At 68.3% G+C, this 111,098-nt stretch carries 108 protein-coding genes, 3 tRNA genes and 1 pseudogene (2 of these 112 running past the window's edge); 67 read left to right on the forward strand and 45 right to left on the reverse strand.

Features of this window, described 5'->3' with window-relative positions; translation table 11 throughout:
* Positions 1-72, reverse strand: the start of a protein-coding gene (locus AB0N80_RS06910) for a MarR family transcriptional regulator (protein WP_315995104.1). 429 nt of this gene lie to the left of the window's left edge; the window shows 72 of its 501 coding nt (coding positions 1-72); the start codon lies at positions 70-72; the stop codon falls past the left edge of the window.
* Between the two features lie 89 nt (positions 73-161).
* Here AB0N80_RS06910 and AB0N80_RS06915 point away from each other — a divergent pair, with 89 nt between their 5' ends.
* Entirely contained in the window at positions 162-1,091 is a 930-nt protein-coding gene (locus tag AB0N80_RS06915; protein ID WP_363578282.1) for an NADP-dependent oxidoreductase, read from the forward strand.
* Between the two features lie 147 nt (positions 1,092-1,238).
* Positions 1,239-2,096: a PPK2 family polyphosphate kinase gene (locus tag AB0N80_RS06920; RefSeq protein WP_363390772.1), complete on the forward strand. Its 858-nt coding sequence runs from the start codon at positions 1,239-1,241 to the stop codon at positions 2,094-2,096.
* Between the two features lies 1 nt (position 2,097).
* Here the strand turns inward: AB0N80_RS06920 and AB0N80_RS06925 are convergent, their stop codons facing one another.
* Entirely contained in the window at positions 2,098-3,312 is a 1,215-nt protein-coding gene (locus tag AB0N80_RS06925; protein ID WP_315995274.1) for a chorismate-binding protein, read from the reverse strand.
* Between the two features lie 249 nt (positions 3,313-3,561).
* Here AB0N80_RS06925 and AB0N80_RS06930 point away from each other — a divergent pair, with 249 nt between their 5' ends.
* The 8 genes from AB0N80_RS06930 to ugpC all read left to right on the forward strand — a co-directional run bounded on the left by AB0N80_RS06930 (position 3,562) and on the right by ugpC (position 12,002).
* Complete coding sequence (locus tag AB0N80_RS06930; protein ID WP_363578283.1) at positions 3,562-4,125, forward strand: DUF402 domain-containing protein; 564 nt, start codon at positions 3,562-3,564, stop codon at positions 4,123-4,125.
* A 9-nt stretch (positions 4,126-4,134) separates the two neighbouring features.
* Positions 4,135-4,854: a demethylmenaquinone methyltransferase gene (locus tag AB0N80_RS06935; protein ID WP_363578284.1), complete on the forward strand. Its 720-nt coding sequence runs from the start codon at positions 4,135-4,137 to the stop codon at positions 4,852-4,854.
* Between the two features lie 62 nt (positions 4,855-4,916).
* Positions 4,917-5,978, forward strand: a complete 1,062-nt coding sequence (locus AB0N80_RS06940; protein ID WP_315995099.1) for a polyprenyl synthetase family protein — start codon at positions 4,917-4,919, stop codon at positions 5,976-5,978.
* A gap of 42 nt (positions 5,979-6,020) precedes the next feature.
* Positions 6,021-7,394: an FAD-dependent oxidoreductase gene (locus AB0N80_RS06945; protein WP_363578285.1), complete on the forward strand. Its 1,374-nt coding sequence runs from the start codon at positions 6,021-6,023 to the stop codon at positions 7,392-7,394.
* Between the two features lie 246 nt (positions 7,395-7,640).
* Complete coding sequence (locus tag AB0N80_RS06950; RefSeq protein ID WP_315995097.1) at positions 7,641-8,906, forward strand: extracellular solute-binding protein; 1,266 nt, start codon at positions 7,641-7,643, stop codon at positions 8,904-8,906.
* A gap of 26 nt (positions 8,907-8,932) precedes the next feature.
* Positions 8,933-9,874 (forward strand): sugar ABC transporter permease, encoded by a 942-nt coding sequence (locus AB0N80_RS06955; protein ID WP_307387111.1) that lies wholly within the window; start codon positions 8,933-8,935, stop codon positions 9,872-9,874.
* Entirely contained in the window at positions 9,874-10,722 is an 849-nt protein-coding gene (locus AB0N80_RS06960) for a carbohydrate ABC transporter permease (RefSeq protein WP_363578286.1), read from the forward strand. Before AB0N80_RS06955 ends, AB0N80_RS06960 begins: the two co-directional genes overlap by 1 nt.
* Positions 10,723-10,733: 11 nt before the next feature.
* Positions 10,734-12,002: a sn-glycerol-3-phosphate ABC transporter ATP-binding protein UgpC gene (gene ugpC / locus AB0N80_RS06965; protein WP_363578287.1), complete on the forward strand. Its 1,269-nt coding sequence runs from the start codon at positions 10,734-10,736 to the stop codon at positions 12,000-12,002.
* A gap of 12 nt (positions 12,003-12,014) precedes the next feature.
* On the opposite strand, the gene AB0N80_RS06970 is transcribed toward ugpC, so the two are convergent.
* On the reverse strand, positions 12,015-12,638 hold the full coding sequence (locus AB0N80_RS06970; RefSeq protein WP_363578288.1) for a DUF6518 family protein: 624 nt from the start codon (positions 12,636-12,638) through the stop codon (positions 12,015-12,017).
* Between the two features lie 95 nt (positions 12,639-12,733).
* On the opposite strand from AB0N80_RS06970, the gene AB0N80_RS06975 reads away from it, so the two are divergent.
* From AB0N80_RS06975 to AB0N80_RS06985, 3 genes are read left to right on the forward strand one after another with little or no spacing between them, the layout of a single operon-like run.
* The gene (locus AB0N80_RS06975; RefSeq protein WP_363390755.1) at positions 12,734-13,696 is read left to right on the forward strand and encodes an alpha/beta fold hydrolase; all 963 of its coding nucleotides are present in this window, start codon (positions 12,734-12,736) and stop codon (positions 13,694-13,696) included.
* Between the two features lie 20 nt (positions 13,697-13,716).
* Complete coding sequence (locus tag AB0N80_RS06980; protein ID WP_363390752.1) at positions 13,717-15,423, forward strand: AMP-binding protein; 1,707 nt, start codon at positions 13,717-13,719, stop codon at positions 15,421-15,423.
* A gap of 51 nt (positions 15,424-15,474) precedes the next feature.
* The gene (locus AB0N80_RS06985) at positions 15,475-15,615 is read left to right on the forward strand and encodes a hypothetical protein (RefSeq protein ID WP_315995088.1); all 141 of its coding nucleotides are present in this window, start codon (positions 15,475-15,477) and stop codon (positions 15,613-15,615) included.
* On the opposite strand, the gene AB0N80_RS06990 is transcribed toward AB0N80_RS06985, so the two are convergent.
* Positions 15,596-15,907, reverse strand: coding sequence for a hypothetical protein (locus AB0N80_RS06990; RefSeq protein ID WP_315995087.1), 312 nt, complete (start codon positions 15,905-15,907; stop codon positions 15,596-15,598). The genes AB0N80_RS06985 and AB0N80_RS06990 overlap by 20 nt on opposite strands.
* Between AB0N80_RS06990 and AB0N80_RS06995 the strand changes: the two genes are divergently transcribed.
* Both AB0N80_RS06995 and arr read left to right on the forward strand, forming a co-directional pair.
* Positions 15,888-16,406, forward strand: coding sequence for an SGNH/GDSL hydrolase family protein (locus tag AB0N80_RS06995; RefSeq protein ID WP_363578289.1), 519 nt, complete (start codon positions 15,888-15,890; stop codon positions 16,404-16,406). The genes AB0N80_RS06990 and AB0N80_RS06995 overlap by 20 nt on opposite strands.
* Before the next feature lie 35 nt (positions 16,407-16,441).
* Positions 16,442-16,849: an NAD(+)--rifampin ADP-ribosyltransferase gene (gene arr, locus AB0N80_RS07000; RefSeq protein WP_363578290.1), complete on the forward strand. Its 408-nt coding sequence runs from the start codon at positions 16,442-16,444 to the stop codon at positions 16,847-16,849.
* A gap of 42 nt (positions 16,850-16,891) precedes the next feature.
* On the opposite strand, the gene AB0N80_RS07005 is transcribed toward arr, so the two are convergent.
* The 3 genes from AB0N80_RS07005 to AB0N80_RS07015 are packed head-to-tail and all read right to left on the reverse strand — an operon-like array spanning position 16,892 to position 18,178.
* Positions 16,892-17,029, reverse strand: a complete 138-nt coding sequence (locus AB0N80_RS07005) for a hypothetical protein (protein ID WP_167494239.1) — start codon at positions 17,027-17,029, stop codon at positions 16,892-16,894.
* Complete coding sequence (locus tag AB0N80_RS07010; protein ID WP_363390739.1) at positions 17,026-17,667, reverse strand: dihydrofolate reductase family protein; 642 nt, start codon at positions 17,665-17,667, stop codon at positions 17,026-17,028. The genes AB0N80_RS07005 and AB0N80_RS07010 overlap by 4 nt, the downstream gene beginning before the upstream one ends.
* A gap of 22 nt (positions 17,668-17,689) precedes the next feature.
* Entirely contained in the window at positions 17,690-18,178 is a 489-nt protein-coding gene (locus tag AB0N80_RS07015) for a YajQ family cyclic di-GMP-binding protein (RefSeq protein WP_315995083.1), read from the reverse strand.
* A gap of 106 nt (positions 18,179-18,284) precedes the next feature.
* Here AB0N80_RS07015 and AB0N80_RS07020 point away from each other — a divergent pair, with 106 nt between their 5' ends.
* The 4 genes from AB0N80_RS07020 to AB0N80_RS07035 all read left to right on the forward strand — a co-directional run bounded on the left by AB0N80_RS07020 (position 18,285) and on the right by AB0N80_RS07035 (position 20,362).
* Positions 18,285-18,764 (forward strand): hypothetical protein, encoded by a 480-nt coding sequence (locus tag AB0N80_RS07020; protein WP_363578291.1) that lies wholly within the window; start codon positions 18,285-18,287, stop codon positions 18,762-18,764.
* 46 nt (positions 18,765-18,810) lie between these two features.
* Positions 18,811-19,311 carry an FBP domain-containing protein gene (locus tag AB0N80_RS07025; RefSeq protein ID WP_315995081.1) on the forward strand — a complete coding sequence of 167 codons (501 nt, stop codon included), beginning with the start codon at positions 18,811-18,813 and terminating at the stop codon, positions 19,309-19,311.
* Positions 19,308-20,189, forward strand: coding sequence for a PfkB family carbohydrate kinase (locus AB0N80_RS07030; protein WP_363578292.1), 882 nt, complete (start codon positions 19,308-19,310; stop codon positions 20,187-20,189). The genes AB0N80_RS07025 and AB0N80_RS07030 overlap by 4 nt, the downstream gene beginning before the upstream one ends.
* 91 nt (positions 20,190-20,280) lie before the next feature.
* Positions 20,281-20,362, forward strand: a tRNA-Tyr gene (locus AB0N80_RS07035).
* Between the two features lie 153 nt (positions 20,363-20,515).
* On the opposite strand, the gene AB0N80_RS07040 is transcribed toward AB0N80_RS07035, so the two are convergent.
* Positions 20,516-20,869, reverse strand: coding sequence for a hypothetical protein (locus tag AB0N80_RS07040; protein ID WP_315995079.1), 354 nt, complete (start codon positions 20,867-20,869; stop codon positions 20,516-20,518).
* A gap of 92 nt (positions 20,870-20,961) precedes the next feature.
* A complete protein-coding gene (locus AB0N80_RS07045) occupies positions 20,962-21,336 on the reverse strand; it encodes a hypothetical protein (RefSeq protein ID WP_363578293.1) in 375 nt (124 codons plus the stop codon).
* Between the two features lie 147 nt (positions 21,337-21,483).
* On the opposite strand from AB0N80_RS07045, the gene AB0N80_RS07050 reads away from it, so the two are divergent.
* On the forward strand, positions 21,484-21,912 hold the full coding sequence (locus tag AB0N80_RS07050) for a MarR family transcriptional regulator (protein WP_315995077.1): 429 nt from the start codon (positions 21,484-21,486) through the stop codon (positions 21,910-21,912).
* Here AB0N80_RS07050 and aztA read toward each other — a convergent pair.
* Positions 21,884-22,582 carry a zinc ABC transporter ATP-binding protein AztA gene (gene aztA / locus AB0N80_RS07055; protein WP_363578294.1) on the reverse strand — a complete coding sequence of 233 codons (699 nt, stop codon included), beginning with the start codon at positions 22,580-22,582 and terminating at the stop codon, positions 21,884-21,886. The two genes, AB0N80_RS07050 and aztA, sit on opposite strands and share 29 nt — an antisense overlap.
* A 47-nt stretch (positions 22,583-22,629) precedes the next feature.
* On the opposite strand from aztA, the gene aztB reads away from it, so the two are divergent.
* The 4 genes from aztB to aztD are packed head-to-tail and all read left to right on the forward strand — an operon-like array spanning position 22,630 to position 26,836.
* A complete protein-coding gene (aztB, locus tag AB0N80_RS07060) occupies positions 22,630-23,484 on the forward strand; it encodes a zinc ABC transporter permease AztB (protein WP_363578295.1) in 855 nt (284 codons plus the stop codon).
* A gap of 14 nt (positions 23,485-23,498) precedes the next feature.
* Positions 23,499-24,704, forward strand: coding sequence for an ABC transporter (locus tag AB0N80_RS07065; protein WP_363578296.1), 1,206 nt, complete (start codon positions 23,499-23,501; stop codon positions 24,702-24,704).
* Positions 24,701-25,606, forward strand: a complete 906-nt coding sequence (gene aztC / locus AB0N80_RS07070) for a zinc ABC transporter substrate-binding protein AztC (RefSeq protein ID WP_363578297.1) — start codon at positions 24,701-24,703, stop codon at positions 25,604-25,606. Before AB0N80_RS07065 ends, aztC begins: the two co-directional genes overlap by 4 nt.
* A 33-nt stretch (positions 25,607-25,639) precedes the next feature.
* Positions 25,640-26,836, forward strand: a complete 1,197-nt coding sequence (gene aztD, locus AB0N80_RS07075; RefSeq protein ID WP_363390618.1) for a zinc metallochaperone AztD — start codon at positions 25,640-25,642, stop codon at positions 26,834-26,836.
* A 93-nt stretch (positions 26,837-26,929) separates the two neighbouring features.
* Here the strand turns inward: aztD and AB0N80_RS07080 are convergent, their stop codons facing one another.
* The gene (locus AB0N80_RS07080; RefSeq protein ID WP_363578298.1) at positions 26,930-27,817 is read right to left on the reverse strand and encodes a LysR family transcriptional regulator; all 888 of its coding nucleotides are present in this window, start codon (positions 27,815-27,817) and stop codon (positions 26,930-26,932) included.
* A 99-nt stretch (positions 27,818-27,916) separates the two neighbouring features.
* On the opposite strand from AB0N80_RS07080, the gene AB0N80_RS07085 reads away from it, so the two are divergent.
* Positions 27,917-31,390 (forward strand): bifunctional proline dehydrogenase/L-glutamate gamma-semialdehyde dehydrogenase, encoded by a 3,474-nt coding sequence (locus tag AB0N80_RS07085; RefSeq protein WP_363578299.1) that lies wholly within the window; start codon positions 27,917-27,919, stop codon positions 31,388-31,390.
* 66 nt (positions 31,391-31,456) lie between these two features.
* On the opposite strand, the gene AB0N80_RS07090 is transcribed toward AB0N80_RS07085, so the two are convergent.
* Positions 31,457-32,131: a pyridoxamine 5'-phosphate oxidase family protein gene (locus AB0N80_RS07090; RefSeq protein ID WP_363578300.1), complete on the reverse strand. Its 675-nt coding sequence runs from the start codon at positions 32,129-32,131 to the stop codon at positions 31,457-31,459.
* 81 nt (positions 32,132-32,212) lie between these two features.
* Between AB0N80_RS07090 and AB0N80_RS07095 the strand changes: the two genes are divergently transcribed.
* On the forward strand, positions 32,213-33,616 hold the full coding sequence (locus tag AB0N80_RS07095) for a PLP-dependent aminotransferase family protein (protein ID WP_363578301.1): 1,404 nt from the start codon (positions 32,213-32,215) through the stop codon (positions 33,614-33,616).
* On the opposite strand, the gene AB0N80_RS07100 is transcribed toward AB0N80_RS07095, so the two are convergent.
* The gene (locus tag AB0N80_RS07100) at positions 33,613-35,202 is read right to left on the reverse strand and encodes an NAD(P)/FAD-dependent oxidoreductase (protein WP_363578302.1); all 1,590 of its coding nucleotides are present in this window, start codon (positions 35,200-35,202) and stop codon (positions 33,613-33,615) included. The two genes, AB0N80_RS07095 and AB0N80_RS07100, sit on opposite strands and share 4 nt — an antisense overlap.
* A gap of 61 nt (positions 35,203-35,263) precedes the next feature.
* Between AB0N80_RS07100 and AB0N80_RS07105 the strand changes: the two genes are divergently transcribed.
* The 4 genes from AB0N80_RS07105 (at position 35,264) to AB0N80_RS07120 (ending at position 37,975) form a co-directional block, all read left to right on the forward strand.
* Positions 35,264-36,061: an inositol monophosphatase family protein gene (locus tag AB0N80_RS07105; RefSeq protein WP_315995066.1), complete on the forward strand. Its 798-nt coding sequence runs from the start codon at positions 35,264-35,266 to the stop codon at positions 36,059-36,061.
* A gap of 240 nt (positions 36,062-36,301) precedes the next feature.
* The gene (locus AB0N80_RS07110) at positions 36,302-37,732 is read left to right on the forward strand and encodes a peptidoglycan DD-metalloendopeptidase family protein (protein ID WP_363578303.1); all 1,431 of its coding nucleotides are present in this window, start codon (positions 36,302-36,304) and stop codon (positions 37,730-37,732) included.
* Positions 37,733-37,799: 67 nt separating this feature from the next.
* Positions 37,800-37,871, forward strand: a tRNA-Thr gene (locus tag AB0N80_RS07115).
* 27 nt (positions 37,872-37,898) lie between these two features.
* Positions 37,899-37,975, forward strand: a tRNA-Met gene (locus AB0N80_RS07120).
* Here the strand turns inward: AB0N80_RS07120 and AB0N80_RS07125 are convergent.
* The 9 genes from AB0N80_RS07125 to AB0N80_RS07165 all read right to left on the reverse strand — a co-directional run bounded on the left by AB0N80_RS07125 (position 37,932) and on the right by AB0N80_RS07165 (position 46,298).
* The gene (locus AB0N80_RS07125) at positions 37,932-39,719 is read right to left on the reverse strand and encodes a recombinase family protein (protein ID WP_363578639.1); all 1,788 of its coding nucleotides are present in this window, start codon (positions 39,717-39,719) and stop codon (positions 37,932-37,934) included. The genes AB0N80_RS07120 and AB0N80_RS07125 overlap by 44 nt on opposite strands.
* 132 nt (positions 39,720-39,851) lie before the next feature.
* Entirely contained in the window at positions 39,852-40,304 is a 453-nt protein-coding gene (locus tag AB0N80_RS07130) for a hypothetical protein (protein ID WP_363578304.1), read from the reverse strand.
* Entirely contained in the window at positions 40,301-41,146 is an 846-nt protein-coding gene (locus AB0N80_RS07135; RefSeq protein ID WP_363578305.1) for a replication-relaxation family protein, read from the reverse strand. Before AB0N80_RS07135 ends, AB0N80_RS07130 begins: the two co-directional genes overlap by 4 nt.
* Before the next feature lie 249 nt (positions 41,147-41,395).
* Positions 41,396-43,651 (reverse strand): hypothetical protein, encoded by a 2,256-nt coding sequence (locus AB0N80_RS07140; protein WP_363578306.1) that lies wholly within the window; start codon positions 43,649-43,651, stop codon positions 41,396-41,398.
* Complete coding sequence (locus AB0N80_RS07145; RefSeq protein ID WP_363578307.1) at positions 43,648-43,860, reverse strand: hypothetical protein; 213 nt, start codon at positions 43,858-43,860, stop codon at positions 43,648-43,650. The genes AB0N80_RS07140 and AB0N80_RS07145 overlap by 4 nt, the downstream gene beginning before the upstream one ends.
* A gap of 15 nt (positions 43,861-43,875) precedes the next feature.
* Entirely contained in the window at positions 43,876-44,070 is a 195-nt protein-coding gene (locus AB0N80_RS07150; protein WP_363578308.1) for a hypothetical protein, read from the reverse strand.
* Between the two features lie 38 nt (positions 44,071-44,108).
* Positions 44,109-44,732, reverse strand: coding sequence for an MT-A70 family methyltransferase (locus tag AB0N80_RS07155; protein ID WP_363578309.1), 624 nt, complete (start codon positions 44,730-44,732; stop codon positions 44,109-44,111).
* Between the two features lie 537 nt (positions 44,733-45,269).
* Positions 45,270-45,566 (reverse strand): hypothetical protein, encoded by a 297-nt coding sequence (locus AB0N80_RS07160; protein ID WP_363578310.1) that lies wholly within the window; start codon positions 45,564-45,566, stop codon positions 45,270-45,272.
* A gap of 354 nt (positions 45,567-45,920) precedes the next feature.
* Positions 45,921-46,298, reverse strand: coding sequence for a hypothetical protein (locus AB0N80_RS07165; RefSeq protein ID WP_363578311.1), 378 nt, complete (start codon positions 46,296-46,298; stop codon positions 45,921-45,923).
* A gap of 92 nt (positions 46,299-46,390) precedes the next feature.
* Between AB0N80_RS07165 and AB0N80_RS07170 the strand changes: the two genes are divergently transcribed.
* On the forward strand, positions 46,391-47,821 hold the full coding sequence (locus AB0N80_RS07170) for a hypothetical protein (RefSeq protein ID WP_363578312.1): 1,431 nt from the start codon (positions 46,391-46,393) through the stop codon (positions 47,819-47,821).
* Positions 47,822-47,998: 177 nt separating this feature from the next.
* On the opposite strand, the gene AB0N80_RS07175 is transcribed toward AB0N80_RS07170, so the two are convergent.
* Entirely contained in the window at positions 47,999-48,799 is an 801-nt protein-coding gene (locus AB0N80_RS07175) for a hypothetical protein (protein ID WP_363578313.1), read from the reverse strand.
* A 173-nt stretch (positions 48,800-48,972) separates the two neighbouring features.
* On the opposite strand from AB0N80_RS07175, the gene AB0N80_RS07180 reads away from it, so the two are divergent.
* Entirely contained in the window at positions 48,973-49,311 is a 339-nt protein-coding gene (locus AB0N80_RS07180) for a hypothetical protein (RefSeq protein ID WP_363578314.1), read from the forward strand.
* A 132-nt stretch (positions 49,312-49,443) separates the two neighbouring features.
* Complete coding sequence (locus AB0N80_RS07185) at positions 49,444-49,923, forward strand: DUF3846 domain-containing protein (protein ID WP_363578315.1); 480 nt, start codon at positions 49,444-49,446, stop codon at positions 49,921-49,923.
* A 74-nt stretch (positions 49,924-49,997) separates the two neighbouring features.
* Here AB0N80_RS07185 and AB0N80_RS07190 read toward each other — a convergent pair whose 3' ends face one another.
* Positions 49,998-50,231 carry a DUF2188 domain-containing protein gene (locus tag AB0N80_RS07190; protein ID WP_363578316.1) on the reverse strand — a complete coding sequence of 78 codons (234 nt, stop codon included), beginning with the start codon at positions 50,229-50,231 and terminating at the stop codon, positions 49,998-50,000.
* An 82-nt stretch (positions 50,232-50,313) separates the two neighbouring features.
* Positions 50,314-50,739: a hypothetical protein gene (locus AB0N80_RS07195; RefSeq protein WP_363578317.1), complete on the reverse strand. Its 426-nt coding sequence runs from the start codon at positions 50,737-50,739 to the stop codon at positions 50,314-50,316.
* Positions 50,740-50,973: 234 nt separating this feature from the next.
* On the opposite strand from AB0N80_RS07195, the gene AB0N80_RS07200 reads away from it, so the two are divergent.
* Complete coding sequence (locus AB0N80_RS07200; protein WP_363578318.1) at positions 50,974-51,210, forward strand: helix-turn-helix transcriptional regulator; 237 nt, start codon at positions 50,974-50,976, stop codon at positions 51,208-51,210.
* A gap of 197 nt (positions 51,211-51,407) precedes the next feature.
* On the opposite strand, the gene AB0N80_RS07205 is transcribed toward AB0N80_RS07200, so the two are convergent.
* The 3 genes from AB0N80_RS07205 to AB0N80_RS07215 form a co-directional block, all read right to left on the reverse strand.
* Positions 51,408-51,911 (reverse strand): hypothetical protein, encoded by a 504-nt coding sequence (locus AB0N80_RS07205; protein WP_363578319.1) that lies wholly within the window; start codon positions 51,909-51,911, stop codon positions 51,408-51,410.
* A 38-nt stretch (positions 51,912-51,949) separates the two neighbouring features.
* The gene (locus AB0N80_RS07210) at positions 51,950-52,660 is read right to left on the reverse strand and encodes a hypothetical protein (RefSeq protein ID WP_363578320.1); all 711 of its coding nucleotides are present in this window, start codon (positions 52,658-52,660) and stop codon (positions 51,950-51,952) included.
* A 175-nt stretch (positions 52,661-52,835) separates the two neighbouring features.
* Positions 52,836-53,648 carry a GIY-YIG nuclease family protein gene (locus AB0N80_RS07215; protein ID WP_363578321.1) on the reverse strand — a complete coding sequence of 271 codons (813 nt, stop codon included), beginning with the start codon at positions 53,646-53,648 and terminating at the stop codon, positions 52,836-52,838.
* 179 nt (positions 53,649-53,827) lie between these two features.
* On the opposite strand from AB0N80_RS07215, the gene AB0N80_RS07220 reads away from it, so the two are divergent.
* Positions 53,828-54,562, forward strand: coding sequence for a hypothetical protein (locus AB0N80_RS07220; protein WP_363578322.1), 735 nt, complete (start codon positions 53,828-53,830; stop codon positions 54,560-54,562).
* 444 nt (positions 54,563-55,006) lie between these two features.
* On the forward strand, positions 55,007-55,435 hold the full coding sequence (locus AB0N80_RS07225) for a hypothetical protein (RefSeq protein ID WP_363578323.1): 429 nt from the start codon (positions 55,007-55,009) through the stop codon (positions 55,433-55,435).
* On the opposite strand, the gene AB0N80_RS07230 is transcribed toward AB0N80_RS07225, so the two are convergent.
* Both AB0N80_RS07230 and AB0N80_RS07235 read right to left on the reverse strand, forming a co-directional pair.
* Positions 55,432-55,872: a GIY-YIG nuclease family protein gene (locus AB0N80_RS07230; protein WP_363578324.1), complete on the reverse strand. Its 441-nt coding sequence runs from the start codon at positions 55,870-55,872 to the stop codon at positions 55,432-55,434. The genes AB0N80_RS07225 and AB0N80_RS07230 overlap by 4 nt on opposite strands.
* Before the next feature lie 33 nt (positions 55,873-55,905).
* Entirely contained in the window at positions 55,906-56,796 is an 891-nt protein-coding gene (locus tag AB0N80_RS07235) for a hypothetical protein (RefSeq protein WP_363578325.1), read from the reverse strand.
* Between the two features lie 186 nt (positions 56,797-56,982).
* Here AB0N80_RS07235 and AB0N80_RS07240 point away from each other — a divergent pair, with 186 nt between their 5' ends.
* The 8 genes and pseudogenes from AB0N80_RS07240 to AB0N80_RS07275 form a co-directional block, all read left to right on the forward strand.
* Positions 56,983-57,312, forward strand: a complete 330-nt coding sequence (locus tag AB0N80_RS07240; RefSeq protein ID WP_363578326.1) for a hypothetical protein — start codon at positions 56,983-56,985, stop codon at positions 57,310-57,312.
* Positions 57,313-57,508: 196 nt separating this feature from the next.
* Positions 57,509-57,994 (forward strand): DUF3846 domain-containing protein, encoded by a 486-nt coding sequence (locus tag AB0N80_RS07245; protein ID WP_363578327.1) that lies wholly within the window; start codon positions 57,509-57,511, stop codon positions 57,992-57,994.
* Positions 57,995-58,084: 90 nt separating this feature from the next.
* Positions 58,085-58,813: a hypothetical protein gene (locus AB0N80_RS07250; RefSeq protein WP_363578328.1), complete on the forward strand. Its 729-nt coding sequence runs from the start codon at positions 58,085-58,087 to the stop codon at positions 58,811-58,813.
* 300 nt (positions 58,814-59,113) lie between these two features.
* The gene (locus AB0N80_RS07255; RefSeq protein WP_363578329.1) at positions 59,114-61,666 is read left to right on the forward strand and encodes a DEAD/DEAH box helicase family protein; all 2,553 of its coding nucleotides are present in this window, start codon (positions 59,114-59,116) and stop codon (positions 61,664-61,666) included.
* Positions 61,663-63,678, forward strand: coding sequence for an N-6 DNA methylase (locus tag AB0N80_RS07260; RefSeq protein WP_363578330.1), 2,016 nt, complete (start codon positions 61,663-61,665; stop codon positions 63,676-63,678). The genes AB0N80_RS07255 and AB0N80_RS07260 overlap by 4 nt, the downstream gene beginning before the upstream one ends.
* Positions 63,679-63,714: 36 nt before the next feature.
* A complete protein-coding gene (locus AB0N80_RS07265; RefSeq protein WP_363578331.1) occupies positions 63,715-65,304 on the forward strand; it encodes a serine/threonine-protein kinase in 1,590 nt (529 codons plus the stop codon).
* 16 nt (positions 65,305-65,320) lie between these two features.
* Positions 65,321-66,427: a DUF3644 domain-containing protein gene (locus AB0N80_RS07270; RefSeq protein ID WP_363578332.1), complete on the forward strand. Its 1,107-nt coding sequence runs from the start codon at positions 65,321-65,323 to the stop codon at positions 66,425-66,427.
* Between the two features lie 447 nt (positions 66,428-66,874).
* Positions 66,875-67,192: pseudogene (locus AB0N80_RS07275) on the forward strand (hotdog domain-containing protein); the annotation flags it as partial.
* Here the strand turns inward: AB0N80_RS07275 and AB0N80_RS07280 are convergent.
* The gene (locus tag AB0N80_RS07280; protein ID WP_363578333.1) at positions 67,164-67,817 is read right to left on the reverse strand and encodes a helix-turn-helix domain-containing protein; all 654 of its coding nucleotides are present in this window, start codon (positions 67,815-67,817) and stop codon (positions 67,164-67,166) included. The pseudogene AB0N80_RS07275 and the gene AB0N80_RS07280 sit on opposite strands and share 29 nt — an antisense overlap.
* 154 nt (positions 67,818-67,971) lie before the next feature.
* On the opposite strand from AB0N80_RS07280, the gene AB0N80_RS07285 reads away from it, so the two are divergent.
* The 6 genes from AB0N80_RS07285 to AB0N80_RS07310 all read left to right on the forward strand — a co-directional run bounded on the left by AB0N80_RS07285 (position 67,972) and on the right by AB0N80_RS07310 (position 80,987).
* Entirely contained in the window at positions 67,972-69,330 is a 1,359-nt protein-coding gene (locus AB0N80_RS07285) for an MFS transporter (protein WP_363578334.1), read from the forward strand.
* Positions 69,327-71,984 (forward strand): family 78 glycoside hydrolase catalytic domain, encoded by a 2,658-nt coding sequence (locus AB0N80_RS07290; protein ID WP_363578335.1) that lies wholly within the window; start codon positions 69,327-69,329, stop codon positions 71,982-71,984. The genes AB0N80_RS07285 and AB0N80_RS07290 overlap by 4 nt, the downstream gene beginning before the upstream one ends.
* 22 nt (positions 71,985-72,006) lie before the next feature.
* Positions 72,007-73,242 carry a family 1 glycosylhydrolase gene (locus AB0N80_RS07295; RefSeq protein ID WP_307213470.1) on the forward strand — a complete coding sequence of 412 codons (1,236 nt, stop codon included), beginning with the start codon at positions 72,007-72,009 and terminating at the stop codon, positions 73,240-73,242.
* Positions 73,239-74,066, forward strand: a complete 828-nt coding sequence (locus tag AB0N80_RS07300) for an SDR family oxidoreductase (protein ID WP_307213469.1) — start codon at positions 73,239-73,241, stop codon at positions 74,064-74,066. The genes AB0N80_RS07295 and AB0N80_RS07300 overlap by 4 nt, the downstream gene beginning before the upstream one ends.
* 928 nt (positions 74,067-74,994) lie before the next feature.
* Positions 74,995-76,494 carry an ATP-binding protein gene (locus AB0N80_RS07305; RefSeq protein ID WP_363578336.1) on the forward strand — a complete coding sequence of 500 codons (1,500 nt, stop codon included), beginning with the start codon at positions 74,995-74,997 and terminating at the stop codon, positions 76,492-76,494.
* A 317-nt stretch (positions 76,495-76,811) separates the two neighbouring features.
* Positions 76,812-80,987, forward strand: coding sequence for a family 78 glycoside hydrolase catalytic domain (locus AB0N80_RS07310; RefSeq protein WP_363578337.1), 4,176 nt, complete (start codon positions 76,812-76,814; stop codon positions 80,985-80,987).
* Between the two features lie 1,100 nt (positions 80,988-82,087).
* Here AB0N80_RS07310 and AB0N80_RS07315 read toward each other — a convergent pair.
* Entirely contained in the window at positions 82,088-83,470 is a 1,383-nt protein-coding gene (locus AB0N80_RS07315) for an aminotransferase class V-fold PLP-dependent enzyme (protein ID WP_363390440.1), read from the reverse strand.
* Positions 83,471-83,703: 233 nt separating this feature from the next.
* Positions 83,704-84,366, reverse strand: a complete 663-nt coding sequence (locus tag AB0N80_RS07320; RefSeq protein WP_363578338.1) for an ArsR family transcriptional regulator — start codon at positions 84,364-84,366, stop codon at positions 83,704-83,706.
* A 195-nt stretch (positions 84,367-84,561) separates the two neighbouring features.
* Between AB0N80_RS07320 and AB0N80_RS07325 the strand changes: the two genes are divergently transcribed.
* Positions 84,562-85,662, forward strand: coding sequence for a serine/threonine-protein kinase (locus AB0N80_RS07325; protein WP_363578339.1), 1,101 nt, complete (start codon positions 84,562-84,564; stop codon positions 85,660-85,662).
* A 195-nt stretch (positions 85,663-85,857) separates the two neighbouring features.
* Positions 85,858-86,964, forward strand: coding sequence for an acyl-CoA desaturase (locus AB0N80_RS07330; RefSeq protein ID WP_363390431.1), 1,107 nt, complete (start codon positions 85,858-85,860; stop codon positions 86,962-86,964).
* A 55-nt stretch (positions 86,965-87,019) separates the two neighbouring features.
* Here the strand turns inward: AB0N80_RS07330 and AB0N80_RS07335 are convergent, their stop codons facing one another.
* Complete coding sequence (locus tag AB0N80_RS07335) at positions 87,020-87,985, reverse strand: LacI family DNA-binding transcriptional regulator (protein ID WP_363578340.1); 966 nt, start codon at positions 87,983-87,985, stop codon at positions 87,020-87,022.
* 187 nt (positions 87,986-88,172) lie between these two features.
* Here AB0N80_RS07335 and AB0N80_RS07340 point away from each other — a divergent pair, with 187 nt between their 5' ends.
* From AB0N80_RS07340 to AB0N80_RS07365, 6 genes are all read left to right on the forward strand, one after another.
* On the forward strand, positions 88,173-88,994 hold the full coding sequence (locus tag AB0N80_RS07340) for an ABC transporter permease (protein WP_315995059.1): 822 nt from the start codon (positions 88,173-88,175) through the stop codon (positions 88,992-88,994).
* A complete protein-coding gene (locus AB0N80_RS07345) occupies positions 88,991-89,788 on the forward strand; it encodes an ABC transporter permease (RefSeq protein ID WP_315995058.1) in 798 nt (265 codons plus the stop codon). The genes AB0N80_RS07340 and AB0N80_RS07345 overlap by 4 nt, the downstream gene beginning before the upstream one ends.
* Entirely contained in the window at positions 89,785-90,777 is a 993-nt protein-coding gene (locus AB0N80_RS07350) for an ABC transporter ATP-binding protein (RefSeq protein WP_315995057.1), read from the forward strand. The genes AB0N80_RS07345 and AB0N80_RS07350 overlap by 4 nt, the downstream gene beginning before the upstream one ends.
* Before the next feature lie 93 nt (positions 90,778-90,870).
* Positions 90,871-91,941, forward strand: a complete 1,071-nt coding sequence (locus tag AB0N80_RS07355) for an extracellular solute-binding protein (protein ID WP_363390423.1) — start codon at positions 90,871-90,873, stop codon at positions 91,939-91,941.
* A gap of 108 nt (positions 91,942-92,049) precedes the next feature.
* Positions 92,050-93,186 (forward strand): hypothetical protein, encoded by a 1,137-nt coding sequence (locus AB0N80_RS07360; protein WP_363578341.1) that lies wholly within the window; start codon positions 92,050-92,052, stop codon positions 93,184-93,186.
* A 218-nt stretch (positions 93,187-93,404) separates the two neighbouring features.
* Positions 93,405-94,865, forward strand: coding sequence for an MFS transporter (locus tag AB0N80_RS07365; protein ID WP_363578342.1), 1,461 nt, complete (start codon positions 93,405-93,407; stop codon positions 94,863-94,865).
* A gap of 3 nt (positions 94,866-94,868) precedes the next feature.
* Here AB0N80_RS07365 and AB0N80_RS07370 read toward each other — a convergent pair whose 3' ends face one another.
* Positions 94,869-95,075, reverse strand: coding sequence for a hypothetical protein (locus AB0N80_RS07370; protein WP_363578343.1), 207 nt, complete (start codon positions 95,073-95,075; stop codon positions 94,869-94,871).
* A 110-nt stretch (positions 95,076-95,185) separates the two neighbouring features.
* Here AB0N80_RS07370 and AB0N80_RS07375 point away from each other — a divergent pair, with 110 nt between their 5' ends.
* Positions 95,186-96,121 carry an aldo/keto reductase gene (locus AB0N80_RS07375; RefSeq protein WP_363578344.1) on the forward strand — a complete coding sequence of 312 codons (936 nt, stop codon included), beginning with the start codon at positions 95,186-95,188 and terminating at the stop codon, positions 96,119-96,121.
* Between the two features lie 10 nt (positions 96,122-96,131).
* Here the strand turns inward: AB0N80_RS07375 and AB0N80_RS07380 are convergent, their stop codons facing one another.
* The 4 genes from AB0N80_RS07380 to AB0N80_RS07395 all read right to left on the reverse strand — a co-directional run bounded on the left by AB0N80_RS07380 (position 96,132) and on the right by AB0N80_RS07395 (position 98,823).
* Positions 96,132-96,527, reverse strand: coding sequence for a hypothetical protein (locus AB0N80_RS07380; RefSeq protein ID WP_363578345.1), 396 nt, complete (start codon positions 96,525-96,527; stop codon positions 96,132-96,134).
* Positions 96,524-97,522, reverse strand: coding sequence for a hypothetical protein (locus tag AB0N80_RS07385; protein WP_363578346.1), 999 nt, complete (start codon positions 97,520-97,522; stop codon positions 96,524-96,526). The genes AB0N80_RS07380 and AB0N80_RS07385 overlap by 4 nt, the downstream gene beginning before the upstream one ends.
* Entirely contained in the window at positions 97,509-98,024 is a 516-nt protein-coding gene (locus tag AB0N80_RS07390; protein ID WP_363578347.1) for a sigma-70 family RNA polymerase sigma factor, read from the reverse strand. Before AB0N80_RS07390 ends, AB0N80_RS07385 begins: the two co-directional genes overlap by 14 nt.
* A 406-nt stretch (positions 98,025-98,430) precedes the next feature.
* Complete coding sequence (locus tag AB0N80_RS07395; protein WP_363578348.1) at positions 98,431-98,823, reverse strand: PaaI family thioesterase; 393 nt, start codon at positions 98,821-98,823, stop codon at positions 98,431-98,433.
* A gap of 115 nt (positions 98,824-98,938) precedes the next feature.
* Here AB0N80_RS07395 and AB0N80_RS07400 point away from each other — a divergent pair, with 115 nt between their 5' ends.
* Positions 98,939-100,261, forward strand: coding sequence for an MFS transporter (locus AB0N80_RS07400; RefSeq protein WP_363578349.1), 1,323 nt, complete (start codon positions 98,939-98,941; stop codon positions 100,259-100,261).
* A gap of 162 nt (positions 100,262-100,423) precedes the next feature.
* Here the strand turns inward: AB0N80_RS07400 and AB0N80_RS07405 are convergent, their stop codons facing one another.
* From AB0N80_RS07405 to AB0N80_RS07425, 5 genes are all read right to left on the reverse strand, one after another.
* Entirely contained in the window at positions 100,424-101,047 is a 624-nt protein-coding gene (locus tag AB0N80_RS07405) for a TetR/AcrR family transcriptional regulator (protein WP_363578350.1), read from the reverse strand.
* Positions 101,048-101,059: 12 nt separating this feature from the next.
* Entirely contained in the window at positions 101,060-102,508 is a 1,449-nt protein-coding gene (locus AB0N80_RS07410) for an NAD(P)/FAD-dependent oxidoreductase (RefSeq protein ID WP_363578351.1), read from the reverse strand.
* A 74-nt stretch (positions 102,509-102,582) separates the two neighbouring features.
* Positions 102,583-102,885, reverse strand: a complete 303-nt coding sequence (locus tag AB0N80_RS07415; RefSeq protein ID WP_315995044.1) for a hypothetical protein — start codon at positions 102,883-102,885, stop codon at positions 102,583-102,585.
* Positions 102,886-102,919: 34 nt separating this feature from the next.
* A complete protein-coding gene (locus AB0N80_RS07420; RefSeq protein WP_363390394.1) occupies positions 102,920-103,759 on the reverse strand; it encodes an NAD(P)-dependent oxidoreductase in 840 nt (279 codons plus the stop codon).
* Between the two features lie 150 nt (positions 103,760-103,909).
* The gene (locus AB0N80_RS07425; RefSeq protein ID WP_315995042.1) at positions 103,910-104,323 is read right to left on the reverse strand and encodes an Asp23/Gls24 family envelope stress response protein; all 414 of its coding nucleotides are present in this window, start codon (positions 104,321-104,323) and stop codon (positions 103,910-103,912) included.
* A gap of 121 nt (positions 104,324-104,444) precedes the next feature.
* On the opposite strand from AB0N80_RS07425, the gene AB0N80_RS07430 reads away from it, so the two are divergent.
* The 6 genes from AB0N80_RS07430 to AB0N80_RS07455 all read left to right on the forward strand — a co-directional run bounded on the left by AB0N80_RS07430 (position 104,445) and on the right by AB0N80_RS07455 (position 109,175).
* Complete coding sequence (locus AB0N80_RS07430) at positions 104,445-104,987, forward strand: sigma-70 family RNA polymerase sigma factor (protein WP_136586844.1); 543 nt, start codon at positions 104,445-104,447, stop codon at positions 104,985-104,987.
* A gap of 5 nt (positions 104,988-104,992) precedes the next feature.
* Positions 104,993-105,565 carry a hypothetical protein gene (locus AB0N80_RS07435; protein WP_315995041.1) on the forward strand — a complete coding sequence of 191 codons (573 nt, stop codon included), beginning with the start codon at positions 104,993-104,995 and terminating at the stop codon, positions 105,563-105,565.
* The gene (locus tag AB0N80_RS07440) at positions 105,562-105,882 is read left to right on the forward strand and encodes a hypothetical protein (protein WP_363578352.1); all 321 of its coding nucleotides are present in this window, start codon (positions 105,562-105,564) and stop codon (positions 105,880-105,882) included. The genes AB0N80_RS07435 and AB0N80_RS07440 overlap by 4 nt, the downstream gene beginning before the upstream one ends.
* Before the next feature lie 102 nt (positions 105,883-105,984).
* The gene (locus AB0N80_RS07445; protein WP_363578353.1) at positions 105,985-106,833 is read left to right on the forward strand and encodes an SDR family oxidoreductase; all 849 of its coding nucleotides are present in this window, start codon (positions 105,985-105,987) and stop codon (positions 106,831-106,833) included.
* Between the two features lie 180 nt (positions 106,834-107,013).
* The gene (locus tag AB0N80_RS07450; protein WP_315995038.1) at positions 107,014-108,018 is read left to right on the forward strand and encodes a pyridoxal-phosphate dependent enzyme; all 1,005 of its coding nucleotides are present in this window, start codon (positions 107,014-107,016) and stop codon (positions 108,016-108,018) included.
* A complete protein-coding gene (locus tag AB0N80_RS07455; RefSeq protein WP_363578354.1) occupies positions 108,015-109,175 on the forward strand; it encodes a cystathionine gamma-synthase in 1,161 nt (386 codons plus the stop codon). Before AB0N80_RS07450 ends, AB0N80_RS07455 begins: the two co-directional genes overlap by 4 nt.
* A gap of 135 nt (positions 109,176-109,310) precedes the next feature.
* Here the strand turns inward: AB0N80_RS07455 and AB0N80_RS07460 are convergent, their stop codons facing one another.
* The gene (locus AB0N80_RS07460; RefSeq protein ID WP_363578355.1) at positions 109,311-109,946 is read right to left on the reverse strand and encodes an NAD(P)-binding domain-containing protein; all 636 of its coding nucleotides are present in this window, start codon (positions 109,944-109,946) and stop codon (positions 109,311-109,313) included.
* A 366-nt stretch (positions 109,947-110,312) separates the two neighbouring features.
* Between AB0N80_RS07460 and AB0N80_RS07465 the strand changes: the two genes are divergently transcribed.
* Positions 110,313-111,098, forward strand: the 5' portion of a protein-coding gene (locus AB0N80_RS07465; protein WP_315995035.1) for a sulfite exporter TauE/SafE family protein. The gene runs 12 nt beyond the window's last position; only the first 786 of its 798 coding nucleotides appear in the window; its start codon is at positions 110,313-110,315; the stop codon falls past the right edge of the window.

Genomic DNA, 111,098 nt, shown 5'->3' on the forward strand with positions numbered 1-111,098 from the left:
GTTGCTGACCTCGGTGAAGGCGAGGTAGGCGCGCAGCTGCGTGGGACTGACCGTGGATGCGTCGCGGCTCATTCCCCCATCCTAGCGTTGCTTCGAATTCGTAGCAGTGCTAGGGTTCCCATGTTGCTTCGAATACGAAGTATCCGACGAAGGGGAACATCATGAAGGCAATGCGATTCCACGAGATCGGCGGACCCGAGGTGCTGCGCGCAGAGGAGATCCAGCTTCCTGAGCCCGGCGCCGATCAGGTGCGCCTGAGGGTCGCCGCGTCGGCGTTCAACGCCGCGGACAACGGCATGCGGGCGGGATTCCTCCCGATCCCGATCCAGCTGCCCCACGTTCCCGGCTACGACGTCTCGGGCACGGTCGACGCGGTCGGCGAAGACGTCCACGACCTCGCGGTGGGCGACGCGGTGATCGGCTTCCTGCCGATGGAGGACGACGGCGGCGCCGCGGAGTACGTCGTCGCCCCGGCCCGGTCCCTGACCGCTGCTCCTTCCCGGGTGGATCTCGCCAATGCGGCGGCTCTCCCCTCGGTCGCTCTGACCGCGTGGCAGGCACTGTTTGACGAGGGTGGGCTTCAGGCGGGCCAGCGCCTGTTCATCGTCGGGGCCGGCGGCGCCGTGGGGGCTCACGCGATCCGTCTCGCTCGCCGTGCCGGAGCGCACGTCATCGCGACGGCGAGCCCGCGCAGTGCGTCGGCGGTCCGCGCCGCGGGTGCCGACGAGGTCGTCGACCACACCCGCACCATGCTGCGGGACGCGGTCACCGAGCCGGTCGACGTGCTGCTCAACCTCGCTCCGATCTCCCCCGAGGAATTCACCGCGCTGGTGCCCCTCGTCCGCGACGGTGGCGTGGTCGTCAGCACCACCGCATTCATGACGACCCCCGGCGACGACGAACGCGGCGTCCGTGCGGCGACGGTGTTCGTCCGCCCGAACTCGGCCCGTCTCACCGAGATCGTCCGGCTCGTCGACGCGGGTGACCTCGCGGTGGACGTCACCCGCCGCATCCCGCTCACCGACCTGCCCGCTCTGCACGCGGAGGCGGCCGAGGGGCGCATCGCCGGCAAGGTCATCGTCGTACCCTGACGCGTGTTCCGAGTCGCAGCAGGGGTGATGATCGCGTACATCGGCGGACCGAGCGCCGATTCACCCCCGCCGGTGGCTCCGTCCCGCGCAGAGGTCGATCCCGTCAACCTCTCGCATCGATCCCGGATGCCACGGCACCATGTCGGGATGAGCAGAAGCCAGAGATGGTCCACACCCGCCGCCGACGCCCTGCGCGTCGACCCGGGGTTCCGCCTCGCCGACATCGACACGCGGTCGACGCCCGGCTACGACGGGGACAAGGACGACGGCAAGGCCGATCTCGATGCCGGCCGGGAGCCGCTGGAGGACCTGCAGGAGCGACTCTTCGCGGAGAGCGTGGCCGGCACGGCCACGGGGTCGGTTCTGCTGGTGCTGCAGGCGATGGACACCGCGGGCAAGGGCGGGATCGTGCGCCACGTCGTCGGCGCGGTCGACCCGCAGGGTGTCGAGCTCGCGTCGTTCAAGAAGCCCACGGCCGAGGAGCTCGCGCACGACTTCCTGTGGCGCATCGAGAAACGCCTGCCGAACACCGGCCACATCGGGGTGTTCGACCGTTCGCATTACGAAGACGTCCTCATCGGACGCGTGCGTTCCCTCGCGCCGGCGGATGAGATCGACCGCCGCTACGGCGCCATCGTCGCCTTCGAGGCGCAGGCGGCCGAGATGGGCATCCGGGTGGTGAAGGTGATGCTGCACATCTCGAAGGACGAGCAGCGCGAGCGCCTGGCGAAGCGGCTCGAGCGCCCCGACAAGCACTGGAAGTACAACCCCTCCGACGTCGACGAGCGCGAGCTCTGGGACGACTACATGGACGCCTATCAGGTCGCCATCGAGCGCACGTCGACACCGGTCGCGCCGTGGCACGTCGTCCCGGCCGACCGCAAGTGGTACGCCCGCCTCGCCGTGCAGCAGCTGCTGATCGACGCGTTGGTCGACATCGATCCGCAGTGGCCCGCGGCCGACTACGACGTCGAGGTGGAGCGCCGGCGTCTCGCCGAGTCCTGACTCAGGCCAGAGCCTCGACGATGGGACGGAATTTCACGCGCGTCTCCAGCAGCTCCGACTCCGGGACGCTGTCGGCCACGATGCCCGCCCCCGCGTAGGCGGTGATCGGCGCGGTGGGCGACGACGGAGCCGCGCGGTCGATCTGGGCGCACCGCAGCGCGATCGCCCACTCGCCGTCGCCCGAGGCCCCCGTCCAGCCGACCGCTCCGGCGTATCGGCCGCGGTCGAAGGGCTCGAGGCGGCGGATGACTTCCATCGCCGCGGTCGTCGGCGTTCCCGCGACGGCCGCGGTGGGGTGCAGTACCGAGAGCAGATCGAGCGACGAGGCGTCTTCGCTCAGCACCCCCTCCACGTCGGTGGCGAGGTGCCAGACGTTCGGGAGCTTGAGGGTGAAGGGCTGGTCCTCGGCCGCGAGCGACGACGTGTGGGGCGCGAGGGCCTTGAGCACGCTCTGCACCGCGAAGCGGTGCTCGTCCTGGTCTTTCGTGCTCCGCGTGAGACCGACGGATGCCGCGACGTCGGCGTCGGCGTCTCCTCCGCGCGCGACGGTCCCGGCGAGCACGCGTGCGGTCACGGTGCCCTTCGACACGGTCACCAGCGTCTCCGGGCTCGCGCCGATGAGACCGTCGACGGCGAACACCCAGCAGTCGGGGTAGCCCTCGAGCAGCGACCTCACCAGGCGGCGGAGGTCGGACCCCGCGGGCACCGTCCCCGCGATGTCGCGGGCCAGCACGACCTTGGCCACCTCGCGGGCGCCGATCGCCTCGATCGCCTGGCGGACGGCATCCTGGTACTTCTCGGCCGTCTGCCGACCGGGGCCCAGGGTCGCCGACCAGTGCGGACCGAAGGGGGAGCGCGGCGGAAGTTCGGGTTCGGGCTCGTCGGGGGTGTCGTCGAAAGCGAGGCGCGTGACCCACGCGCGGCCGCTGTGGCGCCCGACGATGGTCCCCGGCACGCGGAGCACGTTCTCGCGCTCGGACTGCGGGTCGAAGACGAAGGATCCGAAGGCGACGAGTCCGGTGCCCGGCAACTGCACCGGATCGTCGACCTCGGCGGCCGCCGCGATCGCGCGCCAGCGCTCGGAGATCGTCGCGTCGCCCGGCTGCGCGCCGGTGTAGCGCAGCGTCAGCAGGTCGCCGAAGGCGGCCAGCGATTCGCCGCGACGGCTCCAGAACAGCGGGTCGTACGGCGTCGTGTACGCCAGCACGTCGTCCATCGGGGCCAGCTCTCGTGTCACCACGCGCAGGCGCGGCACGACGTCATCCGCGGGTTCGAGCACGTCTTTCAGCGTAGACCCGCGCTCCTCGCCCCGGCGGTGCGCGGTCTCCGGATGCTACGGCGTCGAGGGGACGCGGCCGAGATGGTCGCGCCGGCGGGTGTCCGGCGCCCCGAACGGAGACGTCCTGCGCCGTGGCTCGCGTGGAGACCAGAGCCCGGCGCCGCGGTGCGATTTAGACTCCGGAACATGGATAACCGTCCCGCTCCCGGCACCCGCCTGCTCTTCGAATGGCGCAAGTGGGACGGTTCGCCGCACTGGGTGCAGGACAGCGTGTACCTCGGCTCCGACGAATGGGGCGAGTGGTTCGGTCAGCAGGTGGGCTGGCGCAGCGCGCGACCGGGGGCGGAGTTCGTGTGCCGGCAGCCGAACGTGACCCTCGTTCCCGCGAGTGGGGATTGGGCCTTCACGCACAACGCCGACCCCCACCCGGTCGCCGTCTACATCGACCTCGCGTGGGACGTGCGCTGGCACGACGACGGCGTGCCCCGGGGCATCGACATGGACCTCGACGTGGTGCGCCGCACCGACGAACGCGGCACCTGGATCGACGACCGCGACGAGTGGGACGAGCACCGCGTGCGGTACGGCTACCCCCTCGACATCGTGGAGCACCTGGATGCCACGGCGAGCGACCTCGAGCGACGCGTGCGCGATCGCGAGGCGCCGTTCTCGGACGACGTCACGGGTCCCTGGCTGGAACGCCTGGCGACGCTGGCAACCCCCGGCGACGACGACCCGGCGGGCGCCTAGACTCGACGGGTGAGCAGCGACCCCAACCGCGCCGACCTCGGCAAAGACCCGCAGCGCGTGAGCGGCATGTTCGACCAGGTCGCCGCAGCCTACGACCGCACCAATTCGGTCCTGAGCCTCGGCAACGACCGCCTGTGGCGCGCGGCCGTCCTGCGGGCCGTGGCGCCGAAGAGCGGGGAGCGCATCCTCGACCTCGCGGCCGGGACCGGCACCTCGTCGATGGCCTTCGTGCCCAGCGGGGCCCACGTGGTCGCCGCCGACTTCTCGAAGGGCATGATCGCCGAGGGGCGCCGTCGTCACGGCGACGTGCCGAACCTGGAGTTCGTGCAGGCGGATGCCACCGACTTGCCGTTCGAGGACGGCGAGTTCGACGCGGTGACGATGTCGTTCGGTCTGCGCAACGTCAACGACCCCCGTCGCGCGCTCCGGGAGCTCCGCCGGGTGACCCGCCCCGGCGGCCGCATCGTCGTGTGCGAGTTCTCGCACCCGCCGTCGCGCGCGTTCAACGGTCTCTACCGCTTCTACAACGATCGGGTCCTCCCCGTCGTGGCCAAGGCCATGAGCAGCAACGCCGAGGCCTACGACTACCTCAACGAGTCGATCCGCGACTGGCCCAACCAGCCCACCCTGGCGCGCTGGATGCGCGACGCGGGATGGGATGACGTCGCCTACCGCAACCTGTCATTCGGGATCGTGGCGCTGCACCGCGGCATCCGCCCGGCCTCCTAGGGCCCTGTCAACCGTCGAGATACCCGCGGCGGCCTCCGGCTGCGCCAGGATAGGCTGAAATCGTGACCCCGAGACCGTCTGCGGCCAGCACCCGCCTGTCGGGAAAGCTGGGCCTGAGCGACCGCATCTTCGCCGGCCTGCGTTCTCGCACCCTCCTCTCCACCGTGGAGGCCGGACTGGCGCGCGTCGAGAGCGAGCTCGAGGGCGAGGTACGCAGCGCCGACAAGCTCGCCGACGTGACCGCCCGCTACCTCTACGAGGCCGGCGGGAAGAGGGTCCGGCCGATGCTCGCGATCCTCACGGCGCAGCTCGGTCAGGGCACGACCAAGGAGGTCGTCGAGGTCGCCACGGCCCTCGAGCTGACCCACCTCGGCTCGCTGTACCACGACGACGTCATGGACGGTGCCGACAAGCGTCGCGGTGTGCCCAGCGCTCAGACGGTGTGGGGCAACAACATCGCCATCCTCACCGGCGATCTGCTCTTCGCCCGCGCGAGCCAGCTGATGGCCCGCCGCGGCGAGCGGGCGATCCAGCTGCAGGCCGACACGTTCGAGCGTCTCGTGCTCGGGCAGATGCACGAGACCGTCGGCCCGCAGGACGGCGACGAGCCCGTCGACTTCTACCTGCAGGTGCTCGCCGACAAGACGGGGTCGCTCATCGCGGCTGCCGCGCAGTCGGGAATCATCTACTCCGGTGCTCCCGAGGAGTTCGAGGAGCCCATGGTCGTCTTCGGTGAGAAGGCGGGCGTCGCCTTCCAGCTGCTCGATGACGTCATCGACCTCTCGCCCGACCCGTCCGAGACGGGCAAGGTGCCCGGCACCGACCTGCGTGCGGGCGTGCCGACGATGCCGTACCTGCTTCTCGGGCATCGCTCCGACGCGGCATCCACCGATCTGCGCGCGCGCATCGACGACGGCCAGGAGCGCATCGCTGCGGGCGCCGATCCGTCGATCCTCGACGGCGCGCTCGCCGAACTGCGCGACCACGAGACCACGCACGAGACCCTGGCTCTCGCGCACCGCTGGTCGCAGGAGGCCATCGACGCTCTCGCGCCGCTGCCCGACGGTGCCGTGCGCGAGGCGCTGACGCGCTTCGCCCGCGCCGTGGCCGACCGCTCGGCCTGACCCTTTTCCCCCACCCCCCCCGATCGCGATCGAGAGGAACCCATGACGAAGCTGCGCCTCGCCATCGTCGGAGCCGGCCCCGCCGGCATCTACGCCGCGGACATCCTGCTGAAGGCCGAGCGTCAGTTCGACGTGTCGATCGACCTGTTCGAGCAGCTCCCCGCGCCCTACGGCCTGGTCCGCTACGGCGTGGCCCCCGATCACCCGCGCATCAAGGGCGTCATCACGGCCCTGCGCGAGGTGCTCGACCGCGGCGACATCCGCATCTTCGGCAACGTCCGCTTCGGCGAGGACGTCACCCTCGACGACCTCAAGAAGCACTACAACGCCGTGATCTTCTCGACCGGCGCGATCCGCGACGCCGACCTCGACATCCCCGGCATCGACGCGGAGGGCTCCTACGGCGCCGCCGACTTCGTCAGCTGGTTCGACGGGCACCCCGACGTGCCGCGCGAGTGGCCGCTCGAGGCGGAGTCGGTCGCGGTGATCGGCAACGGCAACGTCGCCCTCGACATCACGCGCATGCTCGCCAAGCACGCCGACGACCTGCTGCCCACCGAGGTGCCCGACAACGTCTACCAGGGACTCAAGGCCTCGCCCGTCACCGACGTGCACGTCTTCGGCCGCCGCGGCCCCGCGCAGGTGAAGTTCACCCCCCTGGAGCTGCGCGAACTCGGCGAGCTGCGCGACGTCGACATGGTCGTCTACGACGAGGACTTCGACTACGACGAGGCGTCCAAGACCGCGATCGAGACGAACAAGCAGGTCAAGGTCATCGACCGGGTGCTGCAGCAGTGGCGCACCCGCCCGGGCGTCAACAACGCCGGGGGAGAAGCCTCGCGCCGCCTGCACCTGCACTTCTGGGCCAAGCCCCTCGAGGTCGTGAAGGACGCGGACGGCCGCGTCGCCGCCCTCCGCTACGAGCGCACCCGGCCCGACGCCGAGGGCGGGGTCGTGGGCACCGGCGAGATCCGCGAGGTCCCGATCCAGGCGATCTACCGCGCGGTCGGTTACTTCGGTTCCCCGCTGAAGGACATCCCGTTCGACGAACTGCGCGGCGTCATCCCCAACCACGAGGGCCAGGTGCTCTCGGCCGACTCGAATTCGCGCATGCCGGGTCTGTACGCCACCGGCTGGATCAAGCGCGGCCCCGTCGGTCTCATCGGACACACCAAGTCGGACGCCATGGAGACGGTGCGCCACGTCATCAACGACCAGGGCGACTGGTGGCGCCCCGAGCACCCCGAGGAGGAGTCGATCCCGGCCCTGCTCGAGGAGCGCGGCGTGCGCTGGACCGACCTCGACGGCTGGCACCGCCTCGACGAGCACGAGATGGCCCTCGGCGCGCCGCACGAGCGTGCGCGCGTCAAGGTCGTGCCCCGTGACGAGATGATCGCGATCTCGCGCGGAGAGTAACCCGCGTGTGCGAAGAGCCGCCCCGTCGTCGCGACGTGGGCGGCTCTTCCGCGTCCGGGCCCAGCCGCGCCGGCGCGCCCGCAGGAGCGCGCGACCGCCGTCTCTCCGCGCCGCCGGGGCGGCTCCTCGCGAATATCATCCGCCCCTCGTGGGGGCAAGCCTGAGGCTGTGAAAATCCTTTGCTCGGCAGGATGGAGCCCACGACGAGGGGGCCGTCCGGTTCCCGCACCGAGGCGAGGGGGCCGGATGCGAACGGTGAGACGGATCGTGGCCGGAGCCTCGGCGCTGGCCCTCGCGGGCACTCTCGGGGCCTGCTCCGCCGGTGACGGGGTGCCCACCCTGACCTGGTACATCAACCCCGACGACGGCGGTCAGGCCGAGATCGCGGCATCCTGTACCGAGGCCGCCGACGGGGCGTACCGCATCGAGACCTCGCTGCTGCCGCGCGATGCCGCCTCGCAGCGCGAGCAGCTCGCCCGCCGTCTGGCGGCGAGTGACCGGTCGCTCGACATCATGAGCCTCGACCCTCCGTTCATCCCCGAGCTCGCCGAGCCCGGCTTCCTCGCGCCGGTTCCCGACGACCTGCAGAACACCGACGGCATCGTCGAGGGGGCGGTGCAGTCGGCCAGCTGGAACGGCGAGCTGGTGACGGTGCCCTTCTGGGCGAACACGCAGCTGCTCTGGTACCGCAAGTCGGTCGCCGAGGCCGCGGGCCTCGACATGACGCAGCCCGTGACCTGGGACCAGATCATCCAAGCCGCCGAGGACCAGAACAAGCAGCTGGGCGTGCAGGGCGCCCTCGCCGAGTCGCTCACGGTCTGGATCAACGCCCTGGTCGCGTCGGGCGGAGGGAAGATCCTCGAGGACCCCGAGGCGAAGCCCGACGAGATGCAGCTCGGACTCGAGTCCGACGCGGGCAAGAAGGCCGCCGAGATCATCGGGCGCATCGGCTCCTCGGGCCTGGGCGGCGCGGGGCTGCCGACCGCGGATGAGAACGCGAGCATGAACCTCTTCCAGGGCGACAACGGCTCGTTCATGGTCAACTGGCCCTTCGTCTACCCGGCCATGCAGGGGGCAGCTCCCGAGGTCGTCGACGACCTCGGCTGGGCGGTGTACCCCCGAGTGGATGCCGGCACCCCGGCCGCCCCTCCCGTCGGCGGCATCAACCTCGGCGTCGGGGCGTACAGCGAGCACGTCGACCTCGCCTGGCAGGCCGTGCAGTGCATCGTGACCCCGGAGAATCAGGCGCAGTACTTCGTCACCAACGGCAACCCGCCCTCCAACCTCGCCGCGTACGACGACGCCGAGGTGAACGAGAAGTTCCCGATGGCATCCACGATCGCGGAGTCCCTGCAGCTGGGTGCGCCCCGACCGCAGACGCCCTACTACAACGAGATCTCCATCGGGCTGCAGCGCACGTGGCATCCGCCGAACGCCGTCACCCCCGATACGACGCCGCAGACCTCGACCGACTTCATCCTCGCGGTGCTCAGAGGGGAGCGACTGCTGTGACCGCCGAAATCGCCGCGGCCGGCAAGATCCGGGCCGATAAAGAACCGGGTGCGAAGCCCAAGAAGCGGCGCTCCGACCGCGCGCGGGCGGAGGCCCGCCTGGGCTGGATGCTCGCGGGCCCCGCCTTCGGCATCATGCTCCTGGTCACGCTGTACCCGATCGTGCAGGCGCTGTGGGATTCGCTGTTCAGCCTGCGCCTCACCGCGCCCGACGACCGCGAGTTCATCTGGTTCCGCAATTACCAGGTCATCCTCGGCGACCCGGCCTTCTGGCAGTCGATGGGCGTGACGCTGTTCATCACCGTCGTCACGGTGCTGCTCGAACTGATCATCGGGTTCGGGTTCGCGCTCGTCATGCACCGCGCGATCAAGAAGCTCCGCGGCTTCGCCCGCACGGCGATCCTCGTGCCCTACGGCATCATCACCGTCGTCTCGGCCTTCGCGTTCTTCTACGCCTTCGACATCAACTCCGGCGGGTACGTCAACAGCTGGCTGTCGTGGATCCCCGGGTTCGACGAGAACCTCAACTGGTTCGCTTATCAGGGCACCTCGCTCACGGTCATCATCCTCAGCGAGGTGTGGAAGACCACGCCCTTCATCTCTCTCCTGCTGCTGTCGGGTCTCGCACAGGTGCCCGGCGACCTCGAGGAGGCCGCGAAGGTCGACGGGGCCACCGGCTGGGAAGTGCTGCGCCGCGTGATCCTGCCGAACATGAAGGCCGCGATCATGGTCGCCGTGCTCTTCCGCACGCTCGAGGCGTTCCGCATCTTCGACAACATCTTCATCATGACCGCGGGGGCGAACGACACCGAGGCGCTGTCGCTGCTGGCCTACAACACCTCGATCGGGCGCCTCGAGATCGGACTCGGCTCGGCGATCTCGGTGCTGCTGTTCCTCAGCGTCCTGATCATCGCCGGCATCTTCATCAAGGGCTTCAAAGTGGACCTGTCGGCGGGGAGGAACTCCTGATGCGCGCAATGACCTGGCCCCAGCGGATCATGTGGCTCGTGATCATCGCGGCCGTGCTCGTCTGGTCGCTCTTCCCGGTGTTCTCGATCCTGATGACGTCGTTCAAGACCCAGGCGGGCCTGTTCTCGGGCACGCTCCTCCCGCAGGAGTGGACGCTCGACAACTACGCCACGATCCTCGCGCCCGGTGGCAGCGCGCAGGACCTCTTCCTTCCCGCCCTGCGCAACTCGATCGGCATCTCGCTCATCGCGACCTTCATCGCCGTGGTGCTCGCGACCCTCTGCGCCTACGCGATCGCGCGGCTGGACTTCCCCGGCAAGCGCATCATCCTCACCACGGCGCTCGCGGTCTCGGTGTTCCCGATCGTGTCGATCGTCACGCCGCTGTTCAACCTGTGGCGCGTGATCGGCCTGTACGACACGTGGCTCGGCCTGATCATCCCGTACCTGTCGCTCACGCTGCCCATCTCGATCTGGACGCTCGCCGCGTTCTTCCGCCAGATCCCGTGGGAGCTCGAGCAGGCCGCGCAGGTCGACGGCGCGACCCCGTTCGAGGCGTTCCGCAAGACGGTCGTGCCGCTCGCGGCTCCCGGGGTGTTCACCACCGCGATCATCGCCTTCTTCATCGCGTGGAACGACTTCGTCTACGGCATCTCGCTGACATCGACGGATGCCGCCCGCCCGGTGCCCGCGGCCCTGTCGTTCTTCACCGGGGCCTCGCAGTTCGAGGAACCCACGGGCGCGATCTCGGCCGCGGCCATCGTCGTCACCATCCCCATCGTCATCGTCGTCGTGATCTTCCAGCGCCGGATCGTGTCCGGTCTCACGCAGGGCGCCGTCAAAGGCTAAGGAGCGAGTCCATGGCATCCATCACTCTCAACAGGATCGTCAAGACGTACGACGACGGCTTCACCGCGGTCAAGGGCGTCGACCTCGACATCGCCGACGGGGAGTTCGTGATCCTCGTCGGGCCGTCGGGCTGCGGGAAGTCGACGCTGCTGCGCATGATCGTCGGTCTCGAGGACATCTCCGACGGAGAGCTCAAGATCGCCGACGAGGTCGTCAACGACAAAGCGCCGAAGGACCGCAACCTCGCGATGGTCTTCCAGAACTACGCGCTGTACCCGCACCTCACGGTCTACGAGAACATCGCCTTCCCGATGCGTCTGAAGTCGAGCGACCTCGACGACAAGGAGATCGACGAGCGCGTGCGACGCGCCTCGAAGCTGCTCGAGCTCGACGAGCACCTCGAGCGCAAGCCCGCGAACCTGTCCGGCGGTCAGCGCCAACGCGTGGCGATGGGGCGCGCGATCGTGCGCAACGCCAGCGCGTTCCTCTTCGACGAGCCGCTGTCGAACCTCGACGCGAAGCTGCGCGGGCAGATGCGCACCGAGATCGCGCGGCTGCAGCGCTCGCTCGGCATCACGACCGTCTACGTCACGCACGACCAGACCGAGGCCATGACCCTCGGCGACCGGGTCGCGGTGCTGCGCCGGGGTGAGCTGCAGCAGGTCGCGAGCCCCCGCGGGCTCTACGACCAGCCGGTGAACCTCTTCGTCGCGGGCTTCATCGGGTCGCCGCCCATGAACTTCCTCAGCGGCACGGTCGACGGCGACGTGCTGCGCCTGCCCATCGCCGACGTGCCGCTCGACGACCGGCTGCGCAAAGCGGTCGAGGGCCGCGACCTCGTGATCGTCGGCGTCCGCCCCGACGCCTTCGAAGACGCGGATGCCACCGAGCGCGACCTCGCGGGAGGGATCACCGCCGAGCTCGACATCGAGATGACGGAATGGCTCGGAGAGGTGCTCTACGCCTACGTGCCCTACGAGACCGACGCCACCGTGAAGGAGAAGCTGTCGGAGCTCGACCGCGACCTCGACGGCGAGAGCCTGCGGACCGAACTCGTCGTGGCCCTGGATGCCATGAGCTCCATCCGCGCGGGAGACGCGGCGCGCCTGTGGTTCTCGCCGGACTCGCTGCACCTGTTCGACCCGGAGACGGGCGTGAACCTCACGCGCGATGAGGCGAAGGCCGAGCAGCTCGAGGAGGACGCCCGGGCCGCACGCAAGCGCGCGCTGGAGCGGGCCAAGGAACGAGCGTCGCGCGAGGAGGCCTCGGCGTCGAGCTGACCGTCCCGGTCCTCAGCCGGCGGAGCCGAGCTGCCCCAACCAGAGGTAGAAGGCGATGAACGCCGCCGCACCGCCGAGCGCGAGGACGACGCCGACGACCGCGGGCACGATCCGGTGTCGCGCGGCATGCACGGCGGCGGCCATCAGCGCGAGGCCGGCCACGATCTGCACCACCCAGTACGCCGGGCTCGTCGAGGCGGCGACGACCGTGAGGCCGTACACCCCTTCGCCGATCAGCACCGCGGCGACGGGCGCGGCGGCGAACGGCTTCCATGCGGCGGCACCTCTGCGCAGAAGGGACGCCGAGAGTCCGACCACGGGCCCGGCGAAGACTCCGATGACCGTGAACGTGTCCTGGAACGGTTCGGCGTAGAAGAAACCGCGCCAGCCCGAAACGATCCGGTAGCCCTCGATCAGCAGCACGAACGACACGATGCCCAGCGCCGCGGCCACCGGCGGACGCGCGCGCGTCAGCCAGACCAGACCGAACGCGAGCATCGTCCAGCCGCCGGCCGAGTTGGCGAACGACACGAGGGCGGCGGGGAGCACGGTCTGGCCGACGCTCGTCAGTCCACCGAGGACGAGCGAGGCGGCGGCGACGGAGAGAGCGGGGACGAACCAGTGGCGGGGGTGCACGTTCCCACGCTAGGAAGCCCCGGCCGTCCGCGCGTCCGCCGGCAGAGGGCGCTGCGTCATCCTCGAGGCGGATATCGCCGCCGTAGGCTGAGGCGATGGGCGAGTGGCATCCGGACGTCCTCGGCGAGGGCTTCGAGCAGCGTTCTCTCCCGCTGCGCCCCGACGACGAGGGGGAGGTCGTCGCCACCCTCGTGCGCTCACGTCCCCACCCGGGCGCGCGCCTATTCGGGGAGTGGCGCGACGTCGACGTGCTGTACGTGCACGGGTGGTCGGACTATTTCTTCCAGACCGACCTCGCGCACTTCTTCACCGATCGCGGCGCGCGGTTTCACGCCCTCGACCTGCGCAAGTACGGTCGCAGCCTCCGGCCCGGTCAGACACCCGGCTACACCGTGTCGCTCGACGTCTACGACGCCGACATCGCCGCGGCCCTCGATGCGATGGGCACCGCCGGCGAGGGGCGTCGCCTCGTGCTGCTCGGGCACAGCACGGGTGGCCTCACCCTCACGCTGTGGGCGGCGCGACACCCGGGAGTGGCCGATCTGCTCGTGCTGAACAGCCCGTGGCTCGAGCTGCAGCTGGGCCCGCTCGGGCGTCAGGCGCTCGCGCCGATCGTGAACGTCCGCGCCCGGCTCGACCCGCTCGGCACCCATCCGGTCGTCGATCTGGGGTTCTACACCCGCGCTCAGCGGGAGATCGGGACGCTGCCCGACGCCCCCGACGGATGGCGTCCGGCGCAGGGCTTCCCCACCCACCCCGGCTGGCTCGCGGCGATCATCGCGGGGCACGCGCGGGTGGCATCCGGGCTCGACGTCGGGTGCCCGGCCCTCGTGCTGCTGTCGAAGCGGTCGACCTCGGCGCTCAGCTGGAGCGACGCGATGCTCTCGAGCGACTCGGTGCTCGTCGTCGACGACATCGCGCGAGCCGCCACCCGCATCTCGGCGACCGTCACCCTGGCCCGCATCGACGGGGCGCTGCACGACGTGTTCCTGTCGGCGCCCGCGGCGCGGGATGCCGCGTACGCGGCGCTGCGGAGGGGGATGACGGGTCTAGCGTAGAACGCGATCCAAGGAGCACCATGATCCCCACCGCATCCGCGTCGACGTCCGCGACCGAGCGTTACCGTGCCGCCCGAGACGAACTCCTCGCCGCCCGCACCGACCCGGCGCGCGCCGCAGCCTTCGCGTGGCCCCGCTTCGAGGGGCCGTTCAACTGGGCGATCGACTGGTTCGATCCGATGGCGCGGGGGAACGACGCGACGGCGCTCATCGTGGTCGACGACGACGAGACGCACCACGAGCGCACCTTCGACGAGCTCGCGCGTCGCTCCGATCAGGTCGCGGCCTGGTTGTCGTCGCAGGGCGTCGCTCGCGGCGACGCCGTGCTGCTCATGCTGAACAACCAGGTGGAGCTCTGGGAGGCGATGCTCGCCATCATGAAGCTCGGCGGGGTCATCGCCCCCACCACGACCGCCCTCGGCCGCGTCGACCTGGGCGACCGCATCGCGCGCGCCGACATCCGCCACGTCGTGGTGGGCGCCGCCGACGCCGACAAGTTCGACGACCTGCCCGAGGGCCTCGGCCGCATCGTCGTGGGCGGAACCCACCCGGGCTGGGTCTCGTACGACGACGCCTTCCTCCAGGATGCCGAGCCGGCAGGGCATCCGGGAACCACCGCCGATGAGCGCCTGCTGCTGTACTTCACCTCGGGAACGACGTCGAAGCCGAAGCTCGTCGAGCACACGCACGCCTCGTACCCGGTCGGACACCTCAGCACCATGTACTGGCTCGGACTGCAGCCCGGCGACGTGCACCTGGCGATCAGCTCTCCGGGATGGGCGAAGCACGCGTGGAGCCTGTTCTTCGCGCCGTGGATCGCGGGCGCGACAGTGCTGGCCCTGAACTACACGCGCTTCTCGGCCGAGCGCCTCCTGGCCGAGCTCGAGCGCGACCGTGTCTCGACCTTCTGCGCTCCGCCGACCGTGTGGCGCATGCTCATCCAGGCCGACCTGACCGGTCGCCGTGGGGCGCTGCGCGAGGTCGTGTCGGCGGGCGAGCCGCTCAATCCCGAGGTCATCGCCTCGGTGCAGCGGGCGTGGGGCCTCGACATCCGCGACGGCTACGGGCAGACCGAGATGACGGCGGTCGTGGCGAACACGCCCGGCGCCGACCTCGTGCCGGGGTCGATGGGGCGTCCGCTCCCGGGGTGCCCGGTCGTGCTGGTCGATCCGGTGACCGGTGAGCGCACCGACGAGGGCGAGATCTGCATCGACCTGTCCGCGCGCCCGGTCAACCTCATGACGGGGTACGTGGGGGATGCCGAGCGCAACGCCGAGGCGTTCGCCGACGATCTCTTCCACACCGGCGACGTCGCCCGCCGCGACGAGACCGGCAGCATCACCTACATCGGCCGCACCGACGACGTCTTCAAGGCGTCGGATTACAAGATCAGTCCGTTCGAGCTCGAGAGCGTCCTCATCGAGCACCCCGCCGTCGTCGAGGCCGCGGTCGTCCCCGCCCCCGACGACCTGCGCCTCGCCGTCCCCAAGGCGTACATCGTGCTGGCGGGCGGGCACGAGGAGGGCGAAGAGGTGGCGCTGGACATCCTGCGTTTCGCGCGCGAGCGACTGGCTCCCTTCCAGCGCGTGCGTCGCGTGGAGTTCTTCGATCTGCCGAAGACGATCTCGGGCAAGATCCGCCGGGTCGAACTGCGTCAGCGGGAGGAGGCGGTGTTCCGCGGCGAGGTGGTCTGCGTGGAGTGGCGCGACGATTCCCTTCGCGGATGACACGGCCCGCAACCCCTCGCATCGCGCCCGCCGACATGTGAGCATCGGTACATGGACCACGAGAAGAAGCAGCCCTTCGAGAACCCCACCGTCGACGACGAGAGCGACATGCCCTCGCTGCAGGAGGAACGCAACGTGGGACGCGACACCGAGCGCGAGATCACCCAGATGATCAACGGCATCGAGGGCTGAGTCCCTCGTTGCGTCCCCGAGCGGCCTGGACGGTCGCGATCAGCGTCGTCGCGGTCGCGGCCGTCGTCGGTGTCGCCGCCGTGGTGATCTCCGCCGGACGGAACGCGCCGGAGACGGCCCCCGCGGCATCCGCGTCCCCCCGGCCGAGCGCATCTGCTACCCGGACGCCCACCCCGACGCCGACGCCCACTCCGACTCCGACTCCGACGCCGACGGCGCGGCCGGGAACCGTGCTCGTCGAGCGGAAGGGCGACGAGAGCGTCCGCATGCTCGTGGCCGGGGATTCGCTCACCGCCGGGTTCTTCGCCACCACCAAGGACGAGGGGTTCATCCACCTGGTGGCCGCCGGGATCGGACGGGTCGACATCACGGGTGCCGCGCAGGCGCAGCAGACGCTGTCGACGGTCGCGGCCGTGACCGACGTGCCCGCCGACGTCGGGGTCGCCGTCGTCGAGCTCGGCACCAACGACGTCGGCGTGCCGACCCCTCTCGCCGACTTCGAGCAGCAGTACGCGAGCCTGCTCGATCGCATCCGGTCGACATCCCCCCGGGCCGGGCTCGTGTGCCTCGGCACCTGGACCGCCGACGGCGGGGCCTACGACGAGGTCGTCTCGCGCACGTGCGCCGCGCGCGCCGGCGTGTACGTGTCGCTCGCCGAACCGTTCGCGAACGCGGACTTCCACGGGCCCGCGGGGCGCGACACCTTCGCCGGGGCGGGCGACGAGTTCCACCCGAACGACGCCGGGCACCGGGCGATCGCCGATGCCGTCCTGGCGGCGTTGACGTACTGACGCGCGTTCGCCACGCAACGTGCGACACTCACGGAATGGATGACGTGCTCGACCCCGGTCCGTTCTTCCACGGCACGAAGGCGGCTCTCGGCGTGGGCGACCTCCTCACCCCCGGTTTCCGGTCGAACTACCGCCCCGAGATCGTGATGAACCACGTCTACTTCACGGCGCTGCTCGACGGGGCCGGCCTGGCCGCCGAGATCATCCCCGGAGACGCGCCACCCCGCGTCTACGAGGTCGAACCACTGGGAGCCTTCGAGAACGACCCGAACGTCACCGACAAGAAGTTCCCGGGCAACCCGACCCGCTCGTTCCGCACCACGTCCCCTCTGCGCATCGTCGCGGAGCGCGACGACTGGACGCGACTCACCCCCGAGGCGTTGGCTTCGTGGCGCGAGCGCCTGACGACGCTGCGCGACGAGAACGCCGAGATCATCAACTGACGGCCGGCCCGGGCGTCGGTTCTCGTCGCGCCCGCGGCACGGTCACACCGGCTCGGTCGTGCGGATCAGGCCGCAGTTCACGCACGACCACGCGACGAGGAAGCGCTCGTCGTCGAGGATCTCGAAGCGCAACGGATCGCCGCACGTCGGGCAGGTCAGGGGGTCGAGCGGCCGGCTCATCGCGAGAAGGTCACGTGGACGACGCCGCTCTCCGCGACCTCCGAGGCGACCGTGTAGCCGGTGTCGAGACCGGGGAGGTCGTCCCACAGGCGGCCGCCGCGACCGAGGATCACGGGGCGCACCGCCACATGCAGGCGGTCGACGAGACCGGCGGCCAGGGCGGCGCGGACGGTGGAGAGTCCGCCGCCGACACGGACATCGGCGCCGTCGGCGAGATCGCGTGCTCGGGCGACGGCATCCGAGATCGCCTCCGACGAGAACTCGAAGCGCGTGCCGTTGGCGAACGAGATCGGCTCGCGCGGTCGATGCGTCAGCACGATGACGGGCACACGGAACGGCGGTTCGTCGCCCCACCATCCGCGCCAGTCGGGGTCGTCGGGGAAGGAATGGAGGCCGAACATCGCGGCCCCCATCACCTCTGCGCCGATGCCCTCGAAGTACGCGGCGGCATAGCGGTCGTCGATCCCGGTGGTACCGGCACCGGAAGCGTCGCCGAACACGCGCGCGCGGAACGTGCGCGTCGCCATGTAGTCCTCGACGAGCCGGCCCCAGTCCGCGCCCATGGGGTTCTCGGGCGTCGGATCGGCGGGCGCGGCGACGCCGTCGAGGGAGATGTTCAGATCGACGCGGACGGCCATGTCATCCTCCCCGCGGACGGGCTCAGCGGTAATTCGTGAACTGCAGGTCGACGTCGAGGTCGGCGGCCTTGAGAAGGCGCTGCACCTCCTGCAGGTCGTCGCGCGACTTCGACTGCACGCGCAGCTCGTCGCCCTGAATCTGCGACTTCACGCCCTTGGGGCCTTCGTCGCGGATGATCTTGCCGATCTTCTTCGCGTTCTCCTGCGAGATGCCCTCCTTCAGCGTGGAGGTGATGCGGTATTCCTTGCCGCTCTGCACCGGCTCGCCGCTGTCGAGGCTCTTGAGCGAGATGCCGCGCTTGATGAGCTTGGTCTGGAACACGTCGAGCACGGCGTTCGCGCGCTCCTCGGAGTTCGCCTTGATGACGATCGACTCGCCGCTCCACGCGATGGAGGCGTCGGTGCCCTTGAAGTCGTAGCGCTGCTCGACCTCTTTGTGCGCCTGGTTGAGGGCGTTGTCGGCTTCCTGCCGGTCGATCTTGGAGACGATGTCAAACGATGAGTCAGCCATGATCCAAAGGTACCGGCGCGCAGGAGTGGCGTCCCGGGGCTGGACGTCGTGTCCCTCGAACGCACAGCGCCTCGACACCCGGCGCGGTCGCGCCTAGCGTCGGGTGATGGCCGTGCGTGGAACACCCATCGTCCTGACCGCGCTCGCTCTGGTGGTGATCGGAGCCGCGGGGTGCGCACCCGACGCCGAACCGGCGACCGAGCCTTCCCCGGCGCCGACCGCCACGCCGGTGTCGCAGACCCCCCGTCCGTACGCGGTGCCTTCCGCCGGGCCCGCCGAGGTCGCCCGTGCCGTCTTCGAAGTGGTCGACGGGGTGAACACCACCGACACCGTGCTCTCCGACGCCTTCGACGCGGGCGACGCGCTGACGGTCTCGGGCCAATGCGAAGGAGGGGAACGGATGACGTATGCGCTGCGCGACTCCACCCCGGACGGGGAGGGTGCCGTGCTGACCAGCGGGACGTTCCGGTGCGACTCCTCGGCGCCGCAGGGGAACACGTACGGCGTCGGGTTGTCGGGCACCGTGCAGGTCGTGCTCACCGTCGATTCGGACACGGAACGGGCCTGGGTGACGGTGACGAAGTGAGACCGGCAGGCGCCACGGCTCCGTGTCGCTCGTAGACTCGGATGCCATGCGAGCACTCACCGAAGACGAGGTCAGGGACGCGTTCGTCAACGCCACCCCCGACGAGCTGCGGATCATCGCCCTACCCCACGACTTCCTGCTGGCGGACTGGGACCACCTCGACTTCCTCGCGTGGCGCGACCCCCGCACGCGCGGGCGCGGCTACGTGCTCACGGAGCACGACGGCGAGCCCACGGCCGTCGTGCTGCGGGCGGCCGAGGGTCAGTCCCGCGCGCGGTCGGCGATGTGCAACCTCTGCCACACGATGCAGCCCGGAGACCAGGTGTCGCTGTTCACGGCGCGCAAGGCCGGCGAGGCGGGAGAACACGGCGACACCGTCGGCACCTACATCTGCGCCGACCTGTCGTGTCACGAGACGGTGCGCCTCGCGGCCCCGCTCGCCCCCAGCGAGATCCGCGCGAGCGTCGACCGCAAGATCGACGGCACCAAGCGCCGCACCGAGGAGTTCGTCTCGCGCGTGCTCGATGCCGCGGAGGTGACCCGGTGACCGGACGCGTGGTCGTGATCGGCGACGCCCTCATCGACGAGCTGCGAGACGAGACGGGCGTGCGCGAGTTCGTCGGCGGAGCGGGGCTCAACGTGGCCGTGGGCCTGTCGAGGCTCGGAGTGCCGGCATCCCTCATCGCCATGGTCGGAGACGACGACGCGGGGGAGCAGATCCGCCGCTACCTCGAGCAGTACGACGTCGAACTGCTCGCGAGCCCGTCGGAGCACGGCACGTCGCGCGCGGTCAGCACGCGCTCGCCGGGTGGCGAGCCCGAGTACGTGTTCAACGACGCCGCCCAGAACCGCCGCGTCTCGTACGGCGACGCCGAGCACGCCGCGATCGCCGCCGCCCCGATGGTCGTCGTGAGTTGCTTCCCCTTCGACGATCGCGAGCAGACCGACCTGCTCGTGGTTGCCACGGCCTCGCCGTCGACGCCCCTCGCGATCGACCCGAATCCCCGCAGCGGCATGCTCCACGATCGCACCGAGTTCGTCCGCGGCTTCGAGAAGGCGGCATCCGGAGCGCTGCTCGTGAAGGTCGGCGAGGACGATGCGCGTCTGCTCTATGACGCGCCGCTCGAGCAGCTCCGCGAGAAGCTCGTCGCCCTCGGCGTCGGCGCGGTGCTGGCGACGTACGGCGCCGGGGGAGCGGCGATCGACGCCGACGGCACCTCGGTGTCGCGGGGGATCTCCGAACTGCCGGGCCGCATCGTCGACACGATGGGAGGGGGCGACGCCGTGCTCGCCACGACCGCCGCCCTCGTGCGCGACCGCCTGCCCGCGACGGCGGAGGAGTGGGATGCCGTGCTCTCGCGCGCCATGGACGTGGCCGCCGCCACCTGCCGACACGAGGGAGCACTGCTGCGGACGCCCGAGTGACGGCGCGCGTGGTTTGAGGCACCCCTCCGGGGATAGTAGAGTGGTTTCTCGCGCCTCTGGTCGACTGAGAAAGCCGGGCGGGTGCGCATCTGGCGAGTTACCCAAGCGGCCAAAGGGATCTGACTGTAAATCAGACTGCATTGCATTCGGGGGTTCGAATCCCTCACTCGCCACCGGAAGAACAAACCCCTCCTCGCGGAGGGGTTTTTCTTTTCCCGAGCGGGGATCGTCCGCGCGGTCGCGCGCACGGCGACGGGGCGACGCGAGATCGGGACTCGACGGCGCGGAGACTCCGCGTCCGCCGCCCCGCGGCGACGCATCGCCCGTCAGCAGGCGGCGAGCAGCGCCTTCGACTTGGTCTCGAGGAACGCGACGAGCGCGCCGAGGACGTTGACCTCGTTGCCGAGGTTGACGAGCTCGACCGCACCGAGCTCGATGGTGGCGTCGCGTGCCTCCATCGTCGCCTTCCAGGTACCGTCGCCACCCGCGATCGGCTGCAGGTAGGTGATCGTCTTGGCGTTGCTCAGGTCGACGACGATCAGACCGATGTCGGCGTCGGGATCGGCGTCGTCATCCTGCTCCAGGACACGGATGTCGCTGCCGGTGAGGTAGCCGAGGCCGCGGAAGTCCGTCAGCCACGCCTCGAGCAGCGCCTTGTCGAGCAGCTTTCGTACCGGCATCCGTCACCTCGATTCAGGCGCATGAATGTCACACGCCCCCCACATTATGGAGGGCGTGGGGGGCGTGCGGCGCCGAGTGGCGAAGCGTGGTATCAGGCGGCTCGCACCGTGCGGCCGGCTGCAGCCGTGCGAGCGGAGTGGACCGGCGTACGGGATGCCTGTTCGGCGGCCTCCCACGTGCGGGTGTCCACGACGAGGCCGGAAGCGGCGTTCGCCTGATCGGCCAAGGAGCGGAGGTAATCGCCGACGAGCTGCTCGGGCTCGGGGGATTCGAAGACGAAGCGCAGGGGGATGGCGGGCTGGAGCCAGATGGTCGAGCGGCCGCTCTCCTCGTCGGTGCCGGTCCAGGTGAGCGTGAAAGACTCCCCGCGGCGCAGCTTCGTCGACGTGATCACCTTGATGTAGCCCATCAGGCGATCGGGGAGGGAGATGGGGGCGGTGTCGGAACCGTAGAACAGCGTGGCCATGATGATCTCCTTCGTCGAGTGGTCGGGTCGCGTTGACTTCTAACGTACCACGTATTTCACGCTGTTAATTATCTTCGCGAAATATTCGGATTCCTCACTAGAGTGGAGTCGAGCGATCGGCCGGATCGCACTCGGAGGGGGGTCGACATGTCGCTTCCCTCTGCGTTGCTCTCGGCGCTCGACGACTACGTCGCGGCCCGCGACGAGGCCATCGCCCGTGCGCGTCGTGACCTGAACGTCAGCGAACTCGAGGCGTCGGCCATGTCGTGCATCGCCGAAGAGCCCGGTATCCGCCCGTCCAACCTGCGCGCGCATCTCGGAGTCACCGCCGCCGGTGTCACGACGCTCGTCGATCGCCTGATCGGCCGTGGCCTGTTGCGACGTGAACTCGACGCCGAGGATCGCCGCGTCAACCACATCTACCTCGAGGTCGACATGGATGACGAGCCGTGGGTGGCGCTGCGACGCTTCCCCCGCGAGGTCGAAGAGGCTGTTCGCTCCGAGCCGGCCGACGTCGCTGCCGCCGCCGCGGAGATGCTCGCGCGCATCACCGAGCGCGTTCGCGCTCGAAGCTGACGCCTTCGACCCCGCTGCGCACGACGCGGCCGTCGGCCAGCTCGACGACGTGATCGGCGGCGGCGATGAGGCGCTGGTCGTGGCTGACGCACACGACCGTGGCTCCGTGCTCGATCTCGCGGGCGACGGCCGTCCGGTTGAGCTTCGCGCTCGCCGCGTCGAGGCCGGTCGTGGGTTCGTCGAGCAGCAGGACGTCGGCGCCGCGGGCGAGCCCCTGGGCGAGGAGGGCCCGCTGCCGCTGGCCGCCCGACAGGATGCCGAAGGGGCGCCGCGCGAGATCCGCGATGTCGAGGCGGCGCAGGGCGTCGTCGATGGCTGTGCGGTCGGCGGGCCGCAGGCGGCGGAAGGGCCCCGTTCGTCCCCATGCGCCGATCGTCACGACGTCGCGCACGGTCAAGGGGAGGTGCTCGCCCACCGCCGCGCGCTGCGGGACGAACGAGCGTGAGGACCCGTGGGTGTCGACGCGCCCGGACGACGGCTCGCGAGCCCCCGCGAGGACTTCGAGCAGCGTCGACTTGCCGGCGCCGTTGGCGCCGACGATCACGGTGAGACGGCCGCGCACCACGACGAGCCCCACTCCGTCGAGTGCGGTCGTGTCGCCGAACGACACGCGCACGGCGTGGGCGGTGAGGGCGGCGACGGGTTCGGGAGGGGGGTGCACGGCATCCATCATACGAGTTTGAGAATCGTTATCACTTAACGCTACGGTCGGACATCGTGTCCTGGCTCACCGATCCCTTCTCCCTCGACTTCGTGATGCGTGCGCTGTGGGGCGGCCTCCTCGTGGCCGTGCTGTGCGCGGTGGCGGGTACCTGGGTGATCGTGCGGGGGATGGCCTTCCTGGGCGAGGCGCTGGCCCACGGGATGCTCCCCGGCGTCGCCCTCGCGACCGTCGCGGGCGTGCCGGTGCTGTTCGGTGCGGCCGCGAGTGCCATCGTGATGAGCCTCGGTATCGGCGCCCTCCAGCGCCGGGCGAAGCTCTCGTACGACACGAGCATCGGGCTGCTGTTCGTCGGCATGCTGGCGCTCGGTGTGATCGTCATCTCGCACGCGGGGAGCTTCGCGACGGATGCCACGGCGATCCTGTTCGGCGACATCCTCGCGGTCGGTGCGGACGATCTCGTCGTGCTCGCGATCGCCGCCGCGATCGGCGTGGCCACGGCGGTGCTCGCCCATCGCGCACTCGTCGCCGCCGCCGTGGACGAGCGCGTCGCGACGGTGCTGGGGCTGCGCCCCCGGATCGCGCAGACGGTGCTCGTCGGCCTGGTCACCCTCGCCGTGGTCGCGTCGTACCAGGCGGTCGGCTCGCTCCTGGTGGTGGGTCTGCTCGTCGCCCCTGCGGTGGCGGCGCGGCAGTGGACCGCGCGCATCCCGACGACCATGCTGCTCGCCGCCGTCGTGGGCTCCGCCGCCGTCGCCGTGGGCCTGCTCGTCTCCTGGCACGCGGCCACCGCCGCGGGCGCCACCATCGCCGCGACCGCGATCGCCGGCGCCGGGCTGTCGTGGGTGCTCCGCGCGACCGTCGACGCCGTCCGCCGCCGCGCGGCATCCCCCATTCCTCTTTCCGTCTGACCCGAAGGCCCCCCATGCTCTCCGCCCCCCGCCGCTGCGCCCTCCTGGGCGCTCTCGGTCTCCTCGTCCTCACCGGCTGCGCCGCTCCGGCCGCGCCCGCCCCGGAGCCCTCCGCCGACACCCACGGCGCGATCGACGGCGCCGCAGAGCTCGCCGAACCCGCCCTGGGCCTCACGACCATCGACGCCGCGGGGAGCGTCTCGCACCTCGACCTGCTCGAGGAGACGACCGTCGAGATCGGCAGCGTGCGCGCGCCCTCCTCGGTGCACTCCGACGGGCGGTACCTGTTCGCCGCCGACGACGAGGGCGTCTCGATCGTGGACAGCGGGGTGTGGACCTGGGACCACGTCGACCACTTCCACTACTACCGGGCCGAGGCGCGGGTGCTCGGCTCCGTCGAGGGACGGGGAGTGGCGACCGTGGCGACGTCGAACTCGTCGACGACGGGAGGTACGGGGCTGTTCTTCCCCGCCTCGGGCGAGGCGGTGCTCCTCGACACCGAGGCGCTGTCGAAGGGCGAGGTCGTCGAGCGGTTCCGGCTCGAGCGTCCCGCCGGAGGGGGCCTGGTCATCCCCGTCGGATCGTTCGCCGCCGTCGCCTCGGCGGGCGAGGTGACCCTGCACGCGGCCGACGGTGACGAGGTGGGCGCACCCACCCCGTGCATCGACCCGGCCGGCACCATCACCACGCGGGTCGGAGCGGTCATCGGATGCCGCGACGGGGCGCTCCTCGTCACGGTCGCAGACGCGGGCCCCGTCATCGAGCGGATCGCCTACCCCGCGGGGACGACCGCGCCGCGCGCGACGGTCTTCGCGAACCGCGAGGGCCGCCCGACCGTCGCCGCCCCCGCCGGGGAGGCGGGCGTCTGGATGCTCGACACCCGAGAGCGCACCTGGAACCTCGTGCCGACGGCCGAGCCGGTCGTGCAGGCCACGGCCGTCGACGACAAGGACGCCCACCTGCTCGCTCTGACGGCGGACGGGCGTGTGCTCGTGCTCGACGGCGAGACGGGGGAGCTGCGGGCGGCATCCGTACCGCTGGTGGGCGCGAGCCTCGCCGCCGGGAACCCGGTGTCGCTGATCGCCGATCAGCAGCGCGCCTACCTCAACGGCCCCGCGGAGGGTCGCCTGTGGGAGCTCGACTTCGCCGACGGCGCGCGCGTCGCGCGGGAGTTCACGCCCGAGGATGTTCCGCTCTTCGTCGCGGAGACGGGCCGATGACGGGGCGACGGGCGCTCGCCGCGGCGCTGACCGCCGCACTGCTCGCGCTGACCGGGTGCGCCGGGGGAGCGGCATCCGACCGCCCGCTGGTCGTCGTGACGACGAACATCCTCGGCGACGTCGTCTCGCATCTGGCCGGTGACGAGGTCGAGGTGCTGACCCTCATGCGCCCCGGCGCCGATCCGCACTCGTTCGAGATCTCGGCGGCCGAGGCCGCCCGCATGCGCTCGGCCGACCTGCTCGTGGCCAACGGCCTGGGGCTCGAAGAGGGGCTGCAGCAGCACCTCGACGCCGCGTCCGCCGACGGCGTCGCGACCTTCGTCGCGGGGGACGCCGTCGAGGTGCTGCCCTACAGCTCGACCGACGCCGACGGCGCTGACGACCCGCACTTCTGGACCGACCCCGCGCAGATGATCGCGGTCGTCGACGCCCTGTCGCCGGTGCTCGAGGAGTTCGGCGGGACCGCCGTCGCCGACCACGCCGCCGCGTATCGCGCCGAGCTCGCGACGCTGGATGCCGACATGACGGCCGCGTTCGCCGCCATCCCGGCCGAGCGGCGGGCGCTGGTGACCAACCATCACGTGTTCGGCTACCTCGCCGATCGGTTCGGATTCCGCGTGATCGGGGCGGTCATCCCCGGCGGCACGACCCTCGCCGCACCGAGTGCGAGCGACCTGGCAGACCTGGTCGCGGCGATCGATGCGGCGGGAGTGCCGACGATCTTCGCGGAGTCGTCGTCCCCGGATCGACTCGTGCGCGCGCTCGCCGACGAGGCCGATCGGCGGGTCGAGGTGACCGAGCTGTTCACCGAGTCGCTCACCGACGCCGCGGGCGACGCCCCCGACTACCTGACCATGATGCGCGTCAACACGGAGCGCATCGCCACCGGCCTGTCGCCGTAAGCGACCGGTCACCACCTGAGAGAGAGAAATCACATGCGCACTTCCTCCTTCCGCCGCGCGGGCCTGCTCGCGCTCGCGGTCGGCGCGACCGTCGGCCTGTCCGCCTGTGCGGGCGGCGCCGGTTCGGCCGCCCCCGCGTCGAGCGCCCCCGCCGACGCGGCGACCCGGGTCGCCCTGTCGTACCCCGGCGGCATCCTCGTGCTCGACGGCGACACCCTCGAGACCCTCGGCGACATGCCGAGCGAGGAGTTCACCCGGCTCAACCCCGCGGGCGACGGCCGTCACGTCATGGTCACCACGAGCGCGGGCTTCCAGGTGCTGGATGCCGGCGCCTCCGGCGTCGAGCCGGAGCTCACCGACCTCGTGTTCGAGGCGTCCAAGCCCGGTCACGTCGTCACCCACGGCGGGACGACCGTGCTCTACGCCGACGGCACGAGCGACTCGACGATCTTCGACAGCGACGCCCTCCTGGCATCCACCGATTCTCTTCCCGCGGTGCAGACCGTCCCCGGCGTCGAGGCGCACCACGGTGTCTCGATCGTGCTGGAGGACGGCACGTTCCTCACCACCGTGGGCACCGCCGACGGCCGCACGGGCGTCGTGGCGAAGGATGCCGCGGGTTCCACCATCGCCGAGAGCGCCGACTGTCCGGGCGTGCACGGCGAGGGCACCGCGAAGGACGAGGTCGTCGTGTTCGGCTGCGAGAACGGCGCGCTCGTGTTCGACGGCGGTGCGTTCACCAAGCTCACCGCCCCCGACCAGCCCTACGGCCGCATGGGCAACGCCTACGTGAGCGAGAGCAGCGCCCTCGTCGTCGGCGATTACAAGGACGACCGGGATGCCGAGGGCTACCTGCTGCACCGCGTGGCGCTGATCGACACCGCCGCGAAGACCCAGCGCGTGATCGACATGCCCGAGGGTGCGGAGTACACCTTCCGCGACGTCGCGCGGGGTCCCGGTGAGCTCGCGTACGTGCTCTCGTCGGACGGCGCGATCCACGTGCTCGACCCGGCGACGGGGGAGTTCACCGACGCCTTCCCGGTGATCGACGCCTGGGAGGGCCCGGTCGAGTGGCAGGACGCCCACCCCGCCATCAAGGTCTCGGGCGACATCGCCTACGTCACCGAGCCGGCGAAGAACACCGTGCACGCGGTCGATCTCACCACCGGCGAGGTCGTGAAGAGCGTGACGCTCGCGCAGACGCCGAACGAGATCGCCCTGACGAAGTAAGCGGCGCTCGGCTCCCCTCGCAGATGCGCGCGTCCTCACCGGGCCGCGGCGGACTTCTGCGAGGGGAGTGCGCGTCTGCGACCCGGGTGCGTCTCACCGTCCGCCCCGGTCGTACGCCACTTGCAGCGCCGCGCGCACCGCGCGGACGCCGGGGCGGTCGGCGGTTCCGCGGCGCACGGCCGTGAACACCTCGCGTCGGGGCTCGCCCGGCAGGTCCACGAGTCGCACGGGCGGCGCCTCACCCGCGAACACGAGGTCGGGGATCATGCCGACGGCGTGACCGGATGCCACGAGCCGCGCGTGCGCGGTGAGATCGGCCATCTCGAACCGCACGTCGGGCTCGAACCCCGCCGCCCGGCACTGCTGGGTGGCCCACTGACGAGCGGCGGTGCCCACCGGTTCCATCACCCACGCGCGGTCGCGGAGATCCTCGAGCCGGTGCGCCGCATCGCCCGGCGCGACGGCCAGGCGGATGGCATCCCGTCCGAGGAGTCCGCGTTCCAGGCCCTCGCGATGCTCGCGGGTGTGACCCGGGTACTGCTCGGCGACGGCGAGGTCGAAGCCGCGGGCGGCCACCTCGAACAGTCCCTCCTCGGGGGCGAGCTCGGCCACCTCGACGCGCAGCTGCGGCTCGCTGGCGGCGAGGGCGTCGAGGGCGCGCGGGAGCAGACCGTGCGCCGCGGACTGCATCACGGCCACTCGCACCGGGGCGAGCGAGGGCCGCATGCGTTCGAGTTCGGCGCGAGCGGCTTCGTCGGCGGCGAGCATACGGGCGGCGTGCGCGGCCAGAGCGGCGCCCTGCGCGGTGAGGCGCACCCGCCGTCCGTCGGGCTCGAGCAGCGCGACCCCCGCCTCCTTCTCGAGCAGGGCGAGCTGCTGCGAGATGGTCGACGGACTGTACGACAGGGCCTCGGCGACGGCCGCGAGGGTGCCCCGCACCGACAGTTCGTGCAGCAGGCGGAGTCGGCGCAGATCGAACACGGCATCCCTTCGGTTCTCTCGATCAGTATGCGTCAGTATTCATCGCTTTTCTCGAACGGATGCGAACCCCATGCTGAGAGCATCCGAGGAAGGATCGCCATGTCGCTCACCGATGTCCCCGACACCACGTCCGGCACCACCCCCGCTCCGCCGTCGCCGCAGGAGCTCGTGTCGCCCGCCGAGCTCGCCGATGAGGCGATCGCCCTCGTGCGCCGCTGGCTCGCCGAGAGCCGGGAGGAGCCGGTCGATGTCTCGGCCCAGCGCCTGGCCGGCGTGCTGCGCGACCCGCACGGCCTCGACTTCACGGTGGGATTCGTCGACGGCGTCGTGCGTCCCGAGGACGTGCGCGTCGCCGCGCGCAACCTCGCGGCGCTCACCCCGCTCATCCCCGGGTTCCTCCCGTTGCACCTCAAGGCCGCGATCCGTCTCGGCGCCTTCGCCGCGCCGATCCTGCCGCAGGCCGTGGTCCCCGCCGCGCGGACGGCGCTGCGCTCGATGGTGCGCCACCTCATCGTCGACGCCACCGACCGCAAGCTCGGCGAGGCCATCACCTCGATCCGCGGCCGGGGAGACGGCATCCGCCTCAACGTGAACCTGCTCGGTGAGGCGATCCTCGGTAAGAAGGAGGCCGCGCGTCGTCTGGCCGGCACCCGCAAGCTTCTCGCGCGCGACGACGTCGACTACGTCTCGATAAAGGTGTCGTCCACCGTCGCCCCGCACACGCCGTGGGCGTTCGACGCGGCCGTCGCCGATGCCGTGGCGGCCCTGCGCCCCCTGTACCGGGTCGCGAAGGAGACGGGCACGTTCCTGAACCTCGACATGGAGGAGTTCAAAGACCTCGACCTCACCCTCGCCGTCTTCGAGGCGCTGCTGGGCGAGCCCGAGTTCCACGGCGTCGAGGCCGGCATCGTGTTGCAGGCCTACCTCCCCGACGCGCTCGCCGCGATGATCCGCCTGCAGGAATGGACCGCCGCGCGGGTGGCATCCGGGGGAGCCCACATCAAGGTGCGCGTCGTCAAGGGCGCGAACCTGCCGATGGAACGCGTGGATGCCGACGTGCACGACTGGCCGCTCGCCACCTGGCCGTCGAAGCAGGCGACCGACGCCTCGTACAAGGCCGTGCTCGACTACGCGCTGCGCCCCGAGCACACCGCGAACGTGCGGATCGGCGTCGCCGGGCACAACCTCTTCGACGTCGCCCTCGCCTGGCTCCTCGCCGAGCGCCGCGGCGTGACCGGCGGCATCGACGTCGAGATGCTCCTCGGCATGGCCACCGCGCAGCAGGCCGTCGTGCGTCGCACGGTCGGTTCGATCCTGCTCTACACCCCCGTCGTGCACCCGCAGGAGTTCGACGTCGCGATCGCCTACCTGATCCGCCGCCTCGAAGAGGGGGCGTCGAGCGAGAACTTCATGTCGGCGGTCTTCGACCTCGACACCCATGCGGCTCTGTTCGCCCGGGAGCGCGACCGCTTCCTGGCATCCCTCGCCGACATGCCCGAGGGCACTCCCGCATCGAACCGCGTGCAGGACCGCACTGCTGCCGCGGCCCCCGCGCCGATTCACGGCTTCCGCAACACCCCCGACTCCGACCCGGCGATCGAGGCGAACCGCGACTGGTCGCGGGCGATCGTCGCTCGCATGGAGGAGTCGACCCTCGGCGCGCAGACCATCGCCGACCACACGGTCACTGACGAGACCGCGCTGAACGCGATCATGCAGGATGCCGCGGACGCCGCCGCGTCGTGGCGCGCGCTCGGGGCCGCCGGTCGCGCCGAGATCCTGCACCGCGCCGGAGATGCGCTCGAGAAGCGCCGCGCCGACCTGCTCGAGGTCATGGGCGCCGAGTGCGGCAAGGTCATCGAGCAGAGCGACCCCGAGGTGTCGGAGGCGATCGACTTCGCCCACTACTACGCGGAGCAGGCGCGCACCCTCGAGACCGTCGACGGCGGGACCTTCACCCCGGTCGGTGTGACCGTGGTCACGCCGCCGTGGAACTTCCCCGTCGCGATCCCCGCCGGCTCGACCCTCGCGGCGCTCGCCGCCGGATCCGCCGTCGTCATCAAGCCCGCGGCCCTGGCCGAGCGCTCGGGCGCCGTCATGGTCGAGGCGCTGTGGGAGGCCGGCGTGCCGCGTGAGGTGCTGCAGCTCGTGCAGGTGTCCGAGAACGACCTCGGACGACAGCTCCTCACCCACCCCGCCGTCGAGCGGGTCGTGCTGACCGGCGCCTACGAGACGGCCGAGCTGTTCCGCTCGTTCCGCCCCGACCTGCCGCTGCTCGCCGAGACGAGCGGCAAGAACGCCGTGATCGTCACGCCCAGCGCCGACCTCGACCTCGCGGCGAAGGACGTCGCGATGTCGGCGTTCGGACACGCGGGGCAGAAGTGCTCGGCGGCATCCCTCGTCGTGCTCGTCGGTTCGGTGGCGCGCTCGCGTCGCTTCCGCGACCAGCTCGTCGACGCGGTCACCTCGCTCGAGGTCGGGATGCCGTGGGACGAGGCCTCGCGCGTCGGGCCGCTCATCGAGCCGGCGCACGGCAAGCTCCTGCAGGCGCTCACGACCCTCGAGCCCGGCCAGCGCTGGGTGGTCGAGCCGAAGAAGCTCGACGACGACGGCTCGCTGTGGCGCCCCGGCATCCGCGAGGGCGTCCAGCCCGGCAGCGCCTTCCACCGCACCGAGTACTTCGGACCCGTGCTCGGCATCATGACCGCCGAGACGCTGGACGAGGCGATCGAGATCGTCAACGCGATCGAGTACGGCCTCACCTCGGGGCTGCACGCGCTGGACTCCGCGGAGATCGACACCTGGCTCGCGCGCATCGAAGCCGGCAACGTCTACGTCAACCGCGGCACCACCGGCGCGATCGTGCAGCGGCAGCCGTTCGGCGGGTGGAAGAAGTCTGCCGTCGGCGCGGGCACCAAGGCCGGCGGACCGCACTACCTCTTCGGGTTCGGAACGTGGGCGGATGCCGAGACCTCGACGCCTCGCACGCCCGACGCCCTCGCCGCCCCGGCGCTGGCCGCCGTGCCCGCCGCCGACCGCGACTGGCTCGCCGAGGCGCTCGCGAGCGACGCCGCCGCGTGGGCCGAGGAGTTCTCGCTCGCCCGTGACGTGACCGCGCTGGAGTCGGAGCAGAACGTGCTGCGCTACGCCGCCGTGCCGGTCACCGTGCGGGTCGAGGACGCGTCGGCGTCCGCCCTCGTGCGCGTGGTCGCGGCGGGCGTGCGGGCGGGCTCCGTCGTGACCGTGAGCGCCGCCGCCGAGCTGTCGCCCGCCGTGCGCGCATGGCTCGAGGGCGTGGGCGTCCGTGCCGCGGTGGAGGACGCCGCGGACTGGGCTCGCCGCGCGGCGCGCCTCGCGCGCACCGGCGGGCGCGTGCGCCTGCTGGGCGGCTCGACGCTCGCCGTCGCCGAGGCCACGGGGGGGTCGCCGTCTGTCGCGGTCTACGCCGGCGAGGTCACGCGAGCCGGACACGTCGAGCTGCTGCCGTTCCTGCGCGAGCAGGCCGTGTCGATCACCGCGCACCGGTTCGGCACGCCCCGCCGGTACGCGGTGCCGCCCCTCGTCCGCCGCTGAACGTCGTCGAAGGCGGGGTCGCTCCTTTTTCCGGGGCGGCCCCGCCTTTCCCGTGTCCGGTCGCGGCTACGCCATGCCCGACGCCGCGATGCGCTCCGCCGCGCGGCGCACCGAGGCGGGGACCGGCGTCCCCTCCGTCGTCTGCGCCGACGGCACCGGCTCTCCGGCGACGACCCGCAGCGGCAGCATCCCCGCCCAGACGCGGCGATCCTCGCCGTCGTCGTCCTCCTCGACGAGCGACCCGGCGTTGTCCTTCACGCTCGCCTCGGCGAGGGGGATGCGCAGCACCATCGTCGCAGCGAGCTCGCGGGCGTTCATCGGCCGGACGTCGGAGCTGCGCCCGGGCATGAGGTGCTCCGACAGGGCGAGCAGAGCCGCCTCCTTCTTCTCGGGCGGAACGACGGATGCCACGCCGTGCACGACCGCGCACCGGTACCGCATCGAGCTGTCGAACAGGGAGCGCGCGTACTTCAGCCCCATCAGGTGCGTCACCGTGACGCAGACGGGCGCGCCCGCGGCGAGGCGGCGGAAGAAGTCGCTGCCGGTCGACCCGTGCACGAGGAGGTCGTCGCCGTCGCGGCCGATGCCGACCGGGAGGGCGATCGGGCGGTCGTCGCGCACGATTGCGAGAGTGGCGGACAGGGCGCCGTCGATCACGTCGTACAAGGCTGCGCGGTCGGTGACCTGGTGGTGGGCTCCGCGGCGCACACGGGTCAGGGTCGTCAGGGGCAGATCGGTCATGGGTCGATCTCACCCCGCCGCGTGGATCATGGCCTAGTCCGGTTCTGTGGCGATCGAGTGGACCGGTGACAGAATCGGGTCGTGATCGACGTCGGCATCCTGGATCGCAGCGCGCCCGTCCCGCTGCACGAACAGCTCGCGCGCGGGATCCGAGCGGCGGTGCTGGCCGGGCGCGTCCGCGGCGGTGACGACGTGCCGTCGACACGCGCGCTCGCGGCCGACCTCGGGCTCGCGCGCGGGACGGTCGTGTCGGCCTACGAGATCCTCGCGGGGGAGGGGTATCTCGTCGCCCGACCAGGCGGGGGCACGGCGGTCGCCGACATCGCGCGCCCGGTCGCGGCGTCGTCCGCCGCCACGTCGACGTCGCCCGTGCCCGCGCTGAGCGCCCCGGTCGTCGACCTGCGTCCCGGTCGCCCCGGCACCGCGGGCATCGCCGACGTCGCGTGGCGGTCGGCCTGGCGTCGGGCGAGCGCGATCGAGGTGGCGCCCGACGTGGCCGATGTCACGGGCGACCCCGCGCTGCGTGCGGCGATCGCGGCCCACCTCGGGCGCACCCGCGGCCTCGACCTCGCACCCGACGACGTCATCGTCACCGCGGGCACGAGCGACGCGATGCTGCTCACCCTGCTCTCCCTCTCGCCCCGCGGCTCCCGCCTGCGCGTGGGGATCGAGAACCCCGGTTACCCGCGTGTCCGTCGCCTGCTCGGCCGCCTCGGCGCGGAGGCGGTGCTTCTGCCCGTCCGGCTCGATAGGGGGTTCGACCTCGACGCCTTCGAGGCGCACGACGACCTCGACGCCGTGATCGTGACCCCGCATCATCACTACCCCCTGGGAAGCCGACTGGATGCCGCTGCCCGCTCCCGCCTGCTGGAGGGGGCATCGCGCGTCGGCGCGGTCGTCGTCGAGGACGACTACGACAGCGAGTTCCCGCACGGCCGGATGCCCCTGCCGCCGTTGCATCTGCTCGATCCCGCGAACGTGGTGTCGATCGGCACGCTGTCGAAGGTGCTCAGTCCGGCGCTGCGCTGCGGCTGGATCGTCGCGACCGGTGTCCTGCGCGATCGGATCGTCGAGGCGCGCACCGACCTCGACCCGCCGGTGTCGCAGGTCCAGCAGCGCGCGCTCGCCCTCTATCTGGCGGAGGGAGCTCTGGCCCGGCACACCGCTCGCCGCCGCCGCGACTACCGCCACCGCCGCCGGCTGCTCCTGAATGCCTTCGCCGCGGTCGACGGCGTGACGCTGACCGCGACCGACGGTGGGCTGCACGCGGTGGTGCTGCTCGACGACGCCCCACCGGCGTCTGAGCGGGCGATGGTCGACGCGCTCGCCGCCCTCGGCATCCTGGTCTCGCCCCTGTCGTCCTATGCGGTGCCGGGGACCGCCGCGGACCTGCCCGCGGGCATCGTGTTCGGCTATGCCGAGCCGCCCACGCCCTCCCTGATGGATGCCGTCGGCCGGATCATCGCGGTGGCGCGCGGTCTCTAGCCCTCGAGGATCTCCAGCGCCGCCATCGCCGCGTTCTGCCCGCCGATGCCGCTGACCGCCCCGCCGCGCTGCGCGCCGGAGCCGCACACCAGCACGCGCGGGTGAGGTGTCGCGACGCCCCACCGGGCGGCGGGCGTCGACGCGGGGGCGTCGAGCCACGGCCACGACAGTGCGCCGTGGAAGATGTCGCCGCCGATCATGTTCAGCGACTCCTCGAGGTCATGGGTCGTGCGCGCCTCGATGCAGAGTCGCCCGTCGGGGGCGCGGAGGATGCAGTCGCGCAGCGGCTCCGCGATGACCGATTCGAGCGAGGCCTGCGCCGCCGCCAGCAGCTTCGCGCCCGCGGCGACGGGATCCATGTCGGCGATGAGCCGGTGCGGCACCTGCAGTCCGAACATCGTCAACGTCTGTGCGCCGTCCGCGACGAGGTGGTCGCCCAGGATCGACGGGTCGGTCAGCGAGTGGCAGTAGATCTCGACGGGGAGCGGCTCGGGGATGAGCCCTCCGGATGCCGCCGCGTACGCGGCATCCACCTGGGTCATGGTCTCGTTGACGTGGAAGGTCCCCGAGAAGGCGGCCTCGGGAGTGACCGATCCGTCGCGCAGGCGGGGAAGGCGCGACAGCAGCATGTTGACCTTGACCTGAGCGCCCTCGGGCGTCTCGGCGCCCGTGGTCGCGCTCCCGCCCGCGGACAGCAATCGGTCGAGGGCGGCGCGGCCCACGCCGCTGAGCACGAGCTCGCCGTGGAACACCTCGGAGCGGTCGGTCATGGTGTGCACGTCGCCGTCGGGCGAGATCGAGACGACCTCGACGCCGGTGAAGATCTCGACACCCGCCTCGAGAGCGGCTCGCTCGAGCTCCTTCGTGATGGCACCCATGCCGCCCACGGGCACGTCCCAGTCGCCCGTCCCTCCGCCGATCACGTGGTACAGGAAGCAGCGGTTCTGCACGAGCGAGGGGTCGTCGGAGGTGGCGAAGGTGCCGATGAGTCCGTCCGTGAGGGCGATGCCGCGCACGAGATCGCTCTCGAACGACCGCCGCAGCAGGTCGCCCAGGGGTCGTGTCGTCAGCGCGTCCCACAGGTCGTCGTCGCCCACCCGGGCGCGCAGCTCCTCGGCGGTCGGCAGGGGATCCGTCATCGTCGGGAACACCGCCGCGGCCAGCGGGGCGAGGCGCTCGCCGAAGGCCGAGAACCGCTCCGCCTCGGCGGCGCCCTCGTCGCCCAGGGTCCGGACGAACGACGCGGTGGTCGCCTCGGCATCCTGGGTGTCGATCAGGATTCCGCGGGACGGATCGCGCGGGTCGGGTGTGTACGACGAGTACCGACGCCGTTTGAGCGTGATCCGCAGCCCGAGGTCGTCGATGATCTTCTGGGGCAGCAGGCTCACCAGGTAGGAGTAGCGCGACAGGCGGGCATCGACGCCGAACCACGGGCGTTCCGAGACGGCGGCACCGCCCACGGCCTCGGCTTTCTCGATCACCGCCACGCGGCGCCCGGCCTGGGCGAGGTAGGCCGCGGCGACCAGGGCGTTGTGCCCGGCCCCCGCGATGACGACGTCGTACCGGCGAGAATCCGAAGCGGTCATGACCCCACGCTAACCAGGGCGACGAATTCCGCGCAGGGGGTGGCGCACTAGCGTGGATGCCATGACCCTTCCCGCAGAACTGCTCGACATCGCCGCGCGCATCGCCCGTGAGGCCGGCGAACTCGCCCATCGCCGTCGACAGGAGGGGGTGACGGTGGCCGCGACCAAGTCGGCCGCCGCCGACATCGTCACCGCCGCCGATCGTGAGGTGGAGGCGTTCATCCGCGCGGAGCTCGCGCGCGAGCGACCCGACGACGGGTTCTTCGGCGAGGAGTCCGGGGCCGAGGAGGGCACGAGCGGGATCACCTGGGTCGTCGACCCCATCGACGGCACCGTGAACTACGCCTACGGCATCCCGGCGTGGGCCGTCAGCATCGCCGCGGTCGAGGGCACCGCCGAGACGGCGGCGTGGACGGCGCTCGCCGGAGCCGTCTTCAACCCCGTCACGGGCGAGTTGTTCACGGCTTCGCGCGGCGGGGGAGCGTGGCTCGGCGACCGACGTCTCGCGGTGAGCGAGGTGGGCCCCGCCGGCGGCCTCGTGGCCACCGGCTTCGGCTACAACCCCGAGACCCACGGTCCGGCGCTCGACCAGCTGGCGCGCGTCATGCCGATCGCTCGCGATGTGCGCCGCATCGGTGCGGCCTCCCTCGACCTGGCCTCGGTGGCCGCGGGGCGCGTCGACGCCTACTACGAGCGCGGCACGCAGCCCTGGGACCACGCGGCCGGTTCGCTCCTCGTGCAGGAGGCGGGCGGCACGGTGGGTGGGGCGCCCGGCGGGCGCCCCGGCAACGGCATGGTCATCGCCGCCGGGCCGGCCTTCTTCGACCGCCTGGAGCCCCTGCTCGACTACGACAGGTGAAAAGGCGGGGCGCTCATGGCATTCCCAGACCGCCCGAGGTAGGGTGTTTACCAGTTCGTTATTTTTCCGCGACCCGAACCTGCGGAAAAGGCCAAGCCCCCAAAGCCCGAAGCCGTCGCGCCTGCGACACGACACGAGAGCCCCCGCGCGTTGCCGTCAGAAGCCCCCGAGACTGAGCCCGCCCCGACCCGGCGGTCTCGTCGCCCCCTCGCCACGCCCGCCGCCGAGTCCGCTCCGCGATTGACCCGCGCCGAGATGCGCCGTCTCGCCGCGAGCGAAGCACCCACCGCGGTCGTCGACGAGCCCGCCCCGAAGCCCGCCGATCCGGCCCCCGTCGACGCCGAAGCCGCCTCTCAGCCCGAGCTGATCGAGAACGTCGCGATGGCCGTCATGGAGACCGTCATCGCCGCGACGATCGAGCCGACGCTGCCCGACCGCGACACTGTCGCGGAGGGTCCGGCCGACGGCGCCGCAGCCGACGAGGCGGACGCCCTCGAGGTCACCGTCGTCGAGGAGCGCCGCTCCGACGAGGTCGCCGTCATCCTGCAGAGCGCCGACAGCGACGTGGCCACCACCCCGGTCTCGCTGCCGACCTCGCCCATCACGCTTCCGGTCACCCGCCGCTCGCGTCGTCGCCCGGCATCCTCGGTCATCATCGACTCCGCCGTCGACGACGCCGTCACCGCCGAGCCGGTCGACGAGAGCCCGGATGTGGCCGTCCCCGCGCTCGCGGCCTCCGTCGCCGCCGACGAGCCCGTCGCATCGCCCTCCGCGTCCGCGGACGAGGCCGACGAGTTCGCCACCGCCGCGCGACTCTTCGCCTTCACGGGCGAGACCGCGATCCAGTCGCCGATCGTCGCGGCCCAGGAGCCTGTCGCAGAGGGGCTGCCCGCCGCGGCGGCGGCCGCTCCCCGCACCCGCCGGAACGTGCGCCGCATCGCGGCCACGTCGTTCTCGGTGGGCGTCATGGGCGTCGTCGGCCTGCTCACCGTCGGCATGACCATGCCCGTCAGCGCCCTCGCCTCGGCGAGCGGCACCGACAGCGTCACGGCTCCGGCCGCGTCCGCCACGACCCGCCTCGCGGTCGGCGGCAGCGACGTCGCCGCCGGCGACGGCGAGATCCAGGCCTACGTCGCCCCCGCGCAGGCGCAGGCCGGTGTCGTCGACCGCGCCGACGACGGCTACAGTGCCACGACCTACGCGAAGATGGCTCTCGATTCGGGCATCACCCGCCCGTCCGACTTCTACGTCAACGACCCGACCGCGCCCATCCAGTGGCCCTTCGCCGTGGGTGTGTCCATCTCGTACGGCTTCGGCATGCGCGACGGCGGCTTCCACGAGGGTGCCGACTTCGTTCCCGGCGAGGGATCGCCCGTTCAGGCCATCGCCGACGGCACCGTGCGCATCGCGACCGAGCAGGGCGGCGCCTTCGGCGTCACCGTGCTGATCGACCACGAGATCGACGGGCAGCTCGTCTCGAGCCGCTACGGCCACATGCAATACGGCTCGCTCCAGGTCACGCAGGGCGAGAAGGTCCACGTGGGTCAGTTCCTCGGTCGCACCGGCAACACCGGTCGCTCCTTCGGTGCGCACACCCACGTCGAGATCCTCCAGAACGGCACGACGCCGATCGACCCGATCGCCTGGCTGCGCCAGCACGCCGGAGGATGACCCTCGATTCGTAAGAGAGTGTCTCGGTCTGATATTCTCTTCTAGTTGCCCGGAGCGATCCGGGTACGCCCCGATAGCTCAGTGGCAGAGCACTTCCATGGTAAGGAAGGGGTCGTCAGTTCAATCCTGACTCGGGGCTCAAGCATTCGGTATCCGGATGCCACGCGGCGGGGTAGCTCAGTTGGTGAGAGCGCACGACTCATAATCGTGAGGTCGCGGGTTCAAGCCCCGCTCCCGCTACCAAAGTTGTCTTACTCGAACAAATGACTTCAAGATATTGAGTCAGGGTTTCGCGAGAAGAAGCGTCGGAACCGTCTCCGGCGCTTTTTTCGTTGGCCGCCGCCTCGAGTGCTGCGCTGCGGATGTCAGCGACAACTGGCTGGTACGCAGAGGATGCGGTCACCTGATGACCGTCGTCGTGGATCCAGATACGTGAGAAGAAGGCTGACAGCAGCATGCGACGCACGCCGTCGCTCGCGGACAGGAATAGAGCGCGAGGCTTCTCCATCAGGTCGAGGTAGATCATCGCGGACTCGGTCTTGGAGCGCAGAAAGTCCTCAGTTGACGCGAGTTTCGCGCTGACGTCGTTCTTCTTGATCTGGAGCTCCCGGAGGCGCTTACGAACGATCTCCGGCGGCAGCTCGCCTTCTGCAGCGATGTCGACGAGGCGTTCCTCCTTGGACTCAAGTTTCTTCAGCTCTTTCGAGAGCCTCACGCGCTGTTCGCGCTGACGTGTCAGAAGGTGCTCCAGGGCGTCTTGCAACCGCTCGCGGGCTTCCATGAGCACGCTCGCCGGTAGTGCGGCTGTTCCGAACAGCGTCGCGATGGCACGCTCGACATCGGCAACCCGGAGATACTGCAGCTCACAGACGCCATCCTGCCGACCACGGCACAGGTAGTAGTCGAACAGTTCGCCATACCTATTGCGGGCTTGGCTGAAGATGAGGCGGTGTTCCCTTCCCGCCGCATCGCATTGACCGCAGAGCAACATGCCGCGGAGGAAGTGGCTGTGGACCCGGTCGCGCTGACCGCGCTTCAGCCGGGCGTTCATGACCTCCTGCACTCGTTCGAAGAGTGCGGTCTCGATGATCGCAGGGTGGCGACCGGGGTAGACCTGATCTTTGAACGTCACCATGCCGAGGTAGTACGGATCCCGGAGAATGAGGCTGAGTTGGCTTCGAGACAGGGGGCGCTCGGGCCACTTGGCCGATTTTCTGGTCGTCAGCCCCTGTTCGGCAAGGGCATCAGCAAGACGCATTGTGCTGTAGTCACCGGTCGCGTACTGCTCGAACGCCCACTGAATAAGAGGTGCGCGGACAGGATCGACGTCGATGGTGTTGACGAGGCGGCCGTCGAAGTCCTTGCGGACGTTGAGGTAGCCCAGTTTCGCGCGGCCAACGGTGCCGCCGTTCTTGGCTTTGTGCAGCAGCTTGTTCTTGATGTCCTCGCCACTCTGGCGGACTTGGACTTCGTTCATGATGTCCGTGATGGCTTCCATGGCGTCTGCCATGTAGCCGTCGCCGAACTCTTCCTTGGCGGAGATGAGTTTGACGCCCATCCCGGCGAGGATGCGTTTGGTAATGGCGGCGTCCGCCTGATTGCGGAAGATGCGCGAGCGCATGTAGATGACGACGTACCCCACTTCCGGGTGTTCTTCGACGTAGCTCAGTAGCTCGCGGAAGACGGGGCGCTTCGCGATGGACTGGGCGGAGTTACCGGGTTCGACGAACGTTTCTGCGATAGGGGCTTTGAGCCGCTTGCATCGCTTGATGCATAGCTCGCGCTGCGTGGCGATTGAGTTGCCGTCGGCGTCGATATCTGCGGCCGTGTGCATCTGGCGCTGGGTACTCACACGGAGGTACAGGATGGCCTGTCCACCGGACTCGCCGGTGGTGGGTGGTGCGGTGCCGTCGAGGCCAAGTAGTTGTTCCCACCCGGCGAAGGAGCCTCGTCGCCGCACGGGCGTGGTGTCGGTGGTGTCTGTCATGGTCTTCTCCTTTCTGGGATTCGCCGTGCCGCTGAGGCACAGGTGGCCCTTTGATTTACGCTCACTTCACCTCTTAAGTCGAGATGGTGGGCGATGTGGTTTTGACACCGCTGACCTGGGGAAAACCTCTCGTCACTTGTTGAAGAGGTGCCACCAGCCGTCGAGGAGGATGGCGTCATAGGTGTCGAAAATTTGCTGGTCAATCGCGGGCGTGTTCCAGATCAGCTGGTCTTCGGGGATCCCTTGAACGTCCATGACGTGTTTGACCGCGTCGAGCCATCCGAGGTTTTCGAGAATGTCGCGGCGGATCTCTGCGAAGGACTCCCACGCGTCGACGTAGGCATCGTGGAACCGGTCGATGAGGTCGTCGGCAGCGAGGTTGGTGTCGGTCAGCATGAGGTAGGCGGCGAAGGCGGACCCGTTTGTTTCGACGCCTCGGAGGACGCGGAGAGCGTCGCCGGCATCGTGGAGCACTGCGAGGGAGCGGTCGACGGACGCTTGGGCTTCGGGGCCGAAGCGTGGGTCATTCTGCGGTCGTTGAGTTTCGCCGCCGTGGTCTTGTGGGGGTGGTGTTTCCGGGGTCATGGTTCCTCCTTTCGTGGGGGTGGCGTGGGTGCGGCGACATCGCTGGTGAGCGTGGCGGCGAACTGGGTGGTTGTGATGACTGTGAAGAGCCGATCTGGCAGATCCTGTTCGGCGTGGATGGCGGCGGTGAGGCGGTCTGCCCGCCGCTGTGTGGGGACGATCCACACGACGCGGGGAAACACACCGTGCTCGGTTTGCGCGCGCCCTGTGGCCCGGTATGCCGTGTAGAGGCGGCACTGGCCGAGGACGACTGGGATGCTTTCGCTGGCTCGGTCGATCTCGAGGTAGTAGTGGTCGTCGTAGTCGGGTGTGGACAGGTGGGCGTAGAGGTCGGGCTTCAGCACGGTGGGTGTGGCGTGTGTAGTCAGGAAGGGCCGCCACGCCTGGCTCTCGATCTCGACCCGCTCCAGTTCTGCACCCGTTGCTTGGGCCTGGGTAATGAGCGTGACGTGGGTGTCGGTGATGGCGAGGGTGTGCTCGAGGAACAGGGTGGAGACGGAGGCGAATCGGCGGCGCGATGTTTGCTCGGGTCTGGTGAGGCGTTCTCCGACGGCGTCGAGGTACCAGATGCTGGCAGCTGACCCGCGGGCGGATCCGCCAACGCGGCGTTCGAGGCGGGCGACGAGTCGGTCGCGCAGCAGCCGATGCAGAACGCGGATGCAAGCACGGGTACCGGCGGTGGTGGTGGCGTGGCCAGCGAAGAACACGTCGCGGAGGTGCGTGGTGCTGGCGTAGCGGTGCCGGCTGAGGAAGTCCAGGATGTGGTGGTCGCGGGCGGACAGGCTCAGGTACAGCTCTCGCAGTCGCGATGGACCTGCTCCAGTGCGAGACGAGTCAGGCATAGTGAGGCCTCCAGGAGACGGGGCACGGGCGTGGACAAGGTCGCTTGGTAGCGCTGGGGTATCCCGCATTGTGCGGGATAGTCCCCTCCCAACAGGGGCGATGATGGCCAAAAAGACGGGGCTGTAGCGGGAGCGAAGTTCCGACGAGTGGACGGTCGGACGGACGGGCGACCGGACACGGCTCCCCTCTTCTCACGAGGTGCAGTTGGGGTGTCATGGGCGCACCTTGGGACGACGGAGTGCAAGTGCTCATGACGCGCCTTTCCGGCGGCGACCGATCAGCTCATCGTCCGCTGTGCCCCCGGCGCCGCCTCCTGTCGGTGCGGGCTCGAGAACGCGACCCTCGACGCCGACAACGGTGAGGACGATGTCATCGCTCGACACTGCGGGCTCAGGCGCCTCGGCTGCTGGGCTGCCGCTGCCGGACGGCGACGATGGTGCAGCCGGCGTCGCAGATGGCGGGGTGTCATCCCGGCCGTAGCGAGCGCGGCTTTCGGCAATGATCTGCTCCGGGTCGGAGATCGCTACCGGTGGCGGAAGGGTGACGGCAGAGAACCACCCCGTCTGCGTTCCGCGCGCAAGGAGGTCAACGTAGACGTGGAACGGTGGAAGCTTCATCACGTCCTCCGGGCTGAGCGACGAGTGCTTAGTGACGGCAGCTGCGTCGGCCGGGTCGGCTTGGAACTGGATCTTGTTCCTCGTGTTCGCTCCGATCCCGGCGAGCAGACTCGGGGGCATCTGCGAACGGTGCTGATGCGCGAGATGCCAGGCCACACCCATGGAGCGCGACTGCTCGAGCGCTTCCCCAAGATCTGATTCGTGCTTCACGAACATCTGCGCTTCGTCGAGGAACACCGACACCGGCGTGCGCTGCTCCTTCGGCACCCCGGCGCGGGCCAATGTGAGCTGCCAGAGTTGACTAACGATCAGTGATCCGACAAGCTCCGCCGCAACTGGTCCCAGAAGGCCCCGGTTCAACGGGACGACGAGGATGCGGGGCTTGGTGAACAGGTCGACGAGGTTGAACCGCGGCGCCGGCTGATCGAGCACCGCCCGGATTGACGGCCGGAGGAGGAATTGCCTCAGCCGGGTCAGGATCGGGCCGACCATAGCGGCGCGTGCGCCGGGTGTGGCGGCTTCGTACTGCGCCCAGAACCCGGCCAGTGACGGGTCGGTGATCCCGCCGGTGTAGGTGCGGCGGAACCGGTCGTCGGAGAGCAGGCGCGGCAGGTCTGCGAGGGTGGAGTCGTCCTTCTCGACGAGGGTCAGAAGTGCCGCGTGGATCGCGTCCGAGGTCCGTGGGCCAAAGACCGAGGGGAACAGCCCGCGGAACACCGCGAGCAGCCGATCAGCGATCAGTGGGCCTTCGTCGCCTGCCCCGGCGAGCGGGTTCAGGCCAACGACCGGTCCTGATGCCACTGGGTCGAGGACGATGACGTCGCCCGAACGGTGCGGGGGGATGACGGTCAGCGTGTCCATGGCGAGATCACGCTTCGCGTCGATCACGACCACGCTGCGTCCCGCCGCGATATCGGCTGCGATCAGGTTGAGGAGCACCGTCGACTTGCCGGTGCCGTTGGGCCCCATGACGTGCGTGTGGCGCATCGCGTCTTGGATATTCACTCCGACTGGCAGGTTCGGTCCCGGTGCACTAGTGAGGGCGAAGACTCGCTCCGCAGGAGGCGTGATCCCGGCGGGTGGTGCCAGGCGCCGCGGGTGGATCGGCGGCATGCCAGGCAGCGCCGCCTCACCCGTCGGCCAGCCGAGGACAGACAGCGCCTCCTCGGCCGTCAGCCGGAGTGGCTTACGCGCCGGAATGATGGCATCGTCGACGAGCTCGGGCCGGTCGGAGACAAGGTCGATCCGGGTCGAACCCGATTGCAGCTGCCGCAGCGCAGCGAGCATACCGTGGACGAGCAGACGCCGTCGCACCGGACTCGCGGCCGTAACGCCGAGGCGGATAATTGCTCGGAACCGGTACTGCCCGAGCTTGGAGCGCATGTCCGCGCGCACCTCGCTAGGGGCCGGACGAGCACCGCTGGTGACGAGGTCGAACAGCGACAGATTCGGGTCGACCGGGCTCGCAGGTGTGGGCTGCGGAGGGACGCTCGCGCCCAGAATGACCTGCAGCACCAGCACATCGCCCTTCCCGGTCGCCTGAGACAGAGCGGCGAACAGCGCACGGAGAGCGGCGCCGCTGGCATCGAGCGCGAGGCCGAGGTTCCGTTGTCGGATGCGAACGCGCCCGGCCCGTTCGACCTGGACACGCGGGGCGTCCAGCTCAGTGAGCACCGCGCCGGGCATCAGCCTGCGAAGCACGCTCCCAACCGCAGACCGCGTGACGTCACTTGCTCCGAGGAGATGACGGATGACGCCGGCCTCAGCACGGGCTTCGAACACGACTGGGCCGCGGGACTCGTCGGCCGCGAGACGTTGAAGAAGCCCGAGCGCCTCGACGTGGTCGAACGGTTGCGGGAAGTGCAGTTGCTGCCACGTCGGTCTCATGACGACACCTCGGGCTGTTCTGCCGAGGATGCGTCAACCTTCGAGCTGGCGACTGACGTGGCGTCATCGTCTTTCGCCTGCTCCATCGCGGCATGCTCAAGCAGGGCGCGGGCCAGCTTGGCGTAATCCGGAGTGGCCCGTCGCTCGGCGCGGACGCGGATGCGGTACTCGCGGCGGGGTCGTCCACGGCCGCGTTTGTGGCTACCCATGAGTGCCTCCCCGTGCTACCAACGGTCGCTGCGACGCTGTAGCCACCACACCGCGATCCAGGTCGCCGCTGCGATGGCGGCGAGGACGATGAGCCAGATGTAGATCTGCGAGATGAGCCAGACTGCCGACCACAGCAGCAGTGCGATCAGCAGCACGGTCCACGCGAACGCCACGACGGTGTCGAGGAATCTGCGATCGGGTCGAGGCATGAAGACTCCGTTTGTAAGTGATGTGAATGTGGGCGCGCTCAGGCATCGGCGGGTCCGTCCTGCTGACGGGCGTCGCTGGGCACCGGGAAGCCCGGGATGACAATGTCGCTGTCGACCTCGTTGCCCCAGACCCGCCAGCCGGGGAACGGACGACGGGCGAACAGCTCGAGATAGGGGCCGGGGCTCATACGCTGCACCATCTGGTGCACTTCCTCGGGTTTATGAGAGTGCGCCTGGCGAGGCAGCATCGCGAACGACCGCTGTCCACGGAACCGAACGGGGAGCTTGCCCTTCACGCCGAGCAGCAGCGTCTCGTGCGCGTGGCGGAAGTACTGGCCGAGGCCCATCTGGTCTTTGCCCCAGACGAATTCGTCCACGAACCGGAACCCCCAGTGCTCCATGACTTCCTCGGCGATGCGCCGGGTTGCGGGATAGCACCAGAGGTACAAGTGGGCGTTGTCTGCGGCGAGATCACCAACGGGCACCGCTCTGATGTCGTCGAGGGGCATCAACGAGTAGTGGTGCTCGGCGCCGTACTTCCCGCGCTGACCGACGTTGCCCCACGGCGGATCCGCAAGGATCGTGCAGGGCTTTTCCAAGTCGGCCGCGCCGGGCGGTGCGCCCTCGCTCGCGGTGACGGTTTCGGTGCTGATACTGGACATGGAACCCTCCTTCCTGCAGCCCGCTGTTAGATGTGCGGGCACGACGAACGTCGGCACGTGAGATCCACGTGTTGACGATGAGCCCGGGACTGCTGCCCCTAGTTATGACGGCTCGCGGCTGAGTCGTCCAGCGTCCGATCGGGCGAAATGGTTTGGCGTTAAGACTGGTTTAAGAATCGGCGGCGATGCCCGTCCGGTGTTTCGCCGGGCGGCGGCGTAGGTACCGCCACCCGACGATCGGCTACTACGAGGGCAGCTGTCCCCGCGAGAGGTACGCCGCTCGGATCATCTCAGCGCTCGCCTGGTTCGCGTGCACGCGTTCTTCGGCCAAAGCATCAGCGAGACGGAGAATGGTCCCGCGCAGCTCCTGCTGCTTGCGGTCCAGGACCGCCTCAATCTCTAGACGCCGCGCTCGCTGACGGGCGTACCGCCAGTCGACAACCCAAGAGAGTGCCCAGAGCGCTGCGTAAACCAACAGGACGAGTGCTCCGATCCAGCCGAGGAGCTGCAGGAGGATGAGCAGCACACCCAGCACGATCAGCGCCCCGCCGCACGCCGAGCTGCACCCACGGAGTAGCCGTAGATCGCGTTCTCGTACATCTCTCGCCCAGCTCCCGCGTCGCGCATGTGGAACTCCGCCTGACGCACCATGCCGGCAATGAGATCGATAACGTTCTTCGCGACGAAGGCTTCGGCCTGCTCCTTGAGCACATGCCCGTTGGCTTGGAGGGAGATCTCCGCCTCCTGCCTCCGCGCCTGTCGAGCGAGGCCACCAGTGAGATGCTGCCCCGTGACAGTGGTGTGTCCTCCGAAGAGAGGGATGAGGTCGGTCATGTTGGCTCCTTCCAGCCGGGTTGTTCGACTGGTTCTGGTCTAGCGGCGGTGGGATCGAGCGGTCACGCCGATTAACGACGTAACGTGCCGCGCCACCAAGTAACGCCTTCTGCAACGAGAAAAGCCCCGTTCTGGATATCTAGTACGGGGCGGGTGGCTCGATGTTCGGTGTTCAATCGGACGCGGAGACGTCCGTGTTGCGGTTCGACGCAAGGAATTGGTCGCGGGCGTGCTGGCGTGAGATGACGCGTTCGAAGACGTTCCTATTGAGGCCGGGGTGGGTGAGATCGGCCTCAGCTGGCAGGAGCGGCATGTCGATGGTGCGACCGGGATCAGCGTTTGCCTTGTCGTCCCCTATCTGGATTTCGCCAAGGTCGCGGTCGTCTCCATGCCGATATTCGGGCCGTCTGGGAGCGGCCGAGTCCAGCGTTCGCCGAATCGCCCGCGACGGAGCTGATCAGTGATCGAGATGATCGTTAGCAGCCAGTCCTCGTAGGTGGGACAGTGCTGTGACGCACCGCCTTCTACGAGCCAGATGAACAGGTAGTCCATCAGGCATGAGGGAGCGTCGGCTTCTCCGCAAAGACGTAGTCGCGCAAACACTGTCGACTGGTACGCCTCTTGTGGCAGTCCCTCATCGCTGGTGAACCAGTCGACAAAAGCGACCGTCGGGTCGAGGATCCACGAGTACGCGCTGGACTCGACGCGGTTGAACAGATCGTGTTGAGCCATGAGGAGCTCCTTCCAAATGAGGAGCCACCTCGAGCGAAGTATATCCGATATTGGGATATTTGTCAACAAGTGAGCGTGAGTATGCTGGCGCCGTGACACGCCTCGCCGATCTGCCTCCCCTCGAGGTCAAGGCGGTTCTCGCCGACCTGCGGACGCTTACTGCTGGGGTGAACGCGCGAGATGCTCGCATGGAGGGTGTGACTCGTTACGAACGGTTCGACCTGCTTGGCAGTCTCAATCAAACGGTGCGGCGACTGGTCGCGGCAATCAACCCTAGGGTGCAGTGGACCGACGCCGACACGGGTCGCATCATACGAGAGTTGCTAGCGACGACCTCTGATGATGACTTCTCACGACGCGGGCTGTTGGCCGTCAAGATCCTGTCTGGATGGCGGAGGGATCCGGAGACGAGCACGCGTGTATCACCGACCGATCCGAACGTGACCTGGGGTTATCACGTTGATCACAACCCGTCACTCTTCGCGGGCGGCGCGACCTTCCGCAGTAGCAAGAAGATCCGCCAGCTCTTCGCCGCGCCTCTATATGGCGGCAGCACCGCAAATCACTTCGTACGCGACCACCCGAACTTCTTCGCCATGGCCGAGGAATTCATAGACGAGGTGTTCCGCCGCGCAGAAACGCTAGCTCGTGACAGCGATCATCCCGCCAACCGTGCCACCCGGAGCCTTCCCGCTGAGCGAGCCCCGGAAGAACTTGAGCCGACAGAATCAGACGTCGTTGCTGGCAATGCTCGCTCAGAACCCGATGGAACGAATCCTGATCTGCCTAACCATGCCACCGAGCTCCAAACACGCAGCGGCGACGACAGTGAGACTGGCACTGAGCGGGCCGGCCGCCTTGGTTCTGCACAAAGCAGAGTCCGCACGGTCCTGCTCTGCGGTGCGGGCGTCGCTGCGATTGCTCTCGCGGTCGCGATGGGAACGGCAGCCACCGGCTGGATCGGCTCCTTGAGCGAAGCTCCGCCCGCTTCCTCGGCCGAGGGTGAAACTCAGGACGGCAGCCTCGCGCACTCCGATGACGTTGTCAGTACGTTCCACCAAGTTCCGCTCGATCCCCGTTGCCCCGCACCCCGACCGATGGAGGAGAATGCAACGCAAATCCTCCTCGCGGAGCCCGGTGGATGCTGGACATCGTCCGTGCGATTAACGGACGACTCACGTGTCTACGCCTTCGTGCTCCACAAGAACTCTTCCTCGGGTCAACAAGACGAGGTCACAGCTTCCCTACGGCTGCCAGACGGCGTTCGGGTGGTCGACAACTCAACTTACTGGGGGAACTATTCTCAGCCCACCGGCACCTTTGCCTTCAACGGTGAACTGGAGGGACACGGCGTTGATGCCGGTTCGTACGGACCGGGGGCCAACGTGTGGTGGCTCGTCGCGTTGGAGCGCGCTGATGAAGGTGACGCCTGCGCTCACGAGATCCGAGCTGCAGTAACCAGCAAGCAGCTGCCGAGACCCGCGGAGGTCTGGGCATACATCTCGGTTCTCCCCTGCGAGTGAAGCCGGCTCGACTCGAGGAGGAACTGCCGAGCTCGGTGCCATGAGTCAACCGATGGCCTTGTGGAACACGGATTCCTGCCGCAACCACAATGAGACTGTCGGCACGGTTGGGTAGCGGGTCGTCGGCGGTGGGTACGCGTTGCGAAGATCGTTGTGCGCGTTCGGTAGTTGCGGCCCTCATATCGAGCTCTGCAGTTGCAGCCAAGCTATGACCGCGGCAGCAAGCGTTGCGAGTCCGACCACGGCTGCCCCGATCCTCCGTCCGAGAGTCCAGAACGGACCCTCGCCGTGGGCTGTGGAACCGACAGTGGCTTCAGCGCCCGTTGTGGCGTGCGCGACGTTCACCCGCGCGCCTTTGCCGTGGACCACTATCTGCACGGCGTTTGAGGCTTGCTCCGCCGACGGCATGTCCGACGGCGATGCAGCGCTTCTTAGCTCCCCGAGAAGTTCCGCGAGCCGCGTGCGGACTTGATCGACAAGACCGCTCACGGCAGAGCGACTGACGCTCCAGTACACCGCGTTGGTTTGTTGGTGCGGGCGGTTCGGCGAGGACGCGTCCATCATCTGAGCGAGCTTCCGCTCCATAGGCAGAGCCAATCGCACGGTCTCATCGACACCGCTTCGGGTAGCCAGTGTTTCGATCTCCCCGATCCCTTGCGTGAACGGGGCCTCGTTCGTGATGTAGGGGCGCGCCACCTCGGGAAGCTGATCGGCCGAGATAGACATGTGCGAGACCTGAGTGAGACCAACGACTGCATCGACTTGGATCACCGCCGGCACTTTCCGATAGGCAGGCAGCGCCTCTAGTCCCACGTCGCCGTACCCTCGCAGCTCCAGGGTCGCCCACTCGCGCAGCTCTCGCGACCCTGCTCTTCCTCCGAGAATAACGAGCTTCCGCAGGACATCAGCTACCGGCTTCCCATCGAGCAGGTCGCGTTCGATCTCAGTCAGCAACCCGGTATTCGACGACTCGGCCATGCGTCCACTGTGCCACTCAAAGCCGACATCAATTCTCGGAGGAGCGGTCCGATCGGACGCTTGCGATGGCGGACCGCTCGCTTTGTACTGAAGGCGGGAGCTCGTTGCCGGCATGCGGTCTGAAGAGAACCAACCGAGTTCTCGGCCGCACCTGTCAAGGAGGTGACCCGCTCATGAGCGAGTCCGAAGCACCACCCGCCCAACCAGCCACTGCGAACAACTCCGGCTACGGCCCGCTCAAGCCGTTGGCGGTTCGGCTGAACGAGGCGACGCGCACTCAGCTGGACATCCTCGCTGGTCTCAGCGACCGCACCGTCACAGACGAGTGCCGCCTCGCCATCGAAGCGTGGCTGGAGAAGGCACGGGCCGATCCTGCGGTGCAGGCGCGCGCTCAGGCGGTGCGCGAGGAAATCGAGCGAGAGGCGAGCACGAAGCGTGACGCAATCGCGGCGATCTTCGACACCACTGCGCGGAGCCCGACGGCGCCGCGCGGCCGGAACGTGACCGACTGATCGCAACCTCTCCGGCGGCCGGCTCGAGCACGTCCTTTCGGACGTCGCTCGCCGGCCGCCACATCTCGTTTGTGTCCAGCGACTCGGCGAGAACCGCCCCGGTTCTCGGTCGCAAACACAAAGGAGAAACAGATGGTGCGCGGCATCTTCATCCCAGCGTCCAACGGCCTCGACCTCGAGGTTCGCGATTTCGAAAGGTTGGAGGACTATCAAGCAGCAGTGAACGGGTGGATCGAGGCCGTCGACATCCCCACTCGCGGCAGCACGCTGTTCGTCAATGAAGAGGGGCTGATTCGTGGTCTGCCGGTGAATCGGCGAGCTACCTACCTCTGGTGGTTCCACGTCCCGGAAGCCGCGGGCCATTCGAGGTTGGCTGGCGACGCCGTCCTCGTTGGGATGCCAGATCGGAACGGTGCGGCGACCGACGTCCCCCGCTCCGTCGAAGGTCGGCTGCTCACTCCCAGGTCTTATCGCATCCGCACGCGAGAGCCAGAAGGCGACAATTGGCGCCGGGAACCGATAGTGCGCGAGGACTACTTCGAGACCATCATTTGGGCAACCCACCTTCGCGAGCTGTCGCCAACGGCGGAGCTGCGTATCGACGAGATGTGAGTTCCCCTCGTTCGCGGTACTCAATGCGGGCGGTGGTCATCAAACGATGACCACCGCCCTTCTCACGTCTCGGGTCAGCCCTTCGGGGGATAAGGATCCTTCTTGCCGACGGTGTCGGTATTGCGGATCTGGTTGTCGTCCTTCCGGTGATCGCGCACCTCACCGCCGCCGCTGCGGGTCGCGAACCCAACTGCCGCGTCATGCGCGTCCGCTTGCGTGTCGTAGTGACCTGCCGCCCGGGATGCGCCCGCCCGCTTCGCACCCCAATCGCCTCGACCCTTGTCGTACTGCACGTCGTAATCTGCCATGTCGGCCTCCATCGAGTAGTAGCTGGATGACAGATCCTAAAAGGCGCCTCCGACACACAGCGGTCAAGGCGGGGGTCCACTTTCAGCCGGTTTGGATCCCGAGCCACAGGTACTGATCAGTCGCCAGTATTCGCGCGAAAGTGTTGGTCTGAGGGTCCAGATGAAATTGCTGGGAGGCGCTGCAGCACTCCGCTCCCGACGCGACGGACTTGAGGCTGTCAGCAATCGTGTGGGAGCCGTAACCAGCGTCCGCGAGCTCGCGCGCCCATTGCTCCGCGATCGGCATATTCGCCGAGGAATCAGGAATGATCACCCATCTCGTGCCAGCTTCTGGATTCGACACGAACGTCTGCTGACAGATGTACGGCGAGTCGGTCGGGACCGCCGGGAAACCGTTGGCTGTCCACGCGTCCGGGTATGCCGTCAAGATCTCCGTGACCATCGTGTCGGGCGGGCTTGAAAGTCGGCAGTGCTCCCAGAGGGCGTCGTCACTGGTGAGGTCCTCCACGGGCGCGACCTCTTCGGCCGGGGCATCTGCCGGTTCTGACTCGCTGACGGACGATCCGGGCTCAGCGGCGGGCGGAACGCCGGTCGGCGAGGCGCACCCCGCAAGGAGAAGTATTGGGAAGACGGTGAGGGCGAGCAGGCGGCGCAAAGTGGACTCCCTTGGGTCGTGGGCAGGGTGACCAGGAGTGTATATCCGATTTTGGGATATGGGTAGCGTCAGTACTCGACTGGGGAAATGGAGAGCCGCTCAAGCCGAGACGAGTCCCGGCGTCTGCATGCGCTCCTCCGCACGATGCGCGAAGAGGCCGGCATCCGGCAGGTCGATCTGGCGCATATGCTCGGGGTCCCGCAGTCGTTCGTATCGAAATATGAGAGCGGCGAACGGCGACTCGATGTGATCGAGACGCGTGCGATCGCACGGGCCCTGGGGTCCTCGCTTATGGAAGTCATCGATAGGTTCGAACGCGAGTAACGAGACCAGGTGTTCCGCCATGCAGCACCCCGTCGACCGGTGTATCACGTTCGCAGGGCGTCAACGCGCACTCTCACCTAGCTGCCTGGCCCAACGGGTACCTCTGGGCCGATCGCGCCAGCTGGTCGGAATGAGCTGCCTCCGACCAGCGCGCCCGCTGAGTCGGAAATCACCTCGTCGCGTCTTGGGATGCCGATCTACAGTCGGCCCCGACTGATCAGCAGACGGATCCCTACCTGGAGCACGACCTCGACGTAGGGCATAGCCGCGATCGCCATCTTCGCGCCGCGGGTGGCATTCGACTGCTCAGCGATCAGCTGGTTGGTTTCCTCGGCAACTGCCTTCGCCTTGTCTTCGCTATCCGTCAGTTTGTCGATGAGATAGCGCCAACGTTCGTCACTGAGGTTGGGCTTGTTTAGCTCGCCAGCAATGATGTCGCGGGTCTCGCTGAGCGCCTCGAACGCCTGGTGGCTGTTCTCGTTCATCGCCGAGAGGGTGGTGCGGAGATCGTCTTCGACCACGGTTATCGCTTGGAGGGCGTATGCCTGGAGTCGCGGATTGGTCTTGATCAGGTGGAGCTGAAGCTCGGGAGTGGCCTCGCTTAGATGCTCTGCCAGCGCGACCACCTGTGCGTCCGTGAGGTCGTCGAGCGACTCCGCGCCGATCGCCTTCGCGACCGCGTCTTCGTTGTCGAGCGTCATCGTTCTCCGTTCGGCAGACAGGATTGTACCTCCCGACGTTACTGGCCCGCCCGCAGTTCGTTGACCTTCTTTCGCGCATCCGTCGCCGCCTTCTCGGCCTTCTTCGATTCCCGCTCCGCGCGTGCGATCGCGTCGTCGCGCTTCCGTCTCGCGTCCGCCATTCGCGTTGCGGCCTCAACGGTCTTTATGGAACTCACGACGCCTCGGGTCAGCTCGCACTCCGCGCACCACGCAGTCGAGAAGCTGGGGTGCTGGTTTGTGTGGTGGACGCTCTGCTCCACAACATGCCCGCAGGTCAGGGTGCGCTCCCAGACGTCGAGCTCTTCCTCGCGGCGCGGGCTGCTCAGGAGAATTCGGCTGATGTGCTCGTACTGCCCCGGTGACATTGGGATCGGTGGGCAGCAGTAGCCGCAATGGGTGGCGCGAGATCCGGACACGCTCCAGCGATGGGCTTCGCAGTTCGGATGCATCTCCTTGTACGTCGCTCGGTCGGCGTCATGCTCAATCTTCTGCTCGGGCGTCAGGTACATGGTGGCCGGCCAGCTGCCGAGGTTGTCGATGAACGGCAATCCGCAGCCGCGGCAGCGCTCGCCAGCCGCTGCCTGCTCGCGGGTCAGGCACATCCCCTTCTTCCGCCATTCGCGGCGCTTCGCTTCGTCGCGATGTGCCCTCACCTCTTCCTTGAGCGCGTTCGTCATATGGCGTTTGGCTGCACGCGCCGCCTTTTGTCCTTTGGTTAGCTTGGGCACGGCGGTCGCTCCATTCTCGATGTCGGGGAGGCTGAGACCGTACGGCTGGCTCGGCTCTGGAGGAAGGAAGATTTACTTCCTCAACGAGACGGTGACGAGCTCTGTTCCGGATCGAGAATCGACACCAGGACTCCGGCGCGACGATGCCCTCTAGGGTGCGGACACGCGTCTGGCGCTAGTTCCGATTGAGTCCGTGCCTACGACTGTCGAGCGCGTCCTTAAAGTGGCTCTCGGCGATGTCGACGTCGCGGGTTGGCGTGGACGGATCAAAGACACGCAGGAGCGAGAAGCGGAAGGTGCTCGGGTCGGCGCGACGCAGCTCGACGTTGCCGCCGTGACCGTTTGTGGCATAGGCATTCCAGCGCTGTCGGATGCTCTCTTCGCCGTCGGCCTTGCCGACGTAGTGCCGGCCATCTCGGGTGTCCGTGATGAGGTAGATCCCGACCACTGACGCGAGCGCGGTGCGCCACGAGGCGTAGCGGTGCTCCCGCATGACGGCCTGGAGCTGGACGTGACTCAGGATGAGACGGTCGAAGCCGGGGAACGGGATCGGCTCGGCGTCTGCAATGCCGACCACCGGATAGCTCGCAGCGGTGCTCGCGTTCATTCGCCAGGTGCGTGGTGACCGCCACCCAATGACCAGACGCTTCCGAAGGTCGGCCATGTGGTCGGACTCGAACACATCAAAGGATCGCCGGATGTCGTCGTAGGCGATCTGGCCGCGGTTCTCCACCACGGACCAGAAGCGTGCTTGGTCTCCACCCTCCTTGATGAACACCACCCAGAACCGTGGCGGCACTGCGGGAAACCGTCGCGTGTCCGAGGATTGCGTCGCGGTGTAGGACAAGATCTCGGCGTCGGTGGAGTCCGCGTGGAGTCCCCGGAGCCCGCTCTCTTCCGGCTCGGTCACGAAGGCGTGGCGGATGACGAGCGCCTGCGCGGGATCGATACCCGCGTCGATGAGTAGAGGACCGAGTGTCAGTGCCATGCGGGTAGCCCTTCGTGTTCTTGAGGCCTAGTTGACTGCTCTGCCTAGTGAACAGCACCCCCAGTAGCTCGGGCATTCAGATGGGAGCGGCCGCGGGCGCACGCGGCGTCGATATCGTGAGCGGGTGCGGAGCTTGCATCGCTAGGTTTCGCGGCCGATAGAACTCGAAGCAGAGGTGAATGATGCGCATTGTCTCGTACCGCCGCGGCTCTGGTCGCGCGACGAAGACTGCACGTGGGAACCTCAACGAGCTGGTGATGCTTATGGAAGCTGCAGTCGCCCTCGCAAACGTGGAGCGTTGGGTTCAAGAGTCCATTTCGGAGACCGCTCGCAACAAGGCTGGCACCTCGATCCTGACCGATGCGATCAAGAACGCCGGCAAGCGGGACTCGTACGAGGTCTCGGTAGTGGACGGCTTCATGCGCTTGGGGGCGGTGAGCTTTGCAGCGCACGGTTCGGAGGCAGTCTGGGAGCGCAGCTTCCCGACCGGCAAGAAGGGGCGACCGCTTTCAGTTGACGTGTGTCTATTTAACGGCAAGCGGAACGAGGAGGCGCGGGTCGAATTCGGCCTATACACGCTCGGAAAGCTGAAGAGCGACTCGAGAAAGCTCGCCGTAGACCTCTCAGCGCCGCAGCCGCATGCGGTCTCGAACTTCGTCATGCTTTGGCGGACTCGTGAGTCGGGGGTAACTGCCTCGGACAAGGCGTGGCGGAACTCCTGCATCAAGGATGCCGAGAGTGCGTCGACGACGACCTACGAGGTGAAGACGGAAGTGGCGTCTGAGCAGGACATGTTTGTGGCGGGGAGCTCTGATCGGCGTAAAGTGCAAGTGGCGCTCTTCTCGGTGGTCCGATTGGATGCAATCGGAACGGGGAATGCAGGCGCCGAAGGCGCCATCGATTTGCCACTTTGAAACAATTGGATGAGGCCATCTCGCATCGGCAAGCCATGCGGTGAGGTCACGCTGCTTGTAGGGGTGAAGGACTCGGTTCTGGGCGGCGCGATGAAGTCTGCCGCCTCAAGGTTGGCTCCTCGACCGTCAGGCGTGAACTTCTTGGTGTCGGTGACAGCGAAGAGGTACGGCGGTGCGCCCAGCCAATCTCGGATGAGTGCGCTGTTCGGCACCATGGCGGTGCCTTGCTGCGTTCAGTCGGCGCGGATCATGTAGGCGAGGTCTCTCATAGGTCAACGGTGGCAGGAGGGTCCGACATCGATACCGCTCGCTGCAATAGGTTCCGGACTCTTTGAGGTGAGCGGGGCGGCGTCGGCGCGGTGTGCGGGTGCGGCCGAGCGCAGGGCGACGCCTGGGCCGCGTAACGTCGCCTCCGCATCGCGTCGCACCTGCCACGATGACCTCATGGTTGTACGGGGAGAGCGAAACAGGGCGATCGTGGCGGAGGCCAGAGCCAGGATGCCTCGAGGAGAGCCGGCCTTTGGTGAGCCGGTCGAGGACCAAGACACGCCGCCGTTCAAATGGACCGGCAACCGGATTGCTTTCGCCTTGATCGCGGGAACCATCCTCTTTGGTGGGACCCTGTTCGGGATCTTCATCGTCCTTTACGCCCTAGCCATGAGTCTCCCTCCGGGCGTCTCGATAGCCATCGGCATCGGCCTGGTCGTCGCCGTGGGAGCCACGGGGCTGATTCTCCGCGGGTGCGGCGAGGTCGCAAAGGACGCGGACAAAGGCAAGCGTCTGAAGGCTACCGGCTACTTTTTCGGCGCGGCTGCGTACGCCGCGGTGGCGGTGGTCGGCCTGGCGAACGGGTTCGCTCAGCTTGCGGGCTAAGCGACGTTGATCGGCGAGCGGTGCGCGGCGAGGAGTCTTGCCTCCAGCGCAGCCGCGTCCTCTCGCGTGTCCGAGGTCATCCAGGCGAGCTCGCAGCCGCGGAGCCATCCGTTGACGATAGCCACCTGTTCGCCAGTCATCACGGTCGGGCGGCGGCGCGTGTACTCGCGGGCGAGGCCCAGCTCGCGGACCTCGACCCAGGACCGCAGCGTGCTCCGACTCAGGTCCAGGGACGTTCCGAGGTGTGTGACGAGACGCGACCGGAGATCCGACGCCTTGCCGAGGTAGACGCACTCCCCGTCCCGGAACCACGCGTACACCCCAGGCTGCTCCGGAACGTCGTTCCGCTGTACGTCCATCGCGAGGCGGCGGGGCTTCGAGAGGAGGTCGCTCCACTCGGGCGTGTCCGGGCCGATGACTGCCCCAGTGCTTCTCATGTCCCCAAACGTATCGGCGCTGGCCTCCGCGGCTCAGACGAACTCGATGTCTTCCTGCATCAGGTCCCACACGCGCTGGCGTTCGGCCGCCAAGTCGACCGGACGCCCCGCGGCGGTCTCGGCGACGCGGTCCAGCGGCCAGTCCGTCAGCGTGCCGTACCTGGCGGAGTAGATGGCGAGGCGCCGAATCTCGTACGCGTCCGAGTAGTCCAGGAGGGCATAACCGAGCAGCTGGTGGACGTGCTCGGGCTTGAGCACGTCGGGACGGTCGCCGGCCTTCGTCTTCGGCGCCAAGTTGGATTTGACGTCGACGAGCGTGCCGTCGGAGATCAGGTCCGCTTCCGCCGCGATACGCTGCCCATCGCCGGGCCTCGACAGATCGAACAGCGGGCCGAACACGGTCGGAGGTTCCAGCCGGGACATCAGGCGCTCCTCGATCAGCCCGCGGAGCGCCGTCAGCTCTCCGACAGCCTCGGGCGGCGCCTCTGTCATCATCAGCGACGCAGAGAACTCGCGTGCCCGCACCAACTCGGGAATTCGCGGAGCGACAGCGGCGCCTGCGCGGAACGCCGAAACGCACAGCGCGAGCCCCCATGCTGCCCTGGCCTGTGTCTCTCGGTCCGGGTCGTTCGCGAGCGCCACCAGGGCGGCCAACTCCTCGTGATAGCCCCCGTTGAAGGGAAAGAGCTGCGCGGCCGAGTCGGGCAGCTCTTCTGGTTCCGCGATGAGCCGCGGAATCAGGTCGACCGCTGTGCCGATCATCGTCGGGCTGGCACCGGCGCTATCGACGGCGAGGACGTCAGCGCGTGCCTTGTAGTCGGCCTGGATGGGCTTCAGGTTCGGGAACGTTGAGCGCAGGTATGCCCCGAGCGTCGTGTTGGCGTCCTTGAGATCCTGGCTGAACGTGCCGCGCGTCCTGTACATGCCTCAGACGGTATCGGTGACGGACGACATGGCGCCTCGCCCTGAGAGGTGCGTTGTGCAATCGTCAACGCAGGATTGACTTTCGCGATGTCGCGTTCATAATCAGCCGTCCACTCCTCGTCGGGCCGCGGTGTCGAGGATCCCAGCCGGGGATCATCCGCCGCTTCCGATGAGGAGGGCTCACCCATGAGTGAGAACGAACCACCTGAGGTGCCGGCGACGGCCCTCGGACCTGTCCGTCCGCTGTCCATCAGGATCACGGACGGCCCGCGGGCGCAGCTGGAAGTGATTGCCCAGCTGAACGACCGCGGCGTCACCGAAGAGATCTTTCTGGCGCTGGAGGCCTGGGTCGAGACCAGCAAGTCCGACCCGAAGGTGCTCCGGCGAGCCGAGACGGTGCATGCCGAGATCGAACGCGAAGCCCAGATCAGGCAGAGCGCGATCGAAGCCATCTTCGCGGCCGGCGCCGCGACCGGCGCGAAAGCTCCGGCACGCGGTCGAGGCCCGCAGACGTAGGTTGCCCCGGCATCTCGGTTCGAAAGGCTCCCTCCCCGTAGCTGGGGGACGGAGAGGGGCGGTCGTCCCGGAGATTGCAGTGCCACAGCGCACTCTCTCCGGGCGACCGCCCAAGTAGACCTCGTTGTCCGCCTGCGGCTTCCATCAGGAGAACCAACCGAGTTCTCGGCCGCTCACGACAAGGAGGATTGAAGTGGTGAGAGGACTACTCATCCCATCAGGCGAAGATCCGATCGAGGAACGGACGCTCGCGTCCCTTCCGGACTACCAATTAGCCGTCGACGGCTGGATCGAGGCAATCGATCTATTTGACGTCGGCATCACGATCTACGTCAACGAGGAGGGATTGCTGCGGCAGCTTCCGTTCAATCCGCGCGCGACGTTCCTCTGGTGGTATCACCAGGCAGCGGCGCGCCAGCAGACGATGCTCGTCGGTAACGCGCTTGTCGTCGGTCTGCCCGACCGGCACGGCGAGAGCACCGACGTGCCTGGCTCGGTCGCGGAGCTATTCTTTCGCCCCGGGCTGTGGCGCGTGGAGGTGCCAGACGACAGACGGACCAATCTGGTTCCGGAATCAGATGACCTACCAGGGCTACTGGGAGGCACTCGTCTGGGCGATGCTGACGCTCGAACGCTGGAAACCAGCGATCGACGTGCGCATCGTGCCCGTCCCGTGGGATGAGGTGATTGGTCAACCGACCTCGAACCCGACTGCCTGAACCTCGTCGTTTGGCGGCGGCCACCGATCCGAGCAACCCATCGTGGGCCTCGGGTGGTGGTCGTCGCCCATTTTCATTTCATCGCCCACGGCCTGTACGCAGTCTTCGTGCCAGCTACGGTCCTGTTCATGGGGAAGAGTGCGCGCGCTGCCAACGAGGCCAAGAATCGGGAGCGTCAGGGGCGGCTTCTGTCCACCCTGACCGGGATGATTGCCAAGCTGGGGGGAACCCGTTGCGAATGCGTCGAGGCCGCTGCGCTGTTCGTTGCAACGGCCGAACGACTCGGAATCCCCGTGCAGGCCCGCGTCGTATCCATTCTCGCGATCGACACCCAGGAGCACCGTGTTGCGATGACGGGAATCGCCGCCGGGGCGGAAGCAGAGCGCAGACTTGGCGCGACCGTCTTAGGTGCCCCGCCTGACGTGTCGGTCAATAGCTTCGAGCGCGCGGGTCACATGATCCTGACCAGCAGCGCGCTATCGGTGATTTTCGATCCCACCTTCCAACAGTTCTCGAAAGACCGGCTTCCTGCCGTCCCCATCAGCGGCCCCGTCAGCGATGTCCGGCCCGCCAGCGGCGAGCTCGTTATCGAATTCGATCAAGGACGTTTCGAAGTGACGTACTTCTTCGACGATGACAACGTTGGTACGCAGGAGGAATTCGAGTGGGCCAAGGCGCAGTGGTCCGAGGTGGCGACCCAGCTCGCTTTTCAGCTCCGGTCTGGAGCAACCGCAGCAACCTTGAGCTTCGAGGTCCCCTGGGAAGACCAACCAGCTCGGTAACCGACGGACCGGGTCAAACGAGTTAATTGACGGCCTTCAGCAGAGGCGAGCGCTCGCGTAGCTGCGCGCGTTGCTCCAATGATGTCGCCCATCCCGCCTGCTCGGCCTGGTTCGGTTGTTGGTGCGGTGATCTGGTCGCAGCAGCCGAGCAACGGACGCGCGGGCGTCGCTCACATCAATGTCGCTGGCCCCGCGCATAGTTGGGCTGAGATCAATGCACGAGGGCCTGCTGACACCTACATACAGACCAGCATGGTCTGGTATTAGGTATCGGGTCTGGTTTGTGCCACTGTTGACGGTGTGACCCTCAGTGAGCGCGAGACGCGCACCCAGCTGATCGATCCCCAGCTCGCGGCCGCCGGATGGACCGACGCGCTCGTCGAGCGTGAATACCAGTACCGGCCGGGACGGCTGCGCCTGCTCGGTGAGCAGACGGTGCGCGACGAGGCTCAGTTCGTCGACTACGTACTCCGTGCTGAACCCAGAGGTGCGATCCTCGCAGCACTTGAAGCGAAGGACGAGGAGCACGCTCCGGGTGCTGGTCTCCAGCAAGCCCTGTCGTACGCGCATGATGTAGACGCCCCCTTCGCTCTTTCGAGCAACGGCCACGGCATCGTGGAGCAGGACACTCGGTCGGCCGCTGTCCGCCGTCTTGATTCGTTCCCCACGCCAGCGGAGTTGCTTGCTCGTTGGCGGGCGGAGCGCCCCACGCGGGGTGAGTTCATGATGTCGAGGTCTGGCGAGACGGTTCCGAACCCGCTCCTCCAGCCAGCCTTCGCTATCCCAGGGGCGCCGTCGATGCGTTACTACCAGGAACGCGCCGTGTCGTCCGCGATCGAGCAGATGCTGCTCGGTCGCCACCGTGCGCTGCTGTCCCTTGCTACCGGGACCGGGAAGACCTTTATCGCCTTCAACCTGGTCCACAAGCTCCTCACCAGCGGATACGCGAAGCGTGTTCTTTTCATCGCGGACCGCGTCAGCTTGCGCGACCAGGCATACAACGAGTTCGGCGGCCTTGGCGACCGTCGCGGCGTGGTCATCAACGGTCAGGTGCCGTTGCAGCGCGACGTGCACTTCGCGATCTACCAGTCGCTCTATGCGGACGGCCCCGACGGCACAAAGGTTTTCGAGCAGTATCCTCGCGACTTCTTCGACGTCGTGATCATCGATGAGTGCCACCGCAGCGGATATGGCGACTGGGGTGCAGTTCTCGACCACTTTGACAGCGCGTTCCACCTTGGCATGACTGCTACGCCGAAACAGGACGACTCGATCGACACCTTCGCCTACTTCGCAGCCGAGAACCTCGACGTCGACGGCCAACCTAAGCCGGTCTACGAATACTCGCTTGGTCGCGGAATCGACGACGGATTCCTCGCTACCTACAAGGTCCTTCGCGTCAGCACCACGGTGGACGAGGGGCTCGTCATTGACGATGAGGTCGAGCGGGGCGCCGAACTGATCGTTCCTCAAGGTACGACGCCGCGCGATACCTACGACATGCGGGAGTTCGAGCGCGCGATCGTCGTTCCCGACCGCACGCGGGTGTTGTGCGAGCACCTCGCAGGAGTGCTCCGAACGCACGGCGCCCTCGATAAGACGATGATCTTCTGCGTCACGATGGAGCATGCCGAGCTGGTTCGTAGCGAGATGCAGCGACTCCTCGGATCGGAGACGGGCAAGAACCTCTACGCGGCGCGCATTGTGAGCGAGGAACGCGACGCACTGCCATTGCTGGAGCAGTTCCAACTCGCGAGCAGCACGGAACCCGTGGTGGTCACTACTGTCGATCTTCTCTCGACGGGTGTCAACGCACCCTCAGTCCGCAACATCGTCTTCATGAAGCCGATCGGCTCCGTCACGGTTTTCAAGCAGATCATCGGGCGTGGCAGTCGCTTGGACGAGTTCACCAACAAGACTTTCTTCCGGGTTATCGACTACACGAATGCGACCCGGCTGTTCGACGATTGGGATCTACCGACCCTTCCGGTACTCGCGGGGCCGACCACAGGTGTCCGCTCAATCGCCGGCGTTGTACAAGACGAGGAGTCTGGTGACCTCGTTCCGGGCGCAACAATCTCGATCCGTCTGATGGGGCGCCTGTTGGCCGAGGACCGCTCGAACGATGATGGCGCGTTCGAGATCTCGGATCTGCCAGCCGCCGTTGTCGATGTCTTCGTGACCGCTGCGGGGTTCACCCGCCGACAGCTGCGCGTCGATACGACGGACGATGAGGCCGATCGGATGGTGGTCGTTCTCCGTCGACCTTCACAAGGAGACCGACGCGTTCGGATCTCCGGGGTGGACGTGTCGATCGCGGATGAGGTCGAGGTCGATCTCGGCAACGGGAACGTGCTGCAGTCGGGGGAGTACCTCGCGCGCGCTCGCGGAGTGATTGCCGAACGAGTTCCCGACGTCGCGAAATTGCGGCACATCTGGCAGGAGCGCAATCAGCGCGCCGACCTAGAGGAGTACCTGGCTGTCCGCCAGATCACTCCGGAGCTCCTCGGGCTCGTTCTGGGGCGTGTCGACGTCGACGCTTTCGACCTGCTCGCCAATGTCGCGTTCGACATCATACCGCTGAGCCTTGAGGCTCGCGCGACCGCGGCCCATCCGCGCATCATCTCGGCGCTGCCGCACGTGCCGTCTGACTTCGTGACGGCCGTACTCGACAAATTCCGTCTCGGTGGCGTGGCGGAGGTTTCCAGTAGCGAGCTCTTTAGCCTGACTCCGTTCACCGGTGAGTGGGGCGGCGTACTGGGCGTAGCTCGCCTGCTCGGTGGAGTCGAGGCTGTGTCCGCCTTCCTTCAGACCGTTCAAACTACCCTCTTCGATACAGAAACCGAATCATGACGCTCTCCGAACTCCAGTTCAAGATCAAATCCGCCTCCGACAAGATGCGGGCAGACGACAACACCAAAAACGCGCTCCGCTACCTCGAGCAACTCACGTGGCTCCTGTTCCTAAAGGTCTTCGACTCGCTCGAGGAAGAGCGCGAGACGATCGCAAAGATTGACGGAAAGACCTACCGCCCGCTGCTAGAGGAGCGATACCGATGGGGTAACTGGGCTCGCGAGCGCGACCTCACTGGCGATGCCCTCATCGAATTCGTGTCGAGCCGCCTGCTGCCGTACCTCCGCGGTCTGGCGGGTAGCCCCCGTGCAGAGCGGGTCGCCGCGATCTTCGCCGAGATTCGAACGGTCATGAAGTCCGGTTACTCGCTCAAGGAAGTCGTCGCGATCGTCGATTCGATCGACTTCCACTCCCTCGACAATCATCACGCGATGAGTGTCATCTACGAGACGCTGCTCGGGCAGACCGCGGATGCAGGCTGGTCTGGTGAGTTCTACACACCGCGCCCGGTGGTTGATTCGATGGTGCGGATCATCAATCCACAGCTGGGGGAGCGGGTCTACGACCCGTGCTCGGGTTCAGCCGGATTCCTCGTCGGCTCGGCAACACACATGGCTCCGCAAAGCAAGACGTCCGAGCAGCAAGAGCAGTTCAACGCCCACACCTTCTACGGCCAAGAGTCCGGCGAGATCGCCGCGCTCGTCGGCACGATGAACCTCATCCTCCACGGCGTCGACGACCCGCAGATCGTCCGTCGAAACACGCTCGAACAAGACGCCCGGAACTTCAGCCCGAGCGAGCAGTTCAACGTAATCCTCACCAACCCACCGTTCGGCGGAACGGAGAACCCGCAGGTCCAGCAAAACTTCCCTAGTAAATCCGCTGCCACCGAGCTCCTGTTCCTCCAGCACTGCATGGCGAAGCTTCGCGACGGCGGCCGTGCGGCGATCGTGCTGCCGGACGGGATCCTGTACCGCACCGAGACGGCCTTCTCCACCGTTCGCCGCCGCCTTGTCAATGAATTCAACGTGTCTGCAATCGTGCGACTCCCGACCGGCGTTTTCCCAACCGCGGCCGACACTCGCACGAACTTGATCTTCTTCAGCAAGGCAGGCCGTACGTCCACAGTTCGCTACTACCAGGTGCCGTCCCCGGCAGGAAAGCGGTCGTACAGCAAGACCAACCCGCTCACCGCTGAGACTCTCGCCGGCGTGGAGGCCTGGTTGATCGAGGGCGACGCAGACGAGTTCTCGTGGGAGGTGGACTACGACACCATCGTCGAGCGCGGCTATGACCTGGATATCCCTTGGCCGGGAGCGGGCAGTATCAGTGACGCTTCTGCCGCCGGCGACCGACTCGAATCCCTTCATGCGCGACTTCACACTTTGGTCGAGTTGACGGAAGCGCTCGCCAACGCCCACAGCAACCTCTCTGCCTACCCTCTTGGGACACCTACGGAGATTGGGCCCTGGATTGTGGAGGCGGGCGAGCGCGCGGGAAAGCGAACGCCCGATCGCTTCGTTGGTGTGAGTAACGAGGGTGGCCTCGCGCCGTTCAAGGGATCTCCCGCGAAGGACACCGCGCGCTACCGTGAGATCCGCCCCGGCGACTTCGTGTTCAACCCGATGCGCGTCAACGTCGGATCTATCGCACTCTGCCGTCGCGAGGACGAGGCCGGATGGGTCAGCCCGGACTACACCGTGTTCCATCTCTCAGAGGACGCGCCCTTCGACGCCGAGTACCTACTCATGTACCTCAAGAGCGAGCAGGGTCGAGCTGAGATCGAGCGAGAGAGCCGTGGAGCGGTGCGCCGCCGCCTCTACATCGAGGGTGTGCGAAAGATCCTGATGCCGATTCCCGCAGACCGCGAGTCCTGGAGCGCCCTCATCGGTGCCTTCGCCTCCGTGCGTCGCCATCTTCGGGACCTCCCGTCCGGTGCGTTCGGCGCGCTAGCCGCCTTTGAGGCTGCGGCGTTCGGCCCGCGAACGACGAAGCAACCGACGGTCGAGTAAAGGTGTACTCACCGTAACCAATAGTGATAAGGTTAAGTGTCGGAAACCATTATCGGAGGCTTGATGCGTCTGGGCGGGTCGAGCGAGGTCGCGAAGGAACTCGGTGTGTCTGCAGCGAGGGTCACAGTCCTCCGGCAGCGGCCCGACTTCCCTGATCCGATAGGAGAGATTGCGCAGGGCCCGATCTGGGATCTTGACGTTATCCATGCGTGGCGGAGCTCAGGTCTGCGTACCGTGAAGGCCGGACGACCCAGCGCCGCCGAGGCGCGTCGGACTCTTGGAGCCCGCTTCCTGCTCGAGCTTCCCGAGATTGGGCGGGGCGGCTTCGCCAATGTGTACCGAGCGACGGACAAGAAGACGACTGACCCGGTCGCCGTGAAGATGCTCCACGACATCGCCGGTGTTCACGAGGAGGCGATCAAACGCTTCCGACGGGAGCTCCGCATGATGGAGCAGCTCTCTCACGCCAACGTCGTACCTGTCCTCGCGCAGGGCGTCGCTGACGACGGGCAGATTTGGTACGCGATGCCCCTGGCTCAGGGGAGTCTGAGCGACTATGTCGCGCAGATCGACGGGAACCCGCCCCAGATCGTCGAAGTGATGCGCCAGATCTGCGCGGGTCTGGAGTACATCCACGAGCAGGGCATCTGGCACCGCGACCTTAAGCCCGGTAATGTGCTCCGTCTCGAGTCTCGTGATGGCGACTCCGACAGCTGGGCGATATCGGACTTCGGACTCGCCGTTCAGGCCGAGCGTGATACCGATCCGCTCACGTCGACTGCGCGGCAGGGTCTTGGATCATGGGTGTATACCGCGCCCGAGCAGTGGAATAGCGCTCGGGACGCGAACGCTGTCTCGGACATCTACAGCCTCGGCAAGATCCTGCAGGAACTCACAACGGGGGAACTCCCCGTGAACGCGGAGATCCCGCCCGGGGGTGTGCTGCGCCCCGTTATTGAGAAGGCGATAAGCAACGATCCTTCTGCCCGTCATCAGTCCGTGCGCGAGTTTATGGAAGCGCTGGACCGCGCCCTCGGCACCAAGGCAAATCACGAGGCGTGGGAATCTCGTTCCGAACAGGCCGAGCGGCTTCGCGACCGGGTCCTACGGCGACCGACCGCGGAGGACCTCGAGCAGGTACTCGATTGGGCGCTCTCGCTGAATGAGCGAGACGAGGACGACATGAAGGCGCTCGTCCGCGTGCTTCCCTGGATGAACGTCAACTCGATCAAGCTGCTCTGGAAGCAGGACCGCCGGGCGTTCGGACGTGTCATCGAGCGCTTCGCTACCTACGCAGGTGAGAACAGCTTCAGCTTCGAGTACTGCGATACGCTCGCCGATTTCATGCGTCGATTGATCATCGCGACCCGGGACTCCAGAGTGCTCGGGCAAGTTGTCGCGGCCCTTGCGCGCCTTGGCGCGAACCATAATCGATGGCACGTCCGGGACGTTCTCGTTGCCATGCTGCAGGACATCAAGACGCAGGAGGATGCAGCCGCCGCAAGCGAGGCGCTCCGATCCGTACCGTTGGATGCGCTGATGTTCTCGGTCACCGACTTCACGTTGCGGAGTATGCCGGCGGCCGTGAGAAATGGAATTGGCCCGCTGTTGCAGGCGGCATCGTGAGACGGGACCAGATCACATGAAGCTTCGCCAGAGCGCCCGCATCCTCAAAGGCAAGGCCCTCGCGTCCGTGCGCGCAAGCGTTATCGCGTTCAACGGGCTCGACGAGGACGGTCGCGTCACGAACGTCCTCCTGCGGATGCAGCATGCCTTCGAGATGCTCATGAAGGCCGCGCTCAATCAGCAGGGCGTCACCGTGTTCGACAAGAAGAGCGGCAAGTCGATCGGGCTCGATCGGGCATTGAATCTGGCGCAGAACGACCCCAAGATCAAGCTCACGAATGACGAAGCGGGGCTTATCCGCACGCTCGATGGCATGCGCGACGAGGAGCAACACTGGTACACCACGGTGGATGAGGGCATCCTCTACATGCATGTCCGAGCGGGCGTGACTCTGTTCGACGATCTGCTCGACCGCGTGTTTGGAGAGCGGCTCGGCAATCACATCCCTCGGCGTGTTCTGCCGATCGGGGCCGAACCGCCGAAAGACTTTCAGTTGCTCGTCGACGAAGAGTTCGAGCGCGTTCGCGAGCTCCTTAAGCCAGGTCGACGCATGGGAGCTCAGGCACGAGCGAGAATCCGCACATTGCTCGCGATGGAGGCGCACTCTGACCCGGACACAGTCGTCTCTGATAAGGACGTAACCCGAGTCGTCAAAGGAATGAATGAGGGTAAGTCGCGGGAGCAGGTGTTCCCCAAGCTCGGCGGAGTGAGCGCGAATGTCAGTGGAGAAGGCGTCGAGTTGGAAGTCCGCTTCGTCAAGAGCGGCGGGATGCCTGTGACCTACGTGAGCGATGGAGCTGATGCCTCAGCCGTTCGCGTCGTCGATCTTCAAAAGAAGTATCACCTCTCCAAGTCGGACCTGGCCAAGAAGCTAGGAGTGACTGAGCCGAAGGCGACAGCCCTGCGACGCCACGTCGGCGCTGATACGGACCCCGATATGTCCAACACATTCCACATGGGCAAGGTCCGCTACCTCGGCTACTCTGACAACGCCTACAACGCGATGCTCGCCGCGCGCGATGATCTCGACATTGATGAGATTTGGAAAGCGCACCGCCCGACGAACCAGCCGGCGCCGATCTGCACACAACCCGGTTGCGCGAGCGTGGCTGCGGCTGCATGAAGGTCTCCGCCGCGCGCGCGTCTCGCCGAGTGATTCACTCACCATTTCATTGACGCCCGCGGCCACGGGCCGCACGGTGTTCTCATGAAGCCAGCGACCTCGGACGAGGTGTTCGAACACGACGGCCTGCTCTGGAAGCGCCGACCAGGTGCGCAGTCCACCTTCGCCAAGCTCGCCGCAGCGCGGAGCTTCTTCTTGGAAACAAACGAGGCGGCGCGATGGAACCCACGGCTCCGAGGCGACCGCGCCGCCGAACTCGATGCGGCGATGGCAGTCTTGCAAGAGTGGACGCGCGCTGAGCCGGACTTCCGGCAATGGACGGAGCAAGAGACCCAGCAGAGGCTTGACGAAGGCGACCGGGCCCGTGCCGCCGCGCGCGCTGAGGAGGAAGCACGCTGGGAACGGGACAAGGCGCTTTTTAACGCCGACCTGTTCGCAGAGGTTGACGTGGCGGCCGCTGAGGAAGTCGTCACCTTCCGGTCGCGCCGTTGGGTACGTCCCGAGGACCTCAACGCTCACGGCACACTGTTTGGAGGGAGCCTTCTTCGTTGGATCGATGAAGAAGCAGCGATCTACGCGATACTGCAGATAGGGAACCCGCGTGCAGTCACTAAATTCATGTCTGAGATTGATTTCGTGAGTTCTGCCGTGCGGGGAGATCTTATTGAACTCGGTATACGTGCAACCCACTTCGGCCGAACCTCTATCACAATGCGTGCGGAGGTGCGCAATATGGTTACCCGGGCACAAATCCTTCGAATAGAGCTTCAGCGGGCTGAGTCGTCGCGATCAAGCGCATGAAGCGTTCGAGCAAGGGCAGGATGGTCCGGTCGGGGTCGAGAAGCGCTTGGATGCGGAGGCCGTCGATCATCGCCAGAACCATGGTGACCTTATCGTCCGCGGATAGCTCGTCGTGATCGAGAGCGGTTTCGAGTCGGCCTGAGGCGAAGTTAGCGCGCATCTTGTCGCGTCGAGCCAGGAAGAATGCGTGGGCCGGGTGGTCCGGATTGGTCGCTGCCACGGTGATGGCCAGCCAGTTGCGCTGCATCTCCGGATGTTCGAACTCCTCGCGCAGCACCGAGGTCAGTACGCGCTCGGCTGAGACTTTCGACTCCATGATCCGTCGAGCAAGTTCCTCGTCCTGCTCGTCGCGCCGCGCGAGCGCGGCCAGGAGAAGTTCATCCTTGCTCGCGAAGTGGCGCAGGAGTGCTGCGTGCGTCACGTTGGCGCGGGCCGCGATGTCGCGAAGTGAGGAGCGTTCATATCCGTGCTCGGCGAAGCTTGCGGAGGCCGCCTCGACGATGGCGATCCTCCGTGCGGGCGTCGTCGCGTAGGGTCCCCGCTTGGCGCGAGTGGGCGCTGTCGCCGGCCGTTCCTGCGTTGCGCTCATGGTCGCTCCTCGGGCTCGTTCGGTGCACTTGCTAAGTGTAACCAGGTCGGTTACATTCTGCGAAGAGTTACCACGGTGGTCACTTTTGCGGTGGTTCATCCGCTGCTCGCCCTTGCGAAGCCGCGAGGGGCGTCACCTTGATGAAGGAGTCATAGTGCCGAACAACGATCCGAAGGCTCGCGCCCTGGCCGATGGCTTGGCGGCAGCCGAACCGCTCCCCGGCAACGAGACAGCGCTCGAGGGAGACGGTCTGCCCCTCGCGACGGCACCGGGGGAGCCAACGACGCCGATGAGCCGGTCGTACATCTTCTGGCTCATGTTGGCGAGCTTCGGAGCATCCATCGCAATGATGGTGCCGCTGTCCTACGGCATCGCTGTACGGATCACCGAACTGGCCCCCGGGCATGAAGAGGTGCTCGGATACATCACGGGGACGGCGCAAGCCGCCTACCTCGTCATCAGCCCCCTGGTCGGCATCTGGAGCGACCGCACGCGGTCGCGCTTCGGGCGACGTTCGCCCTTCATCTATCTCGGACTCGCCATCGGTGTTGTCGGGGCCGTGGTCATCGGGCTCGCCCCCAACCTGCTGATCGTCGGTGCCGGATGGGTGCTCGGAATGAGCGGGTGGTCGATCGCCGGCGCCGCATTGCAGACGCTGCAGGCCGACAAGCTCCCCGAGAAGCAACGCGGGAAGGTCGCCGCTCTCACGGGTCTGATGACGCAGGTGGCCCCGGTGCTCGGTATCGGCATCGCCTACGCGGTGTCGTCGAGCACGCTGCTGATCTTCCTCGTGCCCGGTGTCATCGGTGCCGTGCTGCTCGCCCTCTTCCCCCTCATCAAGCCGGAGGGCAGCTCGGTTTCCCTCGCCCGCTCGGGCGAGATGACGCTGAAGTCGGTGGTCTCTAGCTACGGCTTCAACGCGCGCAAGTATCCCGACTTCGGATGGAACTGGGTCGGCCGCTTCGTCTTCTTCGTCGGCTTGTACTTCAACACGACGTTCGGGACGTTCTTTTACTCGCAGCGTCTCGATCTGCCGGTGAGGGAGGTGGCGGGCATCGTCGCCACCGTCGGCATGATCGGCGTCGTCGCGGCTGCAGCCGGTGCGATCGTCGGCGGATTCCTCTCCGACAAGCTGCAGCGACGCCGACTGTTCGTGATGCTCGCGGCGCTGCTCTTCGTGGGCGGCGCGGTGGCCGAGGCGACGGCATGGTCGCTCCCGCAGATCATCATCGGGGCTGTGCTCATGCAGCTAGCAATCGCCGTCTTCGCCACGGTGGACCAGGCGATCATCTACGCCATCCTCCCCGAACGCGATCAGGCCGGGCGGTACATGGCGGTGACGCAGTTCGCCCAGAAGATCCCCAGCGCCGTGGCGCCGCTGATCGCGGGCGTCGTCATCACCATCGGCGCGGTGGGTGCGGAGAAGAACTACACGCTGCTCTACCTCGTCGGAGCAGCCTTCGCCCTGATCGGTGGTCTGCTCATCCTGCTCAAAGTGAAGTCCGTCCGATGACCGTCGAGTACGTTCCCCACGCGCTGTCCGTCGATGCCGGCGGCGATGACATCGTCGTCACCGACGGCGAACCGCGCCTGTCATGGATGCACGACGGCCCCGCCGGCGCGCGATACGAGGTGGAAGCGCGTGTGGACGACGGCGACCCTTTGTACGCCGAGGTCACGGAACAGCGTTTCGTGCCCTGGCCCTTCGCGTCCCTTCACAGTTGCGCGCGGGTCGTGTGGCGGGTCCGGTCGGTGGGGGCTTCGCAGTGGTCTAAGCGATCGTCGTTCGAGGTCGGGCTCTTGGATGCCGACTGGACGGCATCCTGGATCTCTCCCGAGGCGGACGCCGTCGAGGAGTACGGCACGCGTCCCGCATTCCTGCTCTCCCGGGCCTTCGAGCTGGATCGGACGGTCACGCGTGCGCGCCTCTACGCCTCGGCACTCGGGGTCTACACCGTCACCGTGAACGGTCGACGGGTGGGTTCGGACGAGCTCGCGCCCGGGTCGACGTCGTACGACCGCACGCTCTACGCGCAGGCGCACGACATCTCCGCTCTGTTGCGACCGGGGTCGAACCGCATCGAGGTCGAGCTCTCGGACGGCTGGTTCCGCGGGCAGGTTGGGGCGTTCCGACTTCCCGCGCAGTGGGGGACCGTCACCGGCGTGCGCGCTGAAGTGCACGTGGAGGGTTCCGACGGTGCATCGACGGTGGTCGTGACCGATGAGACGTGGTCTTGGGGCCGGTCGCGTATCACGCGAGCGGACCTCATGGCGGGGCAGTCGGAAGATCTGACGCAGCAGCCGTCAGCCTCCCGACCGGTGGCTGTGGGACGGGTCGAGGCGCCGCCCATCGAGTGGTCGCCCGCCCCGCCGGTGCGGGTCGTCGCGCAGCGCGAGGTGGTCGTTTCGCGACGTATCGCGGATGACACGTGGGTGCTCGACTTCGGCCAGAACGCGTCGGGGTGGCTCAGGATGAGCGATCTCGGGCGCCCGGGCACCCGCACGGTCATCGAGTATGGGGAGCACCTCGACGCGGGGGGCGACCTTTCGACGTCGCACCTCGACTCCGCTCGGCCCGGGGAAGCGCCGATCCCCTTCCTTCAGCGAGACGAGGTCATCGCGGGCGGGGGCGATGAGGTCTTCGAGCCACGGCACACCGTCCACGGGTTCCAATACGCCAGAGTCACGCGAGCAGGCGGCGCCTTCGACCCGACCACCGCCACCATGCAGGTGGTGCACACCGACCTCGTGCGGGTCGGCGACTTCGCCTGCAGCGACCCCGATCTCAACCGACTCCACGAGATCGCCCGCTGGAGCTTCCTGGGTAACGCCGTCGACGTCCCGACGGACTGCCCCACCCGGGAGCGACTCGCGTGGACCGGCGATTACGGTGTCTTCGCGCCGACGGCCACGCGCCTGTACGACGTGCGCGGCTTCACCGCCAAGTGGCTCCGATCGGTGCGAGACGACCAGCTCGACGACGGACGCATCGCCAACTTCTCTCCGGACGGGCGTCAGATCAAGCGCCATCTCGATGACCAGTTCGCGATGATGACGGGTTCTGCGGGATGGGGCGATGCCATCGTCTCCGTCCCGTGGGAGATGTACGCGGCGTACGGCGACACCAAGCTCCTCGCGGACAACTTCGAGGCGATGACCCGCTGGGTCGAGTGGGCGCTCGAGACCGCCCGGTCCGCTCGCCACCACTCGCGCGCCCAGGGTGAGGACAGACCCTTCGATCAGTTCCTGTGGGACGGTTCATTCCACTGGGGGGAATGGACAGAGCCGAAGCAGCGCGACGCCGAGGGGCGGCTCATCGACCCGCTCGGCCACGACCCCCGGGCCTGGTTCATGGCAGACAAGGGCGAGGTAGGGACGGCCTACCTCTTCCGCTCGACGGCCACCCTTGCGCGCATCGCCGACATTCTCGGTCGTCACGACGAGGCGATGAGATACGCGTCGATCGCGGACAGCGTGCGCGACGCCTGGCGCCGCGCGTACCTGCGTCCCGACTCGACGACGGTGGCAGACACCCAGGCCGCGTACGTGCGAGCGCTGGCGTTCGGTCTCATCCCCGAGGAGATGCGAGATACCGCGGTCGAGCGACTCGTGGAGCTCATCGAAGAAGCCGGCACCCATCTCGGGACGGGATTCCTCTCGACGGGCGATCTGCTTCCCGTGCTTGCGGATGCGGGCCGTGCCGACGTCGCCTACGCCCTTCTCGCACAGCGCACCGCCCCATCCTGGCTGTACATGGTCGACAAGGGCGCCACGACGATCTGGGAGGACTGGGAGGGGATTGACGAGAACGGCGACGCCCACGACTCTCTCAACCATTACAGCAAGGGCGCGGTGGTGCGGTTTCTGCACACGCACACCCTCGGTCTGCGTCAGGACGACGACAGCACTGCGTGGGAACGCCTGGTCGTCCAGCCGGTGCCCGGTCCGACCGTCACGTGGGCGCGGGGCAGCCATCTGGGTCCGCGCGGTCCCATTGAGGTGGAGTGGCGGCGCGACGAGTCCGACTTTCACCTGCACGTCCAAGTCCCGCCCGCAACGATCGCCCGGGTGATCTTGCCCGACGGCCGCACCCACGTGTGCCAGGCGGGTCGGCATGACTTCGCCAGCACGGTGCCCGCTTCCGAACTCCAGCTCAGCGCGCGCTGACCTCCCCGACGAAAGAGACGACATGACTGAATTCCCCGACGGCTTCTTGTGGGGAGCCGCGACCGCAGGCCACCAGATCGAAGGCAACAACGTCAATAGCGACTGGTGGGCCCGCGAGCAGATGATGCCCGGAATGGAGCTCTCCGGAGACGCGGTGGACAGCTACCACCGGTACCGCGAGGACATCAGCCTTCTCGCCGGCTCCGGCCTCGACTCCTACCGCTTCAGCCTCGAATGGGCCCGGATCGAACCCGTGCGCGGTTCGTTCTCGCGAGCCGAGCTGGCCCACTACCGGCGGGTCATCGAGTTCTGCTTCGAGAACGGTGTGACGCCGGTCGTCACCCTGCAGCACTTCACGACACCCAACTGGTTCGCGCAGGCCGGCGGCTGGGACGCCCCGGAAGCCCTCGACCTCTTCAGCGCCTTCGTCGAACGGGCGTGCGACATCCTCGATGGCGTCGAATGGGTCGTGACCATCAACGAGCCCAACATGCAGGCCGCCATCATGACCGCGATGCGGCGCTTGCAGAGCGGCGGTGGATCGTGGACGAGTCCCACCGTGGAGGCCGAGGGCGACCGGGAAGAGAAGCAGACGCACAGCGACTTCTTGACGTACGCCGACCCGGAGATCGGCCGCACGTTCACGCGCATCCATCACGCGGCGCGCGATATCGTCCGTCGGCGCACGTCGGCGAAGGTCGGATGGACGATCGCAGCGGGAGCCCTCACGGCGGCACCGGGCGGCGAGCGGAAGCTCGAGGAGATCCGGTACGGCAAGGAGGACGTCTACTGGGAGGGGAGTCGTGAAGACGACTTCGTGGGCGTCCAGGCCTACTCGTCGCAGCAGGTCGACGCGAACGGCCTCGTTCCGCACCCCTCCGCGCCCGACAACACCCTCGTCGGCACCGCCTTCCGCCCGGATGCCCTCGCAATGGCGGTGCGGCATGCCTGGAAGGTCAGCGAGCACACCCCGATCATGGTCACGGAGAACGGCATCGCGACGGCCGACGACACGGAGCGGATCCGATACACCTACGAGGCGCTGCGGGGCCTCGCGCAGGTGATCGACGAGGGGATCGACGTGCGCGGGTACCTGCACTGGTCGTTGCTCGACAACTTCGAATGGGGCCATTGGGAACCGACATTCGGTCTGATCGCCGTCGATCGCGATGACTTCACGCGTCACCCCAAGCCGAGCCTCGCCTGGCTGGGATCCGTCGCCCAGCGCAACGCGCTCGCCCAGGCGGTGACAGCGTGACGTTCCCGTTCGCCGATGTCTCGGCCTCTCCTCTCACGGCTCTCCTGTCGTTGACCGGGCGTCGCGTCGTGGTGACCGGCGGTGCGCAAGGACTGGGCTTCGCGATCGCTCGCCGGCTCGCGGAGGCAGGGGCCGCCGTCGCCGTCGCCGACCTGCAAGAGGATCGGGCGCGCGCAGCGGCGACGCAGCTAACCGCCGACTTCGGCATCGACGCCATCGGGGTCGCGATGGACGTCGCGTCCTCGGCATCCGTCGACTCCTCCGCCGCCGCCGTCGTCGAACGCCTCGGAGGCATCGACGTGTGGGTCAACAACGCGGGCGTCTTCCCGAGCGCAGCCCTCGGCGAGATGAGCGACGAACACTGGGACCAGGTGTTCGCCGTGAACACCCGAGGGGTGCGCAACGGGGCTCGAGCGGCAGTGCGGACGATGGCCGACGGAGGGGTCGTCGTGAACATCGTCTCGACAGCGGGCTTCCGCGGCGTGGCGGCGGGGATGTCGGCATATGTCTCTTCCAAGCACGCCGTCCGGGGTCTCACCAAGCAGCTCGCACTGGAATTGGCCCCGCGGGGAATCCGCGTGCTCGGCGTTGCCCCCTCGTACGTGCCGACGGAGGGGAACATCGCGGCGGCGGCGGCCGCGATGGCCGATCGCGCGGGGGAGGCCGGCGACCCGTCCACCGTGCCTCAAGCGATGACGCAGAGTCTGATCGGGCGACTCGGAACACCGGACGACATCGCCCGCGTGGTCCTCTTCTGCGTGAGCGACCTCTCGTTGATCATGACGGGAAGCACTCTGCTCGCCGACGCCGGCGAGACCATCTGATGGCTATCACACCACCCATCGACCAGGACACAGCTCGGACGTTCGCCTGCGGCGAAGCGGTGCGTTGAGCGGTGACCTCCCAAATCGGGCCTGCTGGGTGACCGCTAAGTTTCCCGGTTTGCTCCTGACATCCGTCGCACCATCAACTGGTGCTTAACCGGTTTCTTGCGCAGAAGGTCGCGGGCCTCTTAGCGGGATCTGCCGTCACGCGAATGCTGCTCGATACCGGCTCGGATCCCACTTTGGCGGACGCCGTTGCAGCTGACGTCGAACTAGGTGGCGAAGGCTGCGAGGTACGCGCTGTTGGTCTATAGCGCGGTGACTTGACGGACCTGGTCGTCTGCGAGCGGCTGACAGCGCAGCTGGGCGTCTTCGTCTCGGAGCAGTTTCAGCAGGCCGCCGTTAGAGAGGGTGTACTCGGTAAGCAGAGTGACGGGGTCGTCGCGTCGGACTGATCCTTCTTGACGATCTCAGCGACGAGCGCAGGATCGAGTCGCCGCCGCAGGAGCCCAGGCGACCGCTCTGGGGGTGAGATTGAGAGAGCCTTATGCGGTACTAGGCAAGCTAATTTGAGCAGTTCGACCGGGGGTGGCGGCAGAAGTACCGATCCGTTCGAGTTGCGGTGGGCTGGACCTACTTCTGGGGGAGGGCTCTGGTGTCATCTCACCGCTGGCGCGTGACCGAGGTTCCGTCTAGGCCAGCAGCGGCCGCGCGTGCGGGGCCCCACCATAGGGGGCGACTCCTATATAGTTCTCCAACTGCGTGTGCGCGCGCAGGCCGTACACGCTAGAGGGGACACATTGGGGTGCCGCACACGCTAGCCATTTCATCCGACCGATGGCCGCGTCTCGGTCTTCTGGTCAGGACTCAGTTACCGGTCACCGTCTGTTCTGCGCTCATTGTGGCGGTCGCCTTGAGTTGCGGTTTAGTGATCGACCGACTGCCGCTTTGTGCGGGGGCTGGCCTCATTCTCTTGGCGACCGTCGCTAGTGTTTCGATGCCGTGGGAACGAATCCATGTTCGTTGGCAGTCAGTCATGGCAACGTTGAATCTGACCGGGGTTGGCTATCTATCGGCGGCGCTTTACCCGGAGCTGCAGGCCTCTGCCGCGCTGGCAAGCGTGCCGGCCGTTTGGCTGGCAATGGTTGGCGGGCGACTGGGTCTCGTGGTAGCGATCTTGGGGTCATACGCAATTGCGTTCGCCCCTCTCGTTCTCGTCGGAGGGAATGAAGGAGAATTGGCCTCAGCGATGGCCTTTGCGGTCGTCATACCGCTCTCCGCCGTCCTTGGCTATGTAATCGCTCGTCGCTATCTTCGCGCTAGCGCTGAACGTGACAGCGCTATTGCAAAACGGAGTGCCGCTTTGGATGATGTCGAACGGCTTTCGCTCATCCTTCGTTCATTTGCTGACACAGTCAATGCAGGGATACTCATCCTCGACGTCGACAGAAAGCCACTCCTCAAGAATCAGCGCCTCAGCGTTCTGGGTGGCTACTCGGGAGGCGCATCGGAGCGTACGGACAGTCAGATATATGGCAAGGACCAATCCACGTTATTGCCCGAGGACGCGCAACCTCTAAATCGCTTCCTCGATGGACGCGAGATCGACTCGGAACTCATCTGGGTAGGTCCGCCGGGGGATCAGTCTGCGATTCTCGTATCTGGCCGTCAGTTGCGTCGCGAAGACGCTTCCGACATGGGTTCAGCACTCATCGCTCAGGATGTGACGGAGATTGTGAGAGCGGCGCGCGAACGAGAAGATGCGATGGCGACGCTGTCTCATCAGCTGCGCACGCCGTTAACCTCGATCGTCGGCTATGTCGACATGATTGTCGACCGCGAGGCTGCCCCGGAAGTGCGCGGTCCCCTCCGAGTTATCGCGCGCAACGCCGAACACTTGATAGCGCTCAGCTCATCGATGCTGAACGGCATGCGGGACCTCACGGAGGCGCGGATAGAGCGGTTGGATTTGAGTGACTTGATCGAGTCTGGCGTCGACGTCGCCCGAGGAACGCAAGACGGTGTCGCACGGAAGTGGATCGTCGACGTGCCCGCAAGCCTTACAGGTCTCATGGATAGAGACGGGTTTGTCGAGGCGCTGGGGAATGTGCTAGGTAATGCCGTGAAGTATTCACCTGGGGGCAGTACCATCAAAGTTTCCGCCGTGGTTGCGCACTCTTTCGTCGAGGTCTCGGTGGGAAATGATGGGCCGTCCATCGAGCCACTCGACATGGAACGGATCTTCGACCGCTTCTACCGCGGAACGAATGTCAAGAACAGTACTCCGGGTACGGGGATTGGACTCGCGGTCAGTCGGTCGATAATGAAGGCGAGCGGCGGTGCCATCACCGTCGCAAACACGCCGTCGGGCGTCGCCTTCACGTTGCGCATTCGCGCCAGCGACGGAATGGCTGAGCAGCTGGGGTGACTCAAGCGGTGCGGTCAAGTGTAAAACCCGGGTCGAAGTCGCAGGAATCGGTCGGGAAGATGCTGCCGCATGGCCGCGGTCTGGTGCTGGGCCAAGGTGAGGAGCCGCGCCTCGAGGTGCTACCGATGCGGTGACGCGCCACGACCGTTGACCGTCCTCATGCTCATCGAATGCCGCCGGTCGTCGGCGTCGTGAAGTGCGTCGTTGGTGGCTGCCACGTGTCTCTCAAGCTTCCGTCTTGATCATCGGTGATCCCGGCAGCGGACGCCCGCACCAGTAGTCGGCTTGCTTGAGTTCGACGCGAAAATTCCTAGACGATGGCGATGTTCTTCAGGTTCGTTGCCCTCATGCGCAGTCCAGTGTACATTCGACGCAACCTGAAACGTTTCACCGGACGAAGGAGCCCGTTGATGAAACTAAGCCTGCGCCGAATCGGTGTGTTGACTATGGCCGTCCTGCTCGCGTCAGTGACCGTTCCTGGCGTGTCCCCGCTGTCGGGTGGCGATGTGGCTGTGGCGATGGAGTCCTCGGAGGCGCCAGAATCGCTGACTGTCAATCAATTGCCCTCACCCCGCGATGTCGCCGATCTGTCGGCACCCCTACTCGGATGGCGCGTGGGCTCTGCACGTCAGAGCGCCTACCAGGTACAGCTCGCGTTGAACGAGTCTGATCTGTCTAGCGCCCCAGTTTGGGATTCCGCGCGAGTCGAATCTTCAGCCAGTACCAACGTTGCCTACGCCGGTCCCGCTCTCACGCCTGCGGAAGGATACGTATGGCGGGTCCGCACCTGGGATGGCGATGTTGTGTCCCCGTGGTCCGCTCCGTCTCGCTTCGGGACGGCAACGGATGAATGGACGGGAACGACACCTATTTGGGCCCCGAACGCAGCCACATGGTCGGATTACACCGTGGAGGGCGATTTCCGGGTGGAAGCGCAGAACGCAACGATCGTTCTGCGAGCTCGGGATTCAAGCAACTATCTAATGTGGCAGTTTCGTGGGAACGGAGCCAATACTCTTGCGCCACACACCCGCGCGGGAAACTCGTTCACGCAGCTGAAGTCTGTCCCGTTGGGCGAGTCTTTGATCAATGGCACCACTTACAGGTTCAAGATCATTGCGTCCGGAAACCGCATCAGCACGTTCCTCAACGACCGAAAGATCGACGAAACGGCCGTGCCTGACTCTTACGCGACAGGTTACTTCGGATTCCGCACCGGAGGCTCAGAAAGAAATTCCTGGGATAATCTTCGGGTGACTTCAGCGGATGGTGGCTCTCTGTACTCAGACAACTTCGACGCTGCGTCCGCGGATTTTCCGTGTGCATTGACGGTGGACGGCCGCCTTGCCGTAGGGTCCGGTCAGAACTGCATTTACTCGGCGGGGTCCACCGACTGGGCTTTCTTCCGCGGTGATGTAGACATCGCCGATAAAGATATTGCTTGGGCTACTGTTTACGCCACCGCAGCTTCTACTGCACCCACCCGTCAGTTCGTGTACAAGATGTGGTTGAACGGGGAGTTCGTCGGCCTGGGGCCGACGCAGCCGATTGCGCGTGAGACGAGGTACGACGGCTTCGACGTGACCGGCCTCCTGCGACGCGGGACAACCAACAGCCTCGGTGCTCTCGCCTACACGACGACTGACAAGCGCTTTCAGTCTCACCTTGTGGTCGAGTACTCCGATGGTTCCCGCGAAACGTTCGGTACGACGACGGATTGGAAAACGCTCAATGGCAGTCGGGTATTCCCCGCGGCCGGCAGTATCGGCACCCAATACTTCACAGCTCCGAAAGAAAACATCAATGCCGCGTCATACCCCACTGGGTTCTCGGAGCCTGGCTTCGACGACTCGCGGTGGACGCGGGCTGAAGCCAAGAACGTTTTCTCCGATCTCGAAGCAACTCCGACCGCCAAAGTGACGCAACAGTTGCAGCTGCCCGAGCGGATCGTCGAGAAATCGCCGGGCAACTACTTCCTCGATTACGGACGTACCTGGATCGGCGGGCTGAGCCTCGACCTCGAAGGAGTCAATGGTCAGATCCTTGACCTGCGTTTCGGTGAAGTGCTGTCCGCTCCGGAAACCGTGCGATTCGCGATGAACACCGGCAACACCTACCAGGACAAGTGGACTCTTCGCGACGGACGTCAGCAGCTCGAGACGTGGGGAATGCGAGTATTTCGCTACGCGGAGGTCCAAGGGGCCCCGACAGGTCTGACCGCAAACGACTTCCCTGCGCTGGCACAAGTTTATCCGTTTGACCCCGAGGGTGCAGCGTTCTCCTCGTCCGATGACAACTTGGTCAAGGTGTGGGAGCTGTCACGTCACACGGTAGACGCGACGAACCACAACCTATATGTCGACTCCTGGACGCGAGAACGCGACGCCTACGAAGCCGACTCGTATCTGCAAATGATGGCGAACTTCTACGTTTCAGACGATCCCACACTCGGCAATTACTCGTTGGAGTACCTTCTGACCGGTCGAACGTGGCCCACGGAATGGCCCATGTATACCATCCTCGCGTTCCACGACAGTTACACGCAAACTGGTGATACCACTGCGTTGGCCCGAAATTATAACAGTCTCAAGGCAAAGCTTCCTACTCGCTGGGTTGAACCAAGTACAGGTCTGATTCGCAAGAACTCCGGATCGAACGGAGCCAACAGCTGCACGGATTGTGACATCGTCGACTGGCCCGGCAGCGAGCGGGACGGCTACGTCTTCCGGCCGTACAACACGGTCATCAACGCCATAGGCCATCAGAGCTACGTCGACATGGCTGCTATCGCGACCGCGCTGGGTAAAAATGACGATGCCGCAGAGTTCACCGCGATTGCCCAACGTCTGCGTTCGGCGGCCAATGAGCGTCTTTTCGACACAACGAAGGGGGCATGGCGCGACGGGCTCAATGCCGACGGCTCATCGATCGATCATTTCGCGATCCAAGCAACGGTATTCGCAACGGCCTTTGGTCTTGCCGACGAACAGCGCGCGGCGCAGGCTGCGTCATACATCGAGTCGCGGGGAATGGCATGCAGCGTGTACTGCGCGGCCTTCGTCCTTGAGGCGCTCTACGACGGGGACCGAGCCGATGTTGCGCACGCGATGCTTACGAGTACCGGACTGCGAAGCTGGATGAACATGATAAACAAAGGCGCGGGGGCGACCGCTGAAGCCTGGGACTCTACTCTTAAAGGTAATCTGACGTACTCTCACCCTTGGGCTGCATCGCCGGCGTACAACATTCCGCAAGGCATGTTTGGAATTCGCCCCACAGTTCCGGGCTATGCGACCTTCGACGTCCGTCCCCAACCAGCCGCTGTCGAATGGGCATCAGTTCGACTACCCACCCTGAAGGGTTCGATTGGCGTCGCCCACCACACTCACGACGGGCGAACCGACATCGCTGTCCACGTCCCTGGAAACACCGTTGCGCGCGCCTTCGTTCCTGGAGCAGCCGAAGATCGCGAACCGATTGTCTACCTGGACGGTCGTGCGACCCCGGCGACATGGGAACGCGGGTATCTGCGGGTGGACGATGTGCCCGCCGGTTGCCACGTGCTGAGCCTTGAGCCCGGCACCGGCCCGCGGACCGACGAGCGTCTGCTTGATGCGTGCCCGGACGGAGGCCCGACCTCACCAATGGACGAGACTGCTCCGATCATCACCGGCCTGCCCGACACCGGATCTCTGATCCCGGACAACCAGCCGCTGAAGATACTCGCCACGGATGACGGGTATGGTGTGCGCTCGTTCACCGCGACCGTCGACGACCAAGTGGTCGACGCCACCCAATCGATCGATCTCAAGGGTCGTCGAGGGGATGTTGTCATCACCGCGCGCGCCGTCGACAATGCTGGGCTCAGCACCGAGGTCACCACCACTGTGACCGTCTTCCCTGAAGAAGGCAGCAAATCCGCACCCGGAGTCGGCGTGCTTTCGACCGACCAAGGCCACACAACAGGTCTGCGTGGCGGTACCTATAGCGTCGTGATGGATATGTGGTGGGGCTCAAATGGCGGCATGTTCCGGCTGTATGAGAACGGCAAACTTATCGCGACCGATTACCCCAGCCCAGAGACGCCGAAGGCGCAGAAGGTGAGTGTATTGGTCGAAGGTAAAGCAAACGGTACCTACACGTACACTGGTGAGCTGATTAATGCCAGAGGCTCAACGGCAACGAAGTCTTTGGTCGTCCAGGTGACTAATGCCGCCCCAGGCAAAGCCGTCCTGAGTAACGACAACTGGGATGGAGACGGTGCCTACACTGTCACGGGTAATATGTGGTGGGGGACGAACGCTACCTCGTATCGTCTTCTTGAGAATGATGTCCTCATCGACGAGAAGTCACTCACATCCGCTACGCCGGCCGCCCAGAAGACGACCACATTCGTCACCGGTCGGGCAGCAGGAAGTTATCGCTATACGCTGATCTTGGTGAATGCTGTGGGGGAGACTTCATCCGAGACCATGGTGGTGAAGGTGAAATAACAGCTCACGGCCAGCTCACCTCGGCGATTCGTATCACGCGAACCGACTCGCCGAGGTGAGCGGACGCCGGAGCTCCGGTCCCCCATCCAGGTAAGCCCCCCCCCCGGCGTAAGACGCCTACAATCGCTGGAAGCCGCTTCGGGCTGGATGGCACGTCGGACTTGATTGTCCGTCAAGGCCGACGTCGAAGCTCGACCCCTTCATCCCGGAGGAGCTTCAGAACGCCAGACTTCGACAAGCTGTACTCCGAGCACAGGGCTGGAGTCGTGGCGTCCCCGCAGTATTTGGCAGCAGTCTCCGAGCGAGTATCCGCGCCGAGTCTTCGACCCAGACGCCACGCTGGCGCGCCATCTGCCGCCAGCGTGGCGGGCGCCAAGACGGCCAGTGCGGCCAACTTCTCGAGGTCGCGGAGAGCTGGCGGAAGCAGGTCTGATTTATTCGAGTTGCCTAGGTTCGACTCCCTCCGCGAGGCCGGCGCTGAATACCTGCCCGAACGAAGGCTTGGCGTACGCCGTTGTAGCTGACGTCGAAGTGCTTGGCGATTGCTGCGAGCGACTTGCCGTCGCCATAAAGTGCAGTGGCTTCGCGGACCTGCTCGTCGGTGAGTGGCTGGCAGCGAAGCTGAGCACCTTCGTCGCGGAGTAGTTTCAGTACTCCGCCCTTCGAGAGGCTGTACTCGGTACAGAGAGCTGGTGTCGTCGCGCCGGACTGATACTTCTCCACGATCTCAGCGACGAGTGCGGGATTGAGCCGACGGCGCAGGAGCCGAGGCGGATGCTCTGAGGGCGAGTGTTCGGCTATCGAATCTGGCGATAGACCAGCCAGTTTCTGCAGTTCCGCCAGGGGTGGCGGCAGAAGAGCCGATTTATTCGAGTTGCGGTGTACTGGGCCTACAGATGTCGAGAAAGCCCCGGTTCGCCGGGGCTTTTCGCATTCCCGGTCTGCGCGACCGTCGCTGGGCGTCGCCGCCGACGCGGAGCCGCGCATGCACGGCAAGCACAGCGGCGGGATCCGCCCCGGACACGCCGCAGGGGCGGCCGGGCGCATCGGCGTGTCGAGCGTGATCCCCGCCGTCGTGCACGGGTCGAGCCGCGGCATCGTCACATCATTGTGTCGAGGATCCCCACCAGATCGTCGAACGTCGTCCGCGGATTCAGGATCGCGAAGCGGGCGTTGACGCGTCCGGCGTGGCTCGAGGGGGTCACGAAGGCGTGCTGCCCATCGAGCAGCTGCGCCGACCAGCGGTCGTAGTCGGCCTTCGCCCACCCGACGCGCTCGAAGACCACGACCCCGAGCTGGGGGCGGCGGACCAGCGTGAGCTCGGCGCGTCCGTCGATCTCGTCGGCGATGCGCTCGGCGAGGTCGATCGCGGTGGTGATGGCCTCGCGGTAGACCGCCGCGCCGTAAGTGGCGAGCGAGAACCACAGGGGCAGCCCGCGGGCGCGGCGCGTGAGGTGGGCGGCGAAGTCCGACGGGCTCCAGTCGCTCGTCTCGGTGAGGGTGTCGAGGTACTCGGCGTGCTGCGTGTGGGCACGGCGGCCGAGCTCGGGGTCGCGGTAGATGAGCGCGCACGCGTCGAAGGGGGCGAACAGCCACTTGTGCGGGTCGACCACGAGGGAGTCGGCGTGCTCGACGCCGGCGAACCGGTGCCGAGCCCGCGGGGAGAGCATGCCGGTGAGTCCGTACGCACCGTCGACGTGCAGCCACACGTCGGTGCCCTCGACCGCGCGGGCGATGTCGGCGATGTCATCGACGATGCCGAAGTTGGTGGAGCCGGCGGTCGCGACCACGGCGAAGACGCTGTCACCGTGCTCGTCGAGGGCGGCGCGCACGGCGTCTCCGCGCAGCACGCCGTCGGCACCCACGGGCACGCCGACGACCTCGACGTCCATCACGCGCGCCGCGGAGGCGATCGAGGAGTGCGCCTCGACGCTGCAGACCACGCGCCAGGCGTCGGGGCGGGGGCTGCCGGCATCCGCGAGCCGATCACGCGCCGCCTCGCGAGCGGCGACGAGGGCGGACAGGTTGCCCAGCGTCCCGCCCTGGACGAAGACGCCTCCCGCGCCCTCGGGGAGTCCGAACTCGGCGGCGAGCCAGCGCAGCACCTCGTTCTCGGCGTGCACTGCGCCGGCTCCTTCGAGCCACGAGCCGCCGTAGAGCGCGCTGGCCGAGACGACGAGGTCGAATGCGGCCGCGGCCTTGGTGGGCGCGCTCGGGATGAACGAGAGGTAGCGCGGGTCGTCGGTCGTGATGCACGCGGGGGCGAGGACGTGCTCGAAGATCCCGAGCGCCTTGCGCGCACCGATGCCCTTCTCATCGATGGTGCGGCCCGCGAGGCGCCGCAGTTCGGCGGCCGGCAGCGGCTTGTCGAGCGGCGTGTCCTCGGACGTGAGCCGACCCCGGGAGTACTCGAGCACCATGTCGACGATGGCGCGAGTCTCGTCGCTGACCTCGTGCATGCGCGCGGCGGGAGAGTGGGTCATCGAAACCTCCGGATCAGGATGCCGATCGCGGCCGCGACGGGAGGCGGCGTCGGCGTCGACAGGGGTGTGAGAGCGCGGGGCGGGTGGCGATCGGCTCGTGGGAGTCAGCTTAATTCGCCGTCGTCATCGCAGGAACGAGCAGCCGCACGAGCGGTGGGCGGGGATCGGGATGCCGGACGCCGGTGAGGCGGGCTTCCCGACGGCGCGTGCGGGACGGGCGTCGCGAAGAGGCCTCACGCCGCGGTGAGCTGCGGGGCGACCCGCGCGATGCGCGAGCGTAACTCGCCGACCGTCCGGTCGAAATCCTCGTCGCTGCCGGTCCGAGCGGGGTCGCGGATCGACCAGTGCACGTCGTCGCGACCGCCGAGGGCCTCGTGCGCGTGGTCGCAGACGCTGATGACGAAGTCTCCGGGCCGGGCGACGTCGCTGAGGGTCCGGGGGCGGACGCGGTCGTCGAGGCGCAGATCGTGCCGGACCGCCGCGGCGACGGCGCCGGCGTGCACGCGTTCGCCGGGGTTCGTCCCCGCCGACTCCGCCGGAATCGCGCTGTGGGCCTCCCAGATGGCGCGGGCAAGTTGAGAACGGGCGGAATTCGCCGTGCAGACGAAGAGCACCCGGCCCTGGACCTTCCGTGGGGCGAGGGTGAGGTCGGAGAACGCTTCGGGAACGAGCTGCAGGTAGCTGCGACGCCCGTCCGACTCGGATGGCACGCGCCGCGCGATCCCGCAGTCTTCGAGCACGTTGGCGTGGAAGGCGACGAGGTTCGACTTCATCCCCAGCACGGACGCGATCTCGCTCGACGACATGTCGCCCATCGCGAGCAGATCGACGATGCGCAGACGTCCCGGGTCTCCGAGAGCGGCGAAGGCCTCAGCGCGCCGTCGAAGATCGTCCATTATGCCCCCGTCCGCCCGGTCTGTCATCCGTCAGCGGAAATCACTTTTACTCAGTAGCCTTTGAGCGACCGCAACGGGCGGGCGCCCCCCAATAGTGCGCCCGTTGCGGTCTCTCACACCCTCGGGGCAAGAGGAGTTTCTCATGCGGCAGCGGCGCGTCGGGCGGCGGATCACGCCGCGTGTCGAAAGAAGCCGATGACCATGGCTGCGCAGGGCGACGGCGGGCGACGAGCGCTCCGGGCGCAACGCGAACAGGATGCCGCGGCGGCACTGCCTGCGGGCCTCGCCACGGTCTTCGCGGGGCGCTATCGGGTCGCGGGGCCCCTCGGCCGCCGGGGGATCGACGGCCACGTCTTCCGCGCGCGCGACGACATCCTCGCGCGCGACGTCGTCGTGAAGGTCTTCCCCCTCGACCCCGCGACCGCGACCGAGCCCCCGCGTCGGCTGGAGGGGGCCCGCGTGCTCGCCGCCCTCGATCACCCGGCCCTCATCACGCTCTACGACGCCCACCTCGGACGCGACGGCCGCGGCTATCTCGTGACCGAGTTCATCAACGGTCCATCCCTGCGCGAACGCCTCGACGACGGCGGACCGCTCGCGCCGCTCCTGGTCGCCGGGCTGATCGAGGATCTCGCACGCGGACTCGACGCCGTTCACGAGGTGGGCATCGTCCACCACCACCTCACGTCATCGCACATCCTGCTGCGTCCCGTCCGAAACGCCCACCGGCCGTTCGTCGCGGTGCTCGCCGACTTCGGCGTCGCCCACCTCCTGTCCGGTGGTGCCGGCGCCGCGGTCGACGACGCTTCCACCGACGACGAGGACTACCTGCCGCCGGAGCAACTGCGCGGGGAGGCGCCCGGCGCCGCCGCCGACATCTACGCCCTCGGCCTCCTGGCCGTGGAGGCGTTGACCGGTGAGAGCCCGGTGCTCGGGGGAGCGGCGCAGCACGTCCTTCTCGCGCCTCTCGATTTCGATCCCGTCATCCCCTCGCGGTTCGGGTACGGGTGGGAGGTGCTCCTCACCGCGATGACGGACCCCGATCCGGCTCGACGTCCGTCGGCGGCAGACGTCGTCGCCGTCGCGGTCGAGCTCCGGCAGGGCGCCGACGGCGGCGGAGCGATCCCCGTCCCCGATGTCTCCTCGTCCGGAGTCGGCCCAGAGTCGGATCCGGAGTCGAAGCCGGTGCCGGAGTCGGAGCCGGTGCCGGCCTTGCGCGCCGTGACGCAATCGCGCGAGGCGACCACGCGGCGGCGGCGCCCGCCCATCTGGGCCTGGGTCACGCACGCGCGCTGACCACGCCTCACCGGCCGTAGCTGGCAATCGTCTGACCTTCTCCGGTGCGCCCGGTCGCCGAACCGCGTCTTTCCGGGACTCGGGAGGAGCGTGTATGCAGCCATGCGCATATGCACGACGTAGCGTCGACCTCAGTCCTCGGCATCCGCCCATGGCTTCCGGCCTTAGCGGTCACCCAGAACCGAGGAGCATGCCATGGCTGCACCCGTCATCGAATCCCGGATGGGACCGATCCGCCAGACCTACAAGGGAACGGCCGACTTCCCCCCGATGGCCAAGGCGTACACGGAACTGTCGCAGGTCGTCCGCGAGACGGGACTGCTCACGCGTGCCCGCCGCTTCTATGCGCTGGTCGGCACGGTGCTCGCCCTCGGCTTCGGCGGGGCGATCACCGGTTTCGTCCTTCTCGGGGACAGCTGGTTCCAGCTGCTGATCGCCGCCGCTCTCGGCATCCTCTTCACCCAGGTCGCCTTCCTCGCCCACGAGGCGGCGCACAAGCAGATCTTCGCGTCGGGACGCGCCAACGACCGCCTGGCCCTGTGGCTCGCTGCCGGCGTCGTGGGCATCAGCCTGTCGTGGTGGACGTCGAAGCACACCCGCCACCACGCCAACCCGAACCGCGTGGGCAAGGACCCCGACATCGAGGTCGACACGATCTCCTTCGTCGACGAGGATGCCGCGACCGCGCGCGGCCTGCGCCGCTGGATCACGCGTCGCCAGGGGTGGCTGTTCTTCCCGCTGCTCACGCTCGAGGGCGCGAACCTGCACGCGCACGCCTTCCGCCACCTCTTCTCGCGCGGAGAGGTGAAGGGGCGGTGGAGCGAGCTGGGCATCATCGCGCTGCGCTTCGCCGTGTTCGTCGCGCCCGTCTTCGTCTTCCTCCCGATCGGCATGGCGTTCGCGTTCCTCGGCGTGCAGCTCGCCGTCTTCGGGGTCTACATGGGGGCGTCTTTCGCTCCGAACCACAAGGGCATGGCCGTGATCGCGCCGAACGCCAAACTCGACTTCTTCAGCAAGCAGGTGCGCACCTCGCGCAACATCACCGGCGGCTGGTGGGCGACGTGGCTGATGGGCGGACTCAACTACCAGATCGAGCACCACCTGTTCCCGAACATGCCGCGCCCGCACCTCAGCCGCGCCCGGGCGATCGTCAAGGAGCACAGCAAGACGCTCGACGTGCCCTACGTGGAGACCACGCTGCTGCAGTCGTACGGAATCGTCATCCGGTACCTCAACCGCGTGGGCCTGGCCGCGCGCGATCCCTTCGAGTGCCCGATGACCTCGGCGGCCGCGCGCGCCTGACGCGCCCCGCGCGGACCATCGAGGTGGCCGTCGGGGGTGGGCTGCGGCCGTCGGCTCAGACCGGGGACGACTCCGGCCAGTGCACCGACACGGGCAGTCGGCGCGTTTCGCCGGCATCCACTCCCGAGGTGAGGAGATCGACGAGGGCGGTCATGGCCTCGCGGCCGAGCTGCTCGCCGTCGACGTCGATCGCGGGCACCTCGTCGGCGCCGATCGCCTCGGCCACCAGTCGTTCCGCGCTCACCACGATCTCCCCGGGTGAGGACACACCCCGGGCGCGCAGGGCGAAGACGAGGCCGAGCCCGATCGAGGTCGCGTAGGGGACCACCGCGGTCGCACCGGAGGCCACGACCGCATCGGTGGCGGCGACCCCCGCGGCGAAGGTCGCGGGGAAGGGACCGAGCGTCGTCAGTTGCGCGCGGTCCGCGACGGCGCGAGCGATCGCGGCGCTGCGCTGCGCGTCCTGCCACGAGCCCTCCGGGCCGCCGAGGTAGGCGATGGCGCGATGACCGGTGTCGGCGAAGCGGGCGGCGAGGTCGGCGAAGGCGCTCGCCGTGTCGGCGACGATGGAGGTCATGCCCTGGATCTCGCGGTCCACGAGCACGGTGGGGCCGAAGACGGCGGCCGCCTGCACGATCTCGTCAGGCCCGCGCGGCGCGACGAGGACGCAGCCGTCGACCTGTCGCGCGAGGCGCTCGAACTCGACGAGGTCGTCGGCGTCGTCGAGGCGGTGCACCGCGACGGTGAGCTGAAGGTCGGATTCACGCGCGCGAGACTGCGCCCCCGCGACGATGGGGGTGAAGAACGCGTTGTCGAGCGTCGGGACGACGAGGGCGACGATCCCGCTGCTGCCGCGGGCGAGGTGGCTCGCGGTGCGATTGGGGACGAAGCCCAGCTGTAGGGCGGCGGCACGCACCCGTGCCACGGTGTCGGGGGCGACGAGGTCGGGGCGGCCGAGCGCACGCGAAGCGGTCGACTTGGCCACCCCGGCAAGAGCGGCGACATCGGCCAGCGTGGTCACTGCGCCCCCTTCCGACAGACGCGAGCACCGCGCGCAGTCCGTTCATCCTACTGAGCGGCCACAACCGGTTGCGTCCGCGTTTTACACGCTGTTTACACGGGAGGTCGCGTGAGCGACTCGCCGCCCCCTACGGTGGTAACAACCGGTTGCGCAACCGGTTGCAACCCCTCATGATCGGAGTCGGCCCGTGCTCTCACGCCGCACCGGACTGCTCGCCCTCCCCGGGCTGGCGCTGCTGCTGGTGGGCTTCCTGATCCCCTCGGTGGCGATGCTCTTCGCCCCGCCGGGGGTCAGCCCGCTCGACATCCTCGACCGGCTCAGCCGCATGCTGACTGACCCCTACGACCTCGCGATCATCGGTCGCACGGTCGGTCTCGGCCTCATCGTCACCGTGGTCTGCATCGTGCTCGGCTTCCCGATCGCCTACCTGTTGGCGCGGTCCACCTCGCGGTGGGCCGGCGTCCTGCTCGCCCTCGCGATCTTCCCCCTGCTGCTCAGCAACGTCGTCCGCACCTTCGGTTGGCTGGTCCTGCTCGGCTCGAACGGGGCCATCGGGCAGCTCCTCGTCGGCCTCGGCCTCGTCGAGAGGGCGCCGCAGCTGCTGTACACGGAACTCGCGATCGTGCTCGGTCTCACTCAGCTGTTCCTGCCTCTGGCGATCATCTCCTGCTACTCGGCCGTCGCGCAGGTCGACCCCGGTCTCGATGACGCGGCGCGCGGTCTGGGCGCCGGCCGTACCCGCACCTTCTGGGGGATCGTGGTGCCCCTGTCGGCCCCCGGCATGGTGGTCGCGGCCACGCTCGTCTTCGCCGGCAGCGTCACCGCGTACACGACGCCGTACCTGCTCGGAGGATCCAGCCAGCGGATGCTGTCGACACAGCTCTACTCGTACTCCAGCGTCACGATCGACTGGGCCGCGGCCAGCGCTACGGCCATCATCATGACGGTCCTCGTCTTCGCCGTGTCGGGCCTGTCGGCCATCGCCGGACGACGGGGGGCGACCTCGTGAAGACCTCGCGTCCCGTCGCGGCATCCCTCGCCGTCGCCGGCTACATCGTCATGATCGTGCCGATCCTGTTCGTCGTGGCGACCGCCTTCACCGGCGGGCGAACGCTGCGCTTCCCTCCCGAGGGCTTCTCGTTGCGCTGGTTCGGCGCGGCCTTCGCCTACAAGCCGTTCACCTCGGCGCTGGTGTCCAGCCTCGAGCTCGCGCTGCTGGCGACGATCCTCGCCCTCGCGATCGGCGTGCCGGTCACCCTGGCGATCCACCGCGGGCGCCTGCCCGGCAAGGGCATCGTCGAGGGTCTCTTCCTCTCGCCACTCATCGTCCCCGAGCTCGTCGTCGGGCTGGCGCTCTACCAGCAGCTCATCATCGGGCTGCGCCTCGACAACTTCCCGGTGCTCCTGATCGGCCACACCGTGCTGATGCTCCCGTACGCCGTGCGGGTGACCGGAGCCTCTCTCGCGCTGGCCGATCCCAGCGTCGAAGAGGCCGCTCGCGGTCTCGGGGCGTCGCCCCTGCGGGCATTCTTCACGGTGACTCTGCCCCTCCTTCGGCCCGGCATCTTCTCGGCGGGGCTGCTGAGTTTCGTCACGTCGTTCAACAACGTTCCGCTGTCGCTGCTGCTTCAGAGCCGGGACTTCCGCACACTGCCCGTCACGATGCTCGACTACGTGCAGCAGAGCTACGACCCCATGGTCGCGGCGACCAGCACCATCATCCTGGCGGGCACCGTCGTCGTGGCCGTCATCGCCGAACGCACCGTCGGCTTCGCCCGCATCTTCGGAGGGATCAACCGATGACCACTGCAGCAGAATTCGTCGGGGTCACCCAGCGCTTCGGCGACTTCACGGCCGTCGATGCGATCGACCTCTCCATCCCGACCGGTCAGCTCACGACGCTGCTCGGGCCGAGCGGCTGCGGCAAGACCACATCGCTGCGCATGCTCGCGGGGTACACGCAGCCGACCTCGGGGCGCATCATGATCGCGGGGACGGATGCCACGCGCACCCCGCCCGAGCGACGGGGCCTGGGCATGGTGTTCCAGTCGTACGCGCTCTTCCCCCACATGAGCGTCGCGGAGAACGTCGGCTACGGCCTGAAGCTGCGCAAGGTCGCCGGGCCGGAGCGGACGCGCCGCGTCGCCGAAGCCCTCGATCTGGTCGGGCTGGGGCATCTCGCCGCCAGCCGGCCCAAGAAGCTCTCGGGCGGGCAGCAGCAGCGCGTCGCCCTCGCCCGCGCGATCGCCATCCGCCCGACGCTCCTCCTCCTCGACGAGCCGCTGTCGAACCTCGACGCGCGGCTTCGTGTGCAGATGCGCGCCGAGATCCGTCGCATCCAAGCGGAGACCGGCCTCACGGTCGTGCTCGTCACGCATGACCAGGACGAGGCGCTGGAGATGTCGGACCGCATGGTCCTCATGCGCGAGGGACGCATCATGCAGGAAGGGGCACCGACCGAGGTGTTCACCGCGCCGGCGAACCGCTTCGTGGCCGAGTTCCTCGGGTACGAGAACTTCCTCGTCCTGTCCGACGGCGCGACCGCGACGATCCGTCCCGAGCACCTCGAGATCGACGGTCTCGCGACCGCCGGGGCTCTCACCCTCGACGGCACCGTCGTCGATGTCGCCTACCGCGGCGTGGACCGGCTCGTGACGGTCGACACCGTCGACGCGCAGGGTGAAGCCGTCCGTCTGATGGCCGACGTCCGCGACGAAGCGGTCACAGCCCGCCCGGGCGACCGTGTGACCGTCTCGGCGGCCGCATCGCGCCTGATCCGACTCGCCGCCTGACAGCACCACCCGCAACAGCACCACCCCGTCCTGCCCCACCCGTACACACCTGCACCGCAGCCGCGGCTCCGCCGCCGCACGAGAGGAACCCGCATGACCCGCCCCACCCGCCGCCTGCTCGCGGCCTCGTCCGTCTTCGTCGCCACCGCTCTCGTCGCCACCGGTTGCTCCGGCTCGAGCGACGACGCCGCCTCGAGCGACACCATCGTCGTCAGCACGTTCCCCTTCGGTGTCGAGCAGTTCCAGCAGGCGATCATCGACCCCTTCACGGAGAAGACCGGCATCGCCGTCGAGGTCGAGACCGGCAGCAACGCCGACCGTCTCTCGCAGCTGCAGCTCGCCGCCGGTGATCCCGGCATCGACGTGATGCTGATCTCCGACACCTTCGCCGCGCAGGGCCAGGAACAGGACCTCTTCCAGAGCTTCGACGAGTCCGATGTGCCGAACCTGGCGAACATCGCCGACTTCGCCACCGAGGAGGGCTTCGACGGCCCGGCCTACAGCTACCAGCTGAACGGAACGATCTACAACACCGATCAGGTCACCGCCGCGCAGGCCGCGGACTGGTCCCTCTACGCCGACCCCGCTCTCGCCGGTCGTCTGGCCTTCCCCGATATCTCGGTCACCGCAGGACAGCTCGCGGTCTCGGGCGTCGCCTCGGTGTACGGCTCCGGACCGTACGACGTCGACTCGGCGTACACCACGCTCGGCGGCTGGGCCCCCGGCATCCTGCAGTTCTACACCTCGTCGACCGAGGTGACGAACCTGCTGACCCAGGGCGAGATCGTCGCCGCCGACTCGCTGAGCGGGTTCGCGACCACCCTGATCGCCTCGGGCGAGCCGGTCGCCTGGACGGCGCCGACCGAGGGGCGCTACATGGCGACCAACCGCGCCATGATCCCCTCCGGCGCCCCCAACCTCGACGGCGCCCACGCTTTCATCGACTACCTGCTCTCGGTCGAGGCGCAGAGCGCCTCGGCGAAGATCGTCGGCGACCTGCCGGTCGCCCTCGACGCGGAGATCCCCGAGGAGATCACCGCGGTCGTGGGCGACATCGCAGCCGACCCGGTGGCCGCCGGCTACGCCACCCTGGACCCCGCCGAGGTGCTGCCCAACCGCGCCCAGTGGGTGGAGCGCTTCGCCCGCGAGGTCTCCTCGCGCTGACCCCCCCCGACCGGCCGCCGGAGTTCCCCCACCCCGGCGGCCGCCCGCCCATCGCGGCCCCACCGCGATGGGCGGGACCCCTTTGCTCCTCGACGCTCGAACGGCTCCATGACCTCCGCATCGCCCCTCCCCGCCGACTACCTCCGCCGCCTGCCCAAGGCCGATCTGCACTGCCACCTCATCGGCACCGTGCGTCCCGCGACCTTCGCGGAACTCGCGCGGCGGGAGCGGCTGGCGCTGCCGGACGACCCGGAGCGCATCTTCGCCGACATCAACTCCCTCCCGCCCGACCCGGCGCTGTACGAGAACACCCGCATCCCGGTACCGCAGGGACGCGGGGTCGACGAGCCCGAGGTGTCGTACTCGCTCTTCCAGGTGTCCAACTGGGTGGTCGAGGTGCTGCGCGACGCCGACGACCTCACGCGCATCGTCTATGAGGCGTTCGAAGACGCCCACCGGCGAAGCGGTACGCGCCACCTCGAGTTGTTCTTCGACGCCCTCCCGCCGCACCTGTCGACACTCGGGTACACCGGGGCGGTCGAGGCCTACGCCGAGGGGATCCGCCGCGCCGAGCGCGACTTCGGAATGTCGGGACGGATGATCCAGGGCATCGACCGCAGTCGCAGCGGTGCGGAGGCCCTCGAGGTCGTCCGCCGCGTCGTCGACAACCCGCACGAGTACGTCGCGGGCATCGGACTCGACAACCTCGAGACGGCCGGTCCCCCCGAGCGTTTCGTCGATGCCTACCGGCTGGCCGGCGAGGCGGGGCTGCGCCGGACGGCGCACTCCTCGGAGCACGCGCCCACCGCCGTCAACACCCTTACGTGCCTCGACGTGCTGGGCTGCGACCGCATCGACCACGGGTACTACGTACTCGAGGACGACGCGGTCGTCGCCCGCCTGCGCGAGCAGCAGGTGGCGTTCACCGTCGCCTCCACGACGTCGCGACGATCGTGGCGGCCGTGGCGCCGCGCGTCCATCGCGGCGATGATCGACGCGGGGCTCAACGTCATCCCGTGCTCCGACGACCCCGGGATGTTCCCGACCACCCTCGCCCAGGAGTACGCGATCGTGTCCGAGCAGATCGGCGCCTCGCATGCCGAGGTGCGGCGCATGGCGCTCGCCTCTGCAGAGGCGTCGTGGTTGCCGGGCGAGGAGCACGCGCGGCTCGTGGAGTCGTTCACCGCCGAGATCGCCTCCCTCGACGAGGAGTTCGGGCTCGTCCCCGGTGCGGCCCAGCGTTGAGCCGTCGCCGTGGTCGGCGCGTTGCTGAGCCGTCGCCGGGCGGCGGCACATCACTCCCCGCCCGTGTCGCGCTCATCGTGCTCACTCCGGTCGCTTTCCCGACGTCGCAGAGGCTCGGCCACCCTGGTCGGACGTAGCCTGGACCCGGGAACCGGGGAGGCGCGGATGACGCAGGGTGCGACCAGCTCGGCGACGTCGGTCCGTCGCGTCCTCGAGCGATGACGGCATCCGCAGACCCGCGGCGGTGGCGCGCGCTGGCCGTCCTGCTGATGGGGCAGTTCGCGTCGCTCCTCGACCTCAGCGTCACCAACGTCGCGCTCCCCTCGATCGGGCGGTCGACGGGCGCCGGGGCGAGCGAGCTGCAGTGGGTCATCACGGGCTACGTCCTGGCCTTCGGTCTCGTCCCGGTGATCGGCGGCCGGCTCGGCGACGGTCGCGGGCGCCGGCGCATGTTCGTGGTGTCCATGCTGGGCTTCGTGGTCGCGAGCGCCCTGGTGGGGCTCGCCCCGACGCCCGAGGTGCTCATCGCCGCGCGTGTGGTGCAGGGGATCTTCGGCGGCATGATCGGGCCGCAGGTGTCGGGCTACATCCAGAACGCGTTCCCCCCGCTCGAGAGGGGCAGGGCCTTCGGGCGGCTCGGCCTCACCGTGGGCGCGGGTACCGCGCTGGGGCCGGTGGTGGCGGGCCTGCTGATCGCCGTGGGCGGCGAAGCCGACGGCTGGCGTCTCGTGTTCTTCATCAACGTGCCGATCGGCGTCGCGGCGGTGCTGCTCGCGCGGCGCTGGGTGGCCGCCGACGCGCCGGTGGCGCCGGACGCGGGACGACGGCTCGACCTGCTCGGCGTCGTGCTGCTGGGGGCGGGACTTCTCTGCCTGCTCTTCCCGATCGTCGAGACGGGCCAGGCGGGGGGGACCATCTCGCTCCTCCTGCTCGTCCCGGCGGCCGGACTGCTCGTCGCCTTCGTCCGCCACGAGGCTCGTCTGACGCGGACGGACGCCGCCCCTCTGGTGGATCTCCGCCTGTTCCGCACGCGGTCGTTCGTGATCGGGGTCGTGTTCGCGGTGGTGTTCTTCTGCAGCAACACCGGGATCCCGCTCGTACTCGCGTTGTACTACCAGGACGGTCTGGGTTTCACCGCCCTGCAGTCGGCCCTGGGTGTCACGGCCTACGCCGTCGGCACGGTCTTCGGGGCGCCCGTCGCCGGCCGCTTCGTGTCACGCGTCGGCAGACCCCTCCTGCTCGGGGCCGTGTCGCTCTTCACGCTCGTGACGGTCGTGCTCGGCCTCGTCGTCCGAGCCGCGCCCGAGGCGACCGATGCGACCGGCGTCATCCTGCGCCTGTGCGTGCCGCTCTTCGTCCTCGGCGTCGCAGGCGGGGCGATCGTGACGCCGAACCAGACGCTCACCCTGGCCGAGGTCGACCCCGCGCGCGGCGGCGTCGCCGGAGGGGTGGTGCAGACCGCTCAGCGCGTGGGCGCCTCGATCGGCCAGACGGTGCTCGGTACGAGTTTCGTCCTCGTGCTGGCAGGGGCGACGCGCGCGTCGGGGCCGGGCTCCCCGGCGCCCGATCCGAGCGTCTTCGCCGACGCCCTCACGGTCGCCCTCGCCGTGTCGGTCGTCTTCTCGGCGGCCGCCGCCGTCCTCAGCGGCGTCGAGGTGCGGCGGTCGCGGGCGCGGTAGCGCTCAGCCTTCGTCGTCCCAGCGCGAGAGCGGGCGGTCGTCGTCCTCGTCGGCGCGCGCGGCGCCGCGCGCGGCCGGCCACTCCAGCTGGAATCCGCACTCGCGGCACTCGTCGGCATCCTCCCCCTCGTCCACGAGAGGGTGCATCGTGATGCCGCACGCCGGGCAGATGGGCTGCCGGTCATCGACGGGCATGTCGGGGTAGGTCATGGCTGAGGGCTCCTGGAGGCACCGCCGACGGCGGACAGCAGGAAGAACCGCGCCGGCACCCGTCGTGTTCCCGCCCGTCCGATGCCGCGCGCGCCCGATAGCGTCGGAGCATGAGCGTCCCCGTCCCCGTCCCCCTCGGCCTCGGTCTCGCCGCCGTCGGCCGCCCGGCCTACATCACCACGGCACGCGACGCCGACCTGGGCGACCCCGCCGAACGGTCGATCGACGCCCTGCGCGCGCGGGCGCACGAGCTGCTCGACGAAGCGTGGGCACTCGGCATCCGGTATGTGGATGCGGCACGGTCGTACGGGTTCGCCGAGGAGTTCCTCGGGTCGTGGCTGGCTGTCCATCCCGAGCGCCGCGCCTCGCTCACGATCGGCTCGAAGTGGGGCTATGCGTACGTCGGCGACTGGAAGATGGATGCCGCGGTCCACGAGCGCAAGGAGCACTCGGCCGCGATGTTCGACCGGCAGTGGCCCGAGACGCTCGAGGCGCTCGGGACGGCCCCCGATCTCTACCTGATCCATTCCGTCACCCCCGAGAGTCCGGTCCTCATGGATGCCGCGGTGCTCGAGCGGATGCGTCGGTTGCGGGACGAGGGGGTGCGCGTGGGGCTGTCGACGAGCGGGCCGCGCCAGGGCGAGGTGCTGCGCGCGGCCCTGGCCCTCGCCGACACGCCGTTCCGCGCGGTGCAGTCGACGTGGAACCTGCGGGAGGCGTCGGCCGGTGAGGCGCTCGCCGCGGCGCACGACGCCGGCTGGACGGTGGTGCTCAAGGAGGTGCTCGCCAACGGCGCGCTGGCCGAGGCCGAACCGGGCGATATCCTCGCCCGGACGGCACCCGGGACCGATCCCGACGTCTTCGCGATCGGCGTCGCGCGGGCGCAGTCCTTCGCCGACGTCGTGCTTCTCGGCGCGACCACGCGCGCGCACCTGCGCCGTGGCGCGGTCGCTCCGGCACGATCGATCGAGCGGTCCGAGCTCGACGCCCTCGCCGTCGACCCGGTGGTCTACTGGCGGGAACGCTCGGAACGTCCGTGGCGATGACGCCGCGGATTCAGGACACGCAGCGCACGTCGGCGACCGAGCCCGAGACGTTCGCCGACGAGCCCGCGATCGCCGTGGCCAGCACCGATCCCGCCGAGGTGCGCGCCTGAGCGTAGCCCGCCGACCGGGCGTTGGCGATCGAGCGCACGGTGATGCCCGGCGCGTACGTGCCGCACGTCGACCAGGACACGCGCGTGCCCGACAGGCCGGTGCCGCTGAAGGCGCACACATTGCCGGTGGCGCAGCTGCCGACCGCCTTGTCGTCGTCGGCGGGCACGTCGACGCTCATGCCGAGCTCCGGCCACACCGCGTGGCGGGCGTCGACGACGACCCCGCCGGGGATCCCGGCGAGGGTCGCGGCGATGTCGGGGTGGAGGTCGGCGGGCTGATCGTCGGTGCGGCTCATCGGGGAGCGTCCTCTCTGTCCTGCGCGTCCCACAGGGCGTATTCGGTGAGCGACCCGGCGGGCAGGTCGAGGTCGGTGTTCGCGGCGGTCAGCGCCGACTCGAATCCGACGATGCGTCCGGTCTCGGTCGACAGCAGCAGCGTCACCTCGGTGTTCGCGGTCGATGAGGGGATGCCGGCCAGGCCCACGACCTCGCGCCCGAGGCGGTCCTGGGTCGTCCCGAGCGCCCGAAGACCGGGCGACGCGGCGACGACGTCCAGCAGCGCGGACTGCTGGGCGTCGTCCAGGGTCCACTCGCCCTGGATGCTCCGCACCCCCACGATGGCATCGCCGGCGTCCAAGGTGTCGGTGGCCCCCGTCGCCGTCGTCAGCAGCGTGCGCATCGCCTCGGGCGACGCCTCCGGCGGCGTCGGCGACAGGGGGCGGAACTGGTTGCGCACGTAACGCACGTCACCGACGACGGTCCCGGGAGCGGGGTCGACGTTCGGCACGGTGTCGCCGTCGGCGTTCGTGGCCTCGGCCGCCGTGGTGACCACCGACCCGGAGAAGTCCTCATCCCACCGCAGGTCCACCCACTCGCGTCGGAACACCGTCGCCTCGGCCCCGTCGGGGGAGGCGCTGAAGTACCAGCCGAGCGATAGGGAGCGGCGCTCCGCGGCGACCCCGTCATCCCCGGCGGCCAGCCGGGCCTGTGCGTCCGCGACGACCTCCGCGACGCCGGTTCCGCTGGGCACGGCGCTGTAGACGAGCGGCTTCGGGGTGAGAGCGGATGCCGAGGACCCCGGCATCCACAGCACTCCCGTCACGATGGTCAGGATCAGCACGACGGCGGCGGCCGCCGACGTCCACGCCAGCGCGGGGCGGCGGCGGCGGGCGGGCGGGCGGTCGAGGATCTGCCGCAGTCGACGCTCGGCGTCGAGGGGGAGGGGAGCGTCGAGCGGGGTCTCGGCGGGGTCGAGGCGGCGCAGTGCGCGCGCGAGGTCATCGTCGTTCATCGCCCACCCCCTCCGCATGGACGACGGCGCCGTCGAGCAGCGGGCGCAAGCGTGCCCTCGCTCGATTCAATCGCGTCCACACCGCGCCGGCGTTCATGTCCATGACCAGGGCCACCTCGGCGGCCGAGAGCTCCTCCCAATACGTGAGCCAGAGGATTTCGCGTTCGCGCTCGGGAAGACCGCGAATGGCGTCGACGAGGCGTTGCGCCATCGCGGGTTCGGCCTCGCTCGCCAGAGCGCGCACGTGGTCCTCGATGTGCGTCCACAATGCCCCCTCCCTGTCGCGTCGCCGGTATTCGTTCGCGATGAGGTTGCGCGCGGTGCGGTACAACCACGGCAATCCGAACGGATCACGCGGACCGCGTTTGCGCCACGCGATCTCGAAGCAGTCCATCGTGAGGTCGGCGGCGGCCTCGCGATCCGACACGCGCCGTTCGATGAACCGCCGAACGGCGTTGTGGTGCTCGCGGAAGAGTGCCACGAATTCCGTCTCGTCGATCACCGGCGCGCGTCTCCGTGCGTTCGAGAGGGCTGTGTCGGAATGCCGGGAATCCTTACGCGGCGACGCGCAGGAAAAAGATTTCGTCCCCTTGTAAGGAATGCGCCCCCACTGACACCACACAGATGGGGGTGGGTGTCGTCTCCGGCTTCGAGACGACGCCCATACGCCCGTCGACAGATGTTCGGGACTGAGGTCGACGGGCGAGGGAGTGCACTGCATGGGGGCGGTGCACTCCCTCGGATCCTCGTCATGTCACCCAGGATGCCAGAGCGCGGCGCACGGCATCCCTTGCGCGCTCGCCGGGGCGGCCGTCGAACACGGCGGTGACCGCCTCCGGATGCCATCGCTGTGCTTCCCCGGGGCGTGCGTCATCGAACCTGGTCTGCGCGCGGTGAGACGGACGCTCTCAGTCCGGCTCGACGAGCAGGTTCGTGATGCGCGCCGTCGCGACCAGCCGGTCGTCGTCGTCGGTCACGCGCACGTCGTAGGTCGCGACACGGCGCCCGCGGTGGGCCGGGGTCGCGACGGCGTGGATGCGCCCGTCGCGGGCGCCGCGGTGGTGCGTGATGTTGAGGTCCACGCCGACGCACACCTTGTCGAACGTCGAGGCGTGGATCATCGCCGCCCACGATCCCACCGCCTCGGCGAGGGCGGCGGTGGCGCCGCCGTGCAGTCGCCCGAGCGACTGGGTGTTGCCGTCGACGGGCATCGACGCGCTGACGCCGTCGGTCGACTGCGCCGTGACGACGATGCCGAGACGCTCGTCGAGGGCGCCGGGAACGATGGTCCACGGTGTCATGGCGGCTCCTTCCGCCGTCCTCTTGTCGGACGGTCGCGCCTCTGACACTATTACTGAACGCTCGGTCGGTAACAGTGCCCCCGAGATTCCCCGCCCACAGAACGACGGAGTTCTCATGGCCTCGCAGACAGCGGCATCCGCCCCCGCCACCACCGGCGTGACCCGAGAGGAGCGGCGCGTCCTCGCGGGCACGCTCGTGGGCACCTCGATCGAGTGGTACGACTTCTTCATCTACGCCCAGGCGGCCGGCCTCGTGCTCGCGCCGCTGTTCCTCGCCCCGCTCGCGCAAGCCGACCCGGCCATCGCCCAGGTGCTGTCGTTCGCGACGATCGGCATCTCGTTCCTCTTCCGCCCGCTCGGCGCGGTCGTGGCCGGTTACCTGGGCGACCGCCTCGGCCGCAAGAAGATGCTCGTGCTCACGCTCATCATGATGGGGGTCTCGACGGCCCTCATCGGCGTGCTGCCGACCTACGCGGCGATCGGCGTGGCAGCCCCCGTGCTGCTCATCCTGCTGCGCGTGCTCCAGGGCTTCTCGGCCGGCGGCGAGTGGGGAGGGGCGGCCCTGCTCTCAGTCGAGCACGCTCCCGCGAACCGTCGCGGGTACTTCGGGGCGTACCCGCAGATCGGCGTGCCGGTCGGCATGATTCTCGCCACCGCGACGCTGTGGATCCTCACCTCGTCGATGTCGGCCGAGGCCTTCCTCGCGTGGGGCTGGCGCGTGCCCTTCCTCTTCTCGATCGTGCTCATCGTCGTCGGCTACGTCATCCGCCGCGCGGTGGAGGAGAGCCCCGTCTTCGAGGACCTCGTGCGTCGTCGCAAGGAATCGTCCGCGCCGCTCGGCCGGCTGTTCCGCAAGAACTGGCGTCAGGTGGTGCTGACCGCGCTGGTGTTCATCGGCAACAACGCCGCGGGATACCTGCTCATCGCGTTCTTCGCGACCTACTCCGTCTCGGTCCTCGGTATGGATCGCCCGACCGTCCTGCTCGCCACGACCCTGGCATCCTTCGGCTGGCTCGGATTCACCCTGTGGGGCGGACGGCTCTCCGACACCCTCGGCCGCGTCCGGACCTTCCAGCTCGGGTATCTGCTGCTGGCGATCTGGGCCGTGCCGATGTGGTTCCTCATCGACACGGGCGACATCGTCTGGTACTTCGTCGCCCTGTTCGTCATGACCCTCGGCCTCGGGCTGTCGTACGGACCCCAGGCGGCGCTGTACGCCGAGATGTTCCCCGCCGACGTGCGGTACTCGGGCGTCTCGATCGGATACGCGCTCGGTGCGATCCTGGGCGGCGCCTTCGCCCCGATGATCGCCGAGGCGCTGCTGCGCTCCACCGGTGCCTCGTGGACGATCGGCGCCTACATCGCCGTCGCCGCCCTGGTGTCGCTCATCGCGGTCTCCTTGATCAAGGATCCGAAGGGCGTCGACCTGCACGCCTGACCCCGGGATGCCACGACGGGGCGCTGCGCGACGGCGCGGGGCCCCGTCGTGTCGCCCGGGATCGTGTGCGTGGTCGCGGTACCGCCCGCGCCGGGAAGCCTCCGCGAGGACGCCTCGGCCGGGACGCCCCCGGAGCACACGCGGCGGGAGCCGAGCCCCCGTTCAAGCCGTGCGTAGACCCTCCAGGGCGATGCGCACGATGTCGGCCCCGAGGCGGTCGCCGTCCACGCTGCCCCCGGGGCGGTACCACTCCACGACCGAATTGATCATGCCGAACAGCAGGCGCGCCGCCACGGCGGCGTCGACGTCGTCGCGCACGTCGCCCTCGACCTGGGCGTCGGCGACGAGCGCGGTCACGCGGTGGTCGAAGACGCGACGACGCTCGAGGGCCGCCTGCTCGACCGGGCTGTTGCCGCGCACGCGCAGTAGCAACGTCACCGCGGGCAGCTGCGCCACGAGTACGTCGGTCGCCCCGGTGAGCACGTGCCGCAGGCGGTCGGATGCCGCGCCCTCGACGGCGCGCGGGTCGTCGAGCACCGCTTCGAGCCCGCCGAGGGCCGCTTCGAGGGCGACCGAGAGCAGCTCCTCCTTCGAGGAGAAGTGGTGGTACAGCGCGGATTTGGCCAGCCCCAGGCGGCGCGCGAGGTCGGACACGCTCGTGGCGTCGTAGCCCTGCTCGTTGAACAGCTGCACCGCGACGGCCAGGATGCCGTCGCGGTCGTACCCGGGCCGGCCCCGCCGGGCGGGCACGTCGGCAGCGGTCGGGGCGGAGTTCGCGGCGGTCACGTTGTCAGTGTGTCACTCCAGCAGCGCCGGGGCGTCGGCGTGCAGAAGAGCGCGCGCCGCATTACCGATCACCGCGCTGTAGGTGGGGTAGGCGAAGCGCACCCCCGCCAGCGTCGCGACGTCGATGCCGGCCGCCATGGCGGTGGTGACCGATTGGATGACCTCGACCGCGTTCTCGCCGACCGCGTGAGCGCCCAGCACGAGTTCGCGGCGACGGTCCGCGATGAGCATCAGGAACCCGTTCTCCCGGTCGTCGATGACGGCCCGATCGAGGTCGGCGAAACGCACGGTGGCCACGACGCACGACGGGTCGCGATCGCGCGCCTGCTCCTCGGTCAGGCCGACGCCGGCGTAGTCGGGGTCGGTGAATCCGCCCGCGGGCAGCAGGTGGTGCGGCGTGCGGCGGTTCGCCCCCAGGACGGCGTTCTCGGCCGCGGCCTCACCCTCGAACTGCGCCGCCTGTACGAGCATGTCGCGACCGTTCGCGTCGCCGACCGCGAGGATGTGCGGAACGATCGTGCGGAAGTAGCGGTCGACGGGGATCGCCGAACGCTCCACCTCCACCCCCGCGTTCGACAGACCGAGGTCCTCGACGTCGGCGGGCCACCCGGTGGCCATCACGACGACGTCGACGTCGATGCTCCGGCTGTCGTCGTCCTCCCGCCAGGTCAGGCTGATCGCCCCATCGTCGCGACGATTGAGTCGTTCGACGGTGTCGATTCCGGTGCGCACGTCGACGCCGTTCCGGGTGAGCGAGTCGGCGATCACCCGCGAGATCGCGGCGTCCGACGCCATGAGCACGCGCGGCGCGACGTCGAGCAGCGTCACCTCCGATCCGAAGGAGCGGAACACCGTCACCAGTTGCGCGCCGGTGTTGCCCGCGCCGATCACGGCGACCCGACCCGGCAGATCGGGCAGCGACAGGACGTCCTCGGGGACGGTGGCGAGTTCCGCGCCGGGGATGGGAAGACGGCGCGAGTGCCCGCCCACGCACACGAGGATCGACTCCGCCCGGATGCGTCGGCCGCTGTCGAGCACGAGGGTGTGCTCGTCGGCGAAGCGGGCGCGGCCCTCGTGCACGAGGTCGACGCCGGCCTCCGCGAACCGTTCGGCCTCCCGCTTGATCGAGCGCACGGCATCCACCCGCTCGTGCACGCGCGAGACGACCGCCGACCAGTCCACGCGCGGCTCATCGACGACGATGCCGTAGTCGTCGGCCGAGCGGGTCTCGCGCATGAGGCGCGCGGCCTTCGCGAGGACACGGGTGGGGACGCACCCCGTGTTCACGCATGTCCCCCCGACGCGACCGGCCTCGAGCACGACGACGCGCGCACCCAGCTCCGCGGCGCGGAGGGCTGCGGCGGTGCCGGCGGGTCCTGCGCCGATGACGGCGACGTCGTAGCGGTCGGTCGCGTCACGGGCGTCGCCGGGCGTGGTGGCGGGCTGAGCGGTGGCGTTCACGGTGGTCCTCCCGGAGGTCGAGGAGACCAGTCAATCCGCCGCCCGCACCTCGGCGCCGGGGCTTGTGCTCGCGGTCAGAACCGCTCGTACAGGTCGGTCGCGGTCAGGTCCGTCCCTCCGATCGCGTGCACGCCCGGAGCCGGGTGCAGGGCGAACGTGTCTCCCTCGTGCAGGAGGGTTGCGGTGTAGTCGCCGCGGGTGTCGAGCTTGACCTCGAACCGCCCGGTGTCGATGAGACGCAGGGTCACCACCGCTCCGCTGCGCGCGAGGAACTTCGTCTCCTTCTCGTGCGCCGTGGGCAGCGGGATCACCGGCTCGTCCGACGCGGGCGTGGGCGGCGCCGGTGGGGGCGTGTTCGGCGACTCATCGGCATCCATCCGGCGAGTCTGTCACGCCCCCACGGGCCGCGGGTCAGCGCCCGTCGCGCCAGGAGTGCTGCGGGTCGTAGCCCAGCAGGCGCCGCGCCTTGTCGATGGACAGCAGGGTCGTGTTCTCGCCCAGTTCGCGCGTCTCGACGCCCGGGAACACCTCGGCCACGAGCTCGTCGTTCGGCCGGGTCATGACCGTGTCGGCCGCGGCGATGATGAACGTCTCGAAGCCCGCCGGGGCCACCTCGAGGGCGCGCTCGATCGCCTGGGCGCCGTCGCGTGCGTCGATGTAGCCCCAGAGGTTCCACTTGCGGGTGCGGGCGTCGGCGTCGAAGGGGAACTCCGCGTAGTCCTCCGGGACCATCACGTTCGAGAAGCGCAGCGCCGTGACCGACAGGTCGGGGTTCCACCGCACCAGCTCGGTCGCCATGCGTTCTTCGAGCGTCTTGACGAGCGAGTAGACCGACTCCGGCCGCGGCGCGTACTCCTCGTCGACGGGGATGTAGGGCGGCGGAACATCGAAGGGGAGCCCCAGCACGGTCTCGCTGGAGGCGTAGACGATCTTCTCGATGCCGAGCCGCACCGCGGCCCAGAACACGTTGAACGTGCTGGTCATGTTGTTGTGGAAGGTCGCGACGTCGGAACGGATGCCGGGGGCCGGGATCGCGCCGAGGTGCACCAGGGCGTCGACGCCGCTGTGCTGGTCGTTCACGCCGGCGAGGGCGTCGATGACCTGGCCGTAGTCGGTGAGGTCGACCTGGACGAACCCGGGGCCGCGCTCGCCGCGGACGTCGAGGCCGATCACGTCGTGGCCGGCGGCGCGCAGTTCGCGGGCGACGACGGTGCCGAGTTTGCCGGACGAGCCGGTGAGGGCGATGCGCATAGGACTCCTGGGGTGTGGGGGAGGGGTGTCGCCGACGATAGCGGTCGGCTCCGACCCCGGTGCGTCCATTGACGCGACCCGCCGATCGGTCCGCCGCGCCGGGCAGAGGAAAGGCCCGCGAGCGGCGTGCTCGCGGGCCCGGACGACACGTCAGTGGACGCGCGCCTCCTCCTGCTCGTCGTCGTCGCCGGGGATGAAGACGTCGACCACGGTGACGTTGATCTCGACCGCCTTCATGCCGACGATCTCGGTGATCGCCTGGCGCACGGACGACCGGACGTCGTCCGCCACGCGCTGGATGCGCTCGGGGTAGTCGACCTGGATCGCGATGTCGGCGGCGACCTCGGTCTCGCCGACCTCGACACTCACGCCCTGCGCGTAGTCCTTGGCGCCGACGGCCTGGCGGATGTTGCCGATCACGCGGGCGGCGCCGCCGCCGAGGGCGTGAACCCCGGGAACCTCGGCCGCGGCGATGCCGGCGACCTTGGCGACCACGGGGTCGACGATGACGGTCTTGCCGCCGCTGGTGCGGGCGTCGGCGGAGAGGGAGGAGTTCTGTGCCATGAGGAGCGTCCTTTCGTCAAGATCCCCGTCCCCGAAGGGTGCGGGGTGTTTCGCTATGTGGACGGACCCGGTTCGTGAAACGTCACGACTCGAGGCTGGAAATTCGCTGACAGGAACCGCGATGCCCTCTTTGTCCACCGCCACCGACGCCTTCCTCGCGTCGCGCGCGGCCGACGGCGACCAGCTGGCGTTCGGGGTCCTGGTGCGTCGACACGCGCCGTTCCTCGTCGCGTTCGCCACGCGCCTCACCGGTTCGCGGGCGGACGCCGACGACTGCGTCCAGGAGGCGCTCATCACGGCGTGGCGTCGCCTGCCTGATCTCACCGATCCCGAGAAGGTGCGAAGCTGGCTCACGACCATCGTGTCGCGGAAGGCGACGGATCGCCTCCGTTCCCGCAAGATCTCCGATCAGATCGACGAGGAGATGGTCTCGGCGGCCGATGACCCGGAGCGCTCAGCCGTGGCGTCGTCGCAGATGGACGCCCTGAAGAAGGTGTTGGCGGAGCTGCCCGAGGAACTGCGCGTGGTGTGGGTGCTGCGCGAGGTCGGCGGCCACAGCTACGACGAGATCGCCGTCGAGGTGGGGGAGTCGGCCGCCACCGTGCGAGGCCGCCTCGCCCGGGCTCGCAAGACCGTGTTGGAACGCATGCAGGAGTGGAGGTGACCGGAATGAGCGAATTCAACGACGACGTCGGCGGCTCCGGCTATTCGCTGGAGGACCTCTCCGCCTACCTCGATCGTGGGCGCACCCCCCGCATCTCCGCGATCGAACGCAACGCCGAGTGCCAGGCGATCCTCGCCTCGATGGAGCGCATGGGCCGGCTGTCGCGCGAGATCGTGGAGGAGCAGGCGGCCGAACCTCTCGCCGACTCCTGGTACGACAGCATCATGCGGGAGGTGATGCGGGAGTTCCGCTCCGGCCGTGACATCCCCCTGGCGCGCACCGAGGACGGGACCGAGATCGTCGTCACCGAGGGCGCGCTGTACGAGCTGATCCGTACGGTGGGCGACGGGATCGAGGGTCTGCTCGTCGGCCGGGTGCGGCTGAACCAGCTCGAGCCCGATGCGCCGCTCGACGTGCGCGTGACGGTCAGCGTGCGCTTCGGGCGCGCGATCACCGCCGCCGTCGACGAGATGCGCGACGGCATCCGTCTGGCGATCGAAAGGCACGGCGATCTGAAGGTGGGCCGCGTCGACGTGACCGTCGGCGACGTGCATCTGGACGAGGGGGAAGACGCATGACCCGCATCACCGCAGCCGAACTGGCTCCGCGCATCGACCTGGCCGTCACCGCGGTCGAGGGCGTGCGGGAGTGCTATTCCGCTCGGCCCGTCGTCGCACGGGCGTTCGAGCACGTCGCCGACGTCGAGGGCTCGCTGTCCGCCGTCGACGACGTTCCGGGCGCCCGGGCCATCACGGTGTGCATCGGGGTCTCGACGCAGGACGACAGCGTCGCCGTCGCCGCGGCGGTCGCGACGGCGGCTCGGGGTGCGGGCGGGGACGACGAGCCGGCGACGGTCCGCGTGCGCGTGGCCCGCCTGGTCGCCCCCGCGACCTGAGGCCGAGCTCTCGCGCGGCGAAGCTCCATCGCTGAGGCAATTCCCGGCCGGTGCCGTGCCCGGCGCAATACGCTGGATGCACCGCTCACCCCCGGAGGCCGTATGTCCACGCCGCCCGTCATCGCCGTCACCGGATCCACCGGTGCCGTGGGAGGCCGCGTCGCGCGCGACCTCGCCGCCCGCGGCATCCCGCAGCGTCTTCTCGTGCGCGATGCGTCACGCGCTCCGCGTCTCGACGGTGCCGAGGTCCACGTGGCCCGGTACTCCGACGCGGATGCCGCTCACGCGGCGCTGCAGGGAGTCGAGACGCTGCTGATGGTCTCCGCGTCGGAGACCGCCGACCGCGTGGAGCACCACCGCACGTTCGTCGAGGCCGCTGCCCGGGCCGGGGTGCGCTCGATCGTCTACACGTCGTTCCTCGCCGCCGCGCCCGACGCGGTGTTCACCCTCGGTCGCGACCACGCGGCGACCGAGGACATCATCCGGGCCTCGGGGATGAGCTACACCTTCCTGCGCGACAACTTCTACATGGACATGATGGAGCTCTTCGCCGGCGACGACGGGGTGATCCGCGGCCCCGCGGGCGAGGGGCGTTGCTCGCTCGTGTCGCGCTCCGATGTCGCCGCCACGGCTGTCGCGGTGCTGCGTGATCCGTCCGCCCACGCCGGCGTCTCCTACGACCTCACCGGTCCCGAGGCGTTGACGATGACCGAGGTCGCCGAGAAGATCTCGGCGGTGCGGGGTCACCCCGTGCGCTTCCTCGATGAGACGGTGGACGAGGCGTACGCGTCGCGGGCCGCATTCGGCGCCCCGCGCTGGCAGGTCGATGCGTGGGTGAGCACGTACACCTCCATCGCCAGCGGTGACCTCGCCGCGGTGTCCGCCGATGTCGAGCGCGTCACGGGTCGTCCCGCGCAGAGCTTCGAGGAGTTCCTGGGCGCGGTGTCCTGAGGCCGGAGCCACAGACGCCGAGCCGGAGACGGATCGGTCTCGCGTGACGTCGCCCTGCCGACTCGGGTATGCTGACCGCGTGCTGACCTGTCGCTGTTGTCGCTGAACGCCCCCGCGTTCCTTTCGACGACCCCGTCAGCCGCGCCCAGCCGGGTGCACCCAACCTTCCAGGATGCCATCGTGCGTTACGCCCAGAGCGTCGCCGACCTCGTCGGCAACACCCCCCTCGTCCGTCTCACCCGCGTCACCGACGGCATCGCCGCCACGGTGCTCGCGAAGATCGAGTACTTCAACCCCGGCGGATCGGCCAAGGACCGCATCGCCGCGAACATCGTGGATGCCGCCGAGCGCGACGGCCTGCTGCGACCCGGTGGAGTCATCGTCGAGCCCACCAGCGGCAACACCGGCGTCGGTCTCGCCCTGGTGGCGCAGCAGCGCGGATACCGCTGCGTCTTCGTCGTGCCCGACAAGGTCGCGGAGGACAAGCGCGCGGTGCTGCGCGCCTACGGGGCCGAGGTCGTGGTCACCCCCACGAACGTCGAACCCGACGACCCGAACTCCTACTACAGCGTGTCCGACCGGCTCGTCCGCGAGATCCCGGGTGCCTTCAAGCCCAACCAGTACGCCAACCCGAACGGTCCGCGCAGCCACTACGAGACCACCGGCCCCGAGATCTGGCGCGACACCGACGGGCAGCTGACGCACCTCGTCGCGGGTGTCGGCACGGGCGGCACGATCACCGGCACCGGCCGGTACCTCCGCGAGGTCGCCGGCTCTGCGGTGCGCATCGTCGGCGTCGATCCCGAGGGCTCGATCTACTCGGGAGACGACATCCACGGCTACGACGTCGAGGGTGTCGGCGAGGACTTCTGGCCGCCGGCGTTCGACCCCACCCTCGTCGACGCCTATGAGCGCGTCTCCGACGCCGAGTCGTTCGCGATGACCCGTCGCCTCGCCCGCGAGGAGGGCCTCCTCGTCGGCGGCTCCAGCGGCATGGCCGTCGTGGGCGCGTTGCGCGTGGCCCGGGAGCTCCCCGCCGACGCGGTCGTCGTCGTGGTGCTGCCCGACCACGGTCGCGGCTACTTGAGCAAGATCTTCGACGACGACTGGATGACGCAGCGGGGCTACGACGTTGCACCCGTGGCATCCGTCATCCCCCCGAGCACCCAGGAGCACTCCGCATGAGCACCCACGACGCCGCCCGCGGTTTCGACAGCCTCGCCGTCCACGCCGGTCAGGCGCCCGATGAGACCACCGGCGCGGTCATCCCGCCCATCCACGTCTCGACGACCTACGCGCAGGACGGCATCGGCGGCCTGCGCGGAGGCTACGAGTACGGCCGCAGCGGCAACCCCACCCGCACCGCGCTCGAGACGCAGATCGCCGCGCTCGAGGGCGGCGCCCGCGCGCTGTCGTTCGCCTCGGGTCTCGCCGGCGAAGACGCCCTTCTGCGGGCCGCCCTGGCACCCGGCGACGAGGTGCTGCTCGGCAACGACGTCTACGGCGGCACGTACCGCCTGCTGGCGCGCGTGCTCGGCCCCTGGGGCGTGAAGCTCCGCGTCGTCGACATGAGCGACCTGGATGCCGTGGACGCCGCCATCGCGGAGCGCGCGCCGAAGATGGTCTGGGTCGAGACGCCCAGCAACCCCATGCTCCGCATCACCGACATCGCGGGTCTCTCGCGTCTCGGGCACGACGCCGGCGCACTGGTCGTCGTCGACAACACCTTCGCCTCGCCCGCCCTGCAGCGCCCGCTCTCGCTCGGCGCCGACGTCGTCGTGCACTCCGCGACGAAGTACCTCGGCGGACACAGCGACGTGGTGGGCGGCGCCCTCGCGTTCGCCGACGCCGCGTTGGCCGAGAAGGTACAGTTCCTGCAGTTCGCCGCGGGGGCCGTGTCGGGCCCCTTCGACGCCTACCTGACGACGCGCGGCATCAAGACCCTGGCCGTGCGCATGCAGCGCCACAGCTCCAACGCCCAGGCCGTCGCCGAGCATCTGCTCGCGCACGACCGCGTGGCGAAGGTCTACTACCCCGGCCTCCCCTCCCACCCCGGTCACGAGTTGGCGGCCCGGCAGATGAGCGGCTTCGGCGGCATCGTCTCGCTCGAGCTCGCCGACGGGGCAGCCGCGCGCCGCTTCGCGGAGTCGACCCGCCTGTTCACCCTCGCCGAGTCCCTCGGCGGCGTCGAGTCGCTGGTCAACTACCCGGATGCCATGACCCACGCCTCCGTCCGCGGCACCGAGCTCGCGGTGCCCGAGACGATCGTGCGCCTGTCGGTGGGCATCGAGTCGGTCGACGACCTCATCGCCGACGTCGACCAGGCGCTCGCGTCGCTCTGAGGCTGCGCCCCGATACGACGAACCCGGCGCCCGCACGTGCGGGCGCCGGGTTCGTCTTTTCGCGTGAGTGGCCGATTTCCGTCGCTTGCGTGTCTGCCGAAGCGACGAGAATTGGCGACTCACGCGGGGAGCGGCTCAGCGCTCGGCGCGGGCCAGGTTCTGCTCGAGCTCGCCGCGGTTCTGACGCACGACGTAGGCGGGCTGGTCGCGCTCGACGCGCCAGCTCTCGCTCAGGGGACCGACGTTCACGGTGTCGAAGCCGAACTCGTCGTAGATGCGGGTGACGAGGGCGACGGCCTCGTCGGAGTCGCTCGAGGTGGCCAGAGCGCGACGGTCGTCGGTGCCCGCCGGCGCGCCGCCGGTGAGGATGTCGGCCGCGGGGATGTGATTGAACGCCTTCACGACGACCGACTCGGGAAGGTGCTCCTGCAGCATCTGCGAGGTGGTGGTCTTCTTGTCGTCGAGGGCGGCGATGTGCCCGTCGCGCTCGAAGTAGTAGTTGTTCGTGTCGAGCACGGTCTTACCGGCGAGAGGGGCGACGGGGATGTCGTCGATCGCCTTCAGCGGCACGGTCACCACGACGATGTCGCCGGCCTCGGCGGCTTCCTGCGCGGTGGCGGCGCGGGCGCGCTCTCCGACGGAGGAGACGAGCTCGCCCAGGGTCTCCGGACCGCGCGAGTTGGCGATGACCACGTCGTAGCCGCGATCCGCGAACCCCTGAGCGAGAGCCGAACCGATGTTTCCTGCGCCGATGATTCCTACGGTTGTCATGCACGTCTCCAACGGCACCAGCGGCGAGGGCATTCCCGGGAGCGCTACCAAGAATTCAGTGGCCTGAATAATTAGCACCTCTAGATATCAGTGTCAACCGGTGCGATCCGGACGAACGGGGTGTCTATCGTCATCTTTGTCGCACCCTCACGCGAGTGGTCGCAGTCCGGTGTTCGGGTCACCGTCCTGCTTGACCTGTGAGGGCGACGGCCCCCGGTGGACGCGGCTTCGGATCACCGGGGGCCGCTTTCGTTTCTGCGTCCTCGATGGTGCCGACCGATATCCGTCCCACCGGCGTCCGTGCGCAGGAGTGGAAGACTGGGGCGTCGGCGAGACGCGCTCGCCCCCCTGATTCCGAGGATCTCCGTGACCACCGCCACCCGCCCGCCCCGTACCGCCCGCCTCTACGTCGTCTGCGTTGCGGTCGGTCTGCTCGCCGGGTTGATGTCGGGTCTGTTCGGCGTCGGCGGCGGCACCGTCATCGTCCCGCTGCTCGTCCTGCTGCTCGGATTCGACCAGCGCCTCGCCGCAGGTACCTCGCTCGCGGCGATCGTCCCCACGGCATCCGTCGGGGTCATCACCTATGCCGTCGACGGGCACGTCGCGTGGCTGCCGGCGCTCATCCTCGCGGCGGGGGCCGTCGGCGGGGCGCAGATCGGCACGTGGCTGTTGCCCAAGCTCTCGCAGACGGCGCTGCGGTGGGCGTTCGTCGCCTTTCTCGTCGCGGTGATCGTCAGCCTGTACTTCGTCATCCCCTCCCGCGACGCCGATCTCGTGCTCACGTGGGTCACCGGACCCGGCCTGGCCGTGCTCGGCGTGATCACGGGCATCCTGGCGGGACTGCTCGGCGTCGGCGGCGGCATCATCGTCGTCCCCGCACTCCTGCTGCTGTTCGGGACGAGCGACCTCGTCGCCAAGGGCACCTCGCTGCTGATGATGATCCCGACGGCGGTGTCGGGCACGGTCGGCAACCTCCGCCGTTCCAACGTGGATCTGCCCGCCGCGCTCTGCGTCGGCGTCGCCGCGTGCGCCACGACCGCTGTCGGTGCGCAGATCGCGAAGGCCGTCGATCCCTTCGTGGCGAACGTGCTGTTCTCGATCTTCCTCGTCTTCATCGCCTCGCAGATCGCCGTCAAGGCCGTGCGCGGTCGC

It is taken from the genome of Microbacterium sp. NPDC089188, from assembly GCF_040685155.1.
GTDB lineage: Bacteria > Actinomycetota > Actinomycetes > Actinomycetales > Microbacteriaceae > Microbacterium > Microbacterium galbum.

Excerpts from the sequence above, each read along its gene's own strand:
- AB0N80_RS07330 (WP_363390431.1), top strand. The coding sequence starts at position 85,858 with ATGGCTGCACCCGTCATCGAATCCCGGATGGGACCGATCCGCCAGACC.
- AB0N80_RS07365 (WP_363578342.1), top strand. The coding sequence starts at position 93,405 with ATGACGGCATCCGCAGACCCGCGGCGGTGGCGCGCGCTGGCCGTCCTG.
- AB0N80_RS07425 (WP_315995042.1), bottom strand. The coding sequence starts at position 104,323 with ATGGCACAGAACTCCTCCCTCTCCGCCGACGCCCGCACCAGCGGCGGC.
- AB0N80_RS07355 (WP_363390423.1), top strand. The coding sequence starts at position 90,871 with ATGACCCGCCCCACCCGCCGCCTGCTCGCGGCCTCGTCCGTCTTCGTC.
- AB0N80_RS07085 (WP_363578299.1), top strand. The coding sequence starts at position 27,917 with ATGTCGCTCACCGATGTCCCCGACACCACGTCCGGCACCACCCCCGCT.
- aztC (WP_363578297.1), top strand. The coding sequence starts at position 24,701 with ATGACGGGGCGACGGGCGCTCGCCGCGGCGCTGACCGCCGCACTGCTC.
- AB0N80_RS06920 (WP_363390772.1), top strand. The coding sequence starts at position 1,239 with ATGAGCAGAAGCCAGAGATGGTCCACACCCGCCGCCGACGCCCTGCGC.
- AB0N80_RS07445 (WP_363578353.1), top strand. The coding sequence starts at position 105,985 with ATGTCCACGCCGCCCGTCATCGCCGTCACCGGATCCACCGGTGCCGTG.
- arr (WP_363578290.1), top strand. The coding sequence starts at position 16,442 with ATGGATGACGTGCTCGACCCCGGTCCGTTCTTCCACGGCACGAAGGCG.
- AB0N80_RS07160 (WP_363578310.1), bottom strand. The coding sequence starts at position 45,566 with ATGACCGACCTCATCCCTCTCTTCGGAGGACACACCACTGTCACGGGG.
- AB0N80_RS07200 (WP_363578318.1), top strand. The coding sequence starts at position 50,974 with ATGGAGAGCCGCTCAAGCCGAGACGAGTCCCGGCGTCTGCATGCGCTC.
- AB0N80_RS06925 (WP_315995274.1), bottom strand. The coding sequence starts at position 3,312 with ATGGACGACGTGCTGGCGTACACGACGCCGTACGACCCGCTGTTCTGG.
- AB0N80_RS07145 (WP_363578307.1), bottom strand. The coding sequence starts at position 43,860 with ATGGGTAGCCACAAACGCGGCCGTGGACGACCCCGCCGCGAGTACCGC.
- AB0N80_RS07315 (WP_363390440.1), bottom strand. The coding sequence starts at position 83,470 with ATGACCCACTCTCCCGCCGCGCGCATGCACGAGGTCAGCGACGAGACT.
- AB0N80_RS07175 (WP_363578313.1), bottom strand. The coding sequence starts at position 48,799 with ATGGCCGAGTCGTCGAATACCGGGTTGCTGACTGAGATCGAACGCGAC.
- AB0N80_RS07125 (WP_363578639.1), bottom strand. The coding sequence starts at position 39,719 with ATGACAGACACCACCGACACCACGCCCGTGCGGCGACGAGGCTCCTTC.
- AB0N80_RS07155 (WP_363578309.1), bottom strand. The coding sequence starts at position 44,732 with ATGTCCAGTATCAGCACCGAAACCGTCACCGCGAGCGAGGGCGCACCG.
- AB0N80_RS06980 (WP_363390752.1), top strand. The coding sequence starts at position 13,717 with ATGATCCCCACCGCATCCGCGTCGACGTCCGCGACCGAGCGTTACCGT.
- AB0N80_RS07105 (WP_315995066.1), top strand. The coding sequence starts at position 35,264 with ATGACCCTTCCCGCAGAACTGCTCGACATCGCCGCGCGCATCGCCCGT.
- AB0N80_RS07090 (WP_363578300.1), bottom strand. The coding sequence starts at position 32,131 with ATGACCGATCTGCCCCTGACGACCCTGACCCGTGTGCGCCGCGGAGCC.
- AB0N80_RS07455 (WP_363578354.1), top strand. The coding sequence starts at position 108,015 with ATGAGCACCCACGACGCCGCCCGCGGTTTCGACAGCCTCGCCGTCCAC.
- AB0N80_RS07135 (WP_363578305.1), bottom strand. The coding sequence starts at position 41,146 with ATGCCTGACTCGTCTCGCACTGGAGCAGGTCCATCGCGACTGCGAGAG.
- aztA (WP_363578294.1), bottom strand. The coding sequence starts at position 22,582 with ATGGATGCCGTGCACCCCCCTCCCGAACCCGTCGCCGCCCTCACCGCC.
- AB0N80_RS07205 (WP_363578319.1), bottom strand. The coding sequence starts at position 51,911 with ATGACGCTCGACAACGAAGACGCGGTCGCGAAGGCGATCGGCGCGGAG.
- AB0N80_RS07270 (WP_363578332.1), top strand. The coding sequence starts at position 65,321 with ATGAAGCTTCGCCAGAGCGCCCGCATCCTCAAAGGCAAGGCCCTCGCG.
- AB0N80_RS07010 (WP_363390739.1), bottom strand. The coding sequence starts at position 17,667 with ATGGCCGTCCGCGTCGATCTGAACATCTCCCTCGACGGCGTCGCCGCG.
- AB0N80_RS07100 (WP_363578302.1), bottom strand. The coding sequence starts at position 35,202 with ATGACCGCTTCGGATTCTCGCCGGTACGACGTCGTCATCGCGGGGGCC.
- AB0N80_RS07235 (WP_363578325.1), bottom strand. The coding sequence starts at position 56,796 with ATGTACAGGACGCGCGGCACGTTCAGCCAGGATCTCAAGGACGCCAAC.
- AB0N80_RS07350 (WP_315995057.1), top strand. The coding sequence starts at position 89,785 with ATGACCACTGCAGCAGAATTCGTCGGGGTCACCCAGCGCTTCGGCGAC.
- AB0N80_RS07020 (WP_363578291.1), top strand. The coding sequence starts at position 18,285 with ATGGCCGTGCGTGGAACACCCATCGTCCTGACCGCGCTCGCTCTGGTG.
- AB0N80_RS07140 (WP_363578306.1), bottom strand. The coding sequence starts at position 43,651 with ATGAGACCGACGTGGCAGCAACTGCACTTCCCGCAACCGTTCGACCAC.
- AB0N80_RS07440 (WP_363578352.1), top strand. The coding sequence starts at position 105,562 with ATGACCCGCATCACCGCAGCCGAACTGGCTCCGCGCATCGACCTGGCC.
- AB0N80_RS06945 (WP_363578285.1), top strand. The coding sequence starts at position 6,021 with ATGACGAAGCTGCGCCTCGCCATCGTCGGAGCCGGCCCCGCCGGCATC.
- AB0N80_RS07360 (WP_363578341.1), top strand. The coding sequence starts at position 92,050 with ATGACCTCCGCATCGCCCCTCCCCGCCGACTACCTCCGCCGCCTGCCC.
- AB0N80_RS07395 (WP_363578348.1), bottom strand. The coding sequence starts at position 98,823 with ATGACACCGTGGACCATCGTTCCCGGCGCCCTCGACGAGCGTCTCGGC.
- AB0N80_RS07230 (WP_363578324.1), bottom strand. The coding sequence starts at position 55,872 with ATGAGAAGCACTGGGGCAGTCATCGGCCCGGACACGCCCGAGTGGAGC.
- AB0N80_RS07370 (WP_363578343.1), bottom strand. The coding sequence starts at position 95,075 with ATGACCTACCCCGACATGCCCGTCGATGACCGGCAGCCCATCTGCCCG.
- aztD (WP_363390618.1), top strand. The coding sequence starts at position 25,640 with ATGCGCACTTCCTCCTTCCGCCGCGCGGGCCTGCTCGCGCTCGCGGTC.
- ugpC (WP_363578287.1), top strand. The coding sequence starts at position 10,734 with ATGGCATCCATCACTCTCAACAGGATCGTCAAGACGTACGACGACGGC.
- AB0N80_RS07180 (WP_363578314.1), top strand. The coding sequence starts at position 48,973 with ATGAGCGAGTCCGAAGCACCACCCGCCCAACCAGCCACTGCGAACAAC.
- AB0N80_RS07130 (WP_363578304.1), bottom strand. The coding sequence starts at position 40,304 with ATGACCCCGGAAACACCACCCCCACAAGACCACGGCGGCGAAACTCAA.
- AB0N80_RS07220 (WP_363578322.1), top strand. The coding sequence starts at position 53,828 with ATGATGCGCATTGTCTCGTACCGCCGCGGCTCTGGTCGCGCGACGAAG.
- AB0N80_RS07375 (WP_363578344.1), top strand. The coding sequence starts at position 95,186 with ATGAGCGTCCCCGTCCCCGTCCCCCTCGGCCTCGGTCTCGCCGCCGTC.
- AB0N80_RS06930 (WP_363578283.1), top strand. The coding sequence starts at position 3,562 with ATGGATAACCGTCCCGCTCCCGGCACCCGCCTGCTCTTCGAATGGCGC.
- AB0N80_RS07385 (WP_363578346.1), bottom strand. The coding sequence starts at position 97,522 with ATGAACGACGATGACCTCGCGCGCGCACTGCGCCGCCTCGACCCCGCC.
- AB0N80_RS07380 (WP_363578345.1), bottom strand. The coding sequence starts at position 96,527 with ATGAGCCGCACCGACGATCAGCCCGCCGACCTCCACCCCGACATCGCC.
- AB0N80_RS07290 (WP_363578335.1), top strand. The coding sequence starts at position 69,327 with ATGACCGTCGAGTACGTTCCCCACGCGCTGTCCGTCGATGCCGGCGGC.
- AB0N80_RS07325 (WP_363578339.1), top strand. The coding sequence starts at position 84,562 with ATGACCATGGCTGCGCAGGGCGACGGCGGGCGACGAGCGCTCCGGGCG.
- AB0N80_RS07165 (WP_363578311.1), bottom strand. The coding sequence starts at position 46,298 with ATGGCTCAACACGATCTGTTCAACCGCGTCGAGTCCAGCGCGTACTCG.
- AB0N80_RS07320 (WP_363578338.1), bottom strand. The coding sequence starts at position 84,366 with ATGGACGATCTTCGACGGCGCGCTGAGGCCTTCGCCGCTCTCGGAGAC.
- AB0N80_RS06985 (WP_315995088.1), top strand. The coding sequence starts at position 15,475 with ATGGACCACGAGAAGAAGCAGCCCTTCGAGAACCCCACCGTCGACGAC.
- AB0N80_RS07295 (WP_307213470.1), top strand. The coding sequence starts at position 72,007 with ATGACTGAATTCCCCGACGGCTTCTTGTGGGGAGCCGCGACCGCAGGC.
- AB0N80_RS07040 (WP_315995079.1), bottom strand. The coding sequence starts at position 20,869 with ATGCCGGTACGAAAGCTGCTCGACAAGGCGCTGCTCGAGGCGTGGCTG.
- AB0N80_RS07185 (WP_363578315.1), top strand. The coding sequence starts at position 49,444 with ATGGTGCGCGGCATCTTCATCCCAGCGTCCAACGGCCTCGACCTCGAG.
- AB0N80_RS07065 (WP_363578296.1), top strand. The coding sequence starts at position 23,499 with ATGCTCTCCGCCCCCCGCCGCTGCGCCCTCCTGGGCGCTCTCGGTCTC.
- AB0N80_RS07310 (WP_363578337.1), top strand. The coding sequence starts at position 76,812 with ATGGCGATGTTCTTCAGGTTCGTTGCCCTCATGCGCAGTCCAGTGTAC.
- AB0N80_RS07240 (WP_363578326.1), top strand. The coding sequence starts at position 56,983 with ATGAGTGAGAACGAACCACCTGAGGTGCCGGCGACGGCCCTCGGACCT.
- AB0N80_RS07400 (WP_363578349.1), top strand. The coding sequence starts at position 98,939 with ATGGCCTCGCAGACAGCGGCATCCGCCCCCGCCACCACCGGCGTGACC.
- AB0N80_RS07190 (WP_363578316.1), bottom strand. The coding sequence starts at position 50,231 with ATGGCAGATTACGACGTGCAGTACGACAAGGGTCGAGGCGATTGGGGT.
- AB0N80_RS07150 (WP_363578308.1), bottom strand. The coding sequence starts at position 44,070 with ATGCCTCGACCCGATCGCAGATTCCTCGACACCGTCGTGGCGTTCGCG.
- AB0N80_RS07430 (WP_136586844.1), top strand. The coding sequence starts at position 104,445 with ATGCCCTCTTTGTCCACCGCCACCGACGCCTTCCTCGCGTCGCGCGCG.
- AB0N80_RS07260 (WP_363578330.1), top strand. The coding sequence starts at position 61,663 with ATGACGCTCTCCGAACTCCAGTTCAAGATCAAATCCGCCTCCGACAAG.
- AB0N80_RS07225 (WP_363578323.1), top strand. The coding sequence starts at position 55,007 with ATGGTTGTACGGGGAGAGCGAAACAGGGCGATCGTGGCGGAGGCCAGA.
- AB0N80_RS06950 (WP_315995097.1), top strand. The coding sequence starts at position 7,641 with ATGCGAACGGTGAGACGGATCGTGGCCGGAGCCTCGGCGCTGGCCCTC.
- AB0N80_RS07420 (WP_363390394.1), bottom strand. The coding sequence starts at position 103,759 with ATGCGCATCGCCCTCACCGGCTCGTCCGGCAAACTCGGCACCGTCGTC.
- AB0N80_RS07015 (WP_315995083.1), bottom strand. The coding sequence starts at position 18,178 with ATGGCTGACTCATCGTTTGACATCGTCTCCAAGATCGACCGGCAGGAA.
- AB0N80_RS07280 (WP_363578333.1), bottom strand. The coding sequence starts at position 67,817 with ATGAGCGCAACGCAGGAACGGCCGGCGACAGCGCCCACTCGCGCCAAG.
- AB0N80_RS07045 (WP_363578293.1), bottom strand. The coding sequence starts at position 21,336 with ATGGCCACGCTGTTCTACGGTTCCGACACCGCCCCCATCTCCCTCCCC.
- AB0N80_RS06960 (WP_363578286.1), top strand. The coding sequence starts at position 9,874 with ATGCGCGCAATGACCTGGCCCCAGCGGATCATGTGGCTCGTGATCATC.
- AB0N80_RS07435 (WP_315995041.1), top strand. The coding sequence starts at position 104,993 with ATGAGCGAATTCAACGACGACGTCGGCGGCTCCGGCTATTCGCTGGAG.
- AB0N80_RS07050 (WP_315995077.1), top strand. The coding sequence starts at position 21,484 with ATGTCGCTTCCCTCTGCGTTGCTCTCGGCGCTCGACGACTACGTCGCG.
- AB0N80_RS06975 (WP_363390755.1), top strand. The coding sequence starts at position 12,734 with ATGGGCGAGTGGCATCCGGACGTCCTCGGCGAGGGCTTCGAGCAGCGT.
- AB0N80_RS07005 (WP_167494239.1), bottom strand. The coding sequence starts at position 17,029 with ATGAGCCGGCCGCTCGACCCCCTGACCTGCCCGACGTGCGGCGATCCG.
- AB0N80_RS07025 (WP_315995081.1), top strand. The coding sequence starts at position 18,811 with ATGCGAGCACTCACCGAAGACGAGGTCAGGGACGCGTTCGTCAACGCC.
- AB0N80_RS06915 (WP_363578282.1), top strand. The coding sequence starts at position 162 with ATGAAGGCAATGCGATTCCACGAGATCGGCGGACCCGAGGTGCTGCGC.
- AB0N80_RS07215 (WP_363578321.1), bottom strand. The coding sequence starts at position 53,648 with ATGGCACTGACACTCGGTCCTCTACTCATCGACGCGGGTATCGATCCC.
- AB0N80_RS07415 (WP_315995044.1), bottom strand. The coding sequence starts at position 102,885 with ATGGATGCCGATGAGTCGCCGAACACGCCCCCACCGGCGCCGCCCACG.
- AB0N80_RS07460 (WP_363578355.1), bottom strand. The coding sequence starts at position 109,946 with ATGACAACCGTAGGAATCATCGGCGCAGGAAACATCGGTTCGGCTCTC.